This is a genomic window from Streptomyces hebeiensis (genome assembly GCF_052983195.1).
The window spans coordinates 5,741,987-5,857,329 of record NZ_CM129812.1; the positions used below are offsets into that span (position 1 = coordinate 5,741,987).

At 71.9% G+C, this 115,343-nt stretch carries 93 protein-coding genes, 5 tRNA genes and 1 pseudogene (2 of these 99 running past the window's edge); 71 read left to right on the forward strand and 28 right to left on the reverse strand.

What is annotated here, in order from left to right:
- Both ACU6P3_RS24670 and ACU6P3_RS24675 read left to right on the forward strand, forming a co-directional pair.
- A protein-coding gene (locus ACU6P3_RS24670; protein WP_447194161.1) for a type I restriction endonuclease subunit R crosses the window boundary here: on the forward strand, positions 1-2,731 show its 3' portion. It extends 971 nt beyond the left edge of the window; the window shows 2,731 of its 3,702 coding nt (coding positions 972-3,702); its start codon lies off the left edge, out of view; its stop codon occupies positions 2,729-2,731.
- Between the two features lie 67 nt (positions 2,732-2,798).
- Positions 2,799-3,536, forward strand: coding sequence for a M48 family metallopeptidase (locus ACU6P3_RS24675; protein WP_447194162.1), 738 nt, complete (start codon positions 2,799-2,801; stop codon positions 3,534-3,536).
- A gap of 79 nt (positions 3,537-3,615) precedes the next feature.
- On the opposite strand, the gene ACU6P3_RS24680 is transcribed toward ACU6P3_RS24675, so the two are convergent.
- Both ACU6P3_RS24680 and ACU6P3_RS24685 read right to left on the reverse strand, forming a co-directional pair.
- A complete protein-coding gene (locus tag ACU6P3_RS24680) occupies positions 3,616-4,416 on the reverse strand; it encodes an alpha/beta fold hydrolase (protein ID WP_447194163.1) in 801 nt (266 codons plus the stop codon).
- Between the two features lie 108 nt (positions 4,417-4,524).
- Entirely contained in the window at positions 4,525-4,854 is a 330-nt protein-coding gene (locus ACU6P3_RS24685) for a DUF427 domain-containing protein (RefSeq protein ID WP_447194164.1), read from the reverse strand.
- 206 nt (positions 4,855-5,060) lie between these two features.
- Here ACU6P3_RS24685 and ACU6P3_RS24690 point away from each other — a divergent pair, with 206 nt between their 5' ends.
- The 16 genes from ACU6P3_RS24690 (at position 5,061) to ACU6P3_RS24765 (ending at position 23,771) form a co-directional block, all read left to right on the forward strand.
- The gene (locus ACU6P3_RS24690; protein ID WP_447194165.1) at positions 5,061-5,600 is read left to right on the forward strand and encodes an LOG family protein; all 540 of its coding nucleotides are present in this window, start codon (positions 5,061-5,063) and stop codon (positions 5,598-5,600) included.
- 29 nt (positions 5,601-5,629) lie between these two features.
- Positions 5,630-6,325 carry an SDR family oxidoreductase gene (locus tag ACU6P3_RS24695; RefSeq protein WP_447194166.1) on the forward strand — a complete coding sequence of 232 codons (696 nt, stop codon included), beginning with the start codon at positions 5,630-5,632 and terminating at the stop codon, positions 6,323-6,325.
- A gap of 128 nt (positions 6,326-6,453) precedes the next feature.
- Positions 6,454-7,458: a methionine synthase gene (locus tag ACU6P3_RS24700; protein WP_447198060.1), complete on the forward strand. Its 1,005-nt coding sequence runs from the start codon at positions 6,454-6,456 to the stop codon at positions 7,456-7,458.
- 79 nt (positions 7,459-7,537) lie between these two features.
- Positions 7,538-9,721 carry an NAD-dependent DNA ligase LigA gene (ligA, locus tag ACU6P3_RS24705; RefSeq protein WP_447194167.1) on the forward strand — a complete coding sequence of 728 codons (2,184 nt, stop codon included), beginning with the start codon at positions 7,538-7,540 and terminating at the stop codon, positions 9,719-9,721.
- Positions 9,722-10,034: 313 nt separating this feature from the next.
- On the forward strand, positions 10,035-12,185 hold the full coding sequence (locus tag ACU6P3_RS24710; protein ID WP_447194168.1) for a putative bifunctional diguanylate cyclase/phosphodiesterase: 2,151 nt from the start codon (positions 10,035-10,037) through the stop codon (positions 12,183-12,185).
- A 244-nt stretch (positions 12,186-12,429) separates the two neighbouring features.
- Positions 12,430-12,726: an Asp-tRNA(Asn)/Glu-tRNA(Gln) amidotransferase subunit GatC gene (gatC, locus tag ACU6P3_RS24715; protein WP_016642027.1), complete on the forward strand. Its 297-nt coding sequence runs from the start codon at positions 12,430-12,432 to the stop codon at positions 12,724-12,726.
- A 5-nt stretch (positions 12,727-12,731) separates the two neighbouring features.
- On the forward strand, positions 12,732-14,243 hold the full coding sequence (gatA, locus tag ACU6P3_RS24720) for an Asp-tRNA(Asn)/Glu-tRNA(Gln) amidotransferase subunit GatA (RefSeq protein ID WP_447194169.1): 1,512 nt from the start codon (positions 12,732-12,734) through the stop codon (positions 14,241-14,243).
- A complete protein-coding gene (locus ACU6P3_RS24725; protein ID WP_344282766.1) occupies positions 14,240-14,479 on the forward strand; it encodes a hypothetical protein in 240 nt (79 codons plus the stop codon). Before gatA ends, ACU6P3_RS24725 begins: the two co-directional genes overlap by 4 nt.
- A gap of 112 nt (positions 14,480-14,591) precedes the next feature.
- A complete protein-coding gene (locus ACU6P3_RS24730) occupies positions 14,592-15,872 on the forward strand; it encodes an AAA family ATPase (protein ID WP_447194170.1) in 1,281 nt (426 codons plus the stop codon).
- Complete coding sequence (locus tag ACU6P3_RS24735) at positions 15,869-16,510, forward strand: hypothetical protein (protein WP_447194171.1); 642 nt, start codon at positions 15,869-15,871, stop codon at positions 16,508-16,510. The genes ACU6P3_RS24730 and ACU6P3_RS24735 overlap by 4 nt, the downstream gene beginning before the upstream one ends.
- Positions 16,507-18,012 (forward strand): Asp-tRNA(Asn)/Glu-tRNA(Gln) amidotransferase subunit GatB, encoded by a 1,506-nt coding sequence (gene gatB / locus ACU6P3_RS24740; RefSeq protein ID WP_447194172.1) that lies wholly within the window; start codon positions 16,507-16,509, stop codon positions 18,010-18,012. The genes ACU6P3_RS24735 and gatB overlap by 4 nt, the downstream gene beginning before the upstream one ends.
- Before the next feature lie 46 nt (positions 18,013-18,058).
- Positions 18,059-19,315 carry an SLC13 family permease gene (locus tag ACU6P3_RS24745; RefSeq protein ID WP_447194173.1) on the forward strand — a complete coding sequence of 419 codons (1,257 nt, stop codon included), beginning with the start codon at positions 18,059-18,061 and terminating at the stop codon, positions 19,313-19,315.
- A 21-nt stretch (positions 19,316-19,336) separates the two neighbouring features.
- A complete protein-coding gene (locus ACU6P3_RS24750; protein ID WP_447194174.1) occupies positions 19,337-20,002 on the forward strand; it encodes an adenine nucleotide alpha hydrolase family protein in 666 nt (221 codons plus the stop codon).
- Positions 20,003-20,096: 94 nt separating this feature from the next.
- Positions 20,097-22,343 carry a phosphocholine-specific phospholipase C gene (locus ACU6P3_RS24755; RefSeq protein WP_447194175.1) on the forward strand — a complete coding sequence of 749 codons (2,247 nt, stop codon included), beginning with the start codon at positions 20,097-20,099 and terminating at the stop codon, positions 22,341-22,343.
- Positions 22,344-22,418: 75 nt separating this feature from the next.
- Entirely contained in the window at positions 22,419-22,991 is a 573-nt protein-coding gene (locus tag ACU6P3_RS24760) for a GNAT family N-acetyltransferase (protein WP_447194176.1), read from the forward strand.
- 120 nt (positions 22,992-23,111) lie between these two features.
- A complete protein-coding gene (locus tag ACU6P3_RS24765) occupies positions 23,112-23,771 on the forward strand; it encodes a hypothetical protein (RefSeq protein ID WP_447194177.1) in 660 nt (219 codons plus the stop codon).
- A 210-nt stretch (positions 23,772-23,981) separates the two neighbouring features.
- Here ACU6P3_RS24765 and ACU6P3_RS24770 read toward each other — a convergent pair whose 3' ends face one another.
- The 3 genes from ACU6P3_RS24770 to ACU6P3_RS24780 all read right to left on the reverse strand — a co-directional run bounded on the left by ACU6P3_RS24770 (position 23,982) and on the right by ACU6P3_RS24780 (position 26,777).
- Positions 23,982-24,293, reverse strand: coding sequence for a DUF6191 domain-containing protein (locus tag ACU6P3_RS24770; protein WP_447198061.1), 312 nt, complete (start codon positions 24,291-24,293; stop codon positions 23,982-23,984).
- 57 nt (positions 24,294-24,350) lie between these two features.
- The gene (locus ACU6P3_RS24775; RefSeq protein ID WP_447194178.1) at positions 24,351-25,523 is read right to left on the reverse strand and encodes a PQQ-dependent sugar dehydrogenase; all 1,173 of its coding nucleotides are present in this window, start codon (positions 25,521-25,523) and stop codon (positions 24,351-24,353) included.
- 249 nt (positions 25,524-25,772) lie between these two features.
- Complete coding sequence (locus tag ACU6P3_RS24780; protein ID WP_447194179.1) at positions 25,773-26,777, reverse strand: aldo/keto reductase; 1,005 nt, start codon at positions 26,775-26,777, stop codon at positions 25,773-25,775.
- Positions 26,778-26,850: 73 nt separating this feature from the next.
- On the opposite strand from ACU6P3_RS24780, the gene ACU6P3_RS24785 reads away from it, so the two are divergent.
- From ACU6P3_RS24785 to serA, 6 genes are all read left to right on the forward strand, one after another.
- Positions 26,851-27,819: a 2-hydroxyacid dehydrogenase gene (locus ACU6P3_RS24785; protein WP_447194180.1), complete on the forward strand. Its 969-nt coding sequence runs from the start codon at positions 26,851-26,853 to the stop codon at positions 27,817-27,819.
- A gap of 689 nt (positions 27,820-28,508) precedes the next feature.
- Positions 28,509-31,637, forward strand: coding sequence for a putative bifunctional diguanylate cyclase/phosphodiesterase (locus ACU6P3_RS24790; protein ID WP_447198062.1), 3,129 nt, complete (start codon positions 28,509-28,511; stop codon positions 31,635-31,637).
- A gap of 231 nt (positions 31,638-31,868) precedes the next feature.
- Positions 31,869-33,719, forward strand: coding sequence for an acetolactate synthase large subunit (locus ACU6P3_RS24795; RefSeq protein ID WP_447194181.1), 1,851 nt, complete (start codon positions 31,869-31,871; stop codon positions 33,717-33,719).
- 56 nt (positions 33,720-33,775) lie between these two features.
- Positions 33,776-34,300: an acetolactate synthase small subunit gene (gene ilvN, locus ACU6P3_RS24800; RefSeq protein WP_030749612.1), complete on the forward strand. Its 525-nt coding sequence runs from the start codon at positions 33,776-33,778 to the stop codon at positions 34,298-34,300.
- A gap of 238 nt (positions 34,301-34,538) precedes the next feature.
- Positions 34,539-35,540: a ketol-acid reductoisomerase gene (gene ilvC / locus ACU6P3_RS24805; protein ID WP_030749615.1), complete on the forward strand. Its 1,002-nt coding sequence runs from the start codon at positions 34,539-34,541 to the stop codon at positions 35,538-35,540.
- Positions 35,541-35,894: 354 nt separating this feature from the next.
- Positions 35,895-37,487 (forward strand): phosphoglycerate dehydrogenase, encoded by a 1,593-nt coding sequence (gene serA / locus ACU6P3_RS24810; protein ID WP_447194182.1) that lies wholly within the window; start codon positions 35,895-35,897, stop codon positions 37,485-37,487.
- 129 nt (positions 37,488-37,616) lie between these two features.
- Here serA and ACU6P3_RS24815 read toward each other — a convergent pair whose 3' ends face one another.
- A complete protein-coding gene (locus ACU6P3_RS24815) occupies positions 37,617-39,005 on the reverse strand; it encodes a PucR family transcriptional regulator (RefSeq protein WP_447194183.1) in 1,389 nt (462 codons plus the stop codon).
- Positions 39,006-39,191: 186 nt separating this feature from the next.
- On the opposite strand from ACU6P3_RS24815, the gene ACU6P3_RS24820 reads away from it, so the two are divergent.
- Together ACU6P3_RS24820 and pruA are read left to right on the forward strand one after the other, a co-directional pair.
- Positions 39,192-40,118, forward strand: a complete 927-nt coding sequence (locus tag ACU6P3_RS24820) for a proline dehydrogenase family protein (protein ID WP_447194184.1) — start codon at positions 39,192-39,194, stop codon at positions 40,116-40,118.
- A 146-nt stretch (positions 40,119-40,264) separates the two neighbouring features.
- A complete protein-coding gene (pruA, locus tag ACU6P3_RS24825; RefSeq protein ID WP_447194185.1) occupies positions 40,265-41,896 on the forward strand; it encodes an L-glutamate gamma-semialdehyde dehydrogenase in 1,632 nt (543 codons plus the stop codon).
- Between the two features lie 97 nt (positions 41,897-41,993).
- Here the strand turns inward: pruA and ACU6P3_RS24830 are convergent, their stop codons facing one another.
- Positions 41,994-42,836, reverse strand: a complete 843-nt coding sequence (locus ACU6P3_RS24830; RefSeq protein ID WP_447194186.1) for a DUF1206 domain-containing protein — start codon at positions 42,834-42,836, stop codon at positions 41,994-41,996.
- A 180-nt stretch (positions 42,837-43,016) separates the two neighbouring features.
- Here ACU6P3_RS24830 and ACU6P3_RS24835 point away from each other — a divergent pair, with 180 nt between their 5' ends.
- The gene (locus ACU6P3_RS24835) at positions 43,017-43,565 is read left to right on the forward strand and encodes a GNAT family N-acetyltransferase (protein WP_447194187.1); all 549 of its coding nucleotides are present in this window, start codon (positions 43,017-43,019) and stop codon (positions 43,563-43,565) included.
- A 317-nt stretch (positions 43,566-43,882) separates the two neighbouring features.
- Positions 43,883-44,014, forward strand: coding sequence for a hypothetical protein (locus ACU6P3_RS24840; RefSeq protein WP_447194188.1), 132 nt, complete (start codon positions 43,883-43,885; stop codon positions 44,012-44,014).
- 115 nt (positions 44,015-44,129) lie between these two features.
- Here ACU6P3_RS24840 and ACU6P3_RS24845 read toward each other — a convergent pair whose 3' ends face one another.
- Complete coding sequence (locus ACU6P3_RS24845) at positions 44,130-45,725, reverse strand: purple acid phosphatase family protein (RefSeq protein ID WP_447194189.1); 1,596 nt, start codon at positions 45,723-45,725, stop codon at positions 44,130-44,132.
- Positions 45,726-45,853: 128 nt separating this feature from the next.
- Here ACU6P3_RS24845 and ACU6P3_RS24850 point away from each other — a divergent pair, with 128 nt between their 5' ends.
- The 5 genes from ACU6P3_RS24850 to ACU6P3_RS24870 all read left to right on the forward strand — a co-directional run bounded on the left by ACU6P3_RS24850 (position 45,854) and on the right by ACU6P3_RS24870 (position 52,851).
- Positions 45,854-46,894: a 3-isopropylmalate dehydrogenase gene (locus ACU6P3_RS24850; protein WP_030749640.1), complete on the forward strand. Its 1,041-nt coding sequence runs from the start codon at positions 45,854-45,856 to the stop codon at positions 46,892-46,894.
- A gap of 244 nt (positions 46,895-47,138) precedes the next feature.
- Positions 47,139-48,311, forward strand: a complete 1,173-nt coding sequence (locus tag ACU6P3_RS24855; protein ID WP_447194190.1) for a branched-chain amino acid aminotransferase — start codon at positions 47,139-47,141, stop codon at positions 48,309-48,311.
- A 547-nt stretch (positions 48,312-48,858) separates the two neighbouring features.
- On the forward strand, positions 48,859-50,493 hold the full coding sequence (cimA, locus tag ACU6P3_RS24860; RefSeq protein ID WP_447194191.1) for a citramalate synthase: 1,635 nt from the start codon (positions 48,859-48,861) through the stop codon (positions 50,491-50,493).
- 164 nt (positions 50,494-50,657) lie between these two features.
- Entirely contained in the window at positions 50,658-52,133 is a 1,476-nt protein-coding gene (locus ACU6P3_RS24865; protein WP_447194192.1) for a hypothetical protein, read from the forward strand.
- Between the two features lie 163 nt (positions 52,134-52,296).
- Positions 52,297-52,851, forward strand: coding sequence for a hypothetical protein (locus tag ACU6P3_RS24870; protein WP_447194193.1), 555 nt, complete (start codon positions 52,297-52,299; stop codon positions 52,849-52,851).
- A 121-nt stretch (positions 52,852-52,972) separates the two neighbouring features.
- Here ACU6P3_RS24870 and ACU6P3_RS24875 read toward each other — a convergent pair whose 3' ends face one another.
- Together ACU6P3_RS24875 and ACU6P3_RS24880 are read right to left on the reverse strand one after the other, a co-directional pair.
- The gene (locus tag ACU6P3_RS24875) at positions 52,973-54,178 is read right to left on the reverse strand and encodes a glycoside hydrolase family 64 protein (RefSeq protein WP_344284109.1); all 1,206 of its coding nucleotides are present in this window, start codon (positions 54,176-54,178) and stop codon (positions 52,973-52,975) included.
- A 218-nt stretch (positions 54,179-54,396) separates the two neighbouring features.
- Positions 54,397-55,125 carry an SDR family oxidoreductase gene (locus ACU6P3_RS24880; protein WP_447194194.1) on the reverse strand — a complete coding sequence of 243 codons (729 nt, stop codon included), beginning with the start codon at positions 55,123-55,125 and terminating at the stop codon, positions 54,397-54,399.
- 245 nt (positions 55,126-55,370) lie between these two features.
- Between ACU6P3_RS24880 and ACU6P3_RS24885 the strand changes: the two genes are divergently transcribed.
- The 5 genes from ACU6P3_RS24885 to ACU6P3_RS24905 all read left to right on the forward strand — a co-directional run bounded on the left by ACU6P3_RS24885 (position 55,371) and on the right by ACU6P3_RS24905 (position 62,671).
- Positions 55,371-56,831: a cytochrome ubiquinol oxidase subunit I gene (locus ACU6P3_RS24885; RefSeq protein WP_447194195.1), complete on the forward strand. Its 1,461-nt coding sequence runs from the start codon at positions 55,371-55,373 to the stop codon at positions 56,829-56,831.
- A 119-nt stretch (positions 56,832-56,950) separates the two neighbouring features.
- A complete protein-coding gene (locus ACU6P3_RS24890; protein ID WP_447194196.1) occupies positions 56,951-57,967 on the forward strand; it encodes a cytochrome d ubiquinol oxidase subunit II in 1,017 nt (338 codons plus the stop codon).
- Between the two features lie 148 nt (positions 57,968-58,115).
- Entirely contained in the window at positions 58,116-60,566 is a 2,451-nt protein-coding gene (locus ACU6P3_RS24895) for a polysaccharide lyase 8 family protein (protein ID WP_447194197.1), read from the forward strand.
- A gap of 195 nt (positions 60,567-60,761) precedes the next feature.
- The gene (locus tag ACU6P3_RS24900; RefSeq protein WP_447194198.1) at positions 60,762-62,345 is read left to right on the forward strand and encodes an acyl-CoA carboxylase subunit beta; all 1,584 of its coding nucleotides are present in this window, start codon (positions 60,762-60,764) and stop codon (positions 62,343-62,345) included.
- A 113-nt stretch (positions 62,346-62,458) separates the two neighbouring features.
- Entirely contained in the window at positions 62,459-62,671 is a 213-nt protein-coding gene (locus tag ACU6P3_RS24905) for an acyl-CoA carboxylase subunit epsilon (protein WP_447194199.1), read from the forward strand.
- 88 nt (positions 62,672-62,759) lie between these two features.
- On the opposite strand, the gene ACU6P3_RS24910 is transcribed toward ACU6P3_RS24905, so the two are convergent.
- The 8 genes from ACU6P3_RS24910 to ACU6P3_RS24945 form a co-directional block, all read right to left on the reverse strand.
- Positions 62,760-63,341: a GTP-binding protein gene (locus ACU6P3_RS24910; protein WP_352085592.1), complete on the reverse strand. Its 582-nt coding sequence runs from the start codon at positions 63,339-63,341 to the stop codon at positions 62,760-62,762.
- Positions 63,322-63,966 (reverse strand): DUF742 domain-containing protein, encoded by a 645-nt coding sequence (locus ACU6P3_RS24915; protein ID WP_447194200.1) that lies wholly within the window; start codon positions 63,964-63,966, stop codon positions 63,322-63,324. Before ACU6P3_RS24915 ends, ACU6P3_RS24910 begins: the two co-directional genes overlap by 20 nt.
- Before the next feature lie 321 nt (positions 63,967-64,287).
- The gene (locus ACU6P3_RS24920) at positions 64,288-64,701 is read right to left on the reverse strand and encodes a roadblock/LC7 domain-containing protein (RefSeq protein ID WP_030757628.1); all 414 of its coding nucleotides are present in this window, start codon (positions 64,699-64,701) and stop codon (positions 64,288-64,290) included.
- A 10-nt stretch (positions 64,702-64,711) separates the two neighbouring features.
- Entirely contained in the window at positions 64,712-68,317 is a 3,606-nt protein-coding gene (locus ACU6P3_RS24925) for a nitrate- and nitrite sensing domain-containing protein (RefSeq protein WP_447194201.1), read from the reverse strand.
- A gap of 364 nt (positions 68,318-68,681) precedes the next feature.
- The gene (locus ACU6P3_RS24930; protein ID WP_344285515.1) at positions 68,682-69,263 is read right to left on the reverse strand and encodes a GTP-binding protein; all 582 of its coding nucleotides are present in this window, start codon (positions 69,261-69,263) and stop codon (positions 68,682-68,684) included.
- On the reverse strand, positions 69,244-69,651 hold the full coding sequence (locus tag ACU6P3_RS24935) for a DUF742 domain-containing protein (RefSeq protein ID WP_030753453.1): 408 nt from the start codon (positions 69,649-69,651) through the stop codon (positions 69,244-69,246). Before ACU6P3_RS24935 ends, ACU6P3_RS24930 begins: the two co-directional genes overlap by 20 nt.
- 108 nt (positions 69,652-69,759) lie before the next feature.
- Positions 69,760-70,173 (reverse strand): roadblock/LC7 domain-containing protein, encoded by a 414-nt coding sequence (locus ACU6P3_RS24940; protein ID WP_030753456.1) that lies wholly within the window; start codon positions 70,171-70,173, stop codon positions 69,760-69,762.
- A gap of 9 nt (positions 70,174-70,182) precedes the next feature.
- A complete protein-coding gene (locus ACU6P3_RS24945; protein ID WP_447194202.1) occupies positions 70,183-74,298 on the reverse strand; it encodes a sensor histidine kinase in 4,116 nt (1,371 codons plus the stop codon).
- Positions 74,299-74,874: 576 nt separating this feature from the next.
- Here ACU6P3_RS24945 and ACU6P3_RS24950 point away from each other — a divergent pair.
- From ACU6P3_RS24950 to ACU6P3_RS24985, 8 genes are all read left to right on the forward strand, one after another.
- Positions 74,875-75,051: a hypothetical protein gene (locus tag ACU6P3_RS24950; protein WP_199814094.1), complete on the forward strand. Its 177-nt coding sequence runs from the start codon at positions 74,875-74,877 to the stop codon at positions 75,049-75,051.
- Between the two features lie 278 nt (positions 75,052-75,329).
- Positions 75,330-76,115 (forward strand): fumarylacetoacetate hydrolase family protein, encoded by a 786-nt coding sequence (locus tag ACU6P3_RS24955; RefSeq protein WP_447194203.1) that lies wholly within the window; start codon positions 75,330-75,332, stop codon positions 76,113-76,115.
- Complete coding sequence (gene gltX, locus ACU6P3_RS24960; protein WP_447194204.1) at positions 76,108-77,580, forward strand: glutamate--tRNA ligase; 1,473 nt, start codon at positions 76,108-76,110, stop codon at positions 77,578-77,580. Before ACU6P3_RS24955 ends, gltX begins: the two co-directional genes overlap by 8 nt.
- A 293-nt stretch (positions 77,581-77,873) precedes the next feature.
- A tRNA-Gln gene (locus ACU6P3_RS24965) sits at positions 77,874-77,945 on the forward strand.
- Positions 77,946-77,963: 18 nt separating this feature from the next.
- Positions 77,964-78,036: transfer RNA gene (locus ACU6P3_RS24970), tRNA-Glu, on the forward strand.
- A gap of 61 nt (positions 78,037-78,097) precedes the next feature.
- Positions 78,098-78,170: transfer RNA gene (locus ACU6P3_RS24975), tRNA-Glu, on the forward strand.
- Between the two features lie 16 nt (positions 78,171-78,186).
- Positions 78,187-78,258 (forward strand) — tRNA-Gln (locus ACU6P3_RS24980).
- Between the two features lie 19 nt (positions 78,259-78,277).
- Positions 78,278-78,350, forward strand: a tRNA-Glu gene (locus ACU6P3_RS24985).
- A gap of 215 nt (positions 78,351-78,565) precedes the next feature.
- On the opposite strand, the gene ndgR is transcribed toward ACU6P3_RS24985, so the two are convergent.
- Positions 78,566-79,282: an IclR family transcriptional regulator NdgR gene (gene ndgR, locus ACU6P3_RS24990; RefSeq protein WP_030753465.1), complete on the reverse strand. Its 717-nt coding sequence runs from the start codon at positions 79,280-79,282 to the stop codon at positions 78,566-78,568.
- 182 nt (positions 79,283-79,464) lie between these two features.
- Here ndgR and leuC point away from each other — a divergent pair, with 182 nt between their 5' ends.
- The 4 genes from leuC to ACU6P3_RS25010 all read left to right on the forward strand — a co-directional run bounded on the left by leuC (position 79,465) and on the right by ACU6P3_RS25010 (position 82,631).
- The gene (gene leuC / locus ACU6P3_RS24995) at positions 79,465-80,904 is read left to right on the forward strand and encodes a 3-isopropylmalate dehydratase large subunit (RefSeq protein WP_447194205.1); all 1,440 of its coding nucleotides are present in this window, start codon (positions 79,465-79,467) and stop codon (positions 80,902-80,904) included.
- 2 nt (positions 80,905-80,906) lie between these two features.
- Positions 80,907-81,515 (forward strand): 3-isopropylmalate dehydratase small subunit, encoded by a 609-nt coding sequence (gene leuD, locus ACU6P3_RS25000; protein WP_447194206.1) that lies wholly within the window; start codon positions 80,907-80,909, stop codon positions 81,513-81,515.
- Between the two features lie 104 nt (positions 81,516-81,619).
- Complete coding sequence (locus tag ACU6P3_RS25005) at positions 81,620-81,847, forward strand: SCO5555 family protein (RefSeq protein ID WP_030753477.1); 228 nt, start codon at positions 81,620-81,622, stop codon at positions 81,845-81,847.
- Between the two features lie 142 nt (positions 81,848-81,989).
- Positions 81,990-82,631 carry an HU family DNA-binding protein gene (locus tag ACU6P3_RS25010; protein WP_447194207.1) on the forward strand — a complete coding sequence of 214 codons (642 nt, stop codon included), beginning with the start codon at positions 81,990-81,992 and terminating at the stop codon, positions 82,629-82,631.
- Between the two features lie 257 nt (positions 82,632-82,888).
- Here the strand turns inward: ACU6P3_RS25010 and ACU6P3_RS25015 are convergent, their stop codons facing one another.
- Positions 82,889-83,092 (reverse strand): hypothetical protein, encoded by a 204-nt coding sequence (locus tag ACU6P3_RS25015; protein WP_447194208.1) that lies wholly within the window; start codon positions 83,090-83,092, stop codon positions 82,889-82,891.
- A 178-nt stretch (positions 83,093-83,270) separates the two neighbouring features.
- Positions 83,271-84,002, reverse strand: a complete 732-nt coding sequence (gene cofC / locus ACU6P3_RS25020; RefSeq protein WP_447194209.1) for a 2-phospho-L-lactate guanylyltransferase — start codon at positions 84,000-84,002, stop codon at positions 83,271-83,273.
- Positions 84,003-84,142: 140 nt separating this feature from the next.
- Between cofC and ACU6P3_RS25025 the strand changes: the two genes are divergently transcribed.
- From ACU6P3_RS25025 to ACU6P3_RS25035, 3 genes are all read left to right on the forward strand, one after another.
- Positions 84,143-84,889: a lysophospholipid acyltransferase family protein gene (locus tag ACU6P3_RS25025; RefSeq protein ID WP_030753487.1), complete on the forward strand. Its 747-nt coding sequence runs from the start codon at positions 84,143-84,145 to the stop codon at positions 84,887-84,889.
- Positions 84,886-85,887: an NAD(P)H-dependent glycerol-3-phosphate dehydrogenase gene (locus tag ACU6P3_RS25030; protein ID WP_447194210.1), complete on the forward strand. Its 1,002-nt coding sequence runs from the start codon at positions 84,886-84,888 to the stop codon at positions 85,885-85,887. The genes ACU6P3_RS25025 and ACU6P3_RS25030 overlap by 4 nt, the downstream gene beginning before the upstream one ends.
- Before the next feature lie 376 nt (positions 85,888-86,263).
- Positions 86,264-87,436 carry a D-alanine--D-alanine ligase family protein gene (locus ACU6P3_RS25035; RefSeq protein ID WP_447194211.1) on the forward strand — a complete coding sequence of 391 codons (1,173 nt, stop codon included), beginning with the start codon at positions 86,264-86,266 and terminating at the stop codon, positions 87,434-87,436.
- 235 nt (positions 87,437-87,671) lie between these two features.
- On the opposite strand, the gene ACU6P3_RS25040 is transcribed toward ACU6P3_RS25035, so the two are convergent.
- Together ACU6P3_RS25040 and ACU6P3_RS25045 are read right to left on the reverse strand one after the other, a co-directional pair.
- Positions 87,672-88,169, reverse strand: coding sequence for a DUF3515 domain-containing protein (locus ACU6P3_RS25040; protein WP_447194212.1), 498 nt, complete (start codon positions 88,167-88,169; stop codon positions 87,672-87,674).
- Positions 88,170-88,189: 20 nt separating this feature from the next.
- Positions 88,190-88,423 (reverse strand): Lrp/AsnC ligand binding domain-containing protein, encoded by a 234-nt coding sequence (locus ACU6P3_RS25045; protein ID WP_344271165.1) that lies wholly within the window; start codon positions 88,421-88,423, stop codon positions 88,190-88,192.
- Positions 88,424-88,667: 244 nt separating this feature from the next.
- Between ACU6P3_RS25045 and ACU6P3_RS25050 the strand changes: the two genes are divergently transcribed.
- Together ACU6P3_RS25050 and thiD are read left to right on the forward strand one after the other, a co-directional pair.
- Positions 88,668-89,648, forward strand: a complete 981-nt coding sequence (locus ACU6P3_RS25050) for a thiamine-phosphate kinase (RefSeq protein WP_352085585.1) — start codon at positions 88,668-88,670, stop codon at positions 89,646-89,648.
- A gap of 135 nt (positions 89,649-89,783) precedes the next feature.
- Positions 89,784-90,596 (forward strand): bifunctional hydroxymethylpyrimidine kinase/phosphomethylpyrimidine kinase, encoded by an 813-nt coding sequence (gene thiD / locus ACU6P3_RS25055; protein WP_447198063.1) that lies wholly within the window; start codon positions 89,784-89,786, stop codon positions 90,594-90,596.
- Positions 90,597-90,693: 97 nt separating this feature from the next.
- On the opposite strand, the gene rpmB is transcribed toward thiD, so the two are convergent.
- Positions 90,694-90,879, reverse strand: a complete 186-nt coding sequence (gene rpmB, locus ACU6P3_RS25060; protein ID WP_003957616.1) for a 50S ribosomal protein L28 — start codon at positions 90,877-90,879, stop codon at positions 90,694-90,696.
- A 154-nt stretch (positions 90,880-91,033) separates the two neighbouring features.
- Between rpmB and fakA the strand changes: the two genes are divergently transcribed.
- The 10 genes and pseudogenes from fakA to mutM all read left to right on the forward strand — a co-directional run bounded on the left by fakA (position 91,034) and on the right by mutM (position 101,672).
- The gene (fakA, locus tag ACU6P3_RS25065; protein WP_447194213.1) at positions 91,034-92,818 is read left to right on the forward strand and encodes a fatty acid kinase ATP-binding subunit FakA; all 1,785 of its coding nucleotides are present in this window, start codon (positions 91,034-91,036) and stop codon (positions 92,816-92,818) included.
- 88 nt (positions 92,819-92,906) lie between these two features.
- Positions 92,907-95,150, forward strand: a complete 2,244-nt coding sequence (gene recG / locus ACU6P3_RS25070; protein WP_447194214.1) for an ATP-dependent DNA helicase RecG — start codon at positions 92,907-92,909, stop codon at positions 95,148-95,150.
- Positions 95,151-95,374: 224 nt separating this feature from the next.
- Positions 95,375-95,947 carry a hypothetical protein gene (locus tag ACU6P3_RS25075; protein WP_447194215.1) on the forward strand — a complete coding sequence of 191 codons (573 nt, stop codon included), beginning with the start codon at positions 95,375-95,377 and terminating at the stop codon, positions 95,945-95,947.
- 235 nt (positions 95,948-96,182) lie between these two features.
- On the forward strand, positions 96,183-96,767 hold the full coding sequence (rsmD, locus tag ACU6P3_RS25080; RefSeq protein WP_447194216.1) for a 16S rRNA (guanine(966)-N(2))-methyltransferase RsmD: 585 nt from the start codon (positions 96,183-96,185) through the stop codon (positions 96,765-96,767).
- Positions 96,768-96,793: 26 nt separating this feature from the next.
- Entirely contained in the window at positions 96,794-97,273 is a 480-nt protein-coding gene (gene coaD / locus ACU6P3_RS25085) for a pantetheine-phosphate adenylyltransferase (RefSeq protein ID WP_037804377.1), read from the forward strand.
- Positions 97,274-97,384: 111 nt separating this feature from the next.
- On the forward strand, positions 97,385-98,581 hold the full coding sequence (locus ACU6P3_RS25090; protein ID WP_447194217.1) for a F0F1 ATP synthase subunit B: 1,197 nt from the start codon (positions 97,385-97,387) through the stop codon (positions 98,579-98,581).
- A 185-nt stretch (positions 98,582-98,766) separates the two neighbouring features.
- A complete protein-coding gene (locus tag ACU6P3_RS25095; protein ID WP_447198064.1) occupies positions 98,767-99,399 on the forward strand; it encodes a YceD family protein in 633 nt (210 codons plus the stop codon).
- 2 nt (positions 99,400-99,401) lie between these two features.
- On the forward strand, positions 99,402-99,575 hold the full coding sequence (rpmF, locus tag ACU6P3_RS25100) for a 50S ribosomal protein L32 (RefSeq protein WP_030753522.1): 174 nt from the start codon (positions 99,402-99,404) through the stop codon (positions 99,573-99,575).
- A 19-nt stretch (positions 99,576-99,594) separates the two neighbouring features.
- Positions 99,595-100,342 (forward strand): annotated as a pseudogene (rnc, locus tag ACU6P3_RS25105) (ribonuclease III); the annotation flags it as partial.
- Between the two features lie 373 nt (positions 100,343-100,715).
- Entirely contained in the window at positions 100,716-101,672 is a 957-nt protein-coding gene (gene mutM, locus ACU6P3_RS25110) for a bifunctional DNA-formamidopyrimidine glycosylase/DNA-(apurinic or apyrimidinic site) lyase (RefSeq protein WP_447194218.1), read from the forward strand.
- Here mutM and ACU6P3_RS25115 read toward each other — a convergent pair.
- Entirely contained in the window at positions 101,591-102,109 is a 519-nt protein-coding gene (locus ACU6P3_RS25115) for a winged helix-turn-helix transcriptional regulator (protein ID WP_447194219.1), read from the reverse strand. The two genes, mutM and ACU6P3_RS25115, sit on opposite strands and share 82 nt — an antisense overlap.
- 75 nt (positions 102,110-102,184) lie before the next feature.
- Positions 102,185-103,126, reverse strand: coding sequence for a CAP domain-containing protein (locus tag ACU6P3_RS25120; protein WP_447194220.1), 942 nt, complete (start codon positions 103,124-103,126; stop codon positions 102,185-102,187).
- Positions 103,127-103,262: 136 nt separating this feature from the next.
- Here ACU6P3_RS25120 and ACU6P3_RS25125 point away from each other — a divergent pair, with 136 nt between their 5' ends.
- From ACU6P3_RS25125 to ACU6P3_RS25140, 4 genes are all read left to right on the forward strand, one after another.
- Entirely contained in the window at positions 103,263-103,556 is a 294-nt protein-coding gene (locus ACU6P3_RS25125) for an acylphosphatase (RefSeq protein WP_447194221.1), read from the forward strand.
- A 383-nt stretch (positions 103,557-103,939) separates the two neighbouring features.
- Positions 103,940-104,158, forward strand: coding sequence for a hypothetical protein (locus ACU6P3_RS25130; RefSeq protein WP_030753539.1), 219 nt, complete (start codon positions 103,940-103,942; stop codon positions 104,156-104,158).
- A 211-nt stretch (positions 104,159-104,369) separates the two neighbouring features.
- Entirely contained in the window at positions 104,370-108,179 is a 3,810-nt protein-coding gene (locus tag ACU6P3_RS25135; protein ID WP_447194222.1) for a chromosome segregation SMC family protein, read from the forward strand.
- Between the two features lie 19 nt (positions 108,180-108,198).
- On the forward strand, positions 108,199-109,614 hold the full coding sequence (locus tag ACU6P3_RS25140) for a sugar porter family MFS transporter (RefSeq protein ID WP_344271210.1): 1,416 nt from the start codon (positions 108,199-108,201) through the stop codon (positions 109,612-109,614).
- On the opposite strand, the gene ACU6P3_RS25145 is transcribed toward ACU6P3_RS25140, so the two are convergent.
- A complete protein-coding gene (locus tag ACU6P3_RS25145; protein ID WP_447194223.1) occupies positions 109,527-111,200 on the reverse strand; it encodes a purine-cytosine permease family protein in 1,674 nt (557 codons plus the stop codon). The genes ACU6P3_RS25140 and ACU6P3_RS25145 overlap by 88 nt on opposite strands.
- A gap of 195 nt (positions 111,201-111,395) precedes the next feature.
- Between ACU6P3_RS25145 and ftsY the strand changes: the two genes are divergently transcribed.
- Entirely contained in the window at positions 111,396-112,619 is a 1,224-nt protein-coding gene (gene ftsY / locus ACU6P3_RS25150; protein WP_030753552.1) for a signal recognition particle-docking protein FtsY, read from the forward strand.
- Positions 112,620-112,840: 221 nt separating this feature from the next.
- Here ftsY and ACU6P3_RS25155 read toward each other — a convergent pair whose 3' ends face one another.
- Positions 112,841-113,515 (reverse strand): bifunctional DNA primase/polymerase, encoded by a 675-nt coding sequence (locus ACU6P3_RS25155; protein ID WP_447194224.1) that lies wholly within the window; start codon positions 113,513-113,515, stop codon positions 112,841-112,843.
- Between the two features lie 436 nt (positions 113,516-113,951).
- Between ACU6P3_RS25155 and nsdA the strand changes: the two genes are divergently transcribed.
- On the forward strand, positions 113,952-115,343 hold the 5' portion of the coding sequence (gene nsdA / locus ACU6P3_RS25160; RefSeq protein WP_447194225.1) for a transcriptional repressor NsdA. 72 nt of this gene lie beyond the right edge of the window; 1,392 of the gene's 1,464 nt are visible here — the first part of the coding sequence; it begins with the start codon at positions 113,952-113,954; its stop codon lies beyond the right edge, outside the window.

Below are 115,343 nucleotides of genomic sequence, written 5' to 3' on the forward strand. Positions count from 1 at the left end.
CCGGCGGCTGCGCGAGCGGAGCCGGGCGGTGGCCGCCGGTGAGCACACCGATCAGCGGGGCGGTGTCGTCTGGCACACCCAGGGCTCCGGCAAGAGTCTCACCATGGCGTTCCTCGTCCGTCACCTGCGCAGCGATCCGGAACTGGCCGGACACAAGGTCGTCGTCGTCACCGACCGGCTCGATCTGGAGAAGCAGATCAGGACCAGCCTGGCCGCCAGTGAGGAGAAGGCGCACCGGGCGGGCTCGGTCAAGGCGGCGCGGAGATACCTCGCCGTCGACGTGCCCGACCTGGTGCTGGTCATGCTCCAGAAGGCACAGCGGGACGACACGGCGTATGACGGGACGGAGGAGTCCCTGGGCGACGACTCGGACGAGGGCGATCCGGGCAACGACGCCCAAGCCGGTGGCGAGGGGGGTGGCGAGGCCGAGGAGGCGACCGCACGGCGGGGGGCCACTCCGCACCTCCACAATCGCGTGGCCAACCCGGGGCACGACGTGGTCGTCCTGATCGACGAGGCCCACCGAGGCCACGCCGCGTGGCAGCACGCCCGGCTGCGCGCCATGCTGCCGAACGCCGTGCTGATCGGCTTCACCGGCACCCCGATCATCGACAAGAACAAGAAGACGACCGAAGAGATCTTCGGCCCGTTCGCCGACATCTACACCTTGCGGGACGCCGAGCGGGACGGATCGGTGGTCCCTGTGCGCTACGAGGCGTACAGCGTGCCTCTGGAAGTGATCGAGAAGGCGGCGCTGGACGCGAAGTTCGACGAGAAGGTGCCCAGCGATCCGGAGCGGCGGCAGCGGGTGCTCAACAAGTTCGCCCAGAGGAAGGAGATCCTCGAAGCGCCGTCCGTGATCGCGGAGAAGGCGGACTACATGCTCCGCCACTGGGCGGGTTCGGCCCTGCCGGACCGTTTCGGCGCACAGCTGGTCGCCGTGTCCAGGCTGGCGGCGGTCCGCTACCGCACCGCACTTCTCGAAGCACGGGACCGACTGGTGGCGCGCCTGGACGCGCTGGATCCCGGTCTGGTCCACGATCCGCTCGGCGCGTCGAACGCCACCCCGGAGGAAAGGGAACTGCTGCGCCTGCTCCCGCATCGGCATGTCCTGGTGTCCATGGACGCCGCTGTGGTGATCTCGCAGGCCGCGCAGGGCAGGGCGAAGGATCCCGAGGACTGGAAGCGGTGGATCACCAAGAGCGACCAGGACGCGCACATCGAGCGGTTCAAGCAGGGCCTCGGTGACCCGCACGACGCCGCCGTGGACCCGTCCTGGGAGGTGGACCCGCACGGCACGGTATCTCCAGGGTGGGCAACCGCGGCGGAGGGAGGCGAGGTCTGGCACGACGCCACGCCGGCACGGTCCGCCGGGGACGAGGAACTGGACGAACAGGGCGAGCACGCCGGCCCGATGGCCTTCCTTGTCGTTCAGTCCATGCTGCTCACGGGCTTCGACGCGCCCGTGGAGCAGGTTCTCTACCTGGACCGGAAACTCGCCGGCGCCGGACTGCTCCAGGCCGTGGCCCGTACCAACCGGCCGCACCGTGCCAAGGAGTGGGGCCAGGTCGTCGACTTCTTCGGCGTCGGCCCGGCACTGGCCACCTCCCTCGCGTCGTACGACCAGGAGCACCTGCGGCAGGTGTACGGCTACGACGACGTGTCGGTCGAGCATCTGAGCCGTAGGAGCACGCCTGCCCACGCGGACACCTCCGGGGCGACGACGGCCCCGGGCGAACCCGTTCGGGAGGGGCTGCTGCTTCAGGCCGACGTGGCCGCCACGACGCTGCTGGGCGATCTGCGGCAGAAGCTCGACGTGTTTCTGTTCGCGCACGGAATCACCGATGCCGGTGCTCTCGCCGACGAAAGCCGGCGCGAGGACCTGCTCGCGGACCTCGCCGACCCTTTCCTGCGGAGCCGGTTCGACGAACTCGTGCGGGACTACCTCACCGCGCTCAACGCCGTGCTGCCGCGTCCGGAGGCCCTGGCGCACGAACGGGACGCGATGCTGCTCGGCGAGACGCAGATTCTGGCCAGGCGCCGCTACCTGGACGGCCGCGACCAGTTCAGCCCGCGCCGGTACGGGGCCAAGGTGCGGCAGCTGATCTCCCAGCATCTCAAGGTCACCGGAATTCTCCAGCGCGTGCCGCCCATGAGGATGACCGACCCCGACTTCATGGCGCGCGTCGACGCCAACAGCGACGTGCGGGCTCGGACCGCCTACATGTCGAACTCCCTGCGGCTGCACATCTCCGCCGAGATCGCCTCGGACCGGGGCCGGTACACGAAGTTCAGCGAGAAGCTCGAAGAGATCACCCGCCGCATGGAGCGGGATTTCGAACAAGCCGCGGCGGATCTGGCCGGTCTCGTCCGGGACGTGAACGCGGCCGGGGACGAACCGGGCGACGCCGACGGGCTCGCTCCTCTCACGGAGCAGCCTGTCTACCGGCTGCTCAGGCAGCAACTCACGGAGGCCGGTGCCGTCGAGATGCCGCCCGGCGTCGACCTTTACCACGCGGCACGGGGACTGGCGGCCGACATCGCGGCGCGCGTTCGTGGGCCGCAGTTCCTGACCGCCGACGACGCACAGGACCAGGTGCGCAGGGAACTGCGCATGCGACTGGAGGTCCGCCTCGACATGGACTGGGACGACCTGGGGCCGTTGGCGAACCTCCTGCTGGAACTGGCCGTCGAGCGGAGGGACGACTTCCTCCGCCATCGGGCCGAGTAGTGCCACGGCCGAGTCACTGACGCGGGCGCCCCGGTGGACTGTCCGGGGCGAGTGGTAGGAATGCCGGGTGAGCACTTCCGTCGAGCAGGCCATCGCGGCCCTCCCCGTTCCCGGGGACTGGCTCTGGGAGGTCGTCGTACGGCCTCGCAGACGCACTCTGGGCATCGAGGTGACGCCCGACGGCGGTGTGCTGTTCGCCGTACCGGCGGATGCCGACCCGGCGGCAGTCGCCGGGGCCGTACGGTCGAGGCTGCCGAGGCTGGCCAGGGAAGTCCGGTCGCGCCGGGAACGTCCGGCCGAGCCGGTGAAAGAACTCGTGGGCGGGACCGGGTTCGCCTATCTGGGGCGGCGTCACCGTCTGCGCCTCGTGCCGGCCGACGACGTGCGGCGCGTGCGCCTGTACCGAGGATGGCTGGAGCTGCCCAGTCCGAGCACCCCGGGCGAGGGCGCGCGCCGTATCGTCGAGTGGTACACGGCGTGCGGCAGCCGCTGGCTGTCCGCTCGGGCGCCTTCCCTCGCGTCCCGCATCGGGGTGACGCCGGGTGTTGTTGGAGTTGGCGATCTCGGAGGTCGTTGGGGAGCCCGCGGGCGGGACTCCTCCATCCACGTGCACTGGGCGCTCATGCAGTTGCCACCGTCCTTGGTGGAGTTGGTTCTCGTGCATGAGCTGTGTCACCTGCGGGTGGCCGGGCACGGGTCCGCCTTCCGAAGGCAGGTGCGTCTCGCTCTGCCGGACGCCGACGCGCGTGAGCGCAGGTTCGCCGACGCGGAACCCGGTGTGTGGCGCGGGGGCGTCCGCGCGTGAACGCGCGAGCGCGGCCCGCGACGCGGGGCTGCGCGGTGTGCCGCCCCCGCTGCCGTTCTCGGCTTTCCCGGCCCGTGCCTCACGCCGCGAAGAAATCCTCCAGCACCGGCGCCAGCACCTGCGGTGCCACCTCGTGCGTCTGGCCCGTCAGGGTGCGGTGACGGCCACGCGGGAGTGCCTCCGCCACCGCCTTCGCCGCCGAGCGCAGGGGCGCGGGGCTGCATCCGCCCTCGATGACCATCGCCCGGGTACGGGTCACCCGTAACCGTTCCGTGGGGACCAGGCCCGTCCCCATCACCGCGTCGTCGTACGCGAGGGTGTGTGCCAGGGCCGTCATGGCGTGCCACACCGGCGCCTGCTGCATCGCGGCGATCGTCCCGGGCGGGGTGCCCGCCCGGGACAGGAACAGTTCGACCGCGTCCCCCCTGCGGCCCGCCGCCAGCAACGCTGCCAGGCGCTCCCTGTACGCCCCGGCCGCCCTCAGGTCCGCGGCGTCGGACCCGTACGGCGGTTCGTACACGGCGAGCTGGCTGATCGGGAGGCCCGCGGCCGCCGCCTCCAGGGCCAGGGCCGCGCCCGACGAGACGCCGCACACCGACGCCGCGCCGCCCGCCTCGGCGATCAGCGCCGCCAGGTCCTCGATCTCCCGCTCCACCGCGTACGGCGCGGTGTCACCGCTGGCGCCGCGCCCGCGCCGGTCGTACGTGATGACGTCGAAGCGCCGGCCGAGCAGCCCGGCCAGGGTGGCCGACGACTCGGCGGTGCTGAACGCACCGCCCACCACGATCACCGGGCGCCCCCGGCCCGACCGCCGGTAGGCGATCGGCGTGCCGTCCCGTGATGTCACCTTCGACGACTTCGACTGCGACTCCGACCGCACCGCGCACATGTTGTCCATACAGAGACGGACCGGCGCGGGCGCCTCAACTCATCGCTCCGGCGGGGAAGTCTTCCGGATCGCCGTGGCGTCCCCCGGACATCACCGCTGTCAGTCGTCGACGACCTCCGTGTCGTAGAAACAGAAGTGCCCCTTGATCTCGGCGACTTCCGTCCTCGGCTCGGTGTAGGCCCACACGAGATCCGGGGCGTCGGGCAGCGACCAGTAGGAGGCGTCGCCCTTGAAGGGGCAGTGGGTGCTCGTGTCGGAGGGGATCAGCAGCTCGGTACGTACGTCCTCGGGCGGGAGGTAGTAGCGCACGGGGCAGCCCGTCTCGCGCAGGAGCAGCGGGCCGCGGCTGTCCGCCAGCACCTGGCCGTCGCGTACGACGCGTACGTGCTCGGTGCCCTGCTCGACCGTGATGCGGTGTCCTTCGGTCATCGTCGCTCGTCCCTTTCCGGTTTCCGGGGGAGGTGGGGTGGCTTTCGGGCCCTGTCTCCCGGGCCACGGGCCCACACTCTTCAGCACCGACGGGCCGTGTCCTCTTCCCGGCACGCGGCCACACCTACCGAACGTACCGCCCCACGCCGACAGGCCGCCCCGCCGGCGCCTGCTGCCCGCGCCCGCGCGGTGCGTACCGTTGCCCCATGAATATCTGCGTCTTCCTCTCCGCCGCCGACCTCGACGAGCGCTACACCCGCCCCGCCCGCGAATTCGCCGAGCTCATCGGCAAGGGCGGCCACACCCTCGTCTGGGGCGGCTCCGACAGCGGCCTGATGAAAGTCGTCGCCGACGAGGTCCAGAAGGCCGGCGGGCGGCTGGTCGGGGTGTCGGTGGACTTCCTCCGGGACGTGGCGCGGCCGGACGCCGACGAGATGCTGGTCGCCAAGGACCTCGCCGAGCGCAAGGCGCTGCTGCTCTCCCGGGCCGACGCCGTCGTGGTCATGGTCGGTGGCACGGGCACGCTGGACGAGGCCACCGAGATCCTGGAGCTGAAGAAGCACTCCCTGCACACCAAGCCCGTCGTCCTGCTCAACACGGCCGGTTTCTACGACGGGCTCAAGGAACAGTTCCTGCGGATGGAGGAGGAGGGGTTCCTGCCGATGCCCGTCACCGACCTGGTCTTCTTCGCCGAGGACGGGGTCGGCGTCCTCGCCTACCTCGAAGAGTCGGTGGGTGTTCGGTGACCACGCCGGGGTGATGCGACCATGACCGCATGGCTACCCCTACCCACCTCATCACCGGAGCCGGTTCGGGCATCGGCGCCGCCGTCGCGCGCCGGCTGCACGCGCGCGGCGACGGCCTGTTGCTGCTCGCGCGCGACGCCGGCCGCGCGAAGGAACTCGCCGCCGTCTTCCCCAGCGCCCGTACCCTCGTCGGCGACCTCGCCAACCCCGACCGGCTCTCCTGGGCGCTGTCCCACCAGTCGCTGCCCGACCGGCTCGACTCGGTCCTGCACATCGCGGGCGTGGTCGACCTGGGGGCGGTCGGGGAGCTGACCACCAGGACCTGGCGCGCCCAGCTCGACGTGAACCTGATCGCCCCGGCCGAGCTGACCCGGCTCGTCCTGCCGCAGTTGAGGGTCTCCCAGGGCCAGGTGGTGTTCGTCAACTCCGGCGCCGGGCTGTACGCGCACTCCGGATGGAGCGCCTACGCGGCGTCCAAGCACGGCCTGAAGGCCCTGGCGGACGCGCTGCGCCAGGAGGAGAAGCCCAACGGCGTGCGCGTGACCTCCGTCTATCCCGGCCGTACGGCGAGCCCGATGCAGGCCAAGGTGCACCAGCAGGAGGGCAAGGAGTACGACGCGTCCCGGTGGATCGACCCCGAATCGGTGGCGACGGCCGTGCTCGCGGCGCTCGATCTGCCGCGCGACGCGCAGATCGACGACCTGACCGTACGGCCGGGCCGATGAGCGGCCCCCGTACTCCGGCCGGCACCCGCGCCGGCTCCGCCGGAGCCCCCGAGACCTCCGTCGCCCCCGCGGTCTCCGCGGCTGGTCCCCGCACCGTGCCCTGGGGTTCCGCCACCGGCGTCGGCTCGATGCCGGGCGGCGACGCGCGCGAGAGCGCCAAGACCGTCACCGGCACCTTCGAGCGCTTCCCCTACCTGGCGGAACTGCCCGCGCGCGGCCCCGGCGCCGACATGATCGGGCGTACCGCGGGCCTCCTCGTCGAGGTCTACGCGCACGTCGAGCCCAGTGGCTGGCGGATCAGTGACCGGCCCGGCCGGGACACCCGGCGGGCGCGGTCCTGGCTGGGGGAGGACCTCGACGCGCTGGAGGAGTTCACGCAAGGCTACGAGGGTCCGCTGAAGGTGCAGGTCACCGGCCCGTGGACGCTGGCGGCCGCGCTGGAGCTGAAGAACGGCGAGGCGGCGCTGAGCGACCCCGGGGCGTGTCGGGATCTGACCGCCTCGCTGGTGGAGGGCGTGGGCGCGCACCTCGCGGAGGTGCGGCGGCGGGTGCCCGGGGCGGTACCGGTGCTCCAGCTGGACGAGCCGTCCCTGACCGCCGTCCTGCGCGGACAGGTCAGGACCGCCAGCGGCTACCGCACCCACCGGGCGGTGGACCGGCAGGTGGTGGAGGGGGCGCTGCGCGAGGTGCTGGCGGTCGTCGGCGCCGGCATGGACGTCGGCGTCACGGGCCGAGCGGCCGGGATCGCTCGCACCGGTGCGACCGTGGTGCACTCCTGCGCGCCCGACGTGCCGTTCGCCCTGTTGCGCCGGGCGGGCGCGGCGGCCGTTTCGTTCGATGCGGGGCTGCTCACGGAACGTGACGACGAGGCGATCGGTGAGGCGGTTGAAGGCGGTACGAAACTGTTCGCCGGAATCGTGCCCGGCACGGACGGCCCGTTGTCCGACCCTGCCGGTAGCGTCATGGGTGTCAGGACGCTGTGGCGCAGGCTGGGGCTGAATCCGGGGACTCTGGCGGAGTCCGTGGTGCTCACCCCGGTGTGCGGGCTGGCGGGGGCCTCCCCCGCGTACGCCCGTGCCGCGCAGGCGCACTGCGTCAGGGCCGCGAGATCCCTCGCGGACAACCCTGAGTGACCGGCCCCGGGCGACCGGCGGCCGGACGAGGCGGCAGTGGACCGGTGACGGTCCCTGGTGGAGCGGAAGGACGTGGACGGTGGCCGGCGAACAGCGGACAGCGGTGCCCTCGGAGGCGCGCGAGCGGCATACCCAGCTCGCCGAGCAGATCGAGGAGCACCGCTTCAGGTACTACGTGAAGGACCAGCCCGTCATCAGTGACGGCGAGTTCGACCGGCTGCTGCGGTCGTTGGAGGCGCTGGAGGAGGAGTATCCGGAGCTGCGCACGCCGGATTCACCGACCCAGCAGGTGGCGCGGGCGTACGAGACGGAGTTCACGGCGGTCCAGCACCGTGAGCGGATGCTGTCGCTCGACAACGCGTTCGACGACGAGGAGCTGGCGGCCTGGGCCGACCGGGTCGCCAGGGAGGTGGGCACGCCCGGGTACCACTTCCTGTGCGAGCTGAAGGTCGACGGACTCGCCGTCAACCTCACCTACGAGCACGGCAGGCTGACCCGCGCCGCCACCCGCGGGGACGGCCGCACCGGCGAGGACATCACGCCCAACGTGCGGACGATCGCGGACATCCCGAACCGGCTGAAGGGCGACCGGGTCCCGGACCTGGTGGAGATCCGGGGGGAGGTCTACTTCCCGATGGAGGGCTTCCAGGAGCTGAACGCCCGGCTGGTGGAGGCGGGCGACAAGCCGTTCGCCAATCCGCGCAACGCGGCGGCGGGTTCCCTGCGCCAGAAGGACCCCAAGGTCACGGCCACCCGCCCGCTCCACATGGTGGTGCACGGCATCGGGGCGCGCGAGGGCCTTGACATCGACTGCCTCTCGCACGCGTACGATCTGCTGCGCGAATGGGGCCTGCCCACCGCCCGGCACAACAGGGTGGTCGAAGGCATCGACGGTGTGCGTGAGTTCATCGCGTACTACGGCGAGAACCGCCACTCCGTCGAGCACGAGATCGACGGTGTGGTCGTCAAGCTCGACGAGATCCCGCTCCAGGGCCGACTGGGCTCCACCTCCCGGGCCCCGCGCTGGGCGATCGCCTGGAAGTACGCGCCGGAGGAGGTCAACACGAAGCTGGTGAACATCCGGGTGGGCGTGGGCCGTACGGGGCGTGTGACGCCGTACGCCCAGGTCGAGCCGGTCGTGGTGGCCGGCTCCGAGGTCGAGTTCGCCACGCTCCACAACCAGGACGTGGTGAAGGCCAAGGGTGTGTGGATCGGTGACACCGTCGTGCTGCGCAAGGCGGGCGATGTGATCCCGGAGATCCTCGGCCCGGTCGTCGACCTGCGGCCCGAGGACGCGTACGAGTTCGAGATGCCGGCCGAGTGCCCCGAGTGCGGCACGCCACTGCGCGCGATGAAGGAGGGCGATGTCGACCTCCGCTGCCCCAACGCGCGCACGTGTCCGGCGCAGTTGCGGGAGCGGCTGTTCTACCTGGCGGGCCGCAAGTGCCTGGACATCGAGAATTTCGGCTATGTGGCCGCCGCCGCCCTGACCAAGCCCCTGGAGCCGAAGACACCGCCGCTGGTGGACGAGGGGGATCTGTTCGACCTGACCATCGAGCGGCTGCTGCCCATCAGGGCGTATGTCCTGGACTCCGACAGCGGGCTGCCCAAGCGGGACCCGGAGACCGGCGAGGAGAAGATCGCCACGGTCTTCGCCAACCAGGAGGGCGAGCCGCGGAAGAACGCGCTGGCGATGCTGGAACACATCGCGGAGGCCAAACAGCGCCCGCTGGCCCGGATCATCGCAGGGCTCTCCATCCGTCATGTGGGCCCGGTCGCGGCCGAGGCGCTCGCCAGGGAATTCCGCTCGGTCGACCGGATCGAGCAGGCCACGGAGGAGGAACTGGCCGCGGTCGACGGGGTGGGCGGCATCATCGCCGCCTCGGTCAAGCAGTGGTTCGAAGTGGACTGGCACCGCGAGATCCTGCGCAAGTGGCGGGCGGCCGGGGTCCGTATGGAGGACGAGGGCGCGGGTGAGGACGTCGGAGACCGGCCACTCGCGGGACTGACCGTGGTGGTCACCGGCACCCTCGAGCGGTACACGAGAGATGGCGCGAAAGAGGCGCTCCAGGCACAGGGCGCCAAGGTGACCGGGTCCGTCTCCAAGAAGACCGCCTTCGTGGTGGTCGGGGAGAACCCGGGTTCGAAGCACGACAAGGCGATGCAGTTGAAGGTGCCTGTGCTGGACGAACAGGGCTTCACCACACTGCTCGAACAAGGCATCGACGCGGCGCGCGAGGTCGCACTGACGCCCGAGGAATAGGGGAGGGGATCGTCGAATTCGCGCCGCACAGCTCACCCGTTCGGCGCATACCAGATGGTTGAGGATGGGCAGGGCGCATTCGGGCAACAGCTGTAGAGCGCTGCCCGTCGACGCGTTCGGCAGCCTACTGTGGGGATGTGCGTCTGTCGTGCACGGCTGCATGGTCCGCGATCGGTCGTCATGCTCGGCCGTCAGGACATGACGACGTGCCATCACATGGCAACGACCGCCGTCGCATGGCAACGAACGCCATCGCGCGGTGACGACGTGCCATCACCTGGCATCGGCTACGCCGGCTGTGAGAGGGACGGGAATGAAACCGACCGAGAGCGCTGCCCCGGTCTCACCCCCGCGCGGCTTCGCGGGGATCGCGGCCGCGGTGACCAGGCCCCCCGTACTGGTGGTGGGACTCGCCGCGGTCCTGCTGGTGACCGGGCTCGTCCGTACGGTCCAGGAGGGCCGCCCGTTCTTCCCCGGCGGCACGGCGGGCTGGGCCCTGGCGGTGCTGGCCGGTGTCATCGTCGGCCATCTGGTCGCCACCGGGCGCGACCGCTGGTGGGGCGGCACGGGGTCGGGCGCGGCCCTCACCCTCGCCGTGCTGCTGCTGTACGGCTGGGTGCCGGCCCTGCTGGTCAGCCTGGCCGTCCTGGGGGTGGTCGGCGCCGCCCGCCGCAACCGCTGGTGGCAGGGCGTGGTGAACGGCGCCGCCGACATGCTGGGCATCGGCGCCGCCGCGCTCGTCCTCGCGGCGTTCGGGGAGACGCCCAGTGTCGAGCGGCCGTGGCAGCCGCTCGACTGGGGCATCGCGAGCGTCCCGGACATCGTCCTGGCGGCCGGCGGCCATCTCGCCGTCTCCCGGCTGCTGCTGTGGTACGCGCTGACACCGCAGGGCGGCGGGCTGCCCAAGGTCGCCCGCACGGCCCTGTACCGGCAGGGGCTCGTGGCGGTCGCCTTACTCGGCATCGCACCGCTGATCTGCGTGGTCGCCATGTCCGTACCGGTCCTGCTGCCCCTGTTCGCCATTCCGCTGATCGCCCTCGACTCGACCCTGCGGATCGCCCGCGCACGCGCCGAGGAGCAGCTGCGCGATCCGCTGACCAAACTGCCCAACCGGCAGTGGCTGCTGGAGCGCACCTGGTCGGCGCTGGAGGACGCGGAGGGCCTCGGCGCCCGGTCCGCCCTGGTCCTGATCGACCTCGACCGCTTCCGCTCGGTCAATGACACGCTGGGCCACCTCGCGGGGGACCGGCTGCTGTTGCAGATAGCCGAGCGGCTGCGGCTGGCCCTGCCGCGCGGGGCGGAGGCGGCCCGGCTCGGCGGCGACGAGTTCGCCGTACTGCTCCCGACGTGTGACTCGGCGACCAGCGCCCAGCGGGTGGCCCGCCATTTGGTGGGCCAGCTCTCCTCGCCGCTGGACCTGGACGGCCTCACGCTCGTCCTGGAGGCGAGCGCCGGTGTCGCCGTCTACCCGGAGCACGCGCTGGACGCCGAGGGGCTGCTGCGGCGCGCGGACGTCGCGATGTACCAGGCCAAGCGGGACCGGACGGGCGTCGAGGTCTACGAGTCCAAGCGGGACTCCAACACCCCGGACCGCCTCGGCCTGCTGGGCGACCTGCGGCGCGCCCTGGACGCGGGCGAGGTGGAACTGCACTACCAGCCGAAGGTCCGCTTCGACGGTCAGGTGGCCGGTCTGGAGGCGCTGGTGCGCTGGGTGCACCCCGAGCGCGGCCGGGTCCCGCCCGACGAGTTCATCGCGATCGCCGAGTCCTCGGGCCTGATGCCCCACCTGACGGAGTACGTGCTGGAGACGGCGCTGGCCCAGGTGGCCCGCTGGCGGGCCCAGCAGCTGATGGTGCCCGTCGCGGTCAACGTCTCGCCGCGCGACGTCCACACCCCCGGGTTCGCGGGCGCGGTCGCCGCCCGGCTGGCACGTCACGGTGTGCCGGCCGGCTCGCTGCAGCTGGAGATAACGGAACACGTCCTGCTGGAGGACCCGCAGCGGGCCGCCGACACCCTCGCGGGCCTGACCGGCCACGGGGTGAAGATGTCCCTGGACGACTTCGGTACGGGCTACTCCTCGCTGGTGCACCTGCGCCGCCTGCCGGTCAGCGAGCTGAAGATCGACCGCTCGTTCGTCGCCCGGCTCGCGGTGGACACCGAGGACGCGGAGATCGTCCGCTGCACCGTCGACCTGGCGCACTCGCTCGGTCTGCTGGTGGTCGCGGAGGGTGTCGAGGACGACGAGACGTGGGAGCGGCTGCGGGCCCTGGGCTGCGACGCGGTGCAGGGCTGGCTGGTCGCCGCCGCGATGCCGCCGAACGAGACGACGGCCTGGCTGCGCGCCAGGGGGGAGCACGGCTGGCAGCGCCCGGCGGAGCTGGAAGCGGCCCGTGAGGCCCGTGCCGCCCGCGCGGCGCGGGAACAGAGGGAGCAGCGGGAACAGTCGGGCCAGGTCGTGCAGTAGCCGGCGGTCGCGGGGCGTACGGCTCGCGCCGGGTGCGGCCGGGCGGCCGGACGCCCGGGGCGAGCGTCGGCCGCTCCGTGACCGCGACCCGTCGCCCACACGCCCCGCGACCCGGCCCGGACCGCCCGGCCGAGCGCTCCGATCCCCGCGCGAGCGGGAGGCCGGGGCAACCGTTTCGTGAGGAGGGGGTCCGGCCCCATAGGATTGGGCCAAAACCAACACACTCACCCCTGAGGATCGCTGCATGCCTGGCATCACGCGCGAGGAGGTCGCCCACCTCGCCCGGCTGGCGCGTCTGGAGCTGAAGGACGAAGAGCTCGATCACTTCGCCGGTCAGCTCGACGACATCATCGGCGCGGTCGCCCGCGTATCCGAGGTCGCCGACCAAGACGTCCCGCCGACCTCCCACCCGCTGCCGCTGACCAATGTCATGCGCGCGGACGAGGTCCGTCCGTCGCTCACCCCGGAGCAGGCGCTCTCCGGTGCCCCTGCCCAGGAGCAGCAGCGTTTCAAGGTGCCGCAGATCCTGGGGGAGGACTGACCGTCATGACGGACATCAACACCATCGAGAGCTGCGTCAGGCTCACCGCCGCCGAGATCGCCGAGAAGATCGCCTCGGGCGAGCTCACGGCCGTCCAGGTCACCGAGGCCCACCTCGCCCGGATCGAGGCCGTGGACGAGAAGGTCCACGCCTTCCTCCACGTCGACCGCGAGGGCGCGCTCGCGCAGGCCCGCGCCGTGGACGCCAAGCGCGCGGCGGGCGAGAAGCTCGGCCCGCTGGCCGGTGTGCCGCTCGCGCTCAAGGACATCTTCACCACCGAGGGCGTACCGACGACCGTCGGTTCCAAGATCCTCGAAGGCTGGCTGCCGCCCTATGACGCGACGCTCACCAAGAGGCTCAAGGACGCGGGCGTCGTCATCCTCGGCAAGACCAACATGGACGAGTTCGCCATGGGCTCCTCCACGGAGAACAGCGCGTACGGCCCCACCGGCAACCCCTGGGACCTGACCCGGATCCCCGGCGGCTCCGGCGGTGGCTCGTCCGCCTCCCTCGCCTCGTACCAGGCGCCCCTGGCCATCGGCACGGACACCGGCGGCTCCATCCGCCAGCCCGCCGCCGTCACCGGCACGGTCGGCGTCAAGCCGACGTACGGCGGGGTGTCCCGGTACGGCATGGTGGCCTTCTCCTCCTCCCTCGACCAGGGCGGCCCCTGCGCCCGTACGGTCCTGGACGCGGCCCTGCTGCACGAGGTGATCGCCGGACACGACCCGCTCGACTCGACGTCCATCGACGCCCCGGTCCCGCCGGTGGTCGAGGCCGCCCGCAACGGCTCGGTGGCCGGGATGCGCGTCGGCGTCGTGAGGCAGTTCCGCGGCGAGGGCTACCAGGCCGGCGTCGTCCAGCGCTTCGACGAGTCCGTGGAGCTCCTCAAGGAGCTCGGCGCCGAGGTGGTCGAGCTGGACTGCCCGTCCTTCGACCTGGCCCTCGCGGCGTACTACCTGATCGCGCCGTCCGAGTGCTCCTCGAACCTGGCCCGCTTCGACGCCATGCGCTACGGACTGCGCGTCGGCGACGACGGTTCGCACTCCGCCGAGGACGTCACGGCCCTGACCCGCGAGGCGGGATTCGGCGACGAGGTCAAGCGCCGCGTGATGCTCGGGACGTACGCGCTCAGCTCCGGCTACTACGACGCGTACTACGGCTCGGCGCAGAAGGTCCGCACGCTCATCAAGCGGGATTTCGAGAAGTCCTTCGAGCAGGTCGACGTGATCGTCTCCCCGACGACCCCGACCACCGCCTTCCCCATCGGCGAGCGCGCCGACGACCCGATGGCGATGTACCTCGCGGACCTGTGCACCATCCCGACCAACCTGGCCGGCAACGCCGCCATGTCGCTGCCCTGCGGCCTCGCGCCGGAGGACGGCCTGCCGGTCGGACTCCAGATCATCGCCCCGGCCATGAAGGACGACCGCCTGTACAAGGTCGGTGCCGCCGTCGAAGCGGCCTTCGTGGAAAGGTGGGGGCACCCGCTTTTGGAGGAGGCACCGTCACTGTGAGCGCTATGGAGAAGGCGAAGGGCTTCAAGAAGTCCAAGGCCGGCACGTACCTGTCGATCGGCACCACCGCGTTCGGCGCGTTCGGAGTCGCCAAGCAACTCAAGACCGCCCGCAAGGAGAACGACACCCTGCGGCTGGTGGACGCCGCGGTCTCCGCCGTCGCCGTCGTCACGTCGCTGGCACTGCTCGTACGCGAGCTGAAGCGGCTGGGCGACGACGACGTGCTGCTGGGCTGAGCGGAGCCCGCCGGGAGACCGCCCTCGTCGGCGGTCTCCCGGCGGCCCCGGCGACCGGGCGCGTCAGCGCGTCCGCGCATCACCGCACCGCGTCACGGAAGGAGGTGACACAGTGATCACCCGCATCGAGATCGACGGCTTCAAGTCGTTCGTGGGCTTCGCCATGGACGTACGGCCCTGCACCGTCCTCATGGGGGTCAACGGGGCGGGCAAGTCGAACCTCCTGGACGCTCTGGACTTCGTCCGGCGCACGGTCACCATGGGCCTCCAGGGTGCCCTCAGTGGTGCCAACCCCCGGCTCGCCGCGCGCGATCTGTTCCACCACGCAGACGGGCACGGTGACGCCTGCACGGCATCCGAGCTGACGATCAAGATCGGTATGCTCGTGCCCTCGACACACGGACCACTACCGCTGGTCGTACGACTGGGGATCGGGCGCGATGGCACGCCGCCGGACCCGGTGCGGGTCGCTTGGCGCGGTGGACGGGTATGGGTGAGCAGCCTCGTACATACGGAGTGGATGGACCGGCTGGGGCTCCCGGTGCAGTTGCGTGCGGCTGTCGCTGCCGCCCGGAAGGCGTTCCTGGACCGTAACGGAACCGACTGGGCGCAGCTTCGCGGCAGTGATGCGGCACCGGGCGGACCCAGGTCGGAGGGCGCCCGGGAACTCCTCGGGGTTCTGGCGAGCGAGACCGCGACCTGGGAGCGGATCGCCCTTGACCCCGCCGCCATGCGCAGGCCGTTCGGCGGCAGTGACGAATTGACGCTCTTGGCCGATGGCAGCAACCTGTCAGCCGTGCTCCAGCGGCTCGGTTCCGGGGAACTGCGCGACATGGAGGCCGATCTGGCCGCCCTCATCCCCGAGGCGTCAGCGATCAGACCGGTCTTCGACCACCGCCGTGGCGAGTACGACTTCGATGTACGGTTTCGGCACACCGGCTGGACGTCCCCGCCCATGCTGTCCGACGGCACGATGCGCGTACTTGCCCTGCTGGCTGCCTGGTACGACGACCGACGGGCAGGCCTGCTGGCGGTGGAAGAAATCGAGAACGGACTGCATCCGACCCGGATCGCCGAACTGGTGAGGCGGCTACGCAGAGACGTCGATGACTTTCCGGACCTTGTCGACCGGGCTCGTCAGGTGCCGGGTTTCCGCCAGTTGATCGCGACCACGCACTCTCCCGTCCTGCTCTCCGCCCTGTACGACGATCCGACGGGCAGTCTGGTCTTCCTGGAACAGGCGTCCCGCGTGGATCCGGCGAGAGCCGGGATCTCCACGGTCACCCGGGCCCGCCCCGTCCGTGAGCCCCGGGCCGACGAAGAGCCGGGCGAGACGGTCACGGCCGAGCAGGTGAAGCGACTGCTGGAGTCCATGGGGCAGGTGATCGCGTGAGCCGCGTACGACTGCTCAGGGCCGGGCTCCTGGTCGAAGGCCCCAGCGACCTGCTCTTCCTGGAGCGACTGATCATCCGCCAGTTGGAGGAGACGTTGCGTGCCCGGGCGCTGAAGACCACCGAGGTGCTCGCCCCGTGCGAGACCGGCACCGCCTACAGCACGGCGGAGCCGAAGTCCCTGCTGGCGGCGGCCACGGAGCTGGCGGCCCGCTGCGACGTCCTGTTCGTCCACCGGGACCACAAGGAAGTCCCCGACGCACTCGTCCTGCTGGACGCGCTGGCCGGTCTGCCGAAGCAGGCGGCCGTGCCCGTGGTCCTCGGGCCGAAGGCGATGACGGAGTCCTGGGTACTGGCGGACCGGGACGCCCTGGTGCGGGTGCAGCCCGCGGCCGACCTGACGGAGCATCCGCATCTCCAGCCGGCCGACTGCGAACAGGGAAACCCCACTCCCGGCCACCCGACCCACCCCAAGCGCGTACTGGCGAACGTGCTCAAGAAGGCCCGGCGGTCCGACCCCGGCGACTACTTCACCCGCCTCGCCGACGAAGTGGATCTCTCCGTACTCGGAAAGCTGTCGTCCTACCAGCGTTGGCTGGCCGACACCGATGAAGCATTGAAGAGGAAGAAGTACCTGTGACCGTCATTGACCTGGTGTCGTACGAGGACGCGCTGGCCACCTACGACCCCGTCATGGGCCTGGAGGTCCATGTCGAGCTCGGCACCAAGACCAAGATGTTCTGCGGCTGCTCGACCGAGCTGGGCGCCGCGCCCAACTCGCAGACGTGCCCGACCTGCCTGGGCCTGCCCGGCTCGCTGCCGGTGGTCAACGCGACGGGTGTCGAGTCCGCCGTCAAGATCGGCCTCGCGCTCAACTGCGAGATCGCCGACTGGTGCCGCTTCGCCCGGAAGAACTACTTCTATCCGGACATGCCGAAGAACTTCCAGACCTCGCAGTACGACGAGCCGATCGCCTACAACGGCTACCTGGACGTACAGCTGGCGGACGGCGAGATCTTCCGGGTCGAGATCGAGCGCGCGCACATGGAGGAGGACACCGGCAAGTCGACCCACGTCGGCGGGGCCACGGGGCGCATCCACGGCGCGTCCCACTCACTGCTGGACTACAACCGCGCCGGTATCCCGCTGATCGAGATCGTCACCAAGCCCATCGTGGGCGCGGGCGGGCGCGCTCCCGAGGTCGCGAAGGCGTACGTCGCCGAGCTGCGCGAGCTGATCAAGGCGCTCCAGGTCTCCGAGGCCCGCATGGAGATGGGCCAGATGCGGTGTGACGTCAACCTCTCGCTGCGCCCGCACGGCCGGGAGGAGTTCGGCACCCGCTCCGAGACGAAGAACGTCAACTCGCTGCGCAGTGTCGAGCGCGCCGTGCGTTTCGAGGTCCAGCGCCACGCCGCGGTGCTGAACTCGGGCGGCACGATCGTGCAGGAGACCCGGCACTTCCACGAGGAGGACGGGTCCACCACCTCCGGGCGGGTCAAGGAGGAGGCCGAGGACTACCGGTACTTCCCCGAGCCCGACCTCGTGCCCGTCGCTCCTTCCCGGCAGTGGGTCGAGGAGCTGCGGGCCGCGCTGCCCGAGCTGCCCCGCGTCCGCCGCAACCGGCTGCGCGAGGAGTGGGGGCTGTCCGAGCACGACATGCAGTCCATCCTGAACGCGGGCGCGATCGGCGCGATCGTCGCCACGATCGACGCGGGCGCCCCGGCCGACCAGGCCCGTAAGTGGTGGATGGGCGAGCTGGCCCGGCACGCCAACGAGTCGGCGACCCCGCTGGAGGAGCTGCCGATCACTCCCGAGCAGGTCGCCCGGGTAGCCGAGCTCGTCGCGGCCGGCGACCTCAACGACAAGCTGGCCCGGCAGGTCATCGAGGGCGTCCTGGCCGGCGAGGGCGGGCCCGACGCGGTCGTGGAGCAGCGCGGGCTCAAGGTGGTCTCCGACGAGGGCGCGCTCGGCGCGGCCGTGGACGAGGCGATCGCCTCGAACGCCGCCATCGCGGACAAGATCCGCGGCGGCAAGGTCGCGGCCGCGGGCGCGCTGGTCGGCGCCGTCATGAAGGCCACGCGCGGGCAGGCGGACGCGGCGCGGGTACGGGAGCTGATCCTGGAGAAGCTCGGCGTCGGGTGAACCGTTCCACGCGTACGGGTGAGGCCGCGGTGAGCGCTGTCGTCCGGTGAGTACCGCCGTGGCCGAGGCCGTCTCCGTCGTCCTGCTGCTGGGCGTCCTCGTGTTCGCCGTCGTACGCCCGCGGCGGCTGCCCGAGGCCGTCGCGGCCGTGCCCGCCGCTGCGCTGGTCGTCGGCCTCGGCGCGGTCTCGCCCGCCGAGGCATGGCGGCAGACGCACAGCCTGCTGCCGGTGGTCGGCTTCCTCGCGGCGGTTCTCGTCCTGGCCCAGCTCTGCGACGAGGACGGGCTGTTCACCGCGGCGGGCGACCTGGTGGCGCGGGCCTGCGGGGGCAGTCCGCGCCGGCTGCTCGGCGGGGTGTTCGCCGTCGCGGCCGTGATCACCGCCGTTCTCAGCCTGGACGCGACGGTCGTCCTGCTCACGCCCGTGGTGTTCGCGACCGCCGCCCGGGTGGGCGCGCGCCCCCGGCCGCACGTCTACGCCACCACCCACCTGGCGAACTCCGCGTCCCTGCTGCTGCCGGTCTCCAACCTCACCAACCTGCTGGCGTTCACCGCCAGCGGGCTCTCCTTCACCCGCTTCGCCGCGCTGATGGCGCTGCCGTGGGTGGCGGCGATCGCGGTCGAGTACGCGGTCTTCCGCCGGTGGTTCGCCGCCGATCTGGCCGCCGGGGCCCACGTTCCGGGGACGGACGAGCGGCGCCCGATGCCCGTGTTCACGGTGGTGGTGCTGGGGCTGACCCTGGCCGGGTTCGTGGTCACCTCGTTCGCCGGGGTGGAACCGCTGTGGGCGGCGCTCGGCGGCGCGGCGGTCCTCGCCGTACGGGCCCTGTTCCGGCGGCGCACGACGGTCGGCGGGCTGGTGCGCGCCGCGTCCCCGCTGTTCTGCCTGTTCGTCCTGGCGCTCGGTGTGGTGGTCAAGGCGGTCGTCGACAACGGTCTGGGCGCCGGCATCGGCAGCCTGCTGCCGGACGGCTCCTCGTTGCCCGCGCTGCTGGCGGTCGCCGTCGTGGCGGCCGTACTGGCCAACCTGATCAACAACCTGCCCGCGATCCTCGCCCTGCTGCCGGTGGTGGCGCCCGCCGGCCCCGGCCCGGTGCTCGCCGCGCTGATCGGCGTGAACCTGGGGCCGAACCTGACGTACGTGGGCTCGCTCGCCACCCTGCTGTGGCGACGCATCCTGCACGAACACGACACCGAGCCGGGACTCGGCCACTTCACCCGGCTCGGCCTGCTGACCGTGCCTGCCACACTGGTCGCCTCTACCGTGGCGCTGTGGGGTACGTTGCGGCTGATCGGCGGCTGATCGGCAGCTGATGATCGGAGGGTGAGTCCGGTGCCCGGACCGACACCTGACCCGCCGTCCGGACCGACACCCGGCCCGGCCGCGAAGGTCGTCGTGTGGATCACCGAATCGGCCTGGCCGGCCTGCGTCGACGCGGCGCGCGTCTGGGCCCCGCACGACGACATCGTGCTGCTGCACGTCAGCGACGACGAGGTGGCCGCCGCCGCGCACCACGCCTACGCGGGGCTCCTCGGGCGCGGCCACCGGCCGGAGCGCGATCCGGGCGCCCGGCTCGAAGCGCTGTCCGGCACGGCCGCCGCCGATCTGCTGGAGGCCGCCGCGCACCGGCTGGGCCGCCCCTGCGAACTGCTGGACCACTACGGCCGCGTGGAGCGCCGGGTCGTCCGGGCGGCGGCCGGCGCGAAGCTGCTGATCTGCGCGCGGGACGGCGACCGTACCCGGCCCGGTCCGCACAGTCTGGGCCGGGCGACGCGCTTCGTGGTCGACCACGCGCGATGCCCGGTGCTGCTGGTCTGGCCGCAAGGACCGGAGTGGGCGGACGCCACGGAGATCCCCGAGCCGGCCGATCTCCCCGAGCCGGCCGATCTCTCTGAGCCGCATGGGCCGCATGAGCCGTTCGAGCCGCTTGAGGGCGAGGGGTCTGAACCGCCCGCCCCACCTCGGCCCCACCCTCCGGGAGCCGTCTGACCCGCGGCGCGGGCTCCGGCGGCTCCGGGGACGTTCACCTCTTGGACGGCCCGGGGCCTTTCCCGTGCCACCCACCCTCGCTACCGTCCCCGCCATGTCACCGGAAGTTTCGCGCAGAAGAATGCTCGCCCTCGGCGCGGGCACCCTCGGTACGGCCGCCGCCGGATCGTTCCTGCCGCCGTCGTTGCGGACCGCGCTGGCCGCCGAGCCGGCCGCCGGTGGGATGCGGGCGATCAAGCACGTGGTCGTCCTGATGCAGGAGAACCGTTCCTTCGACCACTACTTCGGCACATTGCGCGGAGTCCGGGGCTTCGGAGACCGCAACGCCGTCGAACTTCCCTCCGGGACCTCCGTCTTCGAACAGCCGTGTGACGAGGCGACGCGCACCGGCGGGACGGACGGGACGGACGGCGCGGACGGCACCGTCCTGCCCTTCTCCGTACGGGACGCCGCCACGACGCAGAAGAAGGACGCGCAGTACATCGGAGCGCTCGACCACTCCTGGGACGGCGGGGCCCGGGCCTGGCACGACGGCTGGATGGACCGCTGGATACCCGCCAAGTCCGCCGCCACGATGGCGTACTACGACCGGCGGGACATCCCGCTGCACTACGAGCTGGCGGACACGTTCACGGTCTGCGACGCGTACCACTCCTCGGTCCACACCTCGACCAGCCCGAACCGGAACCACCTGTGGAGCGGCTGGACCGGTTTCGAGGCCGACGGTCGGCGGGCCGTCGGCAACGACGCGTACGACGAGGCCACCCACCCCGGCTACGCCTGGCCGACCTACGCCGAGCGGCTCCAGGACGCGGGCCGCAGCTGGCGCACGTACACCGAGTGGGAGAACTTCACCGACAACAACATCGAGTTCTTCACGGTCTTCAAGGACATCGCGCGCAAGGCGCTCGCGAAGGCGCGCGCCCTGCCCGGCGTGCCCGGCGCCGACGGCTTCACCTACATGGAGCGCTTCTACGCCGCCGTACGGGACACCCGGGACGCCGCCCTGCGCGCACGGCTGCTCGGCGCCCTGGAGGAGGGCGTCGCCGCGCTGCCGGCCCGCGAGCGCTCGCTGTTCGAGCGCGGGCTGCGGCGGGTCGAGACGGGCACGCTGGCCGAGCGGTTCCGGGCCGACGTCGCCGCCGGAACGCTGCCCGAAGTCTCGTACCTGGTGCCCTCCGCTGCCGACTCCGAGCACCCCAGCGCCTCGTCGCCGGTCGCCAGCGCCACCCTCGTCTACCAGGTGCTGGACGCGCTCGGTGCCCATCCGGACGTCTGGCGGCACACCGTCCTGCTGATCAACTACGACGAGAACGACGGCTTCTTCGACCACGTACCGCCGCCGGTGCCGCCCGTCGACGGCCCCGGCGCCGACGAGGAGCGCTGGCAGGGGCGGCCCACGGGCCTCGGCATCCGGGTCCCGCTGCTGGTCGTCTCGCCCTGGAGCGTCGGCGGCCACGTCTGTTCGCAGGTCTTCGACCACACGTCGGTCGTCCGCTTCCTGGAGAAGTGGACCGGAGTGGCCGAGCCCAACATCACCCCATGGCGGCGGGCCGTGGTCGGCGATCTGACGTCCGCCTTCGACTTCGAGCGGACCACCCGGCAGCCCGAGGTGACGCGGCCGGCCGCCGTACCGCCGTTCACCGGCCGCTGGCAGCCCGCACCGCCCGCCGAGCAGCGGATGCCTGTCCAGGAGAAGGGCACCCGTCCGGCCAGGCCGCTGCCGTACCAGACCGACGCGTACGGGCACGTGGCCGCGGACGGGCGGAACTTCCAGGTCACGCTGCGCAATACGGGGCGGGCGAGCGCGCACTTCGCGCTCTATCCGTACGCCGGGGAGTTCGAGATACCGCAGCACCGCGATGTAAAGGGCAGCGCGCAATGGAGCGTGCCCCTTACCGGCGTCACCGGTGACGGCTACCGCTTCACGATCACCGGACCGAACGGCTTCCGCCGGGAGTTCGCCGGACCCGTCTCCGGACTCGGCGCCGAGGTCTCCTCGAGGGTCGACCACCACGATCGCGATCTGCACCTCACCCTGCGCAACGGCGGGGACCGGCCCGTCACCTTCACCGTACGGCCGCTGGGCTACGTGGACGAGGCCGACCTGGACGGCTGGAGCCGGCGGATCACGGTGAAGCCGGGCCGCGGCCGGACCGTCGTGCACTCCGCCGCCGACGCGCACGGCTGGTACGACATCGAGGTCACCGCGGAGGCCGGCACCGAGCCCGGTGACCGGCCCGGCTACCGGCCCGACGGGGGGACGCGGGAGCCCGGAACCCGCTTCCGCCGTCGGCTCATGGGGCACATCGAGAACGGGCGGGTGAGCGTCTCCGGCTGACCGGGCGGGGCCATGACGTGCGAAAAGACGTGCGAAAATCCGTCCGAAACGCACATCTGTACGGAAGGGCCGCGCATGTTCGCGACATCGCTGGGGGACGGGGCCGAACTGCGCCCTCTGGAGCCGTGGCGGAGCGAGGAGTTCCTCGCTCACCTGGACCGGGCTCGGGAGTTCGTCGACGAATTCATCCAGCTGGCCCGGGCCGCCACCGATCTGCCGTCCGCGCGGACGCTGCTCACGTCGTACGCGGAGAAGCAGGCCGCGGACACCGGGCGGATCTACGGGATCTGGGTGGACGGGACGCTCGTCGGCGGAGTCCTCTTCCGCGTCTTCGACACGGCGACGGAGACCTGCGAGGTGGGCTGCTGGCTGGAGCCGGCGGCGACGGGGCGCGGGCTGGTCACGCGCGCCGCGCGGACGCTGATCGACTGGGCGGTGGAGGAGCGTGGGATGCACCGGGTGGAGTGGCGGGTCGCCGCCACGAACGCCGCGAGCGTCCGGGTCGCGCGGCGGCTCGGCATGACGCGGGACGGCGTCCTGCGGGAGTCCTTTCCGTACCGGGGCGTCCGGCACGACATCGAGGTCTGGTCGGTGCTGGCATCCGAGTGGCGCCGGGACCGGGGCCCGGGACCCGGCCCCCGTCACTGACCGGGCCCGGAGGCCGGGACCCAGGGGCGTAGAGCCCTTGTCCCACCGGGTCCGTACCGCTGTACGAGAGTGACCGAGGCTCTCAGGGAGTTCTCATCCGGGGCCCCTAGCGTGCGCCGCATGACACCCACTCCCAAGACCCGGACCACCGAGCCGGAGACGACCGAGGCCACGGCGGACACCACGAAGGCCGGCACCGAGGCGACCGCGCCCGGGACCGGGTCCGCAGAGGCGAAGGAGACCACGAGCGAGGAATCGGAGGACACGGCGGCCGCGCGTCCCGCGGTGAAGGACGCGACCACCGGCGACCCGGCGGCGGGGGACTCGGCCACCGCCGACGACGCGGCCACGGAACACCCGGACCAGGACGACGAGGACGACGACGTGTCCGCCGGGCACCGCCCGTCCGGCGTCGCCGCCGCCGCGGCGGCCGTCATCTCGGCCGCCCTCGGTATCGTCGCCCTCACGGGCACCTGGACCAGCCGGGTCATCGGCGAGCGGACCACTCTCGTGGGCCAGCTCACGACCGGTCAGACGGCCGGCCCGGAAGAGCAGATCTCCGCCCTGTACGGGGACGCCTGGCACGCCACGGCGGCCGTGAACGGCGTCGTGGCGCTGATCGCGCTCCTCGTCGGCGTGGTGGTGGTGACCCTGCCGCGGCGTACGGACTGGGCCCGCCCGGTCGCCGTCGCCGGGGCGGTCCTCGGCCTGCTGGGCCTGCTGGTCTCCTTCGGCATGTACTTCGACCTGCTGGTCCCCCTGCCGACCCCGGCGACCTGAGCCCCACCGACCGGCCCGCATGAGCGTGCGTCCCTGATGTTCCCGGCCCTCCGGCCCGGGAACTCAGGGGCGCACTTACGTCGGTCCCCTGCTTCCCCAGGACCTCTAAGGCCCCGAGGACGGCGAAGATGCGGCACTCTCCCGATGCGGCGGCACCTTCCGAGAACGGAAGGTGAAGGCGTCAGAACAGGCTGAACGCCGCACGCGCGGTCAGTCCTCGCGTGGCCGCCCGACGTCGTCCCCGGGCTCCGCGGCCTCGCCGCACCCACCGGGCTCCCCGGCCCGCCCGCCGGAGTTCTGGGTGGGTTCTGCGGACTCTGCGGACTCTGCGGACTCCGCGAACTTGGCGGGCTCCGCGGGCTCCGTCGGCTCCTCCGGCACCCGTATCGTCACCTTCCCCGACGCGAGGTCTATCGGCCCCCGCCCCGGGTCGTTGTCGCTGACGTCGTACCGGCTCAGCTCCAGCCTCTTGCGTTCGTCATGGGTGTGTTTGCGGCCCGGTGAGAAAAGCTCCTCGAACATGTTGAACACAGACAGCCCACCTCTTCGTGCGCGTCGCCGCGGCCCCTGCGCGCGGCGCTACGAGATCTCCAGCTGAAGGATCCTGTCGTCCCCCGGCTTCGGCGTGCCCCGGCCGTCCGTGTTGCTGGTCACGAGCCACACCTTGGCGCCGCCGGCCGGCAGCACCGTCCGCAGGCGGCCGTACTTCTCCGTGAAGAACGCCTGCGGCTCCGCGGCGGATTCCCGGCCCGCCAGCGGAATCCGCCAGAGCCGTTCACCGCGCAGCGCCGCCATCCACAGGGAACCCTCCGCGAAGGCGAGGCCACTCGGCGAGGCGTCCTTCGGCCGCCACTCCTCCACCGGATTCACGAACCCCGGCTTGTCACTCCTGCCCTCCGCCTCCGGCCAGCCGTAGTTCCCGCCCGGCTCGATCAGATTCAGCTCGTCCCACTTGTCCTGACCGAACTCCGACGCCCACAGCTGTTTGCGGGAGTCCCAGGCGAGTCCCTGCACATCACGGTGCCCCAGGGAATAGACCACCGAATCCGCCCACGGGTTGCCGTGCACGGGCTGTCCGTCCGGGGTCATCCGAAGGATCTTGCCGCCCAGCGACTTCTCGTCCTGGGCGAGTTCCTTGTTCCCGGCCTCGCCCGTGCCCGCGTACAGCATCCCGTCCGGCCCGAAGGCGATGCGCCCGCCGTTGTGGATCGTGCCCTTCGGGATGCCGCGCAGCACCGTGTCCGGGGCGCCCAGCCGCTGCCCGGCCGGCTTCTTCTCGTCGTAGATCATGCGCGCGATGCGGTTGTCCGACTCGGTGGTGAAGTACGCGTACACCAGGTGGTCCGAGCCGTAGGAGGGGGACAGCGCGATCCCCAGCAGCCCGCCCTCGCCCGCCGCCGCCACCCCGGGCACCGAGCCGACGACGGTCTTCTTCCCGGTCCTGGGGTCCACCCGGGTGATCGTGCCCTCGTCGCGGGAGGAGACCAGCAGGCCGCCGTCCGGCAGTTCGGCCAGCCCCCAGGGCGAGTTCAGCCCCTCCGCGGCCGTGGACAGCACCGTGGCCGATCCCTTGGCGGGCGGCGCGGACGGGCTCGGAGAGGGCGCGGCGGCCGAGGAGCCGGGGGAGGAGGCGGCGGGGGAGGAGGCGGCGCGCGCGCCGCCCGGCAGGTCCGCGCCGTCGTCGGACGAGCAACCCGTGACCACGAGAAGCGCGGCGGCGGCCAGTACAGCGGTCACGTTCGAGCGTTGCACGGTCTTCGATCCCTTCGACGGCGGCATTCCTGATCGATTCCCCGGCGGGGTCTCCTCATCGTTCCCCGCTTCCCCCGCTGATTTCTCCCGGCCTCGCCACTTCCCTCACGCTGATTTCCCCCGTTCCCCGGCTTCCCGGTTCCCCTCAGGGTCTTCCCCGCGCCGTCTTCTCCCCTCTTCCCCCACACCCTCCCCGATTCCCCCGCCGGATCCGGAAGCGAGGGGACCGGTAACGGTCACCCGGAGTGGTCAGTACCAGGAGTCCCGGGCCGGTGGGAGGGAGGCTATTTCGGCCAGATCTCGCGCCGTCAGCCGCAGTTCCGCGGCGCGCGCGTTCTCCACCGCCCACTGTTCGCGTTTGGTCCCCGGCAGCGGCACCACATGGCGCCCGCGGCTCAGCGCCCAGGCCAGCGCCACCTGCGCCGGGGTCGCGCGGTGCCGGTCCGCTATCCGGCGCAACCCGGCCACCAGCGGCTGGTTCGCCGCCATGATCTCCGCCGTGAACCGCGGATGCCGTGCCCGTACGTCATCGGGCTCGAAGCCCTGCCCGGGGGTCAGCGTGCCGGTCAGGAAGCCGCTGCCCAGCGGCATCGCCGCCAGGAACCCGATCCCGCGCGCCTCGCACCAGGGCAGCAGCCGCCCCGTCGCCTCCGGTGACCAGACCGACAGCTCCGCCTCCACCGCGCTCACCGGGAAGACCTGCTGCACGCGCTCCAACTGCCGGATCGTCGCGTCGTGCGGATCGGCGCCGGGCTTGCGCCGGAGGGTTCGCGTCCCGCGTGCGCCCAGCGCGCACAGTCCCAGCGCCCGGACCTTCCCCGCCCGTACCAGCTCCGCCATCGCGCCCCACGTCTCCTCGACGGGTATCTCCGGGTCCGCGCGGTGCAACTGGTAGAGGTCGATCACGTCGGTCTGGAGCCGGCGCAGCGAGGCGTCGCAGGCCCGGCGCACATAGCCGGGTCTGCCGTTGGCGACGACATGCTGGTCACCGACCAGCAGTCCGCACTTGGTGGCGACGAAGGCGTCCTTCCGCCGCCGCCCGAGGGCCCGGCCGAGCAGCAGCTCATTGGTGAAGGGGCCGTACATGTCGGCCGTGTCGAGCAGGGTCACCCCGGCGTCGAGTGCGGCGTGCACCGTCCGGAGCGAGCGGTCGCCGCGCTGCTCGGAGCTGGTGTAGGCCCAGTGCATCGGCATGCAGCCGAGCCCGATCGCACCCACGTCGAGTGCCGCCGCACCGATGGTCCTCCGCTCCAACTGCCGTACCCCTCCTCGTGCCGTCCACAAGCTAACCCCATGGGCCCCGAACGCTTCGCATAGCCTCGTGACCATGACTTCAGACATCTGGCTGCCGTACCGCGCCGACGAGATCGAGGGGCTCCCCGAGGGGCTCGACTACCGGTACTGGGACGGACAGGACGACTTCCCCGCGGACCCGGCCGACTGCGCCTTCTACGTCGTCCCGTACCTGAAGGGGCCGAAGATCTCGGTCCGTCCGCTCGCCGGGATGACCTCCGTACGCGTCGTCCAGACCCTCTCCGCCGGGACCGACCACGTCGCGCCCGCGCTCGGCGGGCTGCCCGGCGGGGTGCGGCTGTGCAACGCCAAGGGGGTCCACGAGGCCAGCACGGCCGAGCTGGCCCTCACCCTGGTCCTGGCCTCCCTGCGCGGCATACCCGGCTTCGTCCGGGGCCAGGAGCGGGAGGAGTGGCGCTCCGGCTTCTATCCGGCGCTCGCCGACAAGTCCGTCCTGATCGTCGGCCACGGCTCGATCGGCGCCGCCATCGAGGACCGGCTCGCGCCCTTCGAGTGCGCGCGGGTGGCACGCGTCGCGCGCTCCGCCCGTACCACCGAGCGCGGGCCGGTGCACGCGCTCGCCGATCTCCCCGAACTGCTTCCCGAGGCCGATGTCGTCATCCTCTCCACCCCGCTCACCCCGGAGACGAAGGGCCTGGCGGGAGCCGATTTCCTGGCCCGGATGAAGGACGGGGCGCTGCTGGTGAACGTCGCGCGCGGCGCCGTCGTGGACACCAAGGCCCTGCTCGCCGAGGTGGAAAGCGGAAGGATCACGGCCGCCCTGGATGTCACCGACCCGGAACCGCTGCCGGCGGGGCATCCGCTCTGGCATGCTCCGGGTGTCCTCATCAGCCCTCATGTCGGCGGATCGACATCGGCCTTCCTGCCGCGCGCCAAGCGGCTGCTGGCCCGTCAGCTCACCCGGTTCGCCGCCGGGGACGAGCTGGACAATGTCGTACTCACGACCGAAGGGGGTACCCGCCCGGCAGGAGCGGGGGACTAGTGCCGCGACCGGCAGGGTTTGCCCGTCGAGGAGCGGCGTCCGGTGCGTGTGATCGCAAGGCGGCCGGAAGTCCATGTAGCGGAGCTACCTGGGCTTGTGGCGAACGCGGCGAGCGCGCGTGCCGGGCGTCGCGACGGGGCAAACGTTGCCGGGAGGGGCACTAGACGCGGAGCAGCACGGACCCGTACGGAGCGGGATACGTACGAAGCAGACGCCGAACGGGGCGCGCGGCGGGCGCCCGGAGCCGGTCGTACGCCGTAGCTGGGCCGGTCGTACGCCGTGGCCGGGAGCCGGTGGCGCCACCAGGGCGCCCTCGCGGCTGGGAAAGCGCCTGCGGAAGGCGCCTTCGGAAGGTGCCGGCGGTGATCCGCGGAAGGGCGGCCCACGGCCCACCGGTGGACACGCTCCGCAGTCGTCCGGATACGCGCGCGGCGTCGCCGTCAGCAGTCACGGAGAGTAGAAGAACTATGTCCCTGAGTGACGAGTCTGGTGTATCGTCCCGATCTGGGGGCTGCGCCACGTGTGGGGCGGCGCGGCGGAAAGATCAGAATCCGAGGGGGGCGACGGGCGATGCACGGCCAATGGACGAACGATCCGACGCGGCAGGTACGCCGACGTCGGCCTCCGGACACCCCGGCGCGCAGGCGGGGCCCGGCGGCGGTGACAGGGACCGGCAGCGGAGCGGTCCGGTGAGCGCGGACGGCCTGCTGGCGGGCAGGCGTCCGTTCGCCGGCGGGAGTACGGGCCTGCCGGCCCAGCTCCTCCTCGCCCTGATCTGCGGAGGCTACGCGGCGGGCGCGGCGCTCGGCTGGGGGTCGACCGAACTGGCCCTGTTCATGGGCGACTTCGGGCTCAGTCTCGCCGCCGCGATCGCCGCCGTCTCCTGCTACTTCTACGGACGGGGCCACGGCCGCCCCTGCCGGCCCGCCTGGCTGCTGTTCTCGTTCTCCTCGGCCATGGCCTCGGCCGGGAACGCGGTGTGGGGGTGGTACGAGGTCGTGCTCGGCCGCCCCGTGCCCACCTTCTCCCTCGCCGACCTCTTCTTCCTCTGCTTCGCCCCGCCCGCCATCGTGGGCCTGCTGGTCCTCGCCAAGCGCCCGGTCAGCCGGGCCGGCTGGGTCTGTCTCGCGCTGGACTCCTGGCTGATCGGCGGTTCGCTGCTGACGCTCTCCTGGAGCCTGGCCCTCACGCGCACCACCCGGTTCGAGGGGGAGAGCGTCACACAGTCCGCGCTCTCGCTCGCCTACCCACTGCTGGACATCGTGCTGGTCAGCATGGTGCTGGCGCTGCACTTCCGGCGCGGTACGGGCAGCCGTTCGGCGGTGAACACGGCGATCGCCGCGCTCGCCCTGACCGTGCTGTGCGACGCCCTGTTCACCTCGCCGCTGCTGCGCGACAGCTACCGCTCGGGACAGCTGCTGGACGCGGGCTGGTTCGCGGGCTCGCTGCTCCTCGCGTACGCGCCCTGGGGCGTGCGCCGTCTCCCCGAGAGCGTTCCCGCCGTGCGCCAGAACCGTCCCCCGGGCCGACCGCTCGTCAGCTCGCTCGCGGCGATCACGCCGTACCTCGCCGCCGCCGTGTGCACGCTCGGGATCCTCTACAACGTCATCGAGGGCCGCCGGGTCGACCGCGTGGTCGTCCTCACCGGCTGTACGGTCGTGCTCGCCCTGGTCGTCCGGCAGGGCATCATGCTCGTCGACAACATCGCGCTCACCCATGAACTGGCCCAGAAGGAGAACCACTTCCGGTCCCTGGTCCAGGGCTCCAGCGATGTCATCATGATCGCCGCGCCCTCCGGCATACTCCGCTACGTCAGCCCCGCCGCCTCCGGCGTCTACGGGCGGGAGGCCGAGGACCTCGTCGGCGCCGAACTGGCCTCGATCATCCACCCCGACGACCTCGGCAGGGTCGTCCACGAGGTGCGGCGCTTCCTCGCCGCGCCCCCTTCCGAGGAGCCCACCACCCGCATCGAGTGCCGGTTCAGGTCCGGCACGGGCGACTGGCTGAACGTGGAGTCCACGGTCAACCGCCACCAGGGCGGCCTGATCTTCAACAGCCGGGACGTCACCGAACGGGTCAGGCTCCAGGCGCAGCTCCAGCACAACGCCGAGCACGACCCGCTGACCGACCTGCCCAACCGCGCCCTGTTCACCGAGCGGGTCCGCCAGGCGCTCTCCGGGCGCCGTACGACCGACCCGGGCACCGCGGTGCTCTTCATCGACCTCGACGGCTTCAAGGCCGTCAACGACCGCCTCGGCCACCAGGTCGGGGACGAACTGCTGATCCTGGCCGCCCAGCGGCTCCAGGAGTCGGTCCGCGCCGGGGACACCGCCGCCCGGCTCGGCGGTGACGAGTTCGCGGCGATCGTCCTCGGCGACGGAGGCACGGACCGCGGGGCCCGCGAGCGCCAGGTCCACGAGATCGCCGACCGGCTGCGGCTCAGGCTCTCCCAGCCGTACCGCATCGACGGCCACGACGTCCGGGTGGCCGCCTCCATCGGCGTCGCCTTCGCCGAGCCCGGCACCAGCCCCGCCACCCTGATGCGCAACGCCGACCTCGCCATGTACCGCGCCAAGGCGGGCGGCAAGAACCGGGTCGAGATGTACGCGCCCCAGATGCAGATGCAGGCCGACGCCGTCCGGCGGACCGAACGGGCGGCCCGGCCGCGCACGGCACCGTGCGACGGCGAGTTCGCGCTGCTCCACCAGCCGGTGGTCCAGCTGTCCACCGGCCGGATCACCGCTGTCTCCGCCCAGGCCCGCCGCCGCTCCGCGCCGGGCCTGCTGCTCACCCAGGCGGAGCTCCTGCGCGGCTCCGGCCGCGGGGCCGACGAGGGTGAGCGCGCCGCCGGACTCGGCCGCCGGCTGCTGGAGGAAGCCGTCGCCCAGGCCGCCGAGCGGTCCAGGAGCGGCCATCACGTGCCCGTGACCGTGCGGCTCCCGGCCCGTGGGCTGCTCGCCGCCTCCCCGCCCGTCGGCTCCCTCGGCCCCGTCGGCCCCGTAGAAGGGGTGCTGGCCCGCCATGGCCTGCCGCCGGGGGCCCTGACGATCGAGCTGGCCGACAGCGACGCACGCGGCTCCCTGGACGAGCTGGAGCACCGCCTCGTCGCGCTGCGCCGGCTCGGCGTACGGATCGCGCTCGACGGCTTCGGCAGCGGCCACGCGTCGATCAACGCGCTGCGCCGGCTCCCCGTGGACGTGGTGAAGCTCGACCGCTGCCTGGTGGAGGGCGTCGTGGAGTCCGCCAGGCTGCACAAGATCACCGCCGGACTGCTGCGGATCGCCGGCGACCTCGGCATGCAGTCCGTCGCCGAGGGGGTGGACCTTCCCGAACAGGTCCTGGCCCTGCGCGCCATGGGCTGCACGCACGGCCAGGGAATGGCGTTCGCCGGGCCGCTCGACGAGTACCGGCTGCGCCGTGCCCTGGTGCGCGGCTCGTATCCACTGCCCACGTCGACAACGCCGGGCCGGGCGGGGACGCCGCCGGCGCTGCCGGCGGGCGCGCGCTCCGGCGCATCAGCGGGCGTCCACACGGGCCTCCACGGCGTCCACGGGGGGCTGGCCGGAAGTCTGCACGGCGGCGCCCACAGCGGCGCCCACGCCTCCGTGCACGGCGGCGCGCACGGAGCCCCGGGAACGGGCCACGGCGGGGGCCGTGGCGGAGTTCCCGGGGAACGGGCCGTGCCCGTCCTCACGGCGAGCGCGACCGGCTCCCCCCGGGGCGGCGGCGGGGCCCTGCCCGGGCGCCCCGCCCGGAGCGGCGTCGCCGACCTGTCCTACGTACCCGCCGACTTCCCGCCCGCCGACCCGCTCACATAGTGAGACCCCCGTCCCACCCACTTGACATGCGGGGTGCGCCGGGAGGATGGTCAGTTCCATGCGCACCGAAATTCTCGTACTTGGACAGCGCGTCGGCTGAAGCAGAGCCCATGCCCGCTCTGTGGACCGTACCGACGCGCTCCCCTCGCTTGCCACTTGGCACGAGGGGTTTTTTGTTGCACCAGCACCGCCCAAACCCTCGCAAAACTCAGCTTCGAGAAGAGAATGCCGATGACCGAGCAGGCCACCGGGGCCCACCATCCGCAGCCGCGGCCCCGCACCGGCGGATCGTCCACCGCGCCCGTCGAGCACGTCACGGGTGCGCAGTCCCTCATCCGTTCGCTCGAGGAAGTGGGGGCCGACACGGTATTCGGCATCCCAGGGGGCGCCATCCTCCCCGCCTACGACCCGATGATGGACTCCACCCGGGTGCGCCACGTCCTCGTCCGGCACGAGCAGGGCGCGGGCCACGCGGCCACCGGTTACGCCCAGGCCACCGGCAAGGTCGGGGTCTGCATGGCCACCTCGGGCCCCGGCGCCACCAACCTGGTCACCCCGATCGCCGACGCGAACATGGACTCCGTGCCCCTGGTCGCGATCACCGGCCAGGTGGCGAGCGCGGCGATCGGCACGGACGCCTTCCAGGAGGCGGACATCTGCGGCATCACCATGCCGATCACGAAGCACAACTTCCTGGTCACCGACGCCAAGGACATCCCGCGGACCATCGCGGAGGCCTTCCACATCGCCTCCACCGGCCGCCCGGGGCCTGTCCTGGTCGACATCCCCAAGGACGTCCTCCAGGCCCGTACGACCTTCTCCTGGCCGCCCGTCCAGGACCTGCCCGGCTACCGGCCGGTGACCAAGCCGCATGCCAAGCAGATCCGTGAGGCCGCCAAGCTGATCACCCAGTCCCGGCGGCCGGTGCTCTACGTCGGCGGCGGCGTCCTCAAGGCCGGGGCCACCGCGGAGCTGAAGGTGCTCGCGGAGCTGACCGGGGCGCCGGTCACCACCACGCTGATGGCGCTGGGCGCGTTCCCCGACAGCCATCCGCTGCACGTGGGCATGCCCGGCATGCACGGCTCGGTCACGGCCGTCACCGCGCTCCAGAAGGCCGACCTGATCGTCGCCCTGGGCGCCCGGTTCGACGACCGTGTCACCGGCAAGCTGGACAGTTTCGCGCCGTACGCGAAGATCGTCCACGCCGACATCGACCCGGCGGAGATCGGCAAGAACCGTGCCGCCGACGTGCCGATCGTCGGCGACGCCCGCGAGGTGCTCGCCGACCTCGTCCAGGCCGTGCAGGCCGAGCACACCGACGGCCACGTGGGCGACTACACCGCCTGGTGGAAGGACCTCAACCGGTGGCGCGAGACCTACCCGCTCGGCTACGACCAGCCGGCGGACGGCAGCCTCGCCCCGCAGCACGTCATCCAGCGCATCGGTGAGCTGGCACCGGAGGGCACCGTCTTCGCGGCGGGCGTCGGCCAGCACCAGATGTGGGCGGCGCACTTCATCACCTACGACAAGCCCGCCACCTGGCTGAACTCGGGCGGCGCCGGGACCATGGGGTACGCCGTCCCCGCCGCCATGGGGGCCAAGGCCGGGCAGCCGGACCGTACCGTCTGGGCGATCGACGGCGACGGCTGCTTCCAGATGACCAACCAGGAACTGACCACCTGCGCGCTCAACAACATCCCGATCAAGGTCGCGGTCATCAACAACGGCGCGCTCGGGATGGTCCGCCAGTGGCAGACCCTGTTCTACAACCAGCGCTACTCCAACACGGTGCTGCACGCCGGCCAGGAGCAGGCCGGCGCGGCGGGCAACGGCACCCGCGTCCCCGACTTCGTCAAGCTCGCCGAGGCCATGGGCTGTGTCGCCATGCGCTGCGAGTCCCCGGACGAACTGGACGCGGTGATCGCCAAGGCCAACGCCATCAACGACCGCCCCGTCGTGGTCGACTTCATCGTGCACGAGGACGCCCAGGTGTGGCCGATGGTCGCCGCCGGCACCTCCAACGACACGGTGATGGCCGCACGGGGCGTCCGCCCCGACTTCGGCGACAGCGAAGACGACTGAGCCGGCCGACGAAGGACCCAGGAAGCACAGAGAGAAGAGACCGAGGCACCCGACCCATGTCCAAGCACACGCTCTCCGTCCTGGTGGAGAACACGCCCGGCATCCTCGCCAGGATCGCCGCGCTGTTCTCCCGGCGCGGCTTCAACATCGACTCACTCGCCGTCGGTGTCACCGAACACCCCGACATCTCCCGCATCACCATTGTGGTCAATGTCGAGGAACTGCCTCTGGAGCAGGTGACGAAGCAGCTCAACAAGCTGGTGAACGTCCTGAAGATCGTCGAACTCGAGCCCGGCGCTGCGATCCAGCGCGAGCTCGTCCTGGTGAAGGTCCGGGCCGACAACGAGACCCGCTCCCAGATCGTCGAGATCGTCCAGCTGTTCCGCGCCAAGACCGTGGACGTCTCGCCCGAGGCGGTCACGATCGAGGCCACCGGTTCGAGCGACAAGCTCGAGGCGATGCTCCGGATGCTGGAGCCGTTCGGCATCAAGGAGCTCGTGCAGTCCGGGACGATCGCCATAGGGCGCGGCGCGCGGTCCATCACGGACCGCAGCCTGCGGGCGCTCGACCGCAGCGCGTGAGCGAAGCGGTCCGCGCGGCCCCCGGGCCGTCCCGTGGCCCCGTGGCATTTCCCACGGCCCCGTGACCACGGGAAAGCCCGCCCGACTCGAGCGAGCTCATCGGCTGAATCGAATGTGACAACCGTCCGGCTCGGATACCGAGACCGGCACACCACCTTCGCCCGCCCCGCCGTACGGTGGGACGCGAGCTGCGACATTTCGAAGCGCACCTTCGAAGTACATCAAGGAGAAAAATCCAGTGGCCGAGCTGTTCTACGACGCCGACGCCGACCTGTCCATCATCCAGAACCGCAAGGTCGCGGTCCTCGGCTACGGCAGCCAGGGCCACGCCCACGCGCTGTCGCTGCGTGACTCGGGTGTCGACGTCCGGGTCGGTCTGCACGAGGGCTCGAAGTCCAAGGCCAAGGCCGAGGAGCAGGGCCTGCGGGTGGTGACGCCGGCGGAGGCCGCCGCCGAGGCCGACGTCATCATGATCCTGGTGCCGGACCCGATCCAGGCCAAGGTCTACGAGGAGTCCGTCAAGGACAACCTCAAGGACGGCGACGCGCTGTTCTTCGGGCACGGCCTCAACATCCGCTACGGGTTCATCAAGCCGCCGGCCAACGTCGACGTCGCGATGGTCGCCCCCAAGGGCCCGGGCCACCTGGTCCGCCGCCAGTACGAGGAGGGCCGCGGCGTGCCGTGCATCGCGGCAGTCGAGCAGAACCCCTCGGGCAAGGCGTTCGAGCTGGCCCTGTCCTACGCGAAGGGCATCGGCGGCACCCGCGCCGGCGTCATCAAGACGACCTTCACCGAGGAGACCGAGACCGACCTGTTCGGTGAGCAGGCCGTGCTCTGCGGCGGTACCGCCGCGCTGGTCAAGGCGGGCTTCGAGACCCTGACCGAGGCCGGCTACCAGCCGGAGATCGCCTACTTCGAGTGCCTGCACGAGCTGAAGCTGATCGTGGACCTCATGTACGAGGGCGGCCTGGAGAAGATGCGCTGGTCGATCTCCGAGACCGCCGAGTGGGGCGACTACGTCAGCGGCCCGCGGGTGATCACCGACCAGACCAAGGTCGAGATGAAGAAGATCCTGGCCGAGATCCAGGACGGCACGTTCGCCAAGAACTGGATGGACGAGTACCACGGCGGTCTGAAGAAGTACAACGAGTACAAGAAGGCCGACAGCGAGCACCTGCTGGAGACCACGGGCCGTGAGCTGCGCAAGCTCATGAGCTGGGTCGACAACGAGGACGCGTAACGCCCGTGCGCGGCCGGTCCCGCCCCCGCCCCCGTACCCCGGGAGGCCCGGGCCGGGACCGGCCGCGCGGTGCGCCCGCACCCGTCCGTACGACGACGCGTGAGCGCCTCTCCACGTGCGGGTACGCGCACGCACGGACGACGCGGGCGCGGCGGATACGGAAACGTGAACGCCAGATGGACCGCACGGAAGAGTGATCCCGCTGTTGGGCGCATCGAAGCGCGATGACAGCACTACACTGCACAGCACATACGCGTCAGGCCCACAGTGTCGTGCGTCTTCCACGCGGCCAGAACCCTCCACCGCATGCGGCCGTCGGGACGGCCGTCCGCAATGGGATTAGTGAGGACCCACGTGAGCTCGAAACCTGTCGTACTGATCGCTGAAGAGCTTTCCCCCGCCACCGTCGACGCGCTCGGTCCGGACTTCGAGATCCGGCACTGCAACGGGGCCGACCGCGGTGAGCTGCTGCCGGCCATCGCCGACGTGGACGCGATCCTGATTCGCTCCGCGACCAAGGTCGACGCCGAGGCCGTCGCGGCCGCGTCCAGGCTGAAGGTCGTCGCCCGGGCGGGCGTCGGTCTCGACAATGTCGACGTCTCCGCCGCCACCAAGGCCGGTGTGATGGTCGTGAACGCGCCGACCTCCAACATCGTCACCGCCGCCGAGCTGGCGTGCGGCCTGCTGGTGGCCACCGCGCGCAACATTCCGCAGGCGAACGCGGCGCTGAAGAACGGTGAGTGGAAGCGCTCGAAGTACACGGGTGTCGAGCTGAGCGAGAAGACCCTGGGCGTCGTCGGCCTCGGCCGTATCGGCGTCCTGGTCGCCCAGCGCATGTCCGCCTTCGGGATGAAGGTCGTCGCGTACGACCCGTACGTGCAGCCAGCCCGCGCCGCCCAGATGGGCGTCAAGCTGCTGACGCTGGACGAGCTGCTGGAGGTGTCGGACTTCATCACCGTGCACCTGCCCAAGACCCCCGAGACGATCGGCCTGATCGGCGACGAGGCCCTGCACAAGGTCAAGCCGTCGGTACGGATCGTCAACGCCGCGCGCGGCGGGATCGTGGACGAGGAGGCGCTGGCCGCCGCCCTCAAGGAGGGCCGTGTCGCCGGCGCGGGCCTGGACGTGTACGCGAAGGAGCCCTGCACGGACTCCCCGCTGTTCGAGTTCGACCAGGTCGTCTGCACCCCGCACCTCGGCGCGTCCACCGACGAGGCGCAGGAGAAGGCGGGCATCGCGGTCGCCCGGTCCGTCCGCCTCGCGCTCGCCGGTGAGCTGGTCCCGGACGCGGTCAACGTCCAGGGCGGGGTCATCGCCGAGGAGGTCCGCCCCGGCCTGCCGCTCGCCGAGAAGCTCGGCCGGATCTTCACCGCGCTCGCGGGCGAGGTCGCGGTCCGGCTGGACGTCGAGGTGTACGGCGAGATCACCCGCCACGACGTGAAGGTGCTCGAACTGTCCGCGCTCAAGGGCGTGTTCGAGGATGTCGTCGCGGAGACCGTCAGCTACGTCAACGCGCCGCTGTTCGCGCAGGAGCGCGGTGTCGAGGTCCGCCTGACCACGTCGAGCGAGTCCCCGAACCACCGGAACGTGGTCACGGTGCGCGGCACGCTCGCCGACGGCGAGGAGGTCTCGGTCTCCGGCACGCTGGCGGGCCCCAAGCACCTTCAGAAGATCGTCGCGATCGGCGACTACGACACCGACCTGGCGCTGGCCGACCACATGATCGTGCTGCGCTACGAGGACCGCCCCGGCGTGGTCGGCACGGTCGGCCGGATCCTCGGCGAGGCCGGGCTGAACATCGCGGGCATGCAGGTCTCCCGCGCGGAGGAGGGCGGCGAGGCGCTGGTCGTGCTCACCGTCGACGACACGGTCCCGACGCCGGTGCTCGCCGAGATCGCGGCGGAGATCGGCGCGGCGTCGGCACGCTCGGTGAACCTGACCGACTGATTCGGCCATATTCGGCCGCGAGCGCGGAAGAAGGGCCCGGTGGACATACCGGGCCCTTTACGCGTATACGGCACGCATCGGGGCCGGATCAGCCCTGTGGTCAACGCACCGTAGTCGGCCCGGGGCCGGTCAGAGTCTGGCCGCCTTCAGTGCCATGTGGAGCAGCAGCCGGTCCTCGCCCTCGTCCAGGTCCAGGCCCGTGAGCTGTTCGATCCGGGAGAGGCGGTAGTAGAGGGTCTGGCGGTGGATCCCCAGCGCCGACGCCGTACGCCCGGCCTGGCCCGCGCGGTCGAGGAACACCTCGGCCGTGTGCGCCAGTTCCGCGTGGGCCGGGGTGAGCAGCGGGCGTACCGCGGGGTCCGGTCCGGGCGGCAGAGCCGTCAGCAGGCGGTACGGGCCGATCCCCGACCAGCGCGCGACCGGTCCGAGGCGGGGCTGGGCCACGGACGCCCGGGCCGCCGCGACCGCCTCCCGCCAGGCGGCGGGCAGCTCGGCCAGGCCGCGGCGCGGGGCACCCGTACCGGCCGCCGCCCCGGGCCCCGCGTGCTCCCGCAGCCGGGTCACCGAGGCGAGCACCGGCTCCGGCACGTCCGCCGAGCGGAGCCGGACGAGCAGGGCCAGGGCCCGGGCGCCGCCCGACGCCTCGGCGCGGCCCGGGCGACCGGCGCCGTCGGTGTCCGCCGGGCGCCCGGCGTCCGTGGAGGGCGGGTACCGGGGCTCCGGCCCGGGACCGTACGGCCAGGACTCCCGCGGTCCGGCCTGGTACGGCTCGGACCCGTCCGGGAGGGACTCGTACGGGACGGTGCACAGCGCCGCCGTTCCCGGTACCGCCCGCAGGCCCGGTTCCTCGTCGGTCCACGGTGACACGCACACCACCACGTGCGGTCCGTCCGCGCCCGGCCCCAGGGCCGTACGGAGCGTGGCCACCGCCATGTCCCGCCGCCAGCCCGGCTCCGCCGTCAGGACGGCGCGCAGCTCGCGGGAGAGGTCCGCGCCCGCCTTCACGTCCTCGGCGAGCAGATCGCCGATCCGGGACGTCACCTCCATGGCGGCCGCGAGGCGCGCCCCGCTCGGTCCGGCGAACGGGGTCCCCGGCTCGAACCCCGGTTCCGCCGTTCCCTCGCCCGGCGCGGTGGCCTCCGGCATGCCGCCCCGCTCCGTGCCGCCGTCCCTCTCCGTGTCGTCCAGCAGCCAGACGTATCCGAGCACCATGCCCCGGTGCCGTACCGGCAGACAGATCCGCGCCCGGTGGACCCCCGCCTCCGGGGCCGCCGGGATCCGGACCGGTCCCGTGGCGCGCGTGATGCCGAACGCCTCGAACCACGCGCGCACGGACGGCGTGGACCTCCGTGTCAGGATCGTGCGCGTCCTGACCGGGTCCGTCGCCGAGGCGTCCTCGCTGTCGTGCGCGCCGAAGGCGATCAGGCCGAAGTCCCGGTTCTCCAGCGTCGCGGGCACGCCGAGCAGCGCCGAGATCTCGTCCACCAGGTCCTGGTAATCGCCGTATTCGCCCTTCACCCGGACATTCTCCCACCCCCTTCAGACATATGTCTGAGATCTGGGCCACGGATGCGTGACAGCTGTCGATGGCACCCCCGCGCGGCCGTCCATAGATTTCACAGTGAACCGCCGCCACGACCCGTGGTCCGCCCGCGCCGCCGGCCGGCCCCGCTCGTCGCACGAAACAGACGATGGAGGTACCCCGTGCTGGGTCCCGTGATCCTTGCCGCGTCCCGCAGCGACGCCCTGCGCCGGACCGTTTCCGCGGCCCCCGTCACCAAGCCCGTCGTGGACCGTTTCATCGCGGGGGAATCGATCACGGAGACGACGCCCGTCGTCCGGGCCGCGGCCGACCGCGGCCTGGAGGTGACGCTCGACGTCCTCGGCGAGGACGTCACCGACCCGGCCGAGGCGCTGCTCGCCCGCGACGCGTACCTGCGGCTGGTCGACGCCCTCGCGCCGCTGGGACTCGGGCCGCGCGCCGAGATGTCCGTGAAGCTCTCCTCGTTCGGGCAGGCCCTCCCCGGCGGGCACGACCTCGCGCTGAAGAACGCGACCGCCGTCGTCGAGGCGGCCGCCGCCATCGGCACCACCGTCACGCTCGACGCCGAGGACCACACCACCCTCGACTCGACCCTCGCCATCCACGGGGAGCTGCGGGAACGTTTCCCCGGGACGGGCGCCGTCGTCCAGTCGTACCTCTTCCGTACGGAGGAGGACTGCCGGGCCCTCGCCGCCGCCGGATCGCGCGTGCGCCTGGTCAAGGGCGCGTACAAGGAGCCCGCCTCCGTCGCGTACCAGGACAAGGCCGAGGTCGACAGGGCGTACATCCGCTGTCTGAAGATCCTCATGGCGGGAACGGGTTATCCGATGGTCGGAACGCACGATCCGCGCATCATCGCGATCGCCCAGGACCTCGCAAGCCGTGCCGGACGTAAAATCGACGCATACGAGTTCCAGATGCTGTACGGCATCCGGGCGGCCGAGCAGGACCGGCTGGCGGCGGAAGGCCACCGGATGCGCGTCTACATCGCCTACGGAACCGACTGGTACGGATACTTCATGCGGCGGCTCGCCGAGCGCCCCGCCAACCTGGCGTTCTTCCTGCGTTCGCTGGTCACCCGTGGCTGAACCGCCGCCGGTCCGCCCGACAGGCCGCACAGAGCACAGCGCACCCGGCCCGATCGCCGAACGGATCACCGAGCCGGTCGACGAGTGAAACGTCGCACAGTTCAAGCAGAGCAACCAGGTCAAGCAGATCAAGGAGATTCGCCACCATGGACGCCGTGACCCAGGTCCCCGCGCCGGTCAACGAGCCGGTACACGGCTACGCCCCCGGTTCGCCCGAGCGCGCCCGGCTCGAGGCCAAGCTCAAGGAGCTCGCCGGGAACCCGACCGACCTGCCCATGACCATCGGCGGCGAGAAGCGCATGGGGGGCGGCGAGCGCGTCGACGTCGTCCAGCCGCACAACCACAAGGCCGTGCTCGGTACGTTCGCCGGCGCCACCGAGCAGGACGCGCGCGACGCCGTCGACGCCGCCCTGGCGGCGGCCCCCGGCTGGCGCGCGACGTCCTTCGACGACCGCGCCGCGATCCTGCTGCGCGCCGCCGAACTGCTGGCGGGGCCCTGGCGCGAGACGCTGGCCGCCGCCACCATGCTCGGCCAGTCCAAGACCGCCCAGCAGGCCGAGATCGACACGCCCTGCGAGCTGGTCGACTTCTGGCGCTTCAACGTCAAGTACGCCCGTGACCTGCTGGCCGAGCAGCCGCCGGCCAACTCGCCCGGCGTCTGGAACCGCCTCGACCACCGCCCGCTGGAAGGTTTCGTCTACGCGATCACGCCGTTCAACTTCACGGCCATCGCGGGCAACCTGCCGACCGCGCCCGCGCTCATGGGCAACGTCGTGGTGTGGAAGCCGTCGCCGACACAGACCCTCGCCGCCGTACTGCTGATGGAGCTGCTGGAGGAGGCCGGACTGCCCAAGGGCGTCATCAACCTGGTGACGGGCGACGGCATCGCGGTCTCCGAGGTGGCGCTGAACCACCCCGAGCTGGCCGGCATCCACTTCACCGGCTCGACCAGGACCTTCCAGCACCTGTGGAAGACGGTCGGCAACAACATCGAGAGGTACCGCTCCTACCCGCGCATCGTCGGCGAGACCGGCGGCAAGGACTTCGTCGTCGCCCACCCGAGCGCCGACCGCGCGGTCCTCAAGACGGCGCTGACCCGCGGCTCCTTCGAGTACCAGGGCCAGAAGTGTTCGGCGTCCTCGCGCGCGTACGTTCCCGCCTCCATCTGGAACGACGGCTTCGAGGCGGAGTTCGCCGCCGAGGTCGACGGGATCGCCATGGGCGACGTCACCGACCTGTCGAACTTCATCGGCGCCGTCATCGACGAGCGCGCCTTCGCCAAGAACAAGGCCGCGATCGACCGCGCCGCCGCCGACCCGGCCTGCCGGATCATCGCGGGCGGTACGTACGACGACTCCGTCGGCTACTTCGTCCGGCCGACCGTCATCGTCTGCACGGACCCCGCGAACGAGGTCTTCACGACCGAGTACTTCGGCCCGATCCTGGCGGTCCACGTGTACGACGACGCGGACTACGAGGCGGTGCTGACCCAGATGGAGTCCGTCGCGCCGTACGCCCTGACCGGCTCCGTCATCGCGCGCGACCGCGCGGCCGTGGCCCGGACGATGGAGAGGCTGCGCTACGCGGCCGGCAACTTCTACATCAACGACAAGTCGACCGGCGCGGTCGTCGGCCAGCAGCCGTTCGGCGGCGGCCGCGCGTCCGGCACGAACGACAAGGCGGGCGCGCCGCAGAACCTGATGCGCTGGACGCTGACCCGCGCGATCAAGGAGGCGCTGGTGCCGCCGACCGACTACCGCTACCCGCACATGGGCTGACGCCCGGAGCCGGGGTTCCGGCTCGTTCGCACCCGTCCCCTGGGTCCGCCCCCGTACCGGCTCTGCCAGCCGGTACGGGGGCGGACCCAGGGGCAGTTCACACTCTGCGCCAGCGCGCCATGGCGAACGAGAACACGCCGAAGAGCGCCAGCCCCGCGGCCACGGCCGCCAGGAGCCACGGCCCTGCCGGGGTGCCGGCGAACGAGCGCAGCGTGTCGTCGAAGCCCTTGGCCCTGTCGGGTTCGTACGCGAGCGCCGCCTGTACGACGAACACACCGACGGCCGCGAAGAGCGCCCCGCGCGCGGCACCGCCGCCGACACCGGTCACATCGACCAGCCGCCGGGCGCCGGGGGACATGTGGCCCGGTTTCAGGTGCTTGCGATACTTCCGCAGCACCGCGCGGACGCCGATCCACAGCCCGGCCACGGCGATGCCCGTGCCGGCGATCCCGACGACCCAGCGCCCGCCGGGCAGTTCCAGCGCCCGTGCCGTGATGTCCTGCGAATCGCGGTCGCCGGACCCGCTGCCACTGCCCCGCTCCCCGGCGGCGAAGGCCAGGACGGAGTAGGCGACGAAGCCGTAGAAGACGCAGCGGCCGGCCGACAGCAGGCGCTTGCCCGGTTCCGATCCTCCCGGACCTGCCGCGCCGAACAGCGCCTCGGACAGCCGCCATAGGGCCATCCCGGCCAACCCGGCCCCCAGCACCCACAGCAGGACGGCGCCCATCGGCTGCTTCGCGATCTCCGCGAGCGCGCCGCCCCGGTCGGCCTGGCGTCCGCCGCCGTTCCCGAAGGCGACCTGGAGCGCCAGTACCCCGATGAGCAGGTAGATCACTCCACGCGCGGTGAAACCCCAGCGCGCCGCCGCGTCCACGACCGGGCTGTGCGCCGCGCGGCGAGCCGCGCCCCGTCCTTTCACGGACATCGATGGTGCGTGCATGGTGCCCTCCCGCCGTGATCCCCGCCCTGGCCTTCGCCGTGCTTCCCGTCCTCTGCTGGCCGAGTGCCCGGGCACCCGCCGGGGAAACGGGGAAACGGGACCGGGGGCCGTCGCGCGGGCCGGCCGGGCTCCCCGCCGGACACGGCACGTCCGGCCGTACCCGGGTGACACAGTGGTCCCATGACGGAACGTCCGCACACCGCGCACACATGCGAACTCGGCCCGGCCGCCCTCGCGGAGATCCGTGCCTTCCTGGACGAGGTCTTCGAGGGGGACTTCTCGGACGACGACTGGGACCACAGCCTCGGCGGGGTGCACGCGCTCGTACGGGACGAGGCGGGCGCGATCGTGGCGCACGGCAGTGTGGCGCAGCGGCGCGTCCTGCTCGGGGGCCGGTCCTACCGCGTCGGATACGTCGAGGCCGTCGCCGTACGGCCGGACCGCAGGCGGCAGGGGCTCGGCGGGCAGGTGATGGCGGCGCTGGAGGCGGTGATCGACGGGGCGTACGCGGCCGGCGCCCTGTCCGCCTCCGACGAGGGCGAGTCGCTGTACCGGGCGCGCGGCTGGCGGCCCTGGCCGGGCCGGATCGAGGTGCTGGCCCCCGGCGGGGTGCGGCGGCTGCCGGACGAGGAGGGGAGCACGTATCTGCGCCCGGTGGCCGGCCATGTCCTGCCCGGGCCCGAGGCGGGACCGCTGGTCTTCGACTGGCGGGACGGCGACGTGGTGTGAGCCCGGGCGCGCTCGGGGTACGCCCAGGTGCCTCGCGCCCCGCGTGCCCTGCGCGCTCGTGCGGGCGTGTCGGCGCGGGTCGGAGTGATCGTCGTCTCAGATAGTAGGAAGTCCGAGTAAATGGAGGACAGGAAGCCGCCACTCGCTTAGCGTGGAAATCGCCGAACGTATCGCTCCATCCCGCGAACGGCGGACGTGGGCCCGCGCCCCCACGCAGGCGATCCCTGCCGCGCACGCCCCCCGCCCCTTTCCGGCGCCTCGTGCACGTGTTCCGCGGTTCCGCCGCCGGGCTCACGATCCCAAGGAGTCGATCACCCATGGCCGAGACGACCATCCGCCGCGTCCGTCACACCACCGCACGTACGAACGAGTCCGAGCGCAAGAACGCCGCCGCGGCGCTTCAGCGCGCGCTCGACCGCAGGGACAACGGCGGCGCCACCGGCCACTGAGCCGGAGCAGGAGTTCGCCGGCCCGGTCGCGCCGGCCCGGTCGCGCCGGTTCGGAGCCGTCGGTCCGGATCCGCGGGCCCGGATCGACCGGCCCGGAGCCGGGCGCCCGCCGGCGTCAGCGCGTCACCGTGAAGTGGTCCACCCGCTCGCCCGTCTCGGCGAGCGCGGTGACCCGCAGCTCCGGGCGGTTCCCCGTCGTGACCTCGACGGCCAGGAACGAGAAGCCGGTGTAGCGCACCCGCGACCACTCCACCTCCTCCGCGGCCTTCGCGCCGTCCTTCTCCCAGTGGTACGACGACACGCTCTCCAGGTCCGCGACGTGCCCCTCGTGACTGTCCGGCACGGGGAAGTCGTACAGCGCCTTGCCGGCGCCGCCCGCCGTGACGTAGACGATGCCGTCATGCACGGAGCTGACCGACTCGCCGGCCGGTACCCGCCGTCGCACCGCGCCGGCGCGCAGCGCGTCCGTGCGCTCGTAGACGTGGTTGTGGCCGTTCACCACCAGATCGACCCGGTGCTTGTCGAAGAGCGGCACCCACGCGTCCCGCACCCCGCCGTCCGACGCGTGCGCCTTCGTCGTCGAGAAGGCGCAGTGGTGGAAGAAGACCACGACGAAGTCGATGTCCTTCTCCGCCCGCAGCGCGCCCAGCCGACGGTCCAGCCAGCGGGTCTGGGCGCCGCCGGTGTAACCGGTGTTGGCGCGGATCTCGTAGGAGACGTCATTGGCGTCCAGGGCCACCACACCGACGTTGCCGTACCGGAAGGAGTACACCCCGGGCGCCTTCTCCGGGTCGATCCCGTTGTCCGGCAGGGTCCAGCGCGCGCTCTGCCCGCCGTAGCCGTGCGGCGAGTACCACGCCTCCATGTCGTGGTTGCCGGTGGTCACCATCCACGGCACCCGCGAGGCCACCGTCTCGGTCTGGGCCAGGAACTGGTCCCACACCCGCGCGTCGTATGTGTCCGAGGACGACCCGTGGCCGCTGCTGTCCGCGTAGCAGATGTCGCCCGCGTGCAGGTGGAACGCCGGGTTCTGACCGAGGATCAGCTGGTCGTTGGCGAGCGCGTCGTACGAGACGCCCTGGTCGCCGAAGGCGGTGAAGACGAACCGCTCGGCGCCCGCCGGTGCCGTACGGAAGGTGCCGACCGTGCCCAGGTTGCGGGCGTCCGCCGGGTCGAAGCCGTCGTGCCCGACGCCGTAGTAGTACGTCGTCCCCGGGCGCAGCCGCTCCAGCGGGGCGTGCAGGTAGTACTGGTCGACCGCGGGCAGCTTCGCGGTCAGCGACGGCGTGTGCAGGGGCCGTACCTCCGCCCCCACCTTCCGGCCGAGGTCCCACGGCTTCAGCCCCACCCGCAGGTACGGGTTCCGCACCGGCAGCGGCACCTGCCAGGAGACCGTCATCCGGGTCCTGGGGTCCGAGCCGAACGCCAGATGGCGCCCGAAGGGTGCCACCAGCGATCCGTTCACCCGGGTGGCGGAGGGGGACGGCAGGAATCCGGGTGCGGCGCCGCCCGTCCCGGCGGGGCTCGTCGTGGTGTCCGCGGTGGCGCCCCCGGAGCTGAGCAGTCCGGCGCCCGCCACGGTGCCGGCGGCGAGCGCGCCCACCCGCAGCAGCCGCCGCCGGCCGATCCGGTCACGCAGGTACTCGTGCTGCTCCGCCATGGTCATACGGGAGGCGAGGTGGTCGGGGATCCCGACGCGCGGAGTATCCATGGCCCGACGGTCGCACCGCCGGGTGGCGCAGGCGTGGAGGCTGGGCGTACAACGGACGACCGAATGGCAATGTGTCCACAGAATGGACGCGCCATGTCAGGCAATGGGACGAGGAGTAGGGTACCGGCATGTCTCGCAGCATCAATCTCGCAGTGATCCCCGGTGACGGCATCGGCAAGGAAGTCGTGGCGCAGGGCCTGAAGGTCCTGAGCGCGGTCCTGCCGCAGGATGTGAAGCTGGAGACGAAGAACTACGACCTCGGCGCCGCCCGCTGGCACCGTACCGGGGAGACCCTCCCGGACGCGGAGCTGGAGGCGCTCAAGGGGCACGACGCGATCCTGCTGGGCGCCATCGGCGACCCGAGCGTGCCCTCCGGGGTGCTGGAGCGCGGGCTCCTGCTGAAGCTGCGGTTCGCCTTCGACCACTACGTGAACCTGCGTCCGTCGAAGCTCTTCCCGAACACGGACACCCCGCTGGCCGGCCGCCCCGACATCGACTTCGTCGTCGTGCGCGAGGGCACCGAGGGCCCGTACACGGGCAACGGCGGTTCGCTGCGCACCGGCACGCCCGCCGAGGTGGCCACGGAGGTCAGCCTCAACACGGCGTACGGCGTGGAGCGTGTCGTGCGTGACGCGTACGAGCGGGCCGACTCCCGCCCGCGCAAGAAGCTGACGCTGGTCCACAAGAACAACGTCCTGGTCTACGCCGGTCACATGTGGAAGAACATCTTCGACCGGGTCGGCCGGGAGTACCCCGAGGTCACCACCGACTACCTGCACGTCGACGCCGCGACGATCTTCTTCGTCACCCAGCCCGAGCGCTTCGACGTGATCGTCACCGACAACCTCTTCGGTGACATCCTCACCGACCTGGCCGCTGCCGTGACCGGCGGCATCGGCCTCGCCGCGTCCGCGAACATCAATCCGGACCGCACCTTCCCGTCCATGTTCGAGCCGGTCCACGGATCCGCGCCGGACATCGCGGGCCAGGGGAAGGCCGACCCCACGGCCACCATCCTCTCCGTCGCCCTGCTGCTGCGGCACCTCGGCTTCGACGCCGAGGCCGGCCGTGTCGAGGAGGCCGTCGCGGCCGACCTCGCCGGGCGGAGCACCACGACGCGTACGACCGACGAGATCGGCGACGCGCTCGCGGTACGAGTAGCGGGCTGACCCGTCGGACTCCTGTGAGCAGCCGCCGGGTCTGGAGCCCGGCGGCTGCGCTGTGCGCGGCCACCGGGCGCCTCACCCCCAGTACCGACAGCCCCTGACCGCGTTCATCCCGTTCACCCCGCTTCCTCCTGCCGTCCCCGCCGGGCGATAATCGGCGTGGGCCGCGCCATGCGGGAATGCTCGGACGTCCTAGTAATGACGTGAACGCGGTCCGTCACACTCCAGACGTGAAGGACGAGTATTCATGACCACGACGACGCCCACGGCCACGCCCGCCACGGCGGCCGCCTCGCCCGGCTCGCCCGGCTCGCCCGCGGCGACGACGCCCGCGACGGCCCCCGCGATCGAGCTGAAGCCCTCCGCGCACCCGCTGTCCGCCGCGGAGCGGGAGGCGATCCTGGCCGATCCGGGCTTCGGCCGGTACTTCACCGACCACATGGTGACGATCCGGTGGACGGAGGGGCGCGGCTGGCACGACGCCGAACTCGTCCCCTACGGTCCGCTGTCGATCGACCCGGCCAACATGACCCTGCACTACGCGCAGGAGATCTTCGAGGGCCTCAAGGCCTACCGCCGCCCCGACGGCTCGGTCGCCACCTTCCGCCCGGACGCGAACGCGCGCCGGTTCCGGAGCTCCGCCCGCCGGCTCGCCATGCCGGAGCTGCCCGAGGAACTGTTCATCGCGGCCTGTGACGCGCTGGTCCAGCAGGACAAGGACTGGGTGCCGCCGCACGGCGGCGAGGAGTCGCTCTACCTGCGCCCGTTCATGTTCGCGACCGAGGTCGGCCTCGGGGTCCGCCCGGCGAACGAGTACCTGTTCATGGTCATCGCCTCGCCCGCCGGCGCCTACTTCCCCGGCGGGGTCAAGCCGGTCTCGGTCTGGCTCTCGGAGAACTACGTCCGCGCCGTCCCCGGCGGCATGGGCTTCGCCAAGACCGGCGGCAACTACGCGGCGTCCCTGCTCGCCCAGGCCGAGGCGGCGGAGAAGGGCTGCGACCAGGTGGTCTGGCTGGACGCGCTGGAGCACCGCTGGGTCGAGGAGATGGGCGGGATGAACCTGTACTTCGTGTACGGGGACCGCATCGTCACCCCCGAGCTGACCGGCTCCCTGCTGGCGGGGGTCACACGTGACTCCCTGCTGAAGCTGGCGGGCGACCTGGGCTACACCTCGGAGGAGAGCCGCGTCTCCACCGAACAGTGGCGCCGCGACACGGAGAACGGCACGCTCACCGAGGTCTTCGCCTGCGGCACGGCGGCGGTGATCACTCCGGTCGGGCTGGTCAAGACGGCGAACGGCGAGTGGACCCAGTCGGGCGGGCGGCCGGGCGAGGTCACGATGAAGCTGCGCAAGGCCCTGCTGGACATCCAGACGGGCGCGGTGGCGGACGAGCACGGCTGGATGCACGAACTGGGCTGAGGCGCGGGGCCTCGCGGGCGTCCTGGTTTCCGGACCGGGCCCCCCGGGCTCGGTGGGGTGGGGCAACCGGGCCCGGGGGGCCACTGGGCCCGCGACCCGCCGGGGCGCGGGTCCCGGGCCCCGGGCCGGGACTCCCGGTGAGGGGCCGGGGCGGTCGAGCGCTCCCCGCGGGTCCCGTAGCGGGACGTCCCGGGTGCCGTCCGCCCGGCGCTCCACCTGACCTGCGGGCCCTCGTCCCACGTCACCACCGGAGGGGCCCGTTCCGCTCGTATCGTGAGACGCCTCTCCCTCCTCGCGCCGGGCATGCGAAAATCGGCCCGTGCTCTCGCTCGCCATGATTATCGGCAGCAAGCGCGCCGGTCCGCAGTGACCGCCCCGTACCACCCGTACGGCGCGGCCACCGTGCCCCAGACCCGCGCGCAGACCTCTCGCACCCGCGAGGGGTTTTTTCGTTTTCCGGCCCCCATCCCGGGCGGAACGCGGCGGCGCGCGATGATGGGGGCAAGTGGAGCCAGACATTCCACTCGACAGGAGCAGGACGGACACCATGACCACTGAGTCCACCGAGTCCACGGGAACCGACGACCGGTTCCGTGTCGACGACAGCTTCCACGTCTTCGACACGACCCTGCGCGACGGCGCGCAGCGCGAGGGCATCAACCTGACGGTCGCCGACAAGCTGGCCATCGCGCGGCACCTGGACGGCTTCGGCGTGGGCTTCATCGAGGGCGGCTGGCCCGGTGCCAATCCGCGGGACACCGAGTTCTTCGCCCGCGCCCGGCAGGAGATCGACTTCCGGCACGCCCAGCTCGTCGCCTTCGGCTCCACCCGTCGCCCCGGCGCCAAGGCGTCGGAGGACCCGCAGGTCAAGGCGCTGGTCGAGTCCGGCGCGCCGGTGGTGACGCTGGTCGCCAAGTCCCATGACCGCCATGTCGAGCTGGCGCTGCGCACCACCCTCGACGAGAACGTGGCGATGGTCCGCGACACCGTCTCCTACCTCCGCGAGCAGGGCAGACGCGTTTTCGTCGACTGCGAGCACTTCTTCGACGGCTACCGCGCCAATCCGGAGTACGCCAAGTCCGTCGTACGGGCCGCCACCGAGGCCGGCGCCGATGTGGTGGTCCTCTGTGACACCAACGGCGGCATGCTGCCCGCGCAGATCCAGGCCGTCGTCTCCACCGTGCTCGCCGACACCGGCGCCCGGCTCGGTGTCCACGCCCAGGACGACACCGGCTGCGCCGTCGCCAACACCCTCGCCGCCGTGGACGCGGGCGCCACCCACGTCCAGTGCACCGCCAACGGCTACGGCGAGCGCGTCGGCAACGCCAACCTCTTCCCGGTCGTCGCCGCGCTGGAGCTGAAGTACGGCAAGCGGGTCCTGCCGCCCGGCGCGCTCGCCGAGATGACCAGGATCTCGCACGCGATCGCCGAGATCGTCAATCTGGCGCCCTCCACGCATCAGCCGTACGTGGGAGTTTCCGCCTTCGCCCACAAGGGCGGTCTGCACGCCTCCGCGATCAAGGTCGACCCGGACCTGTACCAGCACATCGAGCCCGAGCTGGTCGGCAACAGCATGCGGATGCTCGTCTCCGACATGGCCGGCCGCGCCTCCGTCGAACTCAAGGGCAAGGAGCTGGGCATCGACCTGGGCGGCGACCGCGACCTGGTCGGCCGGGTCGTCAGCCGGGTCAAGGAGCGTGAGCTCGAGGGGTACTCGTACGAGGCCGCCGACGCGTCCTTCGAGCTGATGCTGCGCGAGGAGGTGGAGGGCCGGCCGCGCGGCTACTTCCGTACGGAGTCCTGGCGCGCGATCGTCGAGGACCGTCCGGACGGCTCGCACGCCAACGAGGCGACCGTGAAGCTGTGGGCCAAGGGCGAGCGCATCGTCGCCACGGCCGAGGGCAACGGCCCGGTCAACGCGCTGGACCGGGCCATGCGGTCCGGACTGGAGCGGATCTACCCGCAGCTGGCCAAGCTGGAGCTGGTCGACTACAAGGTCCGCATCCTGGAGGGCCGGCACGGCACCGGATCCACCACCCGGGTGCTGATCACCACGGCGGACGGGGCGGGCGACTGGGCCACGGTGGGGGTGGCGGACAACGTCATCGCGGCGTCCTGGCAGGCGCTTCAGGACGCGTACACCTACGGCCTGCTGAGGGCCGGCGTGGAACCGGCAGAGTAGCTCCCCGCGCATCCCCGCGCATCCCCGCGCATCCGCGCGCACCGGCCCCGGACGGCCCCGCTCCTCGCGGCGGCCGGCCCGGGGCCGGCCCGTATCGGCGTCAAGATCGAGTACCGCACTCCCGTTCGCACGGGATTGCCCCCGTTCGGGTAGCGTCAAGAGGTATGAGAACGAGGCGTTCGAAGCTGACGGCGCGGTCGCTCCGGTCAGGGCGGTCGGGGTGGCCGGGGCTTTCCTCCCTCCTGGCCGCGCTGCTGTTCGTCGTCGCCGCGGCCTTCTCGGTCACCGGGTTCGCGGCGCCGGACGCTCATGCGGCGGTCGGCCCCGCCACCGGTCCCGCGGCCGTCGGCGAGGCGCTGAAGAAGAGTCCCGTCTACGTGGATCCCCGGGCCTCGGACCAGTTGTCGTCGTCCGACGCGCGGGCGCTGGCGAAGAAGATCAAGGACGCCGACAAGCCGCTGTTCGTGGCGGTGCTGCCGAACTCGACGGACTTCCCCGCGTCCAGTGTGCTGCGCACGGTACGGGCCGACACCGGCGTGACCGGGCTGTACGCGATACGCCTCGGTGACGGGTTCAACGCCGGGGCCGACTCCGCGGCGATGTCGCGCCAGGCCGTCCGCAACCTGGTCGACGCGGTCAAGGCGGGCGGTCCCGTCGACGCCTCGACCGAGCTGAACAACTTCGTCGACCAGGCCCTCCCGCAGGTGCGCGGCCATGCTCCGGCCTCCTGGGGCGACGGGCGGGGCTCCAACTCGGGGGACACGGGCGGCACGGGTGGCACGGGCGGCGTGGGCAGCTCCTCGACCGGCCTGATCGTGCTCGGCTCGGTGGTCGTGCTGGGCGGCGCGGGCGCCTACGCGGCGATCCACCGCGGCCGTCGCGTCCAGGCGCGGCGCGAGCGCGAGGCCCTCGGCAAGCTGCGGGTCGTCGTGGACGAGGACATCACCGCCTTCGGCGAGGAACTGGACCGGCTGGACTTCCACCCCGCCGAAGCCGGGGCCGACGCCGCGATGCGCCAGGACTACGAGCACGCGCTGGACGCGTACGAACGGGCGAAGTCCCTGATGGCGGTGGCCGAGCGGCCCGCCGACGTGCGGCCGGTGACACAGACGCTCCAGGACGGGCGGTTCTCGCTGGCCGTGCTCGACGCGCGCCGCCGGGGCGCCCCGCTGCCGGAGCGGCGCGCGCCGTGCTTCTTCGACCCGCGCCACGGCCCGTCGGTGGCGGACGCGGAATGGGCCCCGCCGGCCGGTGCTCCGCGCACCGTTCCGGTCTGCGCCGCCGACGCCGCCCGGCTGGCGGACGGCGACGACCCGATGGTCCGCACGGTCCGGACGGAGCAGGGCCCGCGTCCGTACTGGGAGGCGGGACCGGCGTACGGGCCCTGGGCGGGCGGCTACTTCGGCGGCGGGCTGCTGCCGGGCCTGCTGGTGGGCACGGTGCTCGGTTCGACGCTGTCCTCACCGGCGTACGGCGCGGGCTTCGGCTACGGGGACGGCTTCGGGTACGGCGACGGGGGCGGCGGCCTGGACGGGGGCCTCGGCGGAGGCGACTACTCGGGTTCCGACTTCGACCCGGGCGACTTCGGGGGCGGGGGCTTCGGAGGCGGCGGAGGGTTCGACGGCGGGGGCGGCTTCTGACAGCCGGCGGGGCTTTCCGGCACCTGGCGGGTAATTCAATGCTCAACAATGTCATCCGATTGAGTTCGAGGGGCCCTGGCGGACGCGCGTAGACGTCGGGCACGATCGCGGCGTCGTGTCCCAACGGTTTCGTCCAACGGTTTCCACCAGGAGGCAACGCCCCATGAGAATCCGCTCGGCTCTCACCGCTCTCGCCCTCACCGTCGGCGGGCTCTTCGCTCCCGGCTTCGGTGTCGTCGCCACGGCCACCGCCGCCGAGGCCGCCACGCAGGCCCCGTCCGTCGCCCGGGCCCCGTCCGCCGTTGCGGTCACCAAGATCAGCCACGCCACGGCGACCTCGATGTTCCGCTCGTCCGGGATCACCTGGTCCTCGTCCGGCGGCTGCTCGGACCGCAACACGCCGACCTGCACGTCGTTCGACCAGCTCAACCTGGACACGGCCAAGGGCGCGCAGACCCTCAGGAGCGCCAGCGGCTGCGCCATCAACATCACCGGGGGTACGGAGACCGGCCACGCGGGCGGTACGTACTCGCACTGGAACGGCTACAAGCTCGACTTCGGCAAGGCGACCTGCCTGACCAACTACGTCAAGAACACCTTCACCTACATCGGCGTGCGCGGTGACGGAGCCCCGCAGTGGCAGTCCGGCGCCGGCAACGTCTACGCGGACGAGGGCAACCACTGGGACGTGACCTTCTACAACTGCGGCGGCTGCTGAGCCCTGCCCCGCCGGGCCTGTCCGCCCGCGCCCACGCGTGCCGTACGACGGTGCCCCGCCCTCCCGTTCCGATCGCCGGGAGAGCGGGGCACCGCGCCGGGGCGTCCCGGGCCGGGCGGGGTCAGGACCCGACCGACACCGTCCACCGTCGCGGGTTGCCGTCGTGCGCCGCCCCGGAGACGTCGGGCTGGCCGTCCGGCTGCACGTCGTCGTACGGGAACGCGTATCCGATGGGCGTGTGGGCGTGCAGGGCCCGCGCGTAGTGGTTGGTGACCGGGTCCTTGTAGTAGTCCGCCGCCGTGGCGCCGTTCGGCTGCTCGGGGTGGCTCAGGACGGTCGACCGGTTGAACGCCGCGGCCAGCCGCGCGAGCAGCCCCTTCTTGTCGTCGGAGTCGTTCGGGTTGTTGGCGAACGGCCCGCTGTTGCAGGTGAAGATGTCCATCGAGGTCGGCTTGGCGAACGTGTGGCCGCCGTTGAAGGTCAGCGTGTCCCCGCTGACCCGTCCGGTGAACACGCCCCGGCCGCCCTGGAGGTCGATGGTCAGGTCCGTCGTGCGGTACTTCTCCCAGACCTGGTCGACGTAGCTGTCGAAGACACTGCCGAAGGGTGTCTGGCCCGCCAGGTTCTGCGGCGAGATGATCCGCAGCACCTTGCCGTCCGGGGCTCGCAGGACCAGCTTGTCCCAGGGGTGACCGTCTACGGCGGCCTGCGCCGTCAGCTCCTCGGCGATCTTGTCCAGCGCGCCCTCGGGCAGCGGCGCCACCGTGTGCGTGGCGTCGCCCTCCAGCTTGATGCCGATCGGCAGGGCCGTCACCAGGTCGACATAGCTGATGTTGGAGTAGAGCTGGTCCGTGTTGAAGGTGAACTCGGCGAACGACCAGGTGCGGCCGTAATTGGGGTCCGCCTCGGTCGCGAAGGCGGGCTCCACGAGGGCGGGCCCCGGGTTGAGGAAGAAGTCGAGCTTGTCGTCCCGTACGAAGTAGACCCGCGCCCCGAACATCTGAGGCAGCGTCAGGACGACGGGTGCCGCTCCCGCCGCGTTCAGCGGGATCGCGCAGTCGACCGGCAGCGGCGTCTGCGGTGCTCCGGGCGACTCGGGCCGGTAGACGCTCCCGTCGGCGCGCAGCAGCACCCAGCTGTTGGTGGCGGCGTCATGACCGGTGACGTACGCGTTCACCGATCCGGGCAGCGAGGTGTTCTGGAGGGCGATCTCACAGGTCTCCGGCGCGGCCGACGCCTTGGGGCTGAGCGCGCTGCCCCAGAAGGGATACGAGACCGCCGTCGCGGCAGCGGCCGTTCCGGTCAGAAACAGTCTGCGGGATATCACGAAGGATCTCCTGTTGTGTGGGGGTACGCAGAGGTGCGCGATGTGTGGGGGTCGCGCCTGCGATGGCCAACACTCTTGCGATCTGTGCCGGACGCGTCAAGAGTTGAGGCTGAGAGCGCTCTCTGATGCGGGTGATGTTCACAACATGGCGTCATGCGGGGGAGTTTGGGCCGACGCTCCACCCTGGGGTGCCGGGGCCGCCACCCGGCGGTGGCCGGTCAGGAGAGCCAGTCGGTGTAGCGGGTGGGGGCGAGGTGGGCGTTCTCGTCGGTGAGGACGTCGCCCTTGACCGCGGCGAACATGCCGGCGGTGGGGTCGGTGACGACCGTACGGGCGTCGCCCTTGTGGGACAGGGTGATCCGGCCCAGCTCGTCCAGCGGGAGGACCTCGGGACCGGCGATGTTGCGGATGCCGTTCAGCGGGGTGCCCGCGGCGACCTCCGCCACCGCGGCGGCCACGTCCTTGGCGGCGATCGGCTGGACCGGCGTGGCGGGCAGCCGGACGGTGTCACCGTCCGCGGTCCACGACAGGGCCGCGTCCATGAACTCCATGAACTGCGTGGCCCGGACGATCGAGTAGGGGATCGGCCCGGCGGCGAGGATCTTCTCCTGGAGAGCCTTGGCGCGGTAGTAGTCCAGCTCCGGAACGCGGTCCGTGCCGACGATCGAAAGGATGACGAAGTGGCCGACACCGCCCGCCCGGGCCGCGGCCAGGAGGTTGTCCATCGAGGTCCGGAAGAAGGTGAGGGAGGCTTCGTCGAACGTCGGGGAGTTCGTCAGGTTGACGACGACGTCGGCTCCCGCCGCCGCCTCGTCCAGTCCCTGGCCGCTGATGACGTCGACTCCGGTGGACTTCGAGTGCGGTACCGCCTCGTGCCCGGCCGCGTTCAGATTCCTGACGACCTGCGACCCGATCAGACCGGTACCACCGATGACTGCGCACTTCATGACATGCCTTCCGCTGAAAGTATGTTCGTGAAAATGGCGTATGCCCCACTATATGAGCGGCCTGTGCACCGCGCTCGGTGCTCGGCCCGTCGCTGCCCGGCACCTAAGTCGCCGGGAGTGGTGTACGCGATTCCGCGTCGGGTCGGACCGCCTGTCGCGCGTGCCCGGCCACCGTTCGGTGGTACCTCTGGGCGCGGATCGAATTCGACAGGCATCCACCCGTATGTCCGGCCCGGGAGTGCACCATGAATCTGCCCGGCGGCGCGCTTCTCGCCGCGTCCGCGTCCGCGTCCGCGCACGACGCCTCGGCCTCGGCCGCATCGGTCCTGGCCGCCGTCTCCCCGGGGGACCTGGCCGCCGCACGGGCCCAGATGGGTTTCTCGCTCGCGTGGCACATCGTGGTGGCGTGCCTGGGAGTCGGCCTGCCGCTGCTCACCCTGATGGCCGAGTGGTACGGCATCCGCACCGGCAACCCCGCCTTCCGGCTGCTGGCCCGCCGCTGGGCCCGCGCCATGGGCGTGCTGTTCGCGGTGGGGGCGGTCTCCGGCACGATCCTGAGCTTCGAGATGGGGCTGCTGTGGCCGGGACTGATGGGCACGTTCGGGCAGGTCATCGGCCTGCCGTTCGCCCTGGAGGGATTCGCGTTCTTCATCGAGGCGATCTTCCTCGGGATCTACCTGTACGCCTGGGACCGGATGCCGCCCCGGCGCCACTTGCTGATGGGGGTCCCGATCGTCGTCGCCGGGATCGCCTCGGCGTTCTTCGTCGTGTGCGCCAACGCGTGGATGAACCAGCCGCGCGGCTACACACTGCGCGACGGCAAGGTGGTGGACGTCGACCCGTGGGCGGCCATGATGAACCCGGCCAGCCCGCCGCAGACGGTCCATATGATCCTCGCCGCGCTGATGGTGGCGTCGTTCCTGACCGCGTCCGTGTACGCCGTGGCGCTGCTGCGCGGCCGTGACGACCCCTACCACCGGGCCGGTTTCGCCCTCCCCTTCGTCCTGGGAGCCGTCGTCACACCGTTCCAGATCGTCGTGGGGGACTGGGCGGCGCGCTTCCTGGCCACGTACCAGCCGGCCAAACTCGCCGCCATGGAAGGTGTGTTCCACACCGGTTCCCACGTCCCGCTCACCATCGGGGGCATCGCGACGAGCGACGACCGACTGCGGTACGGGCTGGAGATCCCCGACGGCCTGTCGCTGCTCGTCGGTTACAGCCCCGACACCGTCATCAAGGGCCTCGACCAGGTGCCACGGGGCGACTGGCCCGCCGTGACCGGTGTCCACCTGTCCTTCGACATCATGGTCGCCGTCGGGTTCTTCCTCCTCGCGATGGGGATCTGGCTGCTGGCCGCCTGGTGGCACGCCCGCCGCACGGCACGCCCGCTGACGGCCGCGCGCTCCCCCTGGACCAGGCTCTTCCTGCTGCTGGCGGCGATCGCCGGGCCCGCCGCCGTCGTCGCCCTCGAATGCGGCTGGTGCGTCACGGAACTGGGCCGGCAGCCATGGGTCGTCTGGGGTGTGATGCGCGTGCGCGAGGCCGTGAACCCGGCGCCCGGCCTGATGGCGGGGCTCTGGCTGGTACTGATCGTCTACGCGGCGATGACGGCGGCCACGGTGTACGTGCTCAGGCGACTGGTCCGCGCCACGCCGGTCCCGGTCGCGCCGCAGGAGAGCGATGTCGAGCGCTATCCGGTGGTGTGAGCGTTCCGCCCCCCGCGTCACCCGCGCCGCCGGGCCTTACCGGGATCGCCGGGTCCCGCCGTGCCTGCCGCGCCGACCGTACGCCGTAACGCGACCACCGACCCGAAAGGTGACCGACTGTGCTCGCCGACGTGATGCTGGCCGTGATGTGGGCCGGCCTGACCTGCTACGCGCTGTTCGGCGGGGCCGACTTCGGAGCCGGACTGTGGGACCTGCTCGCCGGACGGTCGCGGCGGGGGCTCCCGCAGCGGCGGCTGATCGAGCACAGTATCGGCCCGGTGTGGGAGGCCAACCACGTCTGGCTCATCTTCGTGCTCGTGCTGCTGTGGTCGGGTTTCTCGCCCGTCTTCGCCGCCGTACTGTCCACGCTCTACATCCCGTTGACGCTCACGGCACTCGGCATCATCGCGCGCGGCGCGGCGTTCGCGTTCCGCAAGGCCAGTACGGAGCTGTGGCAGCAGCGGCTGTTCGGCGCGTGCTTCGCGGTGTCGTCGGTGGTCACGCCGTTCTTCCTGGGGACGGTGGCCGGGGGTGTCGCCTCCGGCCGGGTGCCGTCGGGCATCGCCAAGGGTGACATCGTCACCGGCTGGGTCAACCCGACGTCCCTGCTGGGCGGTGTCCTCGCCGTGCTGACCTGCGCGCATCTGGCGGCGGTCTACCTGTGCGCCGACGCCGCGCGGGAGGGCGACCACGAACTGGTAGGCGGCTTCCGCCGCCGTGCGGTGACCAGCGGCCTGCTGAGCGGCCTGGTCGCCCTCGCCGGCATCGGCATCCTCCACCAGGACGCGCCCGTCCTCTTCCACGGCCTCACCCACCGTGCCCTCGGCGTGGTGATCGTCAGCGCCGTGGCGGGCGTGGTGGGCCTGGGCCTGCTGCTGCGACACCGCTACGTCCTCGCCCGCGCGGCGGCGGCGCTCGCGGTGGCCGCCATCATCTGGGCGTGGGGCGTGGCCCAGTACCCGTACATGCTGGTCCCCGGCACCACGGTCGCGGCCTCGGCGTCGGTCGACTCGGTGCTGGCGGCGTGCCTGATCGCCACGGCCGTGGGCGCGGTGCTCCTGATCCCCTCGCTCTGGCTCCTCTACACCACCTTCCAGCGCCCGGCGGACCAGGCGGCCCGGGACGGCCGTGCGTAAGAGGTCGCGCGGACAGGTGGGGCGGCCCGGGGGGCGCGGTGGGCGCGGGGAAGGAGCCGGCCGGAGGGGGCGTCCGGGCCCGTTGCCCGGTCCTGGGGGCCGTGCTAAACAAGCGTCAGCCGATCGACGCCCCGCCCGTGGAGGCCCCGTGTCGCCGTCGCCCGACTGGTCCCGCCGTCTGTTCCTCCTCACCGGCGCGGCCGGGGGGCTCGCGTTCCCGGGGCGTGCGGCGCGTGGCGGCGGGGCGGAGGACGTCCACGACGCGTTACGGGCGCGCTGGGTGGAGCTCCTGCTCGGCACCGGATACGACCCGGAGGCGGAACCGTACGCCTCCCGCCTCGCCGAGACCGGTGCGCTCGCTTCCCGGTTCCGGACGTCGATGGCCCCCGCCGCCTCTCACCTCTGGCCCGACCTGCCGTACGACCCGCCCAGCGGGATCACCCGCGGCTACGGCCGGCTGTGGACCATGGCCCGGGCGTACGCGCAGCCCGGCACCGGGCTCACCGGGGACACCGGTCTCCTCGCCGACGTCACGCGCGGCCTCGACCATCTCGCCGCGACCGTCTACCGGCCCGGCACCACCCCCTACGGCAACTGGTGGGAGTGGCAGATCGGCAGCCCCCGCCTGCTGATGGACCTCGTCGCCGTCCTGTACGACCACCTCACCGACGCGCAGCGCGCCGCGGCCTGCGCGGCGGTCGACCACTTCCTGCCCGACTCCCTGCTCACCGACTACTCGGGGGTGAGCACCGGCGCCAACCGCGTCGACCTCTGCCGTTCGGTCGCCCTGCGCGGCATCCTCGGCCGGGCGCCCGCGAAGACCGCCCTCGCGCGGGACGGCCTGTCGCCCGTCTTCCCGTACGTCACGAAGGGCGACGGGCTCTACGCCGACGGTTCGTACGTGCAGCACACCTGGGTCGCGTACTCCGGTACCTACGGCCAGGTCCTGCTGGACGGCCTCGGCCGGTTGTTCAGCCTGCTCGCCGGGTCGGATTGGGAGGTCACGGACCCGGCGCGGCAGAACATCCTCGACAGTGTCGAGCACGCCTACGCGCCGCTCATCCACAACGGGCTGATGATGGACAGCGTCAACGGCCGAGCCGTCAGCCGCGGTCATCTCCTCGGCGACGAGCGGCAGATCATGCGCGGCGACCACTTCCACGGTCAGGGGGTCATCGCCGCCCTGCCGTTGCTGATGGGCGTGGCCTCGGCCGCCGAGCGCGAGCGCTGGACGGGGCTGGTCAAGGGCTGGATCGAGCGGAACACCGTCTCCCCGGTCCTCGGCGCCCGGCAGTTCGACACCGCGGAACTGGCCCGGCTGCACGCCGTCGTCGCCGCCGACGTGCCCGCCGCCCCCGAGCCGGCCGGGCACCGGCTGTTCCCCGCGATGGGCCGGGCCGTGCACCGGGGGCCGGGGGGCTGGGCCGCGAACATCGCCATGGCCTCCGACCGGATCGCGCACTACGAGTGCGGCAACGGCGAGAACCCGCGCGGCTGGCACACCGGCGCCGGAATGCTCTACTGGTGGGCCGCGCCGGAGCGGGACGACCAGTACACCGACTGGTTCTGGCCCACCGTCGACCCGTACCGGCTGCCCGGCACGACCGTCTCCACCCGTCGGCTCGCGGACGGGGCCGGTGGCGAGTGGGGGGAGCCCAAACCGGACGTACGGTGGGTCGGCGGCACCACGGACGGCCGGTTCGCCGCCGTGGGCCAGCACCTCGAGGGACTCGGCTCCGGCCTGCGGGCCCGCAAGTCCTGGTTCTGCGTGGACGACGCCGTGATCTGCCTGGGCGCCGGGATCTCCGCGACCGACGGCGTACCGGTGGAGACCGTCGTGGACAACCGCAACCTGGGGGAGCCGGCAGAGGGCGAGCGGGGACCGGGCGGCTTCACGCTCGACTCCCGGGCCGGGAACGGCCCCGGGACCGGAGCCGTTCCCGGCCCCGACCTCGACCCCGGAGCCGAGGACGGCTCCGGGGGCGGCCCCGGAGGCCTGCCGCTGCCTCGCTGGGCCCACCTGGCCGGGCACGGCGGCTGGGTCTTCCCCGGTGGCGCACCCGTAAGGACCCGCACCGAGGACCGCACCGGCTCCTGGTCGGACATCAACACCGGCGGCACCCCCGAACGCCGCACCCGCCGCTACCGCACCCTCTGGCTCGACCACGGCACCGACCCGGTGGACGCCTCCTACCTCTACCTCCTGATGCCCGGAGCCACCCGCGCCCGGGTCGCCGCCCGGGCCGCCGACCGCCACTGGCTCTCCGTCCTCGCCAACACCCCCGCCGTCCAGGCCGTGGCCGTGCCCTCCCTCGGCTGCGTCGCCGCCAACTTCTGGGAGCCCGGTACGGCCGGTCCGCTCACCGCGACCGCCCCCGCGAGCGTGCTCGCCGTCGTCCACGGCCGGACGGCCACACTCCGGGTGAGCGAGCCCACCCGTACTGGCCGGCCGCTGGAGATCGGCTGGGACCGCGCCGTGACCCGGGTGACCGGCCACGACCCGGGGGTCGAGGTGCTGACGGAGGGGCGTACCGTACGGCTACGGATCACCCCGGGCACGGCCGGCGCCACCCGCGGCTGCGCCATGACACTCCGCTGAGCCGGCCTCCACCAGCCCCACGGCCGACGCCCGCGCGCCACCCCATCTGGGGGAACCCCACAAGTACCAGGGGTACGTTCCTGTGCGGGCAGCCGGTGTACACCCCGGTTCTGTCAAGGCCCACCAGGAATACCGTCGGGAGACTGTGTGGAGTCGACGGCGTGTTTTCCTTCGTGTTGTTCGTAGGGTTGGCACATGACCGTAGTGGACGAGACGACCGGCGAGCCCGCAGACACCAGGGGCCGCGTGGCCGAACTGCACGCCCTGCGCCAGCAGGCCCACCAAGGCCCCAGCGAGCGCGCGACCGAGGCCCAGCGCGCCAAGGGCAAGCTGACGGCCCGCGAGCGCGTGGAGCTGCTGCTCGACGAGGGGTCGTTCCGGGAGGTCGAGCAGCTCCGCAGGCACCGCGCCAGCGGCTTCGGCCTCGAGGCGAAGAAGCCGTACACCGACGGAGTCGTCACCGGCTGGGGCACGGTCGAGGGCCGCACGGTCTTCGTGTACGCGCACGACTTCCGGATCTTCGGCGGCGCCCTCGGCGAGGCGCACGCCACCAAGATCCACAAGATCATGGACATGGCCATCTCGGCCGGTGCACCGCTGGTCTCGCTGAACGACGGCGCGGGCGCCCGCATCCAGGAGGGCGTCTCCGCGCTGGCCGGCTACGGCGGGATCTTCCAGCGCAACACCCGCGCCTCCGGTGTCATTCCGCAGATCAGCGTGATGCTCGGCCCGTGCGCGGGCGGCGCCGCCTACAGCCCGGCGCTCACGGACTTCGTCTTCATGGTCCGGGACACCTCGCAGATGTTCATCACGGGCCCCGACGTGGTGAAGGCCGTCACGGGTGAGGAGATCACCCAGAACGGTCTCGGCGGCGCCGATGTGCACGCGGAGACCTCCGGTGTCGCGCACTTCGCGTACGACGACGAGGAGACGTGCATCGCCGAGGTGCGCTACCTGCTCTCGCTGCTCCCGCAGAACAACCGGGAGAACCCGCCCTCGGTCCCCTCCGACGACCCCGCGGACCGCCGCTCCGAGGCGCTGCTCGACCTCGTCCCGGCGGACGGCAACCGCCCGTACGACATGCACAAGGTGATCGAGGAGATCGTCGACGACGGCGACTACCTGGAGATCCACGAGCGCTGGGCCCGCAACATCATCTGTGCCCTGTCCCGGATCGACGGGCAGGTCGTCGGCATCGTCGCCAACCAGCCGCAGTCGCTGGCCGGGGTGCTGGACATCGAGGCGTCCGAGAAGGCCGCGCGCTTCGTCCAGATGTGCGACGCGTTCAACATCCCCATCGTCACCCTGCTGGACGTCCCGGGCTTCCTGCCGGGCGTCGACCAGGAGCACGGCGGCATCATCCGCCACGGCGCCAAGCTGCTGTACGCGTACTGCAACGCCACCGTGCCGCGGATCTCCCTGATCCTCCGCAAGGCCTACGGAGGCGCGTACATCGTCATGGACTCCCAGTCCATCGGCGCCGACCTCACCTACGCCTGGCCCACCAACGAGATCGCGGTGATGGGCGCCGAGGGCGCCGCCAACGTCATCTTCCGTAAGCAGATCGCCGAGGCCGAGGACTCCGACGCCATGCGGGCCCGCATGGTCAAGGAGTACAAGGCCGAGCTGATGCATCCCTACTACGCGGCGGAGCGCGGTCTGGTCGACGATGTGATCGACCCCACCGAGACCCGGGAAATCCTCGCGGGCGCGCTCGCGATGCTCCGTACGAAGCACGCGGACCTGCCGTCCCGCAAGCACGGCAACCCGCCCCAGTAAACCCCTCGACGGCTCGTGTTCCCGGGGTCGCGCCGCGACTGCCCGCCTCGCCCGCCCCGGGGCCCGTGCCGCCCGCCTTCAGCCTTCCGCCGACCATACGGAGAAACACCGCCATGAGTGACACCACCGACACGTCCCTGCTGCGCGTCGAGAAGGGGCAGGCCGGCCCCGAGGAACTCGCCGCCATCACCGCCGTCCTGATGGCGCGCGCCGCCGCCGTTCCCGCCACCGCCCCCGGCGCCGTCCACCGGGCCCGTTCCACGGCCGGCTGGCGCCGCCTGGAGCGCACGCCCGGCTTCCGCGCCCCGCACAGCTGGCAGGGCTGACCCCGGCGGCACGGCCCCACACGCACGCGTACGCCGAACGGCCCCGCACTCACCAGGAGTGCGGGGCCGTTCGGCGTACGCGTGGGACCTACCGGAGTCGTGCCATGAGGGCGTGTTCGACGAGGGTGATCAGGCCGCTTTTGGCGTCGGCGCGGTGGCGGGCGTCGGTGGTGATGATGGGGGTGTCGGGGCCGATCTGGAGTGCTTCGCGTACTTCGTCGGGGGTGTAGGGCTGGTGTCCGTCGAAGCCGTTGAGGGCGATGACGAAGGGGAGTCCTGAGTTCTCGAAGTAGTCGACGGCGGGGAAGCAGTCGGCGAGGCGGCGGGTGTCGACGAGGACGACGGCGCCGATGGCGCCGCGTACGAGGTCGTCCCACATGAACCAGAAGCGGTCCTGTCCGGGGGTGCCGAAGAGGTAGAGGATGAGGTCTTGGTCGAGGGTGATGCGTCCGAAGTCCATGGCCACGGTGGTGGTGGTCTTGTCTCCGGTGTGGGTGAGGTCGTCGATGCCTGCGGAGGCGCTGGTCATGACGGCTTCGGTACGCAGCGGGTTGATCTCCGAGACGGCGCCGACGAACGTGGTTTTGCCCACGCCGAAGCCGCCCGCCACCACGATCTTCGCGCTGGTGGTAGATCGGCCCGCACCGCCGCTAGAGCTTGCGAAGTCCACTGAGCACCCTTTCGAGCAGTGTCACATCTGGCTGACCACCGACGGACTCGTCGCCGCCGGGCTGGTGAATGGCGACGAGGCCGGCCTCCGCCAGGTCGGCTACGAGGATCCGGGCCACGCCGAGGGGAATGGAGAGGAGCGCCGAAATCTCGGCGACCGATTTGATCTCGATACACAAGCGGCAGATCCGCTGGTGCTCGGGCAACTGCCCGTGCAATTGCGACGGATCGGCGGTCGTACTGACCAGCGCCTCGATGGCGAGCTGGTAACGCGGCCGGGTCCGGCCGCCGGTCATGGCGTACGGGCGCACCAACGGGTTGTGCGTGCCCATGGAGGGTTCCGGGGAGCGGCGCGGCTCCTCCGCCGGCCGGCTCCGGTTCTGCTCGAACGGCCGCTGCCCGGCGGGCCGTTCCTCGGACTGCGGCTGCTGCTGCCGCGCCGGCTGCGGGGCCTGCCGCTCGTAGGGCTGGGACTCGTACGGCTGTGACGCGGACTGCTCGTACGACTGCCCCTGCGGGGCGGGCTGTTCGTACGGCTCGTGTCCGCTGTACTCCTGCTGCCCGTGGTCCCCGTACGACTGCCGCGGCGCGGGCTCCTCGTAAGGCTGTCCCAAGTGCGGGGACACGGGCGGGCCTTGGGGCGGCTGTTCGTACGGTTGTCGCTCGGGCGGCTGTTGATACACGGGGTGGCGCCGGGGCATGCCTCCGGTGCCGTCCTGACCCGCTCCGCCGTCCGTGCCGCCCTGCCCGCTCTGCCGACTCGGCGTGGAGGGAAAGTTGAAACGGTTCCGGGCCTGTTCGCCCGGGGACCGGAGGCCACCGTCATAGGGGTGTCCGCCTGGGGGTGTAGCCACGTGTCCTCCTCCGACTGCCGGTCGCCGGTTCCTGTCCCTCTGGAGCCGCGCCACCGCACCTTAATGGTGCGGTGGCCGGGCGCGCACTGTCTGTCAGTTCAGCAGACTCCCCTGGAGCTCGGCGCGCAGGTCCGGAGTGAGAACGGTACCGGCGCGGTCGACCAGGAGCGCCATCTCGTACCCCACCAGCCCGATGTCCGCCTCGGGGTGGGCGAGTACGGCCAGCGAGGAGCCGTCGGAGATGGACATGATGAAGAGGAAGCCACGCTCCATCTCGACGACGGTCTGGTTGACGGCACCGCCTTCGAAGATCCGGGAGGCCCCGGACGTCAGCGAGGTCAGACCGGACGCCACAGCCGCGAGCTGATCGGCGCGGTCGCGCGGGAATCCTTCGGACATGGCCAGCAGGAGTCCGTCGGCGGAGACCACCACCGTGTGGGACACCCCGGGGGTGTTGTCCACAAAGTTGGTGATCAACCAGTTCAAGTTCTGCGCCGCCTGGCTCATCGGGCTCACACTAACGCTCCTGGTTGTAGGTACTGCCCGGGCCCTGGCCCGGTCCGTTCGTGTCCGCTCCCGCGTTGCGTCCCCGCTGGACGCCGCTCAGCAGGTTGCTCAACCTGCCGCGCACGTCCTCCGGGGAGCGGGAAACCTGCGGGCCGCTCTTCGTGGACTGCTCCGCCGCACCCTCGACCAGGTTGGCCTTGGGCACGCGGCGGGGGAGGCCGGAGGAGGTGACCCCGCCGGCCTTCGGTTCGCGCAGCTGCTCGGCCCGCTGCCAGCGGGCGTCGTTGCGCTGCTGCCAGTCCTCGGTACCGGCCGTCTCGGTCCGCCCGTCGTCCGCCGGCCCGATGTCCTCGGTGGCTGCCCCGCCGCCGGTCCGGCCCCCGCCGTCGAGCAGGCCAGTGCCGCCGGCCGGGCCGCCGCCGAACAGCGACGCGCCGCCCCGGGCCTCGTCGCCCAGGGGGTCCAGGGGCGCCCCCACGGGCCCGCCGGACTGCCCGTCGGACCCGCTGTCCTGACCGGCGGGGGTGGCATCCCATGGCTGTGACTGCGGGCGGCCGGCGCCACGGCGCGGCAGACCGGCGTCCGTGAGTGAGTGACTGGAACTCGGGGAGGGCCCCGGACGGGCAAAGCCTACGTGGTCCTGGCCGTTCCCGGGAGCGTCCTCGGCTGATTCCGCTTCCGTTCGCTGCCCGGTCCCGTACGGGTCCTGGAAAGCGTTCCGGCCGTTCCAGCCGCCCTGTTGGGGCTGGGCGGCGAAGTCGTCGCCGTACGGCTGCTCAGCGCCCTGCGGACCGTCGTAGGGGGCTTCCGCATAGCCGCCGGCCGGGTAGCCCGCCCCGGTCGCCGGTGCGGGCGGGAAGCCGGCGGGGGACTCCGGGGGGAATCCCGCGTCGAACGAGGTGTCCTGCGGCTGATACGAGCCGACCTGGCCCACCGGGCCGGCCGGGCCGTCACCGTAGGGCCCGGCACCGGTGGGAGCCGCCGGTCCGCTCGCGGCGCCGAAACCGCCCTGGTCGCCGGCCGGGGCGTACGGGCCCTCGGCCGGCGCGCGGTAGCCGCCGTCCACCTGGTCGCCGAAGAGCGGCCCGCCGGTCTGCCGCGGTGTCGCCGGCGCGGCCCGCTCCTCGTCCCCGCCGGGGACGGGCCGCACGTCGTCGACGATCGCGGGCTGCTCGGCGGTCCGCTCCACGGGCTGCTCGTACCGGGAGTCGTCGAAGCCCAGGTCCGCCGCCGTCAGCATCGGCGCGTCGGGCCGGAAGCCCAGCTCGGCCGCGGGCCCGGCCGGCTCGTCCCGGGTGATCTGCGAGACCGTGAAGTCGGTCTCCTGCGCGGCCGGTTCGCCACCGCCGCCGTGCGTGATCGCGTCCGGGAGCATGACCAGCGAGGTCGTGCCCGCCTGCTCGCCCGAGGGGCGCAGCTGGACCCGGATGCCGTGCCGGTCGGCGAGCCGGCCCACCACGAACAGACCCATGCGCTGCGAGACGGACGCGTCCACCGTCGGAGGGTTGGCCAGCTTGTGGTTGATGTCCGCGAAGTCCTCGGCGGTCAGGCCGATGCCCTTGTCGTGGATCTCGATCATCACCCGGCCGTCGGGCAGCCGGGTCGCGGTGACGCGCACCTTGGTCTGCGGCGAGGAGAACGTCGTGGCGTTCTCCAGCAGCTCCGCCAGCAGGTGCACCAGGTCGGTCACCGCCTGGCCGTGGATCTCGGTCTCCGGGACACCCGACAGTTCGATGCGCTCGTAGGACTCCACCTCGGAGGAGGCGGCACGCAGGACGTCCACCAGCGGCACCGGCTCGTTCCACCGGCGGCCGGGTTCCTCACCCGCGAGGACCAGCAGGTTCTCCCCGTTGCGGCGCATACGGGTCGCCAGGTGGTCCAGCCTGAAGAGGTTCTCCAGCTGGTCCGGGTCGGCCTCGTGGTTCTCCAGGTCGGAGATCAGGGTCAACTGGCCCTCGATCAGCGACTGGTTGCGCCGTGAGAGGTTGGTGAAGATCGCGTTCACGTTACCGCGCAGCATGGCCTGCTCGGCGGCCAGCCGGACGGCCTCGCGGTGCACCTGGTCGAAGGCGCGGGCCACCTCGCCGATCTCGTCGCGCGAATCGATCGGGATCGGCTGGACACGGGTGTCCACCAGGCCCGGTTCGGTGCGCGAGAGCTGGTCGACGAGCATCGGCAGCCGCTGCTCGGCGACGCCGAAGGCGGCCGTGCGCAGCGAGCGCATGGAGTTGCTCATCTGCCGCGCCATCATCCCGGCCAGGATGAACGCGGCCAGCAGCGCGACCACCGTGACGGCACCGTTGGTGATGGCGTCGTTCCTGGCCTCGTCGGCGATCTGCGCCGCGTCGGCCACCGCCCGGTCGACCAGGTCCTTCTCGATGACCGAGTAACCGTCGAACTTCGCGGTGGAGGCGGCCATCCAGGTCTCCGGGGTGACCCCGCGCCGCGCGAGCTGCTCCGGGCTGTCCCCGCTCGCGATCGCGGCGACCATCCCGTCGTAGACCGAACCCTCCTGGGTCGGCGGGGCCTTGAAGTCCTGGCCGGCCGCCGCGGCCTGCTGCTCGGCGGCGGTGATCTTCTTCGCCCCCTCGGCGGCCTGCCGCTTCATCACGTCCTGGAGCTTGACGGTGTCCGCCTCGGTGCCCGCGGAGAGGTACTCGCCGATGGCGATGTCCTCCAGATAGGCGTACGAGGAGAAGGCGATCGCCTGGCCGTTCCTGACGTCGTCCTTCTGGCTCGGCCGGACCAGCAGGTGCATCCCGATGGAGCGCTGGAGCGACTCGGCGGCCTTGGCCAGCTGGACCGCGTAGACGGTACGGCCGTAGCTGGTGATGTTGCCCGTGCCCAGTTGCAGCTCGTTGGCGAACTCCATCAGGGAGTGCTGCACCAGCACGTACCCCTCTTCGGTCGCCACCGGGCCCCCGTTGTCACCGGTCTTGTCGGGCGTCTCGACACCCGCCGTGTACGCGGTCTTCCTGATGGCCTCCAGCTTGGGCTCTTCGCCGCGGAACAGGCTGAGCCGGCGTTCCAGACCCTCGTCCGCGGGCATGTCCCGCACCACCAGGTCGAACTGCTTCTTGGCGGCGTCCGTGGCCGAACGGGCCTGGGCGACGACCGGCGCGTCCCGCTTGTTGGTCAGCAGCGGCTGCGCCGTGAGGTCGCGCTCGTTGAGCACCGCCTGGGCGTATTCGGAGGCGGCCCGGACGACGAGCGCCGTGCTCTCGGCGTCCTGCGCCTGCTGCCAGGTGTCGACCGAGGACTTGACCTGGAAGCCGCCCATGATGAGGCCGACCAGGACGGGTATGAGGAGAATGGCGTTCAGCCGGGTGGGCACCCGCCAGTTGCGCGGGGAGAGGCGGCTGGAGCTGCCGGGCGCCGGAGGGCCGGCGTCGCCGGCGCGAGGGCCGGAGGCGGGACGGGCACCGGACGGGCGGCCTCCGGTCGCACCGCCCTCGGCGGCCTTGCCGCCCGCGGGCGCGGTGCCGTCGGAGGCACCCCCTCGACCGGCCCGCCCGGGAGGGCCGGATCCGGCCGCAGGCGGCGCCGCTGCGCGCGGCGGCGGGGTGAAGTTGCCCCGCGCCTGCTGCTCCGCGGAGCTCGTCTTGCTTCGCCTCACTCGACCAACAACCTCTCGGCGTCGGCACCTACGCTGTGCCGTGTGTGTTCTCGGGCCGTCTCAGGGCCGTCTCGTACGAGCCGCACTCCTCGGGAGTCTCCGGAATTCCAGCATGGGGAAGGGTTCCAATCCAAACAGCGGGAACCGGCCATTCCAAGTGGTCCAAGCCTCACATGAAACGGGCATAAAGAGCGAGCCCCGTCAAAAGACGGGGCTGGTGTGCGCGCAGCGGCACCGGACGAGTGCGTGGGGTGTCCGGGGGGCGTGAATTCTCTGTCGAAATGTTATGAACACGGAGGTGGGCTGTGTCAAAGGACATAGCCCACCTCCGTAGCACGCTACGGCAACTTCCGTAGGCGCACGTCTACTTGAGTCGTGCCATGAGGGCGTGTTCGACGAGGGTGATCAGCGCGCTTTTGGCGTCGGCGCGGTGGCGGGCGTCGGTGGTGATGATGGGGGTGTCGGGGCCGATCTGGAGTGCTTCGCGTACTTCGTCGGGGGTGTAGGGCTGGTGTCCGTCGAAGCCGTTGAGGGCGATGACGAAGGGGAGTCCTGAGTTCTCGAAGTAGTCGACGGCGGGGAAGCAGTCGGCGAGGCGGCGGGTGTCGACGAGGACGACGGCGCCGATGGCGCCGCGTACGAGGTCGTCCCACATGAACCAGAAGCGGTCCTGTCCGGGGGTGCCGAAGAGGTAGAGGATGAGGTCTTGGTCGAGGGTGATGCGTCCGAAGTCCATGGCCACGGTGGTGGTGGTCTTGTCTCCGGTGTGGGTGAGGTCGTCGATGCCTGCGGAGGCGCTGGTCATGACGGCTTCGGTACGCAGCGGGTTGATCTCCGAGACGGCGCCGACGAACGTGGTTTTGCCCACGCCGAAGCCGCCCGCCACCACGATCTTCGCGCTGGTGGTAGATCGGCCCGCACCGCCGCTAGAGCTTGCGAAGTCCACTGAGCACCCTTTCGAGCAGTGTCACATCCGGCGTACCGCCGGCGTCTCCGTTGCCTGGCTGATGAATGGCCACCATGCCCGCTTCCGCCAGGTCGGCCACGAGAATGCGCGCCACCCCGAGCGGCATCGTCAGCAGGGCCGACACCTCCGCCACGGACTTGACCTCCCGGCACAGGTGGCAGATCCGCTGGTGCTCGGGGAGCAGGGTGGCGAGATGCGCGGGGTCGGCGGTCGTGCTGACCAGTGCCTCGATGGCGAGCTGGTAGCGCGGCCGGGTCCGGCCGCCGGTCATGGCGTACGGGCGGACCAGCGGCTGGTCGCCCTCAGCTCCGTACGACGCGTCGATCGAGGCGCCGTACGGATCGTGAGGGGCGGGTGGCGGGGTCATGAATCCTCCGGGCGTGACAGCAAGATGTCTGCGTGCCGTCTGACTGGGCCGGTGGGGGGCCGGTGGGCGGCCTGACGGTTGATGAGCTGGGGTCGTTCCTTCGAGGCCTCAGTGCAGCAGACTTCCCTGGAGCTCGGCGCGCAGGTCCGGGGTGAGTACCGTACCGGCGCGGTCGACCAGGAGGGCCATTTCGTACCCCACGAGGCCGATGTCGCACTCGGGGTGTGCGAGCACGGCCAGCGACGAACCGTCGGAGACGGACATGATGAAGAGGAAGCCGCGCTCCATCTCCACCACCGTCTGGTTGACCGGGCCGCCTTCGAATATCCGGGACGCCCCCGCGGTCAGCGAGGTCAGACCGGACGCCACGGCCGCGAGCTGGTCGGCGCGGTCGCGGGGGAAGCCCTCGGACATGGCCAGGAGAAGTCCGTCCGCGGAGACCACCACCGTGTGCGACACCCCGGGGGTGTTGTCCACGAAATTGGTGATCAACCAGTTCAGATTCTGCGCGGCCTGACTCATCGGACTCAACTAACGCTCCTGCTGGTGAGAGTTGCCGAGGTTGAAGCCATTGTTCGTCGGGCCGGTGTTGCCCGCCTGACGCCCCTGCTGGATACCCCGACGGAGGTTGGTCAGCCGGCCGCGTACGTCAGCGGGCGCACGCGAGACCTGCGGACCGGCCGTCTGATTGTTCTGCTCCTGGGCGGTGCCGGGTACCAGATTGGCACGCGGAACGCGGCGGGGCAGGCCGGAGGTGGTGATTCCGCCCGACTGGGGCTTCTTGGCCCGCTCGGCCTGGCGCACCAGCTCGTCGTTGGGCGACGTGCGCCAGGAGGAGTTGGCGCCGACGCCCTGGGCACCCGGGGCGCTGATGCCCGAGCCGCCCGTCCCCTGGCCGCCCGTCCCCGGGCCGTCGCCGAAGCCGTTGCGGCCCGAGCCGTTCGTACCGAAACCGCCGCGCGGCGTACCGGAGGAACCCGGCGAACCGGCGGGGCCGGTGGAGCTGATGGAACTCGCGACGCCGAAGCTGTCGGTGGAGGTGTCACGGGAGCCGAAGCCGCCGGAGCGGTTCGTGCCGCCCGGGCCGAAGCTTCCCGTGTCACCTGTGCCGAAGCTTCCCGAGCCGAAGCTTCCGGTGTCACCCGGGCCGTAGCTTCCCGAGCCGTTCGTGCCACCGCCCGTGCGGTCGGTCGGGGAAGAGCCCTGGGTGCCGGACGCGCCGGGCTCGCGGCGCGGCATGGGCGGCAGGTCGGAGCCGCCGTGCCGACCCGGATCCCGGTCCTGGCCCGTGTCCTGGCCCCGGCCCTGGTCGTACGCCGTCGTCTCCGGCGGCCGCGGGGCCTCCTCCTGCCGCGACCCGTGGAACCAGTTGGTCTCCAGCGTGTCGTACAGGGGCGTACGGCCGTCCCCCGGCCCGGCGGCCGGCGGCAGCGCCTCGGGCTGCGGCTGCGGCGGCAGGCTCGGCGGCCGGTAACCGCCCTCGGAACCGGGCACCGGGGCGGGCGCCGGGGGCCGCGGGGCGGCGAAACCCTGCTGCCCGGAGGCCATGTCCCGGCGAGGGGCGTCGTAGTCCTGCTGGACACGGCCGTCGGAACGGTCGCCGTATCCCTGGCGGTCGCCGTATCCCTGCCGGTTGCCCTGGTCGCCCTGGTCCGCCTGGTAGCCGCCGCCCTGATAACCGGTCGGCGCGGGGGCGTTGAAGTCGGGCCGCGGGAACTGGGCGGTGGCGGCCGGGTCCTGGTCGCCGCGGGGCTGGTCCGCGCCGGGCCGGGGCCCCTGGAAGTCGGGGCGGGGGAACTCCGCCGTGGCGCCGGGGCCCTGGCGGTCGTCCGCCTGCGGGAACCGGCCGGTGGCGTCGTGCTCCTCGTGGCCGCGCGGGGCGTCCACCGGGGGGCGCTGGAAGGGGGAGTTCCGGTCGTCGCCCCAGCCGGCGCCCTGGGAGCGTGGCTGCGGCGTGCCGCCGGGCAGTTCGGCCCGCGGTCCGCCGGGCGGCGGGAGCTGCCGGCCGCGGTCGGGCGCGTCGCCCGGCTGGAAGACGTTCCGGTTGTCGCCGGGGCGGCCCGCCTGGCCGGTGCCGGCGGTACGGTCGTCATGGCCCGGGCCCTGCCGGCCGGGACCGGACTGCCCCGGTCCGTGCTGGCCGCCCCGGCCGCCGCCCTGCCCCTGCGAGGAGGGACCGAAGGCGTTCTGGCTGAAGAAGTCGGAGTGACCCGAGTCCTGGCCCTGCCGCGGCCGTCCCTGGCCACCGCCCGGAGTGCCGTCGCGGGGCGGCAGCGCGACCCGCGGGCCCGCGCCGGCACCCACCTGCCCGCGCTGCGGGGCGCCGCCGAGCTGGCCGCCGGGCGCGGCGGACGGGCCGTCGGCACCGGGGCGGGGTCCCTGGGCCGCACCGGCCCCGGCTCCCTGGCCGCCGGGACCGCCCTGGCCCCCTGGCCGCCCCAGCGGGCTCTTCTTGTTCCCGTGCGCGACATCGACCGGCAGCATGACCAGCGCGGTCGTGCCGCCGGAGTCGGAGGGGCGCAGCTGGATCCGGATGCCGTGCCGCAGGGACAGCCGGCCGACGACGAACAGACCCATGCGGCGCGAGACCGAGACGTCCACGGTCGGCGGCGAGGCGAGGCGCTCGTTGATCGCCGCGAGGTCCTCGGGCGACAGGCCGATACCGGTGTCGTGGATCTCGACGAGCACCCGCCCGTCGGGCAGGGCGTGACCGGTGACGCGGACCTTCGTCTGCGGCGACGAGAACGACGTCGCGTTCTCCAGCAGCTCGGCGAGGAGGTGCACGAGGTCGTTGACGACGCGGCCGGCGACCTCGGTGGTGGGCACGGAGGCCAGTTCGATGCGCTCGTACTGCTCCACCTCGGAGGCGGCGGCACGGAGCACGTCGACCAGCGGCACCGGACGGGTCCACCGGCGGCCGGGCTCCTCACCGGCGAGGACCAGCAGGTTCTCACCGTTACGGCGCATACGCGTGGCGAGGTGGTCCAGCTTGAACAGCGAGGAGAGCTGGTCCGGGTCGGCCTCGCGCGACTCCAGTTCGGAGATCAGCGACAGCTGACGCTGGATCAGGCCCTGGCTGCGGCGCGAGAGGTTGGTGAACATCGCGTTGACGTTGCCCCGCAGCAGCGCCTGTTCGGCGGCCAGCCGGACCGCCTCGCGGTGCACGTCGTCGAAGGCCGTGGCGACCTGACCGATCTCGTCCCGGGAGTGCACACCGACCGATTCGACGGAGGTGTCGACGTCCTGCGGGTCCGCCTCGGAGAGCTGCTTGACCAGCTCGGGCAGCCGGTCCTGGGCGACCTTCGTCGCCGTGTCCTGGAGCCGGCGCAGCGAGCGGATCATGGACCGGGCCACCACGAACGCGCCGACGAGCGAGACCCCGAGGACGACGACGATCAGCGCCGCGTTGAAGATCGCCTCTTGCTGCGACTCGGAGCGCAGCTCGCGGGCCTTGCTCTCCATCTCGCCCAGCAGCGTGGCCTCGATGGTCTTCATCGCGTTGATCCGCGTGGACGCCTGGTCGGTCCAGTCCAGGTACGAGCGGTTGGGCTGGTTCGCGAGGCCGTCCTGCCGGTCGAGCACCCGGTCGGCGTACTTCTCGGACGCCTGGATCTCGGGGTTGCCCTGGCCGTTGAGCGGAGCCATCAGCTCCTCGGCGTCGCCGCCCATCGACTCGTACAGCTGGGTGAAGGAGGTGAGGGCGTTCTTCTCCTTGCTGGCCGCGGCCAGACCGTAGAGCCGGTCGTTCTCGGTGAGGTCGCCCTTCTTCGAGGGCGTGGCCGGCAGCGAGGCGGCGATGATCGCCCGCTGGATGGAGGCGTACTCCTTGGCGGAGGAGAACGCCGCCAGCGCGCGGGTCCGCTTGATCATGTCCGGGTTGCTGGTCGCCTGCGCCATGTCCTGCGAGAGGCTCAGCAGCGACTCGATCAGCTGGCTGTAGGCGTCGACCGTCAGCGAGTTCGCCTCGGCGTTGGTGTACGCGTCCCGGCGGATCTCGTTGATCTTGTTGACCTGGGTGGCGATCTGGTTGGCGTTGGCGCGGATGCTCTCCAGCGCCTGATCGTTGTCCGTGTTGCCGATCTGCCGCGTGGCGTCGAGGAACGCCAGCTTCGCCCGGTCGGTCTTCGTGCGGCGGTCGCCCACCTTGAAGTCGTCGGCGCCCGCGCCGTTGCGCAGCGGCCCGGCCGACTCGTCGCGCTCCGCCTGGAGCGCGATGGAGAGGTCGGTCGCCTCCTTGGTCAGCTTCGTCAGCAGCTGCATGTGCTCCAGCTGCTGGATGTCGTCGAGCGACTGGTTGATCCGCAGACCGCCCAGCGTGGTCGCCGCGACGACCGGCAGGGTGAGCAGCGCCACGAGGCGGGTGCTGATGCGCCAGTTGCGCAGCGCTATCCGGGAGCCGGGGTCGCCGGTCGTGATGGTCTCCGGGGCCGGCTGCGGGGCGGACTTGGGCGCCACCGAGGGCTTGCCGCCACCGGCGCCCGCACCGGGACGCGTGCCGCGGCCGCCGCTCTCGCCCGAGGGAGCCGACGGCCCGGAGGGCGCCGTACCCGGGTTCGGGGTGTGCTGGGGCGAGGAGCCGCGATCGGACCCGCCGCGGGGCTCCTGCTCCGCCGCAGCACTGCCATCCCTCTTGAAACGTCCCTGCACTAGTGTCGCAACCTCTGGACCAGGCGCCCCTCCGCGTGGCGGAGGGGCGGTGTCGGCTTTGTGGGGCGCCGAGAAGCTCCCCATGGTGGTCGTGAGTGACCGGCGCTGCTCCCCTTCTCCACCGCCACTCGGCGCTGCGTCGCGCCCTCGCGCCGGCTGTTCAAACCCGCGGCGGTGGTGGGAATTCCAGCACAGTGGCGGATCTCCAACAAGGGCCGCAGGTGGGACTGTCACCTGAATGACAGCGTGTGAGCGTCGCGTCACGAGCCGTAGAAAGTGTTCGCGGAGGAATCGGACTTTTATTGACGAGACCCGCGGGGGTGGGGGGTGTCCCAGTCCGCATGATCGACAGCGGAATGCCTCGTTCGGCTACGCAATGTCCGTTTCGGTGATCACTCGCCTGCGTCCGCTATGGCCGAAATGCCGGACGATTGGTGAGCAAACTCACAGAGAGATCGCCGAAAGGTCCCGGTGTTCGTGGGGAATTGGATGTTTAGCCTGACCCTTTACAGGGATGGCACATCCGACAAGCAGCGCCCCGGGCGCCCTCACACGCGACAAGGTCTGACGCCACAGATGAAGACGACGATGACGTTCCGCAGCACCGCCAATCCGCGCCGCACCACGCTGGCGCACCTGAAGGACACCGAGGCCCTGCTGTCCGCGGAGCGTCCGGAGCACTCCGTCGCGCTGCCGAACCGGACCGCCAACCCTCGCCGTACGATCCTGATGGACGTCCCGGCCGACCGATAAGTTCCCGGCCGGCCGCGACCGGTCCCCCTTGAGTACGCGCACCGGACGGCCGGCGTTCACCGCGCACGGATCGCCCCGTCCGCGCGCGGCGTCCGCGCGAGCGCCGGGCGCCGGCCACGCGCCCGCCCGAAGCCCCGTGTCCCCCCGGCGCCCGCCTCCGGCCGTGTCCCTCACCCGGGGGCAGACGGCCCCTGAAGCGCCGGGCCGCCCCTTCACATCGCGTTAGCCTGGAGCGTCAGTCTCCAGACCAGCGAGCAAGTGAGGGGCGACAGCATCCCGTGCGCATCGCCAGATTCTCCATCGACGGCAATGTCGCCTTCGGCGCGGTCGAGGGCGAAGGCACCGGCGACCCCGCCGGCCTCGTCCTCGACATCATCAAGGGCATTCCGTACGCCGACTTCGAGCTGTCGGGCACCAAGGTCCCGCTGAGCAAGGTCAGGCTCCTGCCGCCCGTGCTGCCCAACAAGGTCGTCGGCATCGGCCGCAACTACGCGGAGCACGCGGCGGAACTCGGCAACGAGGTCCCCGAGGTCCCGGTCGCCTTCCTCAAGCCGACCACCTCGGTGATCGGCTCGGGCGACGCGATCGAGTACCCCTCCTTCTCGACCGAGGTGCACTACGAGGCCGAACTGGCCGTCGTCATCGGCCGCATGTGCCGGGAGGTCCCGCGCGAGCGCGTCCGGGACGTGATCCTCGGCTACACCTGCGCCAACGACGTCACCGCCCGCGACACGCAGCGCCGCGAGAAGCAGTGGAGCCGCGCCAAGGGCTTCGACACCTCCTGCCCGCTCGGCCCCTGGGTGGAGACCGACCTCGACCCCTCCGACCTCGCGATCCAGTGCACGGTCAACGGGGAGCAGCGCCAGCTCGGCCGGACGAGCGAGATGATCCGCTCGATCGAGGACCTGGTCGTCCACATCACCGAGGCCATGACGCTGCTCCCGGGCGACGTCATCCTCACGGGCACCCCCGCGGGGGTCGGCCCGCTCACCGTCGGCGACGAGGTCGCCGTCACCATCGAAGGCATCGGCACTCTCACCAACAAGGTGATCAAGCGTGGCTAACGCACCCGTGCGTGTTCGTTTCTGTCCCTCCCCGACCGGCAACCCCCATGTGGGCCTGGTCCGCACCGCCCTGTTCAACTGGGCGTTCGCCCGCCACAGCGGCGGCACCATGGTCTTCCGCATCGAGGACACCGACGCGGCGCGCGACTCGGAGGAGTCGTACGAGCAGCTGCTCGACGCGATGCGCTGGCTCGGGCTCGACTGGGACGAGGGCCCGGAGGTGGGCGGCCCGCACGCGCCGTACCGCCAGTCCCAGCGGATGGACGTCTACCGCGACACCGCCGCCAAGCTGCTGGCGGCCGGGCACGCGTACCACTGCTACTGCACCACCGAGGAGCTGGACGCCCGCCGCGAGGCCGCCCGTGCGGCCGGCCGGCCCTCCGGCTACGACGGCCACTGCCGGGACCTCACCGCCGAGCAGAAGGACGCGTACGAGGCCGAGGGGCGGGCGTCCATCGTGCGCTTCCGGATGCCCGACGAGCCGATCACCTTCACCGACCTCGTCCGCGGCGAGCTGACGTTCGCGCCGGAGAACGTCACGGACTACGGCATCGTCCGCGCCAACGGCGCCCCGCTCTACACGCTCGTCAACCCCGTCGACGACGCCCTGATGGAGATCACCCACGTCCTGCGCGGCGAGGACCTGCTCTCCTCCACCCCGCGCCAGATCGCGCTGTACAAGGCGCTGATCGAGCTGGGCCTGGCCAAGGACGTGCCGGCCTTCGGCCACCTGCCGTACGTGATGGGCGAGGGCAACAAGAAGCTCTCCAAGCGCGATCCGCAGTCGTCCCTCAACCTCTACCGCGAGCGCGGGTTCCTGCCCGAGGGCCTGCTCAACTACCTGTCGCTGCTCGGCTGGTCGCTCGCCGCCGACCGCGACATCTTCTCCGTACCGGAGATGGTCGCCGCCTTCGACATCGCCGACGTGAACGCGAACCCGGCGCGCTTCGACCTGAAGAAGGCCGAGGCGATCAACGCCGACCACATCCGAGGGCTGGACGTGAAGACGTTCATCGAGGCGTGCGGACCCTGGCTGAAGGCGCCGCACGCGCCCTGGGCCCCGGAGGCCTTCGACCCGGCGGCCTTCGAGGCCCTGGCCCCGCTGGCCCAGACCCGGCTGACCGTCCTGTCGGACATCACCGCCAATGTCGACTTCCTCTTCCTCGACGAGCCGGTGGCGGACGAGGCGTCCTGGGCGAAGGCCATGAAGCCGGGCGCGGACGCCCTGCTGGCCACCGCCCGCGCGAAGCTCGCCGAGGCGGAGTGGGCGGCGGAGTCCCTCAAGAACGCGGTCCTCGCGGCCGGCGAGGAGCACGGCCTGAAGCTGGGCAAGGCCCAGGCCCCGGTCCGCGTCGCCACCACGGGCCGCACGGTCGGGCTGCCGCTCTTCGAGTCCCTGGAAGTCCTGGGCCGCGAGCGCGCACTGGCCCGGATCGACGCCGCGCTCGCGAAGCTCGCGGGCTGAGCGTCGCCCGCGCGTGCCCCGCTGACGTGCTCGAGGGCGGCCACTGTGACCCGGTGGCCGCCCTTCGGCGTCCCGCGGCGCGTATGCGCGTACGGCGGTCCTCGGCGTTCGGTCGGGCCTACGGCGATACAGGGCCCGGGCGGTCGACACCGGCGCGCCCTGACCACGCGGATAGCCGTTTTGGAGCGGTGTCCGCGATCGGGTAATGTTCTTCCTGCGCCGCCCGAGAGGGCCGAAGGGCCCGGCGGGAAGCGCAAACCAAACAAAACCCCCCACCGGGGGTTGAGTTTTGGTGGGCTATGGTGTAATTGGCAGCACGACTGATTCTGGTTCAGTTAGTCTAGGTTCGAGTCCTGGTAGCCCAGCGCAGATCTCTCTGCGGAGCCCCCGTTGTGTAGCGGCCTAGCACGCTGCCCTCTCAAGGCAGTAGCGCCGGTTCGAATCCGGTCGGGGGTACAGATCCTTCTCTCCGATGTCTTCGGGTCGCTCCCGGATGCGTCGATGCAGGATCGCTAGGGCCCCCGTTGTGTAGCGGCCTAGCACGCCGCCCTCTCAAGGCGGTAGCGCCGGTTCGAATCCGGTCGGGGGTACTGGTCTGAACCACCATGGGCTATGGTGTAATTGGCAGCACGAGTGATTCTGGTTCATTTAGTCTAGGTTCGAGTCCTGGTAGCCCAGCGCAGATTCCCTCTGCGGAGCCCCCGTTGTGTAGCGGCCTAGCACGCCGCCCTCTCAAGGCGGTAGCGCCGGTTCGAATCCGGTCGGGGGTACATGGAGAAACGAAGAGGCCCTTCCCAGTCGGGAGGGGCCTCTTCGCCGTGTACGGGAGGGCATGACGCGGCTCAGCCGCCTGATACGGCTCGTCGGCCGATCATCAGGTGTTCCGTACCGGCCCCGGACCTCTTCGTACCGGCCGGACCGCTGCGACGCTGGAGCGGCCTGCCGGTGGTGCCGACGGGGGAGTGGGGAGCGGGGGACCGGGATCTCAGCCCGCGCGGCGCAGGGCCTCGCTGAGCCGCCCCGCCGCGTCTATCACGGCCTGCGCGTGCATCCGGCCCGGATGGCGCGTGAGCCGTTCGATCGGTCCGGATACCGAGACGGCCGCGACCACCCGGTTCGAGGGCCCGCGCACCGGCGCCGAGACCGAGGCCACGCCCGGCTCGCGCTCGCCGATCGACTGGGCCCAGCCCCTGCGCCGTACGCCCGAGAGCGCCGTCGCCGTGAAGCGCGCGCCCTGGAGGCCGCGGTGCAGCCGCTCCGGCTCCTCCCAGGCCATCAGGATCTGGGCCGAGGAGCCCGCCTTCATGGTCAGCGTGGAGCCGACCGGGACCGTGTCCCGCAGTCCGGAGAGCCGCTCCGCCGCGGCCACACATATCCGCATGTCGCCCTGGCGGCGGTAGAGCTGCGCGCTCTCGCCGGTCAGGTCCCGGAGATGGGTGAGTACGGGTCCGGCCGTCGCCAGCAGGCGGTCCTCGCCCGCCGCGGCGGCCAGCTCGGCCAGCCGCGGACCGAGGATGAACCGGCCCTGCATGTCCCTCGCCACCATCCGGTGGTGTTCCAGTGCCACGGCCAGACGGTGGGCCGTGGGTCGTGCGAGCCCGGTCGCCGCGACCAGCCCGGCGAGGGTGGCCGGACCGGACTCCAGGGCGCTCAATACCAGAGCAGCCTTGTCGAGAACGCCGACGCCGCTAGAGTTGTCCATGAAACGATACTCGCGTCTCACTCTGTGAAACGCAAGTTCAATATCGCCGGGAACTTGCCAATCTGTAGGTACGAGCCCGCGGACCAACGGGTCTTCGGCCGGCGTCCGGCGCGGGGGATACGGACGCGGGCCCACATGTCTCTAGGAGCGCCGGCCGCACCAGGCCGGTCGGAGGGAAAGCGATGGGTAGGACACTCGCGGAGAAGGTCTGGGACGACCATGTCGTCCGGCGCGCAGAGGGCGAGCCCGACCTCCTCTTCATCGATCTGCACCTGCTGCACGAGGTGACCAGCCCCCAGGCCTTCGACGGCCTGCGCAAGAACGGGCGGCGGGTCCGGCGGACCGACCTCACCCTCGCCACCGAGGACCACAACACCCCCACCCTCGACATCGACAAGCCCATCGCGGACCCCGTCTCCCGCGTCCAGCTGGAGACGCTGCGCAAGAACTGCGCGGACTTCGGCGTCCGGCTGCACCCGCTGGGCGACGTCGAGCAGGGCGTCGTCCATGTCGTCGGCCCGCAGCTGGGCCTGACCCAGCCCGGCACGACCGTGGTCTGCGGTGACAGCCACACCTCCACCCACGGCGCGTTCGGCGCGCTGGCGTTCGGCATCGGGACCAGCCAGGTCGAGCACGTCCTGGCCACCCAGACGCTGCCGATGAGCCGCCCCAAAACCATGGCCATCACCATCGAGGGTGAGCCGGCCGACGACGTCACCGCGAAGGACCTGATCCTCGCCGTGATCGCCAAGATCGGTACCGGCGGCGGCCAGGGCTACATCCTCGAATACCGCGGCTCCGCCATCGAGAAGCTCTCGATGGAGGCCCGGATGACCATCTGCAACATGTCCATCGAGGCCGGCGCCCGCGCGGGCATGATCGCTCCGGACGAGACCACCTTCGCCTATCTCCAGGGCCGGGACCACGCCCCCACCGGTGCGGACTGGGACGCGGCGGTCGCGTACTGGAAGACGCTGCGCACCGACGACGACGCGGTCTTCGACGCCGAGGTCTTCATCGACGCCGCCGAACTGGCCCCGTTCGTCACCTGGGGCACCAACCCCGGCCAGGGCGCGCCGCTGTCCGCGCGCGTCCCCGACCCGGCCTCGTACGAGGACGCCTCGGAGCGGTACGCCGCCGAAAAGGCCCTGGAGTACATGGGGTTGACCGCGGGGCAGGCGCTGCGCGACATCACCGTGGACACCGTCTTCGTAGGCTCGTGCACCAACGGCCGCATCGAGGACCTGCGCTCGGCCGCCGGGGTCCTCGACGGCCGCAAAGTCGCCGACGGGGTACGGATGCTGGTCGTTCCCGGCTCGGTACGGGTCGCCCTCCAGGCCGTCGAGGAGGGCCTGGACAAGGTGTTCACCGCCGCGGGAGCGGAGTGGCGGCACGCCGGCTGTTCGATGTGCCTGGGCATGAACCCCGACCAACTCGCGCCCGGCGAGCGCTCGGCGTCCACCTCCAACCGCAACTTCGAGGGCAGGCAGGGCAAGGGCGGCCGTACGCACCTGGTCTCCCCCCAGGTCGCCGCCGCCACCGCCGTGCTGGGCCACCTGGCCTCGCCCGCCGATCTGTCCGGTGCCGACGCCGGTGCCCGTACGCCCGCTGGAGCGCGATAACCATGGAAGCCTTCACCACCCACACCGGCCGTGCCGTCCCGCTGCGCCGCAGCAACGTCGACACGGACCAGATCATCCCGGCCCACTGGCTGAAGAAGGTCACCCGCGACGGTTTCGAGGACGGCCTCTTCGAAGCCTGGCGCAAGGACTCGTCCTTCGTCCTCAACCAGCCCGCGTACCAGGGCGCCACGGTGCTGGTGGCCGGTCCGGACTTCGGTACCGGCTCCTCCCGTGAACACGCTGTGTGGGCTTTGCAGAACTTCGGCTTCAAGGCCGTCATCTCGTCCCGGTTCGCCGATATCTTCCGGGGCAACTCCCTCAAGAACGGCCTGCTGACGGTCGTCCTGGAGCAGCCGGTCGTGGACGCTCTCTGGGAGATCGCGGAGAGCGACCCGACGGCCGAGATCACCGTGGACCTGGAGCAGCGCCAGGTGCGGGCGACCATGCCCGACGGGGCCGCACTTACGGCCGATTTTGAGCTTGACGAGAACTCCCGTTGGCGTCTGCTCAACGGGCTCGACGACATCAGTCTCACCCTCCAGAACGAAGCCGACATCGCCTCGTACGAGGCCACCAGGCCGGCCTTCAAACCGCGTACGATCACTGCCTGATCTGCGTCTTTCCCCTCCTGCACCCCTCACCTTCCGGTGGGGGGTGCAGTTGCTTGTTGAGACCCCGCCGGGCGACAACTCGCCCTAGATGGCACAATCGGCGCATGGACCGTGACGACCAACTCGAGCTCTACGGGTTAGTCGCGGAACAACTCAAAGAAGCGCACGCGAGGGTGCGCGGTCTGCGCGTCACGGACGAGGCGCGGGCAGCGCTGACCCGAAAGCTGCTGGTCATCACGGCAGCGGCGAAACATGATCTGCCCGGCGCGGCAAGGCGGCTGGACCGCTTGATGAAGGACCTGGACGAGGGTCGATTTCCAGAAGGTGACTGACCCGCCGGATCTCGGCCAGGTCGACTTCGTTGCGGCACTAGGGTGATTAGCCCGTTTCGTGTTTGATTTGCGGTATATATCTGCCTAACGTGCGAAAAAGCTTGAACACTTTCGTTCCGGCAATGTCTCCGAAGGGGAAGACGTGAACAAGGCACAGCTCGTAGAAGCGATTGCCGACAAGGTCGGCGGCCGTCAGCAGGCCGCCGACGCGGTGGACGCGGTACTCGACGCGATCGTCCGAGCAGTGGTCGCGGGCGACCGGATCTCGGTCACCGGGTTCGGTTCCTTCGAGAAGGTCGACCGCCCCGCCCGGTACGCGCGCAACCCGCAGACGGGGGAGCGCGTCAGGGTCAAGAAGACCTCGGTGCCGCGCTTCCGCGCCGGCCAGGGCTTCAAGGACCTGGTCAGCGGTTCGAAGAAGCTCCCGAAGAACGACGTCGCGGTGAAGAAGGCGCCCAAGGGCAGCCTCTCGGGCGGTGCTTCCACCCGTACGACCGCCAAGGCCGCGGCGAAGAAGGCGACGGCGAAGAAGGCCACGGCGGCCAAGAAGACCACCGCCAAGAAGGCCACGGCGGCCAAGAAGACCGCCGCCAAGAAGGCGGCGGGGGCCAAGAAGGCCACCGCCAAGCAGGCGGCGGCCGCGAAGAAGGCCACGGGCGCGGCGAAGAAGACCACCGCCAAGAAAACCGCCCCGGCGAAGAAGGCGACGGCCAAGAAGGCGCCCGCTCGAAAGGCGACCGCGCGGACCACGACCGCGAAGAAGACCACCGCAAGGAAGAAGTGAGGCAGAACGCCACACGGCCGTAACGCGCCGGGCCGGGCTCCCCTCGGGGAGCCCGGCCCGCGGCGTTTGGGGGTGCCCGTCGAGACAGTCGGTCCGTGCGACGGCCCTTGACGCGGTCTGTGGGGCGTGCGGTGCGGTCTGTGGGGCGTGTGGGGCGTGAGCGTCACACACGCCGTACGAGGCCGTACGAGAGCCGTACGCACAGCCGTACGCGTCGCAGGGCGGCGCCGCCGACGGCCACGGAGGGTTCGGAACGTTCAGAGAGTCTGGAGCGTCACCAGCGTGATCCGCAGGGTCGGGCCCTCGCCCTCCGTCTCGATCCGTACCCGCTGGCCCACCCGCAGCAGCCGCAGACCGCCCGCGTCGAAGGCCGCCGCGTCGAACTCCACGGGTGTGCCGTCGTCGAGCAGCACACTGCCCGTGCGGGTGGTGGCGTCGAAGGTGTACGAGGTCGCCTGCATCGTCGCAGCGTAACGCCTCCCCGCGAGCGGCCGGGAGGGGCACTGGGCACGGGCGACGGCGCCCCACGCCCCCGGCACGCGCCTCCCGGCCGGGACCGCCGTCGCGCCTCCGCCGCATCGACTCTCCGGACACCGGACGCGCGGCCCGGCCGAAGCGTTCCGCGGCGGCCCGGCGGGTTCAGGCGGCCCCCGGCCGAGGGGCGCCCAGGCCGTCCAGTTCCGCGTAACGCGCCGCCGTGTACGGGCCGAGCCCCAGCTCCGCCGCCGCCAGCAGATCGTTCCCCGTATCGACGTCCCGCCGCACGGAATCCACCCCGGTCAGCGCGATTTCCACGGCGCCGGAGGACAAATGCCGGAGCCGGGAGGGGCCGCCGAAAGCCGGATTCAATTCCGCGTCCGGGGCGGCGGTGAGCAATGTCGTGCCGATTTCGGCGGCGTCCGTGAGAAATGCCCGCGGAAAGGACCGGGCGGCCCGCAGTACCCGCGCCAGCTCGTCGGGGCGGAGCGCCGGAAGATCCGCGTTGAGCGCGGCCACCGCCGCCCCCGGCCGGCCCGCCCGTACGGTCCGCGCGCCGTGCGCCAGCGCCGCGTTGAGACCGCCGCCCGGAGCGTCCGGCACGACACGCGCCCCCAGCGCGGCGAGTTCCACCGCGGCCGTCGGATCGTCCGTGACGACCACCACGTCCCGTACGACGGGGCAGGCCAGGACCGCCGCCACGGTGTCCTGCGCGAAGGCCAGGGCGAGGCGCGGACGCAGCTCGTCGCCCGCCGGCCCCGCGAGTCTGCTCTTGGCCAGCGGCAGCGGCTTGAGAGGGACGACCAGTGACCAGCGGGCCGTCGGGTCGGTGTCCGTGGCGAACTCCCCGTCTCTCTCGTCGTCTCTCTTGTCCGTGCGTGGCCGGCCTCCCATTGTGGCCCGGCGGGCTCCCGGCCCACAGAGGCGGCCCGGAAAGCGAGGCGTACGGTGTTCTCGACAGAGCAGGGGCCCGGGGCCAGACTTGACCCCCGGCAGCCGGGCAGTGGGCCGGGCGAGAAGAGGAAGGTGTCCGAGTGTCCCGCCGTAGGATCGGCTTCTGGTATCGCCTGGCGGCGGTCATCGCGAAACCGCCGTTGCTCGTTCTGCTCAAGCGGGACTGGCAAGGGGCGGAGAACATCCCGGCCGACGGCGGATTCATCACCGCGGTGAACCACAATTCCCATCTCGACCCGTTCGCCTATGCCCACTTCCAGTACAACACCGGCCGCGTCCCGCGCTTCCTCGCCAAGCACGGCCTGTTCACCAAGGGATTCATCGGCGCCGTGATGCGCGGCACCGGCCAGATCCCCGTGTACCGCGAGACCAGCGACGCGCTGAGCGCGTTCCGCGCCGCCATCGACGCGGTGGAGCGCGGCGAGTGCGTGGCCTTCTACCCGGAGGGCACCCTCACCCGCGACCCCGGCCTGTGGCCCATGACCGCGAAGACCGGGGTCGCCCGGGTCGCCCTCCAGACCCGCTGCCCGGTGATCCCCGTCGCCCAGTGGGGCGCCAACCTCGTCCTGCCGCCGTACGCGAAGAAGCCCGATCTCTTCCCGCGCAAGACGCACCGCGTGCTCGTCGGCAAGCCCGTCGACCTCTCCCGCTTCTACGACCGGGAGATCACCCCCGAATTGCTGCGGGAGGCGACCGAGGTCATCATGGCGGCCATCACCGAACTGCTCGCCGAACTGCGCGGCGAGCCGGTGCCCACCGCCCTGTACGACCATCGCCAGGTACGGGCAGAACAGCGGCGCAAGGCCGCGGAAGAGGGGTCCAAGTGACGCGCGTCGCCGTCTTCGGAGCGGGTTCGTGGGGCACGGCGTTCGCCATGATCCTCGCCGACGCGGGGTGCGAGGTGACCGTCTGGGGCCGCCGCCAGGAGGTCGCCGACGCCATCAACACCACCCGTACCAACCCGGACTACCTGCCCGGGTTCGAACTGCCCGACGGGGTACGGGCGACGACCGACCCGGCCGAGGCCGCCCGCGACGCCGAGTTCACCGTGCTCACGGTGCCCTCCCAGACGCTGCGGGAGAACCTCGCGGACTGGGCGCCCGTGCTGCCCTCCGACACCGTGCTCGTCTCGCTCATGAAGGGCGTCGAACTCGGCACCGCCAAGCGGATGAGCGAGGTGATCGAGGAGGTCGCCAAGGCACCCGCCGAGCGGGTCGCGGTGGTCACGGGTCCCAACCTGGCCAAGGAGATCGCCGGGCGGATGCCGGCCGCGGCCGTCGTCGCCTGCCGGGACGAGGAAGTCGCGCGACGGCTCCAGGCCGCCTGCCACACCCCGTACTACCGCCCGTACACCAACACCGACGTCATCGGCTGCGAACTCGGCGGCGCGGTCAAGAACGTGATCGGGCTCGCGGTGGGCATCGCCGACGGCATGGGTCTCGGCGACAACACCAAGGCGTCGCTGATGACCCGGGGCCTGGCCGAGACCACCCGGCTCGGCCTGGCCATGGGCGCCGACCCGCACACCTTCTCCGGGCTGGCCGGCATGGGCGACCTGATCGCCACCTGCTCCTCGCCGCTCTCCCGCAACCACACGTTCGGCACCAACCTCGGCCGGGGCATGACCCTCCAGGAGACCATCGCGGTCACCAAGCAGACCGCGGAGGGCGTCAAGTCCTGTGAGTCGGTGCTGGATCTGGCGCGGCGCCATGACGTCGACATGCCGATCACGGAGACCGTCGTGGACATCGTGCACAGCGGGAAGCCGCCGCTGGTCGCGCTGCGGGAACTGATGTCGCGCAGCGCCAAGCCCGAACGCCGCTGAAGGGGCCCCCTTTTTTCCAGGGCTCGGTTCGCCTCCGGGGCGCTTGCTGCATCCATCAGCGGCCTCCGGCCGCGGCCACTGTCGACGGTCGACCGTGCTCGGTTTGCCCACGCGGCGGAGCCGCACATCGACGCTGCCTCACAAACCTCCGCCACGCGGCGGAGCCGCACATCGAGCACAGCCTCCCTTTCGACAGCGGCGCGCCCCTTCGGCTCACTCGCCGGCGGACGTGGCTACCCCGGACGTACCGTCCACCCCCGGCGGGCGTGCCGCGAGTCCGCGGTCCGCGCCCCGGAGGTGGACCGCGCACTCAGAAAACCCACCCCGCGCCGTCAACGCTGACGCGGGCCCTACCAACAGGTACCCTCAACGCGATATGAGCAGCGAGAACTCCTCCCAGAGCCCTGAGCAGCCGCTCCGCAAGCCGCGCGTGGCCGTCGTCTTCGGCGGACGCAGCTCCGAGCACGCCATCTCGGTGGTCACGGCGGGTGCCGTCCTCGGCGCCATCGACCGTACGAAGTACGACGTCCTGCCGATCGGCATCACCACCGACGGCCGCTGGGCGCTCACCGCCGACGACCCCGGGCGGATGGCCATCGCGGACCGCGCTCTGCCCAGCGTCGAGCAGATCGCCGAGTCCACGGAGGGCGGGGTCCTCCTGCCCCTCGACCCCGGGAGCCGGGAGGTCGTCTACAGTGAGCCCGGCTCGGTGCCCAAGGTGCTCGGTGACGTCGATGTCGTCTTCCCCGTGCTGCACGGGCCCTACGGTGAGGACGGCACCCTCCAGGGCCTGCTGGAGCTCTCCGGCATTCCCTACGTCGGCGCGGGCGTCCTCGCCTCGGCCGTCGGGCAGGACAAGGAGTACATGAAGCGGGTGTTCACCTCCTTCGGGCTGTCTGTCGGCCCGTACCTGGTGATCAGGCCGCGGGAGTGGGAGCGGGGTCCCGCGGGCGCGGAGGGAGCGGATGCCCGCAAGAAGATCGTCGACTTCGCCGCCGAGCACGGCTGGCCGCTGTTCGTGAAGCCCGCCCGCGCCGGTTCGTCCATGGGCATCAGCAAGGTCGACGGCCCCGCGGACCTGGACGACGCGATCGCCGAGGCCCAGCGCCACGACCCCAAGATCGTGATCGAGGCGCTGCTGCGCGGCCGGGAGATCGAGTGCGGGGTGCTGGAGTTCGAGGACGGGCCGCGGGCCAGCCTCCCGGCCGAGATCCCGCCCGTCAGCGCCCATGACTTCTACGACTTCGAGGCCAAGTACATCGACTCGGCGGCCGGCCTGGTGCCCGCGCCGCTCACCGAGGCGCAGACGGCCGAGGTCCAGCGGCTCGCGGTCGAGGCGTTCGACGCGGCCTCCTGCGAGGGGCTGGTGCGGGCCGACTTCTTCCTCACCGAGGAAGGCGAGTTCGTCATCAACGAGATCAACACCATGCCCGGGTTCACGCCGATCTCCATGTATCCGCGGATGTGGCAGGAGAGCGGAGTGAGCTACCCGGAGCTGGTGGACCGGCTGATCCAGGCGGCGTTGCGCCGGCCGACGGGGCTGCGCTGAGCGGTCCGGGAAGCGTACGGGGCGGTATCGGTGCCGGGCCCGGCGGCTGCGCCGGGCCCGGCACCGGATCGTCCGTACGGGCCGTCCGGCCGCGCCCCGGCTGACGGACCGGCCCGTGTGCCGCGGAGTCGCCGGTGGCCCGGACTCGCCGGTCCCCAGCGGCTCGTCAGGGTCGGTCCGCGCCGTTCCGTTCCGTACGGGCATGTGTGTACGCGCGCGGCCGGGCCCGGGTTCGTCAGACGCTCGGTGGGATGGTCTCGCGGACCGGTGCCGCCAGTGCCGCGAGCGGTGTGGAGTCATGGGTGAACCGCTCGTCCATCGTCACCTCCACATACGTCTTGCGGTACGTGGAGGTGAAACGCGGCCCCGACTCCCGCTCTTCGAGCATCCAGTTGACGCCGTCCGCCTCCACCGCGTCCGCCTGGGGGTCGCTCATCCTCTCGGGCCGGGGAACGCCACACCGCAGCACGATGGCCCCGCCGCCCCATTGGGCGGTCAGATCGGACGCGGGGTCGGTGTCGCCGCGTTCCAGGCCCGCGATCTCCCCCGGCAGTTCCTCGTGCAGGGCACGGCAGAGGGCCGCCTCCCCGGCCGACGGACCGGGAACCGTCACCGGTGCCGGGGCGTCCGTGGAGGAACAGCCCGCCACGGCCACGAACAGGACGACGGCGGGCAGGCGGCGGAGCGGACGGCCGGATAGCCTGCGCGGGGACGGGCGGCGGGAGGAAGTCACCGGCCCAGCCTAGACGGGGGCTACAGATGCACGACGGGGCAGGTCAGGGTGCGGGTGATGCCTTCCACTTGCTGGACTTTGGCGACGACCATGCGGCCCAGTCCGTCCACGGTGTCGGACTGTGCGCGCACGATCACGTCATAGGGGCCTGTGACGTCCTCGGCCTGGATCACTCCCGGGATCTTGGAGATGGTCTCGGCGACCGTCGTCGCCTTGCCCACCTCGGTCTGGATGAGGATGTACGCCTGTACCACGGAACCTCCAGGGCGGCCACGAGGATCATGTGGGAGAAGAGACGCCACGGTATCGCGTCGCCGACGGCCGAGGGGAGACCCGTACGCCCGGTGGCGTCGGCGGTGTGGCAGACGGAAGAGGAAGTCGACGTCCGGTACGGACGTCGCACCCGGACGTTCCGGCAGGGACGTCCGACATGACGCTACCGACAGCAGTCAGGGCCCGCGACCGCAGGTGCGGCCCGGTGAAGAGAGGGGAGACTCGGTGAAGGGAACCGTGGGCGAGTTGGGGGAGTTCGGGCTCATCAGGGAGCTCACCTCCCGGCTCACCACCACCCCGGCGGTGCGGCTGGGGCCGGGCGACGACGCCGCGGTCGTGGCGGCACCGGACCGGCGGGTCGTGGCGAGTACGGACCTGCTCCTGGAGGGACGGCACTTCCGCCGCGACTGGTCGACGGCCTACGACGTCGGCCGCAAGGCCGCCGCGCAGAACCTGGCGGACATCGCGGCCATGGGCGCGGTGCCCACCGCGCTGCTGCTCGGGCTGGTCGTCCCGGCCGAACTCCCGGTCACCTGGCCCACCGAGCTGATGGACGGCCTCAGGGACGAGTGCCAGGTCGCCGGCGCGGCCGTGGTCGGCGGCGATGTCGTGGGCGGGGACACCATCACCATCTCCATCACGGCGCTCGGCGATCTGCGCAACCACGACCCGGTGACCCGGGCGGGCGCGCAGCCGGGCGACGTCGTCGCGTACACCGGCTGGCTGGGCTGGTCGGCGGCGGGGCACGCCGTGCTCTCCCGCGGCTTCCGCTCGCCCCGCGCGTTCGTGGAGGCCCACCGCAGGCCGGAGCCGCCGTACCACGCGGGCCCTGCGGCGGCCGGACTCGGCGCCACGGCGATGACGGACGTCAGCGACGGGCTGGTCGCAGACCTCGGGCACATCGCGGAGGCCAGCAAGGTCCGGATCGATCTGCGGTCAGGTCTGATCGACATCCCGACGCAGATGAACGACATCGGTCAGGCGGTGGGCATCGACCCGATCCAGTGGGTGCTGACCGGGGGCGAGGACCACGCGATCGTCGCCACGTTCCCGCCGGACGTGAAGCTGCCTGCCCGGTGGAAGGTGATCGGCGAGGTGCTCAACCCCTCGGCGCTGCCGCAGGTGACGGTGGACGGGGCACCGTGGACGAGGAAGGGCGGCTGGGACCACTTCGGGGACGTCGAGGACGACCTGGACGACCTGTAGGCCCGCGGGGACCGGGACGGAACAAGGGCCGCGGGGCCCGGAGCGGGCCGGTCCGCGCGATCCGGACGGTGCCGGGTGGAGCCGGACGGCGCCGGGTGGAGCCGGACGGCGCCGAGTAGATTCGGGTCCATGCCGATATCCGCGCCCGTGCCGCCCTCCTCGCCCGTGCCGCCTCGTGTCCTCACCGTCGCCGGTTCGGACTCCGGCGGCGGCGCGGGCATCCAGGCCGACCTGAAGACGATGCTGGCGTTCGGGGTGCACGGGATGAGCGTGCTCACCGCCGTCACCGCGCAGAACTCCCAAGGGGTACAGGGCGTCTGGGAGCTGCCCGTCGAGGCCGTACGGGCCCAGTACCGCAGTGTCGTCGACGACATCGGGGTCCAGGCCGTGAAGACCGGCATGCTCTCCTCCGCCGAGGTGGTCCAGGCCGTCGCCGAACTGCTCGCCGGGACCGACGCCCCGGTGGTCGTCGACCCCGTCGGTGTCTCCAAGCACGGCGATCCGCTGCTGGCCGCGTCCGCCCTGGACACCGTACGGACCCGGCTGCTGCCCGCCGCGACCGTCGCCACCCCCAACCTGGACGAGGTGGCCCAGCTCACCGGCGTACGGGTGGAGGACGAGAAGGGACTGCGGCGCGCGGCCGACGCCGTGCTCGCGTTCGGGCCGCGCTGGGCGCTGATCAAGGGCGGGCACCTGCGGGGAGACGCCGTGGACCTGTTGTGCGACGGCTCGGAGGAGCACTGGCTGCGCGCTCCGCGCCTGGACAACCGGCATACGCACGGCACGGGCTGCACCTACGCGTCGGCCGTCGCCGCGGGACTCGCGAGCGGCCAGGGGGTCGTCGAGGCGGTACGGGCGGCCAAGGAATATGTGACCGGTGCCATCGCGCGGGGGTTCGCGCTGGGTGCCGGCATCGGTCCGGTGGACCACGCGTGGCGCTCACGCTGACACGGAGCGTGCGCGCCCCGAGCGCGGCAAAAAGCCGGTCCACCGAGGTGGACCGGCCCTTCAAGGCAACCGCAGGGGCTGCGCCACGACGCAGGCGTCAGCGCGAGACCTTGCCGGCCTTGATGCAGGAAGTGCAGACGTTGAGCCGCTTCGGCGTCCGACCGACCACGGCACGCACACGCTGGATGTTCGGGTTCCAGCGACGAGACGTACGGCGGTGCGAGTGCGAAATGTTGTTGCCGAAGCCCGGCCCCTTGCCGCATACGTCGCAGTTGGCAGCCACGGGTCACTCCAAAGACTTCAGATGCACGTACAGAGAAATCCGGCTGGCCGGAATCAGTGACTGATGTGGCGTGGCCGGGGGATTGGCCCGATTGGTGTCGGGCAACCGCAGCAGCATACAACGGCTGCCGCAGCAGGAGAAAACTATACCCTCCATGCATCGGGCATCCCGGCCGCTCAAGGAGGATCATCAGGTGCCGCAGACCCTCGACGCCGCAGCCGTACGGAACTGGTGCGCGCTGGCGCTGGAGGCCCTCGGCCGGGAACGCGAGGAGATCGACGCGATCAATGTCTATCCGGTCGCGGACGGTGACACCGGCACCAATCTCTACCTGACCGTGGAGTCGGCGGCCCAGGCGGTCGAGGCGGTGTTCGCCGCGCACGAGACCGGGGGGACGGAGCCGGCCGCCGCCGACGTCGTGCGGGCCATGGCGCACGGCGCGCTGATCGGGGCCCGGGGGAACTCGGGGACGATCCTGGCGCAGCTGCTGCGCGGGATGGCGGACGGACCGGCGGAGGCGGCCGCGGGCCCGGCCGCCGAGTACGGCAGCCGGCTCGGTCCCGCGCTGCGGCGGGCGGCCGAGCTGGCCCGTGAGGCCGTCGCGCATCCGGTCGAGGGAACGATTCTGAGCGTGGCCGAGGCGGCGGCGGAGGCGGCGTGCGCCACCGACCCGGAAACCGGCGCCGGGGGCCCGCCGGACGACGGGACCGCCGTGCGCGCGGCCTACGCGGGCGCGCGCACCGCGCTCGACGCCACCCCGGACCAGCTCGCCGTCCTGGACCGGGCGGGCGTGGTGGACGCGGGGGGACGCGGACTGCTCACGGTGTTCGGTGCCCTGGTGCGGGCGGTGACGGGCGAGGTGCCCACGCCCCCGCCGACGGCCTTCCGCCGGCGCCGGAAGGACGCTGTCGACGAGAAGGGCGGCCGACCGGACGGACCCGGTGGATCCGGGGACCACGGGCGGCACGGCACGCACGTGGGGTGCGAGGACACGGAGGGGGCCGATCCGCACGCCGCGGCGGACGGGCCGGCCTTCGAGGTGATCTATCTGCTGGAGGCGGAGGACGACGCCGTGGCCCGGCTGCGTCGGCGCCTCGACGCTCTCGGGGACTCCCTGGTCGTCGTGGGCGGCGACGGGCTGTGGAACGTCCATGTGCACGTGGACGACGCGGGGGCCGCCGTGGAGGCGGGGGTCGAGGCGGGCCGGCCGTACCGCATCCGCATCACCCACTTCGGTGCCGCCCCGGCCGGGCCGGCACCGCGTCCCCAGGAGCGGGCGCAGCGCGCCGTGGTCGCCGTGGTGCCCGGTGAAGGGCTCGCGAAGCTGTGCGCGCGGGCCGGCGCCACGACGGTGCTCGCGCGCCCGGGGGAGGCGCCGGCCAGCGGAGAGCTGGTCGAGGCGATCCGGCGCGCGCACGCCCACGAGGTGGTGCTGCTGCCGAACGACACCGAACTGCGGCACACCGCCGCCGCGGCCGCGGAGCAGGCGCGCGCGGAAGGCGTACGGGTCGCCCTCGTGCCGAGCCGGGCCGCAGTCCAGGGCATCGCCGCGCTCGCGGTGCACCAGCCCGACCGCCGCTTCGACGAGGACGTGGTGGCGATGACCGCCGCCGCGGGTGCCACGCGGTACGCCGAACTCGCCGTCGCGGAACGGCAGTCGTGGACCTCGGCCGGGGTCTGCCAGGCGGGGGACGTGCTCGGACTGATCGACGGCGACGTGGCGGTGATCGGCGTGGACCTCGCCGCCACGTCGGAGGCGGTCCTGGGCCGGATGCTGGCCGCGGGTGGCGAGCTGGTGACGCTGGTCCTCGCCGACGGGGTGCCGCAGTCGCTGGCCGACCGCCTGGAGGCGTACGTACGGGAGCGGCACCTGGCGGTCGACACGGTCGTCTACCGCGGCGGACCGCAGTCGCCACCGCTGCTCGTCGGGGTGGAGTAGCGGGCGGGGGAGCGGCCGGTGCCCGCGGCACGGCTGTGAGCTGCCGTGCCGCCGGGGTGCGCGACGTTTGTCAGTGCGGTGGTGTGCAATGGATCCCGTGTCCGCGCTGGATGAACCTCTCAAGAAGACGCTCGGCCCCGCCACCGCGAAGGTGATGGCCGAGCACCTGGACCTGCACACGGTCGGCGATCTGCTGCACCACTACCCCCGGCGCTACGAGGAGCGCGGCAGGCTGACCCCGCTGTCCGACCTGCCGCTGGACGAGGACGTCACGGTGGTCGCCCAGGTCGCCGACTCCCGGATCCACACGTTCAACCAGGGCCGGGGACAGCGCCTGGAGATCACCCTGACCGACGGCAGCGGCCGGCTCCAGCTGGTCTTCTTCGGCCGGGGCCTGCACAAGCCGCACAAGGAGCTGCCGCCGGGCAGCCGGGGCATGTTCGCGGGCAAGGTGTCCGTCTTCAACCGCAAGCTCCAGCTCGCGCACCCCACGTACGTCCCGCTCGGCAGGAGCGGCGACGCGGAGGACACCGAGGAGGCCGTGGACGCGTTCGCGGGCAAGCTGATCCCGATCTACCCGGCCTGCAAGGGCATGGAGTCCTGGAAGATCACCAAGGCGGTGGACGCGGTGCTGCCGAGGGCGGGCGAGGCGGTCGATCCGCTGCCGGAGGCGCTGCGCGCGGGGCGCGGCTTCGTGCCGCTGCCGGAGGCGCTGCTCAAGGTGCACCGGCCGGAGAACCGGGCGGACATCGAGGACGCGAGGACGCGCCTGAAGTGGGACGAGGCGTTCGTGCTCCAGGTCGCGCTGGCCCGGCGGCGGTTCGCGGACAGCCAGTTGCCGGCCGTGCCGCGCGAGCCGGTGGCGGGCGGGGTGCTGGACGCGTTCGACGCCCGGCTCCCGTTCACGCTGACGGAGGGACAGCGCAAGGTCACGGCGGAGATCTTCGCGGACCTCGCGACCGAGCACCCGATGCACCGGCTGCTCCAGGGAGAGGTCGGCTCGGGCAAGACGCTGGTCGCGCTGCGGGCGATGCTCGCGACGGTCGACGCGGGCGGTCAGGCCGCGATGCTGGCGCCCACCGAGGTCCTCGCCCAGCAGCACCACCGTTCGATCACGGAGATGATGGGGGAACTGGCCCAAGGCGGGATGCTCGGCGGGGCGGAGCAGGCCACGAAGGTGGTGCTGCTCACCGGCTCCATGGGCGCGGCGGCACGGCGGCAGGCGCTGCTGGACCTGGTCACCGGCGAGGCGGGGATCGTGATCGGCACACACGCCCTGATCGAGGACAAGGTGCGCTTCCACGACCTGGGCCTGGTGGTGGTGGACGAGCAGCACCGCTTCGGTGTGGAGCAGCGCGACGCGCTCCGTTCCAAGGGCAAGCAGCCGCCGCACCTGCTGGTCATGACCGCCACGCCCATTCCCCGCACGGTCGCGATGACCGTCTTCGGGGACCTGGAGACCTCCGTACTGGACCAGCTCCCGGCCGGCCGCTCGCCGATCGCCAGCCATGTGGTCCCGGCGCTGGACAAGCCGCACTTCCTGGCGCGGGCCTGGGAGCGGGTGCGGGAGGAGGTCGCCAAGGGGCACCAGGCGTACGTCGTCTGCCCGCGCATCGGCGACGCCGAGGACGAGAAGGCCGAGAGCGGCGGGAAGGGCGGAAAGGCCGAGAAGGCGGGGAAGAAGGCCGGCCAGTCGGCCGAGGACGAGGCGGAGAAGCGGCCCCCGCTCGCGGTTCTGGAGGTCACCGGGCAACTGAGGGCGGGACCGCTGGCGGGCCTGGCGGTGGAGGTCCTGCACGGGCGGATGCAGCCCGACGACAAGGACGCGGTGATGCGCCGGTTCGCGGCGGGCGAGGTGGACGTGCTCGTGGCGACGACGGTCATCGAGGTCGGGGTGAACGTGCCCAACGCCACGGCGATGGTGATCATGGACGCGGACCGGTTCGGGGTCTCGCAGCTGCACCAGCTGCGCGGCCGGGTGGGCCGCGGCTCGGCGCCCGGCCTGTGTCTGCTGGTCACGGACATGCCGGAGGCGAGCCCCGCCCGGGCCCGGCTCGGCGCGGTCGCCGCCACGCTGGACGGCTTCGAGCTGTCCCGGATCGACCTCGAACAGCGCCGCGAGGGCGACGTCCTCGGTCAGGCCCAGTCCGGTGTGCGGTCCTCGCTGCGGATGCTGGCGGTGATCGACGACGAGGAGGTCATCGCGGCGGCCCGGGAGGAGGCCGTGGCGGTGGTGACCAAGGACCCGGACCTGACGCACTCCCCGGAGCTGCGCACGGCCCTGGACGCCCTCTTGGACGCGGAACGGGAGCAGTACCTTGACAAGGGGTGACAAAGGGTGACAGGGGATGACGAGCGCTGACAAGGGCCTGAAGGGCCGAGAAGGGTCGACAAGGGCCGTGCCCGCGGTGTGACGCACGGGACGGCCGGGCCTTCCGTGACGGGCGGCGATGTCACGGCGCTCTCAGGTGCGCGCGAACGGCCCGCCGACGGACGGGTCGCGGCGCGCGGGCCTGGGTGGCGCCGGCGTGCCCGCGGCGAAAGGAGTGAGGGACAGTGGCCGAGTCGATTCCCGCCGATCCCGACGAGGACGACGCCGTCCGGCGCGTCCGGGAACGGAACGCGGCGTTCGCCGAACTGGACCGTAGGCCGGCGGCGTACGAGGTCCACGGGCCGGTCACCGTGACCGTGTGCGGCGAGCGCTTCGAGGTGCCCCTGACGGTCCCGGACGTGCGGGCCGCGCTGCCCGAGCGGCTGCGCGGGGAGTTCGACGCGGAGTTCGCCGCCGCGCCGCCCAACGCTCTTGGAGCGCTCGTCCGCAAGTGGGCCCTGGAGGTCATCCCCGGCGACGCGATCGACCGGGTGGACGTCCTCCTGCGCGCCGGGCAACAGGCCGCCGGCGGTTCGGGGACGGCCGCCGCGTGGGGTACCGCGTCGCCTGCGCCCCGGCCGTCGAACAGGCCCTGGGAAAGCTCGCCGGCCCCGACGCCTTCCGGGCCGCCGTCGCACGCACGATCGGCGCCCAGCCGTACGGACACGGCTCCACGCGGGTCGACGGCGACAGGGACCGGCGGGAGGCCGTCGTCTCCGGCGCGATCATCCGCTACGTCGTCTCCTCCGGAATCCTGACCGTCACCGTGGTCCGCCTCATCCCGGCCCCCCCTGGCCGCCTTGCGATCACACGCACCGGACGCCGCTCCTTGACGGGCAAACCTTGCCGGTTGCCCGTCCCGGCACTGGAAGACTCCTCTCGCGTGCGCTCCGGCCTGCTCACCCCGCGTACGCCATATCGTGGAGGGGTACCCGTGGCCCACCGGCCACCGGCCACCGGCCCACCAGCCCACAAGAACGAGGACCCACGCCCATGACCCGCGTGATCGCCGGGACCGCCGGCGGACGCCGACTGGCCGTGCCGCCCGGCAACGGCACCCGTCCCACCTCCGACCGGGCGCGCGAGGGCCTCTTCTCCAGCTGGGAATCGCTCCTCGGTGGCTTCGACGGCATCCGGGTCGCCGACCTGTACGCCGGGTCCGGCGCCGTCGGCCTCGAAGCCCTCTCGCGCGGGGCCGCCCACGCGCTGCTCGTCGAGGCCGACGCGCGCGCCGCGCGCACCGTACGGGCGAACGTGGCCGCGCTCGCGCTGCCCGGCGCCGAGGTGCGGGCCGGCAAGGCCGAACAGGTCGTCCAGGGCCCACCGCCGAGCCTCCCCTACGACCTCGTCTTCCTCGATCCGCCGTACGCCGTCGCCGATGACGATCTCCGGGAGATCCTGCTCACACTCCGCACCGGGGGCTGGCTCGCCGCCGCCGCCGTCGCCACCGTTGAACGCAGCACCAGGGGCGGGGAGTTCGGCTGGCCGGAGGGGTTCGAACCCGTGCGTTCGCGCCGCTACGGCGAGGGAACGCTTTGGTACGGTCGCGCCGCCTCTCGTAGTGAAGCAGCACGATGACCGGACCGGAGAGCGAGGGAATTCAGGTGCGCCGCGCCGTCTGTCCGGGGTCCTTCGACCCCATCACCAATGGCCATCTCGACATCATCGCCCGCGCCTCCAAGCTGTACGACGTCGTACACGTCGCGGTGATGATCAACAAGTCCAAGAAGGGCCTGTTCACGATCGACGAGCGGATCGCCCTGATCCGTGAGGCCACCGCCGAGTTCGGCAATGTCCAGGTCGAGTCCTTCCACGGGCTGCTCGTCGACTTCTGCAAGGAGCGCGACATCCCCGCCATCGTCAAGGGGCTGCGAGCGGTCAGCGACTTCGACTACGAACTCCAGATGGCGCAGATGAACAACGGGCTCTCGGGCGTCGAGACCCTGTTCGTCCCCACCAACCCCACCTACAGCTTCCTCTCCTCCTCCCTGGTCAAGGAGGTGGCGACCTGGGGCGGTGACGTCTCCCACCTGCTGCCTCCGGCCGTGCACAGCGCGCTGCTCGAACGCCTGCGCGCGCGTTGACGACCGGCGCGGCGGGCTGACGGCCCGTCATCCGGTGTCCGAGGGGCCGCCGCTGGCCGTACAGTCGTTGCGTCCGTCTCCCAACCAGCTGTAGAGAGTGGCGAGCACACGGTGGACGTGCAGAAGAAGCTCGACGAGATCGTCGACACGGTGGGCAGTGCCCGCTCGATGCCCATGTCGGCCTCCTGCGTGGTGAACCGCGCCGAACTGCTCGCGATGCTCGAAGAGGTGCGGGAGGCGCTCCCCGGCTCGCTGGCGCAGGCCCAGGAGCTGATCGGCGGCCGTGAACAGATGGCCGAGCAGGCCCGGCAGGAGGCCGGGCGGATCCTCGAGGCGGCGCGCGCCGAGCGCGCCACGCTGCTGGCCGGGACCGCGATCGCCCGCCAGTCCCAGGAGGAGGCCGACCGGATCCTCGCCGAGGCCCGCAGGGAGGCCGAGGAGATCCGGGCGGAGGCCGACGACTACGTCGACTCCAAGCTCGCCAACTTCGAGGTCGTCCTCACCAAGACCATCGGCTCGGTCGACCGGGGCCGCGAGAAGCTGCTCGGCCGCTCGCCCGGCACCGGCGGCGAGGACGACGACGCCCCCGAGTACAGCTCGGACCCGGCGACCCTGGTCGGCCGTGCCGACGAGTACGTCGACGCCAAGCTCGGCGCCTTCGAGGCCGTGCTGTCCAAGACCCTCGAGGCGGTCGGCCGCGGCAGGCAGAAGCTGCACGGCCGGATCGCCACCGACGAACTCGGCGCGCACATGGCGGCCCAGGACGCGGCCGGCCCGCAGGGCCGCACCAGCGACGCCGACTACCTCGCGGGCCTCGCCGGGACGCCCGGGGACGCCGCGGCGGACCTCGGGGCCGGCGCCCGGGCACCGGGGGCCCCCGCGCCCGTACCGGCGCCCCCGCAGCCGCCGGCCGCCCCAGTGGTTCCCGAGGCCCCGCCCGCCGTCCCCGACCCCTACATGGACCCCGCCTACGCCCAGTCGGACGCCGGATACCAGGACCCCGGGCAGGGCTATCCGGGCATGGCCCAGGGCACGGGCTACCAGGACCCCGGTTACGCCGGGTCCGGCTACGCCGCGTACCAGCAGCAGGACGCCGCGTACGGTGGCTATCAGCAGCAGCCCTACGGCTACGAGCAGCAGGGCTACGGCCCGGACTACGGCTGGCAGCAGCCCGCCGGCCAGTCCCAGCAGCCCGCCCTGCCCGCGGGGACCGGCCGGCCGGAGCAGTCGGCCCTCGACGAGACCAGCTTCTTCGACACCAGCATGATCGACATGGACCAGCTGCGCCGGTACGAGCAGGGGCGCTGAGCCCACCGTCGACGGACGGCGGAACACGGCGGACACCGCCGGTCAGGGAGGACCGGATTGGGCCTACGGCGACCGGTCCAGTACCCTGGCTCTTCGGTCGCGTGTACACCCGCGGCCCCGGCTGCCCGCTTCGCCTCCGCGACGACGGCGGCCCCCGACCCCACGATCCGAAAGCGGGAAAAGCCCTGAACGCGCGCCTCGACCACCGCAATCCCCTCGTGTTCGACACACACGAGCTGGGGCGGCGGCCCGGTGCGCTCCAGAAGCTGAAGCGCTCGGTCCCCGCGCCCCTCGACCTCGGGATCGCCGGGGTGATCGAGGTGCCCCGGGGCGGACCCGTGGAGCTGGACCTCCGTCTCGAGTCCGTCATGGAGGGGGTGCTCGTCACGGGCACCGCCCGCGCGACGGCCGAGGGGGAGTGCGTAAGGTGTCTGGAGCCGCTGGGCCACGAGGTGACGGCGGACTTCCAGGAGCTGTTCTCGTACCACGAAGTCGACGACCGGGGCCGCGTCCGCGCGGAGCCGGAGGACGACGAGGACGAGGACACGCTGTTCGTCGAGGACGGCCTGTTCGACCTCGAACCCGTGCTGCGTGATGCGGTGGTGCTCACACTGCCGATGCAGCCGGTGTGCCGGGAGGACTGCGCCGGCCTGTGTTCCGAATGCGGGATCAGGCTGGACGAGAATCCGGGCCACCACCACGATGCCGTCGACATCCGTTGGGCGGCATTGCAAGAACTCGCCGAGACCGTCACGGACGGCGAGAAGGACGACATGGGCGGCGCCGAAGCGGGCGTCGACAAGAAGCAGGAGAAGTAGCCGTGGCTGTTCCGAAGCGGAAGATGTCGCGCAGCAACACGCGCCACCGCCGGTCGCAGTGGAAGGCTGCGGTCCCCACCCTGGTGGCGTGCGAGCGCTGCCAGGAGCCGAAGCTCCAGCACATCGCGTGCCCGAGCTGCGGCACGTACAACAAGCGCCAGGTCCTCGAGGTCTGAGCGGCTGGTGAGAGGCTCGATGTCTGAACTGTCCCCTGCCAAGAAGCAGCCAGACAACCTCAGTACGGCCTCGCCTCACACGCTTCTGGAAGGGCGGCTCGGGTATCGGCTCGACACCGCCCTTCTGGTGCGTGCGCTGACGCACCGCAGTTACGCGTACGAGAACGGCGGCCTGCCCACCAACGAGCGGCTGGAGTTCCTCGGGGACTCGGTGCTCGGCCTGGTGGTCACGGACACGCTGTACCGCACCCACCCGGATCTGCCCGAGGGCCAGCTCGCGAAGTTGCGGGCCGCGGTGGTCAACTCACGTGCGCTGGCGGGGGTGGGCCGGGGCCTGGAACTGGGCTCCTTCATCCGGCTCGGCCGGGGCGAGGAGGGCACGGGAGGCCGGGACAAGGCGTCCATCCTCGCCGACACACTCGAAGCGGTGATCGGCGCGGTCTACATCGACCAGGGCCTCGACGCGGCGTCCGAGCTGGTGCACCGGCTCTTCGACCCGCTGATCGAGAAGTCCTCGAACCTCGGGGCCGGCCTGGACTGGAAGACCAGTCTCCAGGAGCTGACCGCGGCGGAGGGACTCGGGGTTCCCGAGTACGTCGTCACGGAGACGGGACCGGACCACGAGAAGACCTTCACTGCTGCCGCCCGCGTCGGTGGTGTCTCGTACGGCACCGGCACCGGCCGCAGCAAGAAGGAAGCGGAACAGCAGGCGGCGGAGTCCGCGTGGCGGGCCATCCGGGCCGCGGCGGACGAGCGGGAGGCGGCGAAGGCCACGGAGGGCGCCGGTGTCGACGCCGCTGCCGGGGCCGACGGCGCACAGGCTCCCGAGGCCCCCGCCGCCACGCCGCAGCGCAGCTCCGCGGACCGGGCCGCCTCGGTCACGGCGGCGCCGGATGCGGCGGCCGCCGGCCCGGAGACCACGGACCCGGACACCACGGACCCGGACACCACGGACGCGGACACCATGTGCCCGGAGACCACGGACCCTGACACCACTGGTCCGGTCGCGGGGCCGGGTGCCACGGGCCGGCAGGCGCCCGCCTGACGGCTCCCGCGCAAGTCCTTTGTGCGCGCCCCTCGTGTCGTGGTACGGCATGAGGGGCGGGCCTTTGTCTCCCGCCGTCCGTCAAGGAGCCCGTCGTGCCCGAGCTGCCCGAGGTCGAAGTCGTCCGGCGTGGACTCGAACGCTGGGTGAGCGGCCGTACCATCGCCGCGGTCGAGGTGCTGCACCCCCGTGCGGTACGGCGGCACCTCGCGGGCGGCGCGGACTTCGCGGCCCGTCTGACCGGCCGGACCATCGGCACGGCGCGTCGACGCGGCAAATACCTCTGGCTGCCGCTCGCCGACACCGGTCTCTCGGTGCTCGGCCACCTCGGGATGAGCGGTCAGCTGCTCGTACGCCCCGAGGACGCGCCCGACGAGAAGCACCTGCGGATCCGTGTCCGGTTCACCGACACCGGGACCACCGGCACGACCGGGACCCCCGTCCTCTCCGGCTCGGTCCCCACCGAGCTCCGCTTCGTCGACCAGCGCACCTTCGGCGGGCTCTCGCTCCACGACACCACCCCCGACGGACTGCCGGACGTCATCGCGCACATCGCGCGCGACCCGCTCGACCCGGCGTTCGACGACGCCGCGTTCCACACCGCGCTACGGCTGCGCCGTACGACGGTCAAGCGCGCCCTGCTCGACCAGTCGCTGATCAGCGGCGTGGGCAACATCTACGCGGACGAGGCGCTCTGGCGTTCCCGGCTGCACTACGACCGTCCGACCCCGACCCTCACCCGGCCGCGCTCGGTGGAACTGCTCGGTCACGTACGGGACGTGATGAACGCGGCGCTGGCGGTGGGCGGCACCAGCTTCGACAGCCTGTACGTCAACGTGAACGGGGAATCCGGCTACTTCGACCGGTCGCTCGACGCGTACGGGCGCGAGGACGAGCCCTGCCGCCGGTGCGGGACGCCCATGCGGCGGCGGCCCTGGATGAACCGGTCCAGCTATTTCTGCCCGCGTTGTCAGCGCCCGCCGCGCGCCGTCGTGACCGTGCCGCCGTCCCGTTCCCGTACACCGCCGTCCCGTTCCCGCCCGGCGTCGTAACCCCGCTCCGCGGCTTCGTGGCGTTCCCGCGTGGCGTCGTAGCGCTCCCGCGCCGCCAGCACCTCGGACATCCGGCCCTCCACCAGCTCGATCAGCGCGAGGAGCTGTCCGGCGACCGCGCGGCCCAGCGGGGTCAGCGCGTAGTCCACGCGCGGCGGATTGACCGGCTTCGCGTCGCGGTGCACCAGGCCGTCCCGCTCCAGCGCGTGCAGGGTCCGGGAGAGCATCTTCTCGCTCACACCGTCCACCCGCCGCCGCAGTTCGTTGAAGCGGCAGCCGCTCTCGTACAGCGCGCCGAGCGTGAGACTGCCCCAGCGGCCCGTCGCGTGCTCCAGGGTGGCGCGCGAGGGGCAGCACCGGGAGAACACGTCGAAGACCAGGGCCTCGTCCGGGCCACGGGTCTCGCCCGGGGCGGCCACGACGGTGGGATCGTCCATATCGTCACCTTACAACTCGAAAGCGCCACCCGGATGGATGGCGCTTTCGAAAGGTGAGCGGCAGGTGAGTACGGCTCAGAAGCCGAAGTCCTGCGTCCACCACGGGCCGCCCGGCCCGTGGTGCACACCCACACCGAGCCGGGTGTAGTCGCAGTTCAGTATGTTCGCGCGGTGTCCGTCGCTGTTCATCCAGGACTCCATCACCGCGTCGGCGCTCGACTGGCCACGCGCTATGTTCTCCCCGCCCAGGCCCTTGACGCCCGCCTTGTCGGCGCGGTCCCAGGGGGTCTTCCCGTCCGGGTCCGTGTGGTCGAAGAATCCGCGTGCCGCCATGTCGTCGCTGAACTTCTGCGCCAGCCTGGCCAGGCCGGAGTCCGCCCGCAGGGGCTTGCAGCCGGCCTTGGCCCGTTCGTCGTTGACCATCGCGAGCACCGCGGCCTCGTCCGGGGCGGTGGTGTCGCCGCCGCCGGAGGAGCCGGAACCCGCGCCGGGTGCCACGGCGGAGCGGTCCTCCGTGGGCTGCTCGGACGCCGGGGCCTTGCTGTCGGAGGGCGCGGAACTCCGGGTTTGCTCGGGCTCGGAGGACGTCTCGCTCTTCTCCGGCGCCGGCTTGTCCCGCTCCGGGGCGGCGGCCGGCTTCGACTTCTGCGACGGCGTGGCGGACTGCTTCTCCGCGGCGGGCGACGAGGACTTGGCGGGGGCCTCGCCCCGCTCGGCGCTCCGGCTGGGGGAGACCGAGGCCTCGCGGGTCGGCTCGTCGGAGGAGCCGCCCTGCTGGTGGAGTTCGGGGGCGCCCTCGGTCCTGACCGGACCGCCGCCCGCGCTGCCGACGGTGTACTCGTTGCCGCCACCGGGCAGCAGCCCCGAGGCGACCGCCACGGCCCCCACGGCCATGGCCGCGGAGGCGCCGAGCAGTCCCGTGCGCACGGGGGCGGCGACCCGTCTCCTCCGGCCGGTCTCGTCCGCGCGGTCATCGGGGGCGGGCGGGGCTGCGGCGGAGCGTCGGTGGCGTCCCATCTGCTGTGTGCCTTCCTCATGCTCTCGACGACAACATGGCTCACCCGTACGAGTGAGGCTCATTGCGAGGGGACTGTACGGCATGGCGTGCGGGGGCGACGGGATCCACGGGCAATTGGCCGGTTAGTTTGCGTCCATGAATACCGGGACAGCGGAAGACGTACGGCTGACCGTGTGGGTACGCGGCCGAGTACAGGGAGTGGGTTTTCGATGGTTCACCAGGGCCAATGCCTTGTCGATCGGCGGACTCACCGGATTCGCGCTCAACCTGGACGACGGAAGGGTGCAGGTGGTCGCGGAAGGCCCGGGTGAGAATTGCCACCGTCTGCTGGACTGGCTGCGCTCCGGCGACACACCCGGGCGCGTCGACGGAGTCACTGAGATCTGGGACACCCCGCGGGGCGGATACGACGGCTTCGCGGTCCGCTGACCGATCGGCCGCCACGGCGGCCCCGCCGGACCCGGGGAATGCCGTTGTCACATGCGTGTATCCACGGTGACCTGGTGGTTGCCAAGAACGGTCGGCCGTGCAAAGCTGCCGAATTGACGACGATCTCCCCGCCCCCAGGGCCCTGTGGATGAGCCGGTGCCGCGCGCGACGCGGCTCCGCGCCCCCGGCCGCCCGGCGCCCCCGGCTGTGATCGTGTTGACCGTCAAACTTTTTGGTGAGACTCTGGAATCCCCGCGCACCTCAGCTGTTTGGCAGTAAAGAACCGCAGTGATGAACAACCCACTGCCAGGCACCGCGGGTGCGATTTCCCTCACGACCCACACCGCAATCGGTCGGTCACTCAGTGTGGAGGACCATCCATCATGGCAAAGGCGCTTCTCGGTTATGTCGGCGGTTCCGACCCGCGACTCCTCGCCGAGATGCGACGGCTCCAGCAGCGCGTCCAGGATCTCGAATCCGAACTCGTACGCATCCAGTCCGAGAACGACGCGCTGAACGCGGCCGCCGCACAGCACCCTGGAGAGTCGATGCTCAACCGCATCGACATTGACGTACACCAGGCGGAGCCTGCGCTCACCTGATCCCGGCCTCCTGCCGGGCCATCCGTCGGTCCAGGTGAGTATCAGTCTGGCGAGATATGCAAGGGACGCTTCGGCGTCCCTTCTTTCTTTCCATCTCCCGTTGTGACAAACACTGTTGGCGTCGTAAGCCCTTTCTCAACACCTGATGTGCCCAGCGCGTCCGGTGGTGAAACCGACGGGTGCGAAGCGGTGCCGGGTAGAGTCCGACGGCGTGCACCTCAAGGCCATGACCCTGCGTGGGTTCAAATCCTTCGCCTCCGCCACGACGCTGCGCTTCGAGCCCGGAATCACCTGCGTCGTCGGCCCGAACGGTTCGGGCAAGTCCAATGTGGTGGACGCGCTCTCCTGGGTCATGGGCGAGCAGGGGGCCAAATCGCTGCGCGGCGGCAAGATGGAAGACGTGATCTTCGCCGGGACGACCGGGCGGCCCCCACTCGGCCGGGCCGAGGTGTCGCTCACGATCGACAACTCCGACGGCGCTCTTCCCATCGACTACGCGGAAGTCACCATTACGCGGATCATGTTCCGCAACGGCGGCAGCGAATACCAGCTCAATGGCGACACCTGCCGGCTGCTCGACATTCAGGAACTGCTCTCCGACTCCGGCATCGGCCGCGAGATGCACGTGATCGTCGGCCAGGGGCAGCTCGATTCCGTACTGCACGCGGATCCGATGGGCCGCCGGGCATTCATCGAGGAGGCCGCGGGGGTCCTCAAGCACCGCAAGCGCAAGGAGAAGGCGCTGCGGAAGCTGGACGCCATGCAGGCCAACCTCGCCCGGGTACAGGACCTCACCGACGAACTGCGCCGTCAGCTCAAGCCCCTCGGACGGCAGGCGGCCGTCGCCCGCAGAGCCGCCGTCATCCAGGCCGACCTGCGGGACGCCCGGCTGCGGCTGCTCGCGGACGATCTGGTGCGGATGCGGGAGGCACTGCGCGCGGAGATCGCCGACGAGGCCGAGCTCAAGCGGGCGAAGGAGGACGCGGAACAGCGGCTGCGGGCCGCGCAGGCGCGGGAGTCGGCGCTGGAGGAGGAGGTGCGGCGGCTGGCTCCCCGCCTGAAGCGGGCGCAGCAGACCTGGTACGAGCTGTCCCAGCTGGCCGAGCGGGTACGGGGCACGATCTCGCTGGCGGACGAGCGGGTGCGCAGCGCGACCGCCGCGCCCGTGGAGGAGCGGCGCGGCCGCGACCCGGAGGACATGGAGCGCGAGGCGGCCCGGATCCGCGAGCAGGAGGCGGAGCTGGAAGCCGCCCTGGAGGCGGCCGAGCACGCGCGTGAGGACGCCGTCTCCTACCGCGCGGAGCTGGAGCGGGCGCTGGCCGTGGAGGAGCGCCGGCTCAAGGACACGGCCCGGGCCATCGCCGACCGCAGGGAGGGGCTGGCCCGGCTGCACGGCCAGGTCACGGCGGCGCGCGGCCGGGCGGCCTCGGCGCAGGCGGAGATCGGCCGGCTGGCGGCGGCCCGTGACGAGGCGGGGGAGCGGGCGGCCGCCGCGCGTGAGGAGTACGAACAGCTCAAGGCCGAGGTGGCGGAGCTGGACGCGGCGGACGAGGAACTCGCGCGGCGCCATGACAGCGCTCGGCAGGCGCTGGCCGAGGCGGAGACCGCGCTGACCAGGGCCCGCGAGGAGGCCACCGAGGCGGAACGGAGCCGCGCGGCGCTGGCGGCCCGCCACGAGACCCTGGCGCTCGGCCTGCGCCGCGAGGACGGCTCAGGCGCGCTGCTGGCCGCGCGGGACGGTCTCCCGGGCCTGCTCGGCCCGGCCGCCGAACTGCTGGACGTCGCCCCCGGCTACGAGGTCCCGGTGGCGGCGGCCCTGGGCACGGCGGCCGACGCGCTCGCCGCCGCGGACCCGGCCACGGCGGCGGAGGCGATCCGCCTCTTGCGCGACCAGGACGCGGGGCGGGCGGCGCTGCTGGTGGGGGAGTGGGAGGGAGCGGGCGACCGGGCCGACGAGGGGCACCGGGACCGTGCGGCGGACCCGGACGCGTCCGGCGGGGGAGCGGTCACCGGGTCCGGTACGGACGGCACGCTGCCCCGGCAGCCGGGGCAGCGCGTCCCGCTCCCCGCCCGGGCCGGCGGAACCGGAGCCGACCCCGGACCCGAACCCGGGACCTGGTCCCGGGCGGGGGTGTCTCCGGCCGGCGAGCCCGCCGCGACAGGCCTCGGGACACCCGAGGGGCGGTACGTCGGGCAGCTCGTGCGCGGGCCGGCGGCGCTGGTGCGGGCCGTGCGGTGGCTCGTACGGGACGCCGTGGTCGTCGGAACGCTCCAGGACGCCGAGGAACTGGTCGCGGACCGGCCCGAACTCGTCGCCGTCACGGCCGACGGCGACGTGCTCGGGGCGCACTTCGCGTACGGCGGGTCCGCCGGGGCACCGAGCCGGTTGGAGGTGCGCGCGGCCGTCGACGAGGCCGCCGCCGAGCTGGCGGAGCTGGCCGTGCGGTGCGAGGAACTGGACGGGGTGCGGCGCCGGGCGGCGGCGCGGCGCGAGGAGTGCGCCGTGCTCGTGGAGGAGTGGGGGGAGCGCCGCCGGGCCGCCGACCGGGAGAAGTCCGCAGTCTCCGGCCGGCTCGGCCGCCTTGCCGGCCAGGCCAGGGGCGCCGAGGGCGAGGCGGAGCGGACCACCGCGGCCGCCGCCAGGGCCGAGGAAGCCCTGGAGCGGGCCACCGCCGAGGCCGAGGAACTCGCCGAACGGCTGCGGGTCGTCGAGGAGGCCCCGGCCGAGGAGGAGCCGGACACCTCCGTACGCGACCGGCTCGCCGCCGACGGCGCCAACGCCCGCCAGACCGAGATGGAAGCGCGGCTCCAAGTCCGTACCCACGAGGAGCGCGTGAAGGGGCTCGCGGGACGGGCCGACGCACTTGACCGGGGCGCGCGCGCCGAGCGCGAAGCGCGGGCGCGCGCCGAACAGCGGCGCGCCCGGCTGCGCCACGAGGCCGAGGTCGCCCGGGCCGTGGCGGCCGGTGCGAGGCTGCTGCTCGCCCATGTGGAGGTCTCGGTCGTGCGGGCGGAGGCGGAGCGGGCCGCCGCCGAGACGGCCAGGGCCGCCCGCGAGCGCGACCTGACGGCCGAGCGTGACCAGGGCCGGGGGCTGAAGGCCGAACTGGACAAGCTCACCGACTCCGTGCACCGCGGTGAAGTCCTCGGCGCGGAGAAGCGGCTGCGCATCGAGCAGCTGGAGACGAGGGCCCTGGAGGAGCTGGGCGTGGAGCCGGCCGGGCTGATCGCGGACTACGGCCCCGACCAGCCCGTACCGCCGTCTCCGCCCGCCGCGGGCGAGCCCCCGGCCGGCGGACTTCCCGCCGGTGGGGACGGCGAGGGCAGGGACGGCGCCGACGGCGAGGGGCCGGGCCCGACGCCGAAGCCCTTCGTCCGGGCCGAACAGGAGAAGCGGCTCAGGGCCGCCGAACGGGCGTACCAGCAGCTCGGAAAGGTCAATCCGCTCGCCCTGGAGGAGTTCGCGGCGCTGGAGGAGCGGCACCAGTTCCTCTCCGAGCAGCTGGCGGACCTGAAGAAGACCCGGGCCGACCTGCTCCAGGTCGTCAAGGAGGTCGACGAGCGCGTCGAGCAGGTGTTCACCGAGGCGTACCGGGACACCGCCGAGCAGTTCGAGGGGGTCTTCTCCCGGCTCTTCCCCGGCGGCGAGGGACGGCTGATCCTCACCGACCCCGAGCACATGCTGACCACCGGTGTGGAGGTCGAGGCCCGGCCGCCGGGCAAGAAGGTCAAGCGGCTGTCGCTGCTCTCCGGCGGCGAGCGGTCGCTGACGGCCGTCGCGCTGCTGGTGTCGATCTTCAAGGCGAGGCCGAGCCCGTTCTACGTGATGGACGAGGTCGAGGCGGCGCTCGACGACACCAATCTGCAGCGGCTGATCCGCATCATGCAGGAGCTCCAGGAGAGCTCCCAGCTGATCGTGATCACGCATCAGAAACGCACGATGGAGGTCGCGGACGCCCTCTACGGGGTGTCCATGCAGGGGGACGGGGTATCCAAGGTCATCAGCCAAAGGCTCCGCTGACCCCCGGGAGGGAGTTCTCGTGTCCCAAGCGCAGGCACCGTCGCCCGGAGGGCGGACGGCGCATCCGGAACACATCGGTCATGTCATCTTCATCACCGCGTCCGCCGCCATGGGCGGCTTCCTCTTCGGCTACGACAGCTCGGTGATCAACGGCGCGGTGGAGGCCATCCGGGACCGGTACGACATCGGATCGGCGGCCCTCGCCCAGGTCATCGCCATCGCGCTGATCGGCTGCGCGATCGGCGCCGCCACGGCGGGCCGGATCGCCGACCGCATCGGCCGGATCCGCTGCATGCAGATCGCGGCCGTCCTGTTCACCATCAGCGCCGTCGGCTCCGCCCTGCCGTTCGACATCTACGACCTGGCGGCCTGGCGGATCGTCGGCGGCTTCGCGATCGGCATGGCCTCGGTGATCGGACCGGCCTACATCGCGGAGGTCTCCCCGGCGGCGTACCGCGGTCGGCTCGGCTCCTTCCAGCAGGCGGCCATCGTCGTCGGCATCGCGGTCTCACAGCTGGTGAACTACGGCATCCTCCAGCTCGCCGACGGCGACCAGCGCGGCAAGCTGCTGGGGCTGGAGGCGTGGCAGTGGATGCTCGGGGTGATGGTCGTCCCGGCCGTGCTGTACGGGCTGCTCTCCTTCGCCATCCCCGAGTCGCCGCGCTTCCTGATCTCCGTCGGGCGGCGGGAGCGGGCCAAGGCGGTGCTGGCGGACGTCGAGAGCAAGGACGTCGACCTCGACGCCCGGATCGCGGAGATCGAGCACGCCATGCGCCGGGAGCACAAGTCGAGCTTCAAGGACCTTCTCGGCGGGCGCTTCGCCTTCCTGCCCATCGTCTGGGTCGGCATCGGGCTCTCGGTCTTCCAGCAGCTGGTCGGCATCAACGTCGCCTTCTACTACTCGGCGACGCTCTGGCAGTCGGTCGGCATCGACCCGTCCAGCTCGTTCTTCTACTCCTTCACGACCTCGATCGTGAACATCATCGGCACCGTGATCGCGATGGTCCTGGTGGACCGGGTCGGCCGCAAGCCGCTCGCGCTCGTGGGATCCAGCGGTATGGCGATCGCGCTGGCCTTCGAGGCGTGGGCGTTCTCCGCGAAGCTCGTGGACGGCAAGCTGCCCGGCACCGAGGGCACCGTGGCGCTGATCGCCGCCCATGTCTTCGTGCTGTTCTTCGCGCTCTCCTGGGGCGTCGTCGTCTGGGTCTTCCTCGGCGAGATGTTCCCCAACCGGATCCGCGCGGCGGCGCTCGGGGTCGCGGCCTCCGCCCAGTGGATCGCCAACTGGGCGATCACGGCGAGCTTCCCGAGCCTGGCCGACTGGAACCTCTCGGGCACGTACGTGATCTACACCTTCTTCGCGCTGCTCTCCATCCCGTTCGTGGTGTTCTTCGTGCGGGAGACGAAGGGCAAGACGCTGGAGGAGATGGGCTGACGGCGGGCCTCGCCCGGCGGGCCTCCCGGCGTCGTGGGCGGGAGCGCCGGGGTTCCCGGTGCCTCCGTCGCCCTCTTCCGTGCCGCCGGTGTGTCCGGTGCTCCCGTCGCCGTCGCCGTCGCCGTCGGCGCTCCGGGCTTCGCCGTCGTCCGCTCACGCGGCAGCACGGCGTACAGCACCGCCGCGACCAGCGTGGTCGCCACCCAGCCCAGGTTGTTCCGGCCGGGCCAGGTCCCGGCGAACGGCCCCGCGAACCACTCGACGCGGGTGAAGAGCAGGCCCACCACCAGTGCCGTGGCCCAGGCGGCCAGGGCGGAGCGGGCGAACCCGCCCCGGTACCAGTACGCGCTGGTGCGCGTGGTGTCCATCAGCGCGGGCCCGTCATAGGCGGCCCGGCGCAGCATGTCCACCCCGAACACGCCGATCCACGCCGAGAACGCCACCGCGAGCAGGGTGAGGAAGGAGATGAAGGAGCCGATGAAGCTGGTGGCCACCACCATCAGCAGGAAGCCGAGAACCAGGCTGATCACCGCGTTGACGCTGACGGCCCAGGCGCGCGGCAGCCTGATCCCCAGCGTCTGCGCGGTGAAGCCCGCGGAGTACATCGACATCGAGTTGATCAGCACCATGCCGATCAGGGCGATCAGCAGGTACGGCACCGAGAGCCAGGCGGGCAGCAGCTTCCCGATGAACGACACCGGGTCGCCCGCCCCGGCCAGGTCCGGAGTACCGACCGCCATCACCGCGCCCATCAGCACCATCGGCAGCACCACGATGCCGGCGCCGGCCACCGTCGTGCCCGTCATCGCCCGGCCGGACGCGGAACGCGGCAGGTAGCGGGTGAAGTCGGGGGCCGAGGGGACCCAGCTGATGCCGCCCGCCGCGACGGTGCCGATCCCCGCGATCATCATCGCCGTGGATCCGGCGGGTTCGCCGAGGACGGCCGCCCAGTCGGTCTCGGCGACCAGATACACCAGCACGAGCACACTGAACGCGCCGAACAGGTACGTCGACCAGGTGCCGCACCGGCGCAGCGCGGTGATGCCGAGACCGGACACCGCGAACGTCGCGGCCACGAAGAGCACCAGTGTCAGCACGATCAGCGGCGTGCTCCGCCGGACGCCGAAGAGCAGGTCGAGGACCGTCAGGACGGCGTACGCCCCGGTGACGGCGTTGATGGTCTCCCAGCCCCAGCGGGCCACCCAGATCAGGGTGCCGGGGAAGAGGTTCCCGCGCTGTCCGAACACCGCCCGCGACAGCGCCATGCCGGGGGAGCCGCCGCGCTTGCCGGCCACGGAGACCAGCCCCACCAGGCCGTACGAGACGACGGGCGCCGCCACGGCGACGACGAGGACCTGCCAGAAGTTCAGCCCGTTGAAGACGACCAGACCGGCGCCCATGGTGAGCAGCAGCACGCTGATGTTGGCCGCGACCCAGGTGGGGAAGAGCTGCCGGACGCGGCCGGTGCGCTCGGAGTCGGGGACGGGCTCGAGGCCGCGGGTCTCGACCGGGCCCCGCGAGGGGGCACCCGCGGGCGTCGCGCCTTCGGAAGCGGAAGCGGCGGCGCGAGCGGAGTCGTGGGGCATGGACAGGCTCCGAAACAGAGGTGGGGGCTCCGGGGAGCGGCGGTGCTCCGCGACGACGGCCCGGGCGGACCCGGACCGTCCAGCATCGTACGAACGCCGCAAAAGGACCAAATCGCGGCCCGAAACCGCCCGGTACTCTGTGCGATCCTCCAATTCCGGGTCCCGCCGGGGCCGTGGCCGATACTGGGGAGCGTTATGGAACTCGTCATCCTTGTTGTAGTCATCGCCCTGGTCGCGGTCGGCGCGATCAGCGGTCTCGTGGTCGGCAGCCGCAAGAAGAAGAAGCTGCCGCCCTCGGCGCCGTCGAGCACGCCGACCATCACAGCCCCGCCCGCCGAACCCCATGTCGGTGACGAGGCGGAGACGCCGCGCGACGAACCGCGGCGCACCATCGAAGAGGTCGGTCTGCCGGACGCCGCCGAGGCCACCGGCACGCCCGTCGCGGTCGAGGATCCGGTGGTGGCCGAGCCGGCCCCGCCGGTCATCGAGATCCCCGAACCGACCGCGGGCCGGCTGGTCCGGCTGCGCGCGCGGCTGGCCCGCTCGCAGAACTCCCTCGGCAAGGGACTCCTCACCCTGCTCTCCCGGGAGCACCTGGACGAGGAGACCTGGGAGGAGATCGAGGACACGCTGCTGACCGCGGACGTCGGTGTCACGCCCACCCAGGAACTGGTCGAGCGGCTGCGCGAGCGGGTACGCGTGCTCGGCACCCGTACCCCCGAGGAACTGCGCGCCCTGCTGCGCGAGGAACTGGTCACGCTCCTCGGCACCGACTTCGACCGTGCCGTGCGGACCGAGAGCACCACCGACACTCCGGCCGTGGTGATGGTCGTCGGGGTCAATGGCACCGGCAAGACCACCACGACCGGAAAGCTGGCCCGGGTCCTGGTGGCGGACGGCCGCTCCGTGGTGCTGGGCGCGGCGGACACGTTCCGCGCGGCGGCCGCGGACCAGCTCCAGACGTGGGGCGAACGCGTGGGGGCCCGTACGGTGCGCGGTCCCGAGGGCGGCGACCCGGCGTCCATCGCCTTCGACGCGGTCAAGGAGGGCATCGCGGAGAGCGCGGACGTCGTCCTGATCGACACGGCGGGACGGCTGCACACCAAGACCGGCCTGATGGACGAGCTGGGCAAGGTCAAGCGGGTGGTGGAGAAGCACGGCCCGCTGGACGAGGTCCTGCTGGTCCTGGACGCCACCACCGGGCAGAACGGCCTGGTGCAGGCGCGTGTCTTCGCCGAGGTCGTGGACATCACGGGCATCGTCCTGACCAAGCTGGACGGTACGGCGAAGGGCGGCATCGTGGTGGCGGTGCAGCGCGAGCTGGGCGTGCCGGTGAAGCTGGTGGGTCTGGGCGAGGGCGCGGACGATCTGGCGCCGTTCGAGCCGGGTGCGTTCGTGGACGCGCTGCTGGGTGAGTAGGGCCTCGGGGCCGGTCCGCGCCCGTCCGCGCCGGTTTTGTGGGGGCGCCGGTCCGGGCCGGTCCGGCCGGTTCGTGTTGACCTCCGTCCGTGCGCCGCGGCGGGCCGGCGGGCGGAGTCCGGTGGCCGGGGTGTCCCAGCCACCCCGCCCGACGGGGGTTCGTACCGCCGGTTCGCCGGGCCGACGGGGCGGCCCTCCGGGCATGTCGTCGGGCAGGGTCGTCAGCGCGGCTCGCAGGCCGTCCGCGCGCCTGGCACCCGGTGACACAAATATGCCAGCGTTCCCAGCAGCAACCGCGCGGGCGGCGGATCCGCCGATTCCAGGGACGGCGGACGCAGCCAGCGCACCGGGCCCAGGCCCCCCAGGTCCGAGGGCGGGGCCGTGATGTGGGCGCCGGGCCCCAGGGCGTGGAGGTCCAGGTCGGCGTCGTCCCAGCCCATCCGGTAGAGCAGGGCCGGCATCTCGTCGGCCGCCCCCGGCGCCACGAAGAACTGCGCGCGGCCCGTCGGGGTCACGGCGACCGGTCCCAGCGGCAGGCCCATGCGCTCCAGGCGGACCAGTGCCCGGCTGCCGGCCGGCTCCGCGACGTCCAGGACGTCGAAGCCCCGTCCCACCGGCAGCAGCACCGCCGCGCCCGGCATCCGCGACCACGCCGCCGTGGCGTCGTCCAGCGCCGCCCCGGCCGGTACGCGCAGGCCCACGGCCAGCGGATGGGCACCCGGTGCCGCGCAGTCGGCCGCGCCGCAGGAACACCGTCCGCCCGCGACTCGTGCGCCGGGGACGACGTCCCAGCCCCAGAGCCCCGTGTACTCGGCAACCGCGGTGCACTCAGTGGTGCGCACGCGGCGGCGCGCGCCGGTCCGTAGCTCGCGCATGCCGCCGATCGTGAAGCCCATACCCCCTCCAACGGGTCGAACTCGCCGGTGGTTACGTATCGCAGTGTCCCCGTGACCGTCCGTCGCTTCCGAGGGTGGGCTCGACGGTGTGTGGAAGCATTCGGGGTCGCGCGACTCGGCGCGTGCGCTCCGGCGCGCAACGCCCTCCCCACCTCGTGCTGTCGCGTGTCAAGTGAATCGCGCCCGGGTGCGAGGGGGTTGAGGTGGAGGGGTGGCGAATGGTGGCGATTGCGAAATCGACCTCGCTGGAGGGGTGATCGTAGGATTACTTTGAGTGCGCGAATCCCGGGGTAGGGCACACTCGCGGGTATGCCAAGGGCAACTCGGTTTCCCGTTCGAAGGGGTGGGATCCTCGACGTGGCGGGCCGGAAGGCCAGCAGGCCCGGCATCCTGATGGCGGTTCGCGACAGGGCATCGGCGAATGGGGGCGTGTGGCGTGGGTGGCAGTGACGCGGGCGGTAGGACTACCGGCAGGCGTCCGAACGGGCAACTCGGCTCGTGGTTCTTACGCAGCGGTTGGTCCAAGGGCGAGCTGGCCCGTCAGGTCAACCGCAGGGCGCGCCGGATCGGCGCGCACCACATCAGCACCGACACCTCGCGCGTGCGCCGCTGGCTCGACGGCGAGCAGCCGCGCGAACCGATTCCCCGCATCCTGTCCGAGCTGTTCTCCGAACGCTTCGGATCCGTCGTCACCGTCGAGGACCTCGGGCTGCGCGCCGCCCCGCAGGCCCCCGCCGTCTCCGGTGTCGACCTGCCCTGGGCCGGCCCCCAGACCGTCTCCCTGATCAGTGACTTCTCCCGCAGCGACCTGATGCTCGGGCGGCGTGGCTTCCTCGGCTCCTCACTGGCCCTGGCCGCCGGGCCCGCGCTGGTCGAGCCGATGCAGCGCTGGCTCGTGCCCACCCCGGCCGGCGACCGCCCCAAGGCCGCCCCGGAGCCGGTCACCGGGCTGTCCGTGCCGGAGCTGGAGCTGCTGGAGTCCACCACCGCGATGTTCCGCACCTGGGACGCGCAGTGCGGCGGCGGGCTGCGCCGCAAGGCGGTCGTGGGCCAGCTCCACGAGGTCACCGACCTGCTCCAGGAGCCCCACCCCGAGGCCACCACCAGACGGCTCTTCCGGTGCGCGGCCGAACTGGCCGAGCTGGCCGGGTGGATGAGCTACGACATCGGCCTCCAGCCGGGCGCCCAGAAGTACTTCGTGCTCGCCCTGCACGCCGCCAAGGAGGCCGGGGACCGGCCGCTCGGCTCGTACGTCCTCTCCTCCATGAGCCGCCAGATGATCCACCTGGGCCGGCCCGACGACGCGCTCGAGCTGATCCACCTCGCGCAGTACGGCAGCCGGGACTGCGCCACCCCCAGGACCCAGGCCATGCTGTATGCGATGGAGGCCCGCGCCTACGCCAACATGGGACAGCCCGGCAAGTGCAAACGGGCCGTGCGGATGGCCGAGGACACCTTCTCCGACATCGGTCTGGAGGGCGGGCCCGAACCCGACTGGATCCGCTTCTTCTCCGAGGCCGAGCTCAACGGGGAGAACGCCCACTCCTACCGGGACCTGGCCTATGTCGCGGGCCGCAGCCCCACCTACGCCTCCCTCGCCGAGCCCGCGATGCGCCGCGCCGTGGAACTGTTCGCCGAGGACGAGGAACACCAGCGGTCGTATGCGCTCAACCTGATCGGCCTGGCCACCGTCCACCTGCTGAAGAAGGAGCCGGAGGAGGCCACGGCCCTGGCGCAGAAGGCCTTGGAAGTGGCCCAGCGGGTGCGCTCAGAGCGGGTCAACACCCGGCTCCGCAAGACCGTGGACACCGCGGCCAGGGAGTTCGCC

Coding starts and splice junctions, on each gene's coding strand:
- ACU6P3_RS24685 (WP_447194164.1), bottom strand. CDS start 4,854: ATGACCGAAGGACACCGCATCACGGTCGAGCAGGGCACCGAGCACGTA.
- ACU6P3_RS24690 (WP_447194165.1), top strand. CDS start 5,061: ATGAATATCTGCGTCTTCCTCTCCGCCGCCGACCTCGACGAGCGCTAC.
- ACU6P3_RS24695 (WP_447194166.1), top strand. CDS start 5,630: ATGGCTACCCCTACCCACCTCATCACCGGAGCCGGTTCGGGCATCGGC.
- ACU6P3_RS24700 (WP_447198060.1), top strand. CDS start 6,454: ATGCCGGGCGGCGACGCGCGCGAGAGCGCCAAGACCGTCACCGGCACC.
- ACU6P3_RS24710 (WP_447194168.1), top strand. CDS start 10,035: ATGAAACCGACCGAGAGCGCTGCCCCGGTCTCACCCCCGCGCGGCTTC.
- gatC (WP_016642027.1), top strand. CDS start 12,430: ATGCCTGGCATCACGCGCGAGGAGGTCGCCCACCTCGCCCGGCTGGCG.
- gatA (WP_447194169.1), top strand. CDS start 12,732: ATGACGGACATCAACACCATCGAGAGCTGCGTCAGGCTCACCGCCGCC.
- ACU6P3_RS24755 (WP_447194175.1), top strand. CDS start 20,097: ATGTCACCGGAAGTTTCGCGCAGAAGAATGCTCGCCCTCGGCGCGGGC.
- ACU6P3_RS24760 (WP_447194176.1), top strand. CDS start 22,419: ATGTTCGCGACATCGCTGGGGGACGGGGCCGAACTGCGCCCTCTGGAG.
- ACU6P3_RS24765 (WP_447194177.1), top strand. CDS start 23,112: ATGACACCCACTCCCAAGACCCGGACCACCGAGCCGGAGACGACCGAG.
- ACU6P3_RS24770 (WP_447198061.1), bottom strand. CDS start 24,293: ATGTTCGAGGAGCTTTTCTCACCGGGCCGCAAACACACCCATGACGAA.
- ACU6P3_RS24785 (WP_447194180.1), top strand. CDS start 26,851: ATGACTTCAGACATCTGGCTGCCGTACCGCGCCGACGAGATCGAGGGG.
- ACU6P3_RS24795 (WP_447194181.1), top strand. CDS start 31,869: ATGACCGAGCAGGCCACCGGGGCCCACCATCCGCAGCCGCGGCCCCGC.
- ilvN (WP_030749612.1), top strand. CDS start 33,776: ATGTCCAAGCACACGCTCTCCGTCCTGGTGGAGAACACGCCCGGCATC.
- pruA (WP_447194185.1), top strand. CDS start 40,265: ATGGACGCCGTGACCCAGGTCCCCGCGCCGGTCAACGAGCCGGTACAC.
- ACU6P3_RS24830 (WP_447194186.1), bottom strand. CDS start 42,836: ATGCACGCACCATCGATGTCCGTGAAAGGACGGGGCGCGGCTCGCCGC.
- ACU6P3_RS24835 (WP_447194187.1), top strand. CDS start 43,017: ATGACGGAACGTCCGCACACCGCGCACACATGCGAACTCGGCCCGGCC.
- ACU6P3_RS24840 (WP_447194188.1), top strand. CDS start 43,883: ATGGCCGAGACGACCATCCGCCGCGTCCGTCACACCACCGCACGTACG.
- ACU6P3_RS24845 (WP_447194189.1), bottom strand. CDS start 45,725: ATGGATACTCCGCGCGTCGGGATCCCCGACCACCTCGCCTCCCGTATG.
- ACU6P3_RS24850 (WP_030749640.1), top strand. CDS start 45,854: ATGTCTCGCAGCATCAATCTCGCAGTGATCCCCGGTGACGGCATCGGC.
- ACU6P3_RS24855 (WP_447194190.1), top strand. CDS start 47,139: ATGACCACGACGACGCCCACGGCCACGCCCGCCACGGCGGCCGCCTCG.
- cimA (WP_447194191.1), top strand. CDS start 48,859: ATGACCACTGAGTCCACCGAGTCCACGGGAACCGACGACCGGTTCCGT.
- ACU6P3_RS24865 (WP_447194192.1), top strand. CDS start 50,658: ATGAGAACGAGGCGTTCGAAGCTGACGGCGCGGTCGCTCCGGTCAGGG.
- ACU6P3_RS24870 (WP_447194193.1), top strand. CDS start 52,297: ATGAGAATCCGCTCGGCTCTCACCGCTCTCGCCCTCACCGTCGGCGGG.
- ACU6P3_RS24880 (WP_447194194.1), bottom strand. CDS start 55,125: ATGAAGTGCGCAGTCATCGGTGGTACCGGTCTGATCGGGTCGCAGGTC.
- ACU6P3_RS24885 (WP_447194195.1), top strand. CDS start 55,371: ATGAATCTGCCCGGCGGCGCGCTTCTCGCCGCGTCCGCGTCCGCGTCC.
- ACU6P3_RS24900 (WP_447194198.1), top strand. CDS start 60,762: ATGACCGTAGTGGACGAGACGACCGGCGAGCCCGCAGACACCAGGGGC.
- ACU6P3_RS24905 (WP_447194199.1), top strand. CDS start 62,459: ATGAGTGACACCACCGACACGTCCCTGCTGCGCGTCGAGAAGGGGCAG.
- ACU6P3_RS24920 (WP_030757628.1), bottom strand. CDS start 64,701: ATGAGCCAGGCGGCGCAGAACTTGAACTGGTTGATCACCAACTTTGTG.
- ACU6P3_RS24935 (WP_030753453.1), bottom strand. CDS start 69,651: ATGACCCCGCCACCCGCCCCTCACGATCCGTACGGCGCCTCGATCGAC.
- ACU6P3_RS24940 (WP_030753456.1), bottom strand. CDS start 70,173: ATGAGTCAGGCCGCGCAGAATCTGAACTGGTTGATCACCAATTTCGTG.
- ACU6P3_RS24950 (WP_199814094.1), top strand. CDS start 74,875: ATGAAGACGACGATGACGTTCCGCAGCACCGCCAATCCGCGCCGCACC.
- ndgR (WP_030753465.1), bottom strand. CDS start 79,282: ATGGACAACTCTAGCGGCGTCGGCGTTCTCGACAAGGCTGCTCTGGTA.
- leuC (WP_447194205.1), top strand. CDS start 79,465: ATGGGTAGGACACTCGCGGAGAAGGTCTGGGACGACCATGTCGTCCGG.
- leuD (WP_447194206.1), top strand. CDS start 80,907: ATGGAAGCCTTCACCACCCACACCGGCCGTGCCGTCCCGCTGCGCCGC.
- ACU6P3_RS25005 (WP_030753477.1), top strand. CDS start 81,620: ATGGACCGTGACGACCAACTCGAGCTCTACGGGTTAGTCGCGGAACAA.
- ACU6P3_RS25015 (WP_447194208.1), bottom strand. CDS start 83,092: ATGCAGGCGACCTCGTACACCTTCGACGCCACCACCCGCACGGGCAGT.
- cofC (WP_447194209.1), bottom strand. CDS start 84,002: ATGGGAGGCCGGCCACGCACGGACAAGAGAGACGACGAGAGAGACGGG.
- ACU6P3_RS25035 (WP_447194211.1), top strand. CDS start 86,264: ATGAGCAGCGAGAACTCCTCCCAGAGCCCTGAGCAGCCGCTCCGCAAG.
- fakA (WP_447194213.1), top strand. CDS start 91,034: ATGCATCGGGCATCCCGGCCGCTCAAGGAGGATCATCAGGTGCCGCAG.
- recG (WP_447194214.1), top strand. CDS start 92,907: ATGGATCCCGTGTCCGCGCTGGATGAACCTCTCAAGAAGACGCTCGGC.
- rsmD (WP_447194216.1), top strand. CDS start 96,183: ATGACCCGCGTGATCGCCGGGACCGCCGGCGGACGCCGACTGGCCGTG.
- ACU6P3_RS25115 (WP_447194219.1), bottom strand. CDS start 102,109: ATGGACGATCCCACCGTCGTGGCCGCCCCGGGCGAGACCCGTGGCCCG.
- ACU6P3_RS25120 (WP_447194220.1), bottom strand. CDS start 103,126: ATGGGACGCCACCGACGCTCCGCCGCAGCCCCGCCCGCCCCCGATGAC.
- ACU6P3_RS25125 (WP_447194221.1), top strand. CDS start 103,263: ATGAATACCGGGACAGCGGAAGACGTACGGCTGACCGTGTGGGTACGC.
- ACU6P3_RS25130 (WP_030753539.1), top strand. CDS start 103,940: ATGGCAAAGGCGCTTCTCGGTTATGTCGGCGGTTCCGACCCGCGACTC.
- ACU6P3_RS25145 (WP_447194223.1), bottom strand. CDS start 111,200: ATGCCCCACGACTCCGCTCGCGCCGCCGCTTCCGCTTCCGAAGGCGCG.
- ftsY (WP_030753552.1), top strand. CDS start 111,396: ATGGAACTCGTCATCCTTGTTGTAGTCATCGCCCTGGTCGCGGTCGGC.
- ACU6P3_RS25155 (WP_447194224.1), bottom strand. CDS start 113,515: ATGGGCTTCACGATCGGCGGCATGCGCGAGCTACGGACCGGCGCGCGC.